The sequence below is a fragment of the Pseudoalteromonas sp. A757 genome, from assembly GCF_004103285.1.
Classification (GTDB): Bacteria; Pseudomonadota; Gammaproteobacteria; order Enterobacterales; family Alteromonadaceae; genus Pseudoalteromonas; species Pseudoalteromonas galatheae.
This window is the reverse complement of the sequence record NZ_QNQN01000067.1, coordinates 1-115,343: the sequence shown is the minus strand read 5'-3', so window position 1 is coordinate 115,343 and position 115,343 is coordinate 1. Positions and strand designations below refer to the sequence as shown.

The following is a 115,343-nucleotide window of genomic DNA, read 5'->3' as shown; positions in this document are numbered from 1 at the left end:
TGGTTTAGAAACAATATAACCTTGACCAAATTGACAGCCTTTTTGCTTTAATAGCTGCCACTGGGTTTCGAGCTCGATACCTTCAGCGACAACGGTCAGATTAAGTGATTGCGCAAGTTTCAAAATCGCATCAACTAGGGGGTTCTCTCTTTCAGTTAGTTGGTCAATGAAACTCTTATCAATCTTAAGCACATGAATAGGCAGCTGGTGCAAATAACCTAATGCAGAGTAACCCGTACCAAAGTCGTCAAGATAAAGCTTCACTCCAAGGGATTCTAATCCCTGAATAATTTTGGTTGCGAGGGCTAGGTTCGCGATCAATCCAGATTCTGTGATTTCCAAACATAAAGAACCAGGTGTAAGCTCATAGCGATGATAAAGTTGCTGAATTGTATCTACGAACTCTAAGCTTGCGAAATGTCGCGATGAAACATTTACGGTAATACGAATCTTTGGCTGCTTTTGCGCTTTCCAGCGTTTGAGTTGTTTGGCTGCTAATTCCAGCAAATGTAAGTCAAGCTCAATGATCTGTCCGGTTTGCTCTGCAATCGGAATAAAAGCATCTGGAGACACTAGACCATTTTTGGGGTGAAACCAACGGACGAGGGCTTCAAAGCTAACAATAGTGCCTGTCGTTAGGGAAAATATCGGCTGATAATACAGCGAAAATTCATTGTTTTTTATGCCATGCTGCAGATCATTTTCAATATCGGCCTGCTGTTTTAAGCGTTTGCGCATGGCGTTATTAAAATAACATACTTGACCTCGGCCCAAAGATTTTGCTTCGTACATTGCCGCATCTGCTTGTTGCAGTAAATTAATTGCGCTATCGGATTCGTTATCAGTGAATGCAACGCCAATACTGCCAGAAGCTTGTAGAACATGGCCATCTATATGGAGAGGCTTGGTTATGGCGGTGGTGATCCTATTAAGAAGCAGAGTGACTTGTTGCCGGTCTTGGACGTTTTCCATAAAAATCGCAAACTCATCCCCCCCGAGCCGCGCAAAGGTGTCGGTTTTGCGAATGCAGCCATTTATCATCTCAACAATAGCAATTAAGAAATGGTCGCCAACATCGTGGCCAAGTGAGTCATTAATGCTTTTAAATCTGTCTAAATCGAGATAGATCAGGCAGTGCAAATTAGCGGACTCCACTCGCGCTAGCCTCAAAATAGCATGTTTGATCCGCTCTAATAATAAATAGCGATTGGCTAGACCTGTTAAATCATCGTGTAAAGCTCTATGTTCTAGTGCCTGCCTTGAAAGCTGCCGATCTATGGCCATGCTGACTTGACGACTTATATAAGTCAGAATAGATAAATCATGACTCACGAAAGCTTGGTCGTTATTATAGCTTTGCAGCACAATCACGCCCTGATATTGATCATTAACCAAAAATGGTACGCCTAACCAAGAGCGTGGCGAGCGACCCACCATCTTAAAATCACCCCGCGTAATGTGCGCTCTAAATTGATCGTTATCGCATAGCAGAGGTCGTTGGTTCTTCAGAATATAGTAGGATGCAGTATGCTTAATTTGATCTTTTGATACTTTTTGGTGAGCATTACACTTTTCGCCTCCCTCAATCAAATAATCGATTTCTAAAATATCCTGTTGAGTATCATAAAGGCCAATAAAGAAATTCTCGGCGCAAAGCTGAGAGGCAATGATTTTATATAAGTCATCATAAAAAGCTTCAAGGTTCTCAAAGCGGTAAGTGATGTTCGCAATTTTCAGTAGTGATTTTTCTAAATTCTGCGCTTGGTGCAACTGGGTAATCGTGGTTTGGAGGTTTTCTAAGGTGCGTAATTGATGGATTTTGGCGCTGAGTAAATGTGCGACCGTTGATAATATCTGTAAATGCGCGGAGGTAAAATAATCAGCCTCAGGGTGTTCACAGTCAATAACACCGATCAAGTGGCCATCATACTCGAGTGGTACACATAGCTCTGACATGGCTGGCCGTAAATCAGCAATATACATTGGGTGAGAGGCGACGTTCCCAGAAATAAAGGGCGCTCTAGTCGTTGCAACTTGCCCGGTAATACCTGAACCAATCTTTATCTTAGTTTGTTCAACACGATAATCCCCATTAGCATGGCAAACGCCCATACTTGCAGCGACTTCTAAATACTCTTGATAAGGGTCAGCAAGGTAGATAACACAATCTACAAATCCCAGTCGATTAACGACCTGTGTTGTAACGTATTCAAATAATTCGTCAAGTTTGGTTAGATGCAGCAGCGACGAGGAAAACTGGTTAATGATGCTAAGCTGCTCAGTTTTTGATTCTAATTTTTGGTTCTCAGATAGCATACATATTTCTCATGAAAAGATGCTACTAAGTTAACTTAAATTGTATATATTTACCAATTTTGCGAAAAATGAAACCGAGCTAAAAGTAAACTGACAAAATGAAATAATCTGCGCTTGGCCTGAAAAACTTTACTAACACCCATGCGCAGCCTATGATCGGGCAAATTCAGCAGTGGAAGAGAGCAATGACGAGCAAACAAACGCTAACGATTACACGACCAGATGATTGGCATGTGCACCTACGTGATGGTGATGTCTTGGTCGATACGGTAAGAGATATTAGTCGCTACATGGGCCGTGCGATTATCATGCCAAACCTAGTACCACCAGCAACTTGCACAGAGACTGCTTTGGCTTACCGTGACCGCATTATGGCCGCTAATCCTCAAGGTAACTTTCAGCCGCTAATGGTGTTATATCTTACAGATAACACGACTCCTGAAGAAATCAAAAAAGCGAAAGCAACCGGTCATATCGTTGCTGCTAAGTTGTATCCAGCCGGCGCAACAACAAACTCAGCATCGGGCGTAACGGATATTGAAAATGTATATCCAGCGCTTGAAGCGATGCAAGAAGTTGGCATGTTGCTACTCGTACACGGTGAAGTGACGGACTCTTCTATTGATATCTTTGATAGAGAAAAAGTGTTCCTTGAGACGAAATTATCCAAAGTCGTTGATAACTTCCCAACGTTAAAAATTGTACTCGAACATATCACGACAAAAGACGCTGTTGATTTTGTTAATCAAGCGCCTGACAACGTTGCCGCAACTATCACAGCTCATCACTTGCTTTATAACCGCAATCATATGTTGGCTGGTGGCATTCGCCCTCACTATTATTGTTTACCTATCTTAAAGCGCAATACGCATCAACAAGCATTAATTGAAGCGGCGACAAGCGGAAGTAAAAAATTCTTCTTGGGCACAGACTCAGCCCCTCATGCGAAAGATAAAAAAGAAGCTGCATGTGGTTGTGCTGGGGCGTATACCGCACATGCTGCAATTGAGCTCTATGCAGAGGCATTTGAAGATGCAAACGCACTTGATAAGTTAGAAGGCTTTGCTAGTCACTTTGGTCCAGATTTTTATGACCTGCCGCGCAATACGGACACCATTACGCTGACTAAGTCTCCATGGCAAGTGCCCGATTCATATAAATTAGGTGAAGGAACGGTTGTTCCGATTAAAGCAAGTGCGACAATTGATTGGAAAGTTGAATAAGAGTTAAATAAATTGTAATTAAATCTTCTTGATTTTTACTGAAAAGCGCCATTATGGCGCTTTTTTCGTAACAAAATCAGAAATCACAGAATCCAATTTGTTTTTTATTAATTTTAATATAGTATTCAATATAAATATTAAAACTAACTAAGCTTAATTGAGAGAGTATCAATGCGTGAGATCAAGTCTTTTATTAAAAATGCAAGTTACGGTGATTTAGAAAAAGCTTTAGAGCTAATCCAAAAAGCACTGGATGAGCAAAAGGAACAACAGCAGGCTAAAGAAGAAGTATTGGCTATGCTGAAAGAAAAAGGACTTACGCTTGATGATTTAGTAGGTTCTACCTCTGCTGACCGTCGTTCTAAAGTGAAAGCAAAATACCGTATTGAAAAAGACGGTGAGGTAATTGAGTGGACTGGTCGTGGTAAAACACCTAAAGTATTTCAAGGTGTTAACCTAGACGATTATCTAATCTAATTATGCGTTATTATGAAGGTTGTTAGGTATTGAGCAGCTTTTTTAAATAGCCTAAATAAAAGGCGTATCTTAGCAGATACGCCTTTTTTGACTTAATTATTCATATCCTGAGGTGCTTATTTACGTTCTAAGACCTTATCAGCAAGAAGCGGTACAAAATACACTGAATCACTTTCGCAAATCTAGCGACTCCGCCGTCATTGTATTACCTACAGGCGCCGGAAAGAGTCTCGTAATTGCAGAGCTTGCGAGGCTTGCGAGGCACAAAATATTAGTATTGACTCATGTTAAAGAGCTGGTAGAGCAAAATGCACAAAAATATAAAAGCTATGGATTGCAAGCGAGCATTTTTTCTGCTGGATTAAAAGAAAAGTCGTTACAGCATCAAGTAACTTTTGCCAGTGTGCAGTCATTGTCTCGAAACTTATCACAACTCAATCAATTTTATTCATTAGTTATCATTGACGAATGCCATCGGGTGAGTGGGGAAGATAATAGCCAGTATCAACAAATTTTAAATCAACTGGCTCAGTTTAATCCTGAGCTAAAGTTATTAGGCTTAACAGCAACACCTTATCGGTTGGGTATGGGATGGATATACCATAAACATTATCATGGTTTTGTTAGAGGAAAAGCTGAATCACCATTCAAGCAGTGTATTTACGAATTACCACTTAGATATATGATAAAGAACTCGTATCTTACGCCGCCAAATAAAATCGACCCAGCCGTTGAGAATTATGATTTTTCTAGTTTAAGTACAGATTCATTTGGGCGTTATTCAGAATCTGATATGAATACATTATTACAAGCACAAACTCGTGCAACAAAGAGCATTATCACTCATTTGCTAGAGCTCAGTGAAAATAGGATGGGGGTAATGATTTTTGCCGCGACGGTTATGCATGCAAAAGAAATTATCGGCTACTTGCCCAAGCAATATAGTGCACTAATAACGGGTGAAACCAAGTCAGCCGTGAGAGATGCACTTATCGTCCAATTTAAAAATAGAGAAATTAAGTATTTAGTTAATGTCTCTGTGCTGACTACCGGATTTGATGCCCCCCATGTTGACGTGATTGCTATCTTAAGGCCCACTGAGTCTGTTAGCCTTTATCAGCAGATTGTAGGCAGAGGACTTAGGTTAGATGAGAACAAAGAAGATTGCTTTGTCATTGATTATGCAGGTAACGACTTTGATTTATTTGCACCTGAAGTCGGAAGTAAAAAGCCAAACTCAGACAATGAGCCCGTTCAGGTGCTTTGCCCAGGTTGTGGCTTTGCCAATATTTTCTGGGGAAAAGTAGACGAACAGGGCAAGCTTATTGAGCATTTCGGCAGGCGCTGTCAGGGGTTACTTGAAGATGATGAAGGCCACTCACAGCAGTGTGATTACCGTTTTAAGTTTAAAGAATGTGAGCAGTGTGGTGCCGAAAATGATATAGCTGCAAGACAATGTCATCAGTGTGGCGAAATAATGGCGGACCCAGATGATAAGTTGCGTGCGGCATTGAATTTAAAACATGCAATGGTACTACGCTGCAGCGGGCTATGTAGCGAAGTGCTCAGTGGTAACAGATTAAAAGTCACTTACTTTGATGAGGATGGAGCAAGTTGCTGTGAGGTCTATGACTTTTCTAATCAAAAGAGTCTATTTATATTCCACCAGCAATTTGCAAAGCGGCGAAAGTCTACGTCGGCACCTGCGAAATGGCGGTCAGCTGAAGAAGTGGTAGATACTGACTTAATTGCACCGGATTTCGTGATTGCTAAATTACACAAGAAGTTTGGTTGGCAGGTTTCTGAAAAACTGTTTGACTATCAAGGTAGCTATAGAAAGGCTGACAAAAGTTAGCCTTTCTATATAAAAGTCGGATTTTCCGTGGCGATTTATTCTTCTGAAGCCATTAAGCCCCAGCCATCGCCATACCCTTCATAGCCATTGGCTATGCTTTCTAGGTATTGTTCAGTCTGACTCAGTAGCTCATGCATCGGGACCATAGTTACCGTGGTGATAACTTCCCAAACACCTGTGTCAGGACATTGTTGTAACTGGGTTTTCGGTGCTAATTCGTCTTTTCCAATCGCGCTAATGAAACGCTTAGCATCATCAGCTTGCTCGAAAAGAATATAAAAATCGATATTCTGCATTTGCGTCAGATCAACGCCAGCAGCGGCAATCTCAGCTAGAAGCTCACCGTTATCATCATTTGGAAATTGCATAATTTTACTCTGCAGGTTCAATTGCTGCTATTGTCCGTCATCTGCAAGAAAATAAAAAGGATGAATGTAAATAAATGTGCGATAAAACCCACTGCGTTACAATAAAATACACCCTATGTTCAGCTTCAGCTCAGTAAAATTGCACTTTCTCTTAAAAGTCGTTTTACAGTATCCATTTTCGCAAGCACAATGGCATTATCGATGCCCATAAGTCGCGATATTTAGGTCGTTTTATTTTAATGAAGCCGTATTTCTCTTGTTTAACACTAGCGCTTTTTTTGTGCTGTTTTTCCTCGTTTTACGTAGGTGCTGAGTCTCGCCCTGCATCAGTAAAAATCTCCAACATTGAAGTCAAAGTCGAAAACGGCGACGTCGAAGACAACATCACTGGTTTTTTAAAATCTTACCAAGGTAAGCCAAAAATCCCTCGGGTAATGAAAGAGGTGCGTGCGGACATACGTCGCGCTTTGCATGCTTTAGGTTATTATCACTTTGATATTCAAATCAGTGGAGAAGGACAAAACGTCATAGCCGAAGTCAAATTTGAAGCACCACTGAAATGGAAAGATATTAATATTGAGCTTGCGGGCACGGGTAAGGATAATGCGGATTTAGTTTCGCTTATCAAAGATGTACCTATTCAAGTTGGCAAGCAAGTCAATCATGGTGATTACCAGGCAACGAAAAGCCGCTTTGAGAGCGAGCTGCTAGAGCTTGGATATTTTGATTATCAATGGCAAGAGTCCAAATTGCTTGTTCATAAAGCGAATCGCTATGCTGGCGTGCGACTGCTGCTCAACACTGGTAAACGTTATCAATTTGGCGACCTTGCTATTGAGGGAAACACCAAAGCGGCTAACTATATACGTTCACTAAGCCCATTTTCGAAAGGGCAACCTTTTGAAGCGAGTCTTTTGTCTGACTTTAATCTGTCTTTAAATGCAACTCCTTATTTTAGTGCGATAAAGGTTTATCCGCTGTTAAAGGACCGTACGAATGATCAGGTACCAGTTCGAGTGAGTGTTGAAGACAAACCTGCAAATAGCTTTGAAGTGGGTGCTGGCTACAGTGATGATGTGGGTGCAAAAACCCGTTTTAAGTGGACTAAACCCTGGATCACTGAGGATGGCCACTCCTTTGAGTCCAATCTGAGGCTGTCGCAAAAGCAACAAGATATCACAGCAAGTTATACTATCCCGGTAGACAATCCTAACGACGATTTATGGCGTGTGTTAGGTGGTTATAAGGTGCAGGATGAAGTAACGGAAGGGATCAACAGTCGAATTTGGAACGTGCAGGTACAGCGACAATGGCTAACGGACGACGAGTGGGTGAGAACGGCGTTTTTGAAACGTGAACACGAAACCACGGAACAGTTAGGCGAAAAACAACGTACGGAAATGTTGATCCCAGGCATTAGCTACTTAAAGAAAGAAAGTAAAGGTGGCGCGCTACCATATTGGGGTAATGAGCGCCTGATCTCCATTGAAGCCGCAGCAGATTCTGTACTATCGTCTGCAAATATGTTGAAAGTGAGATGGAACAATGAATGGCTAAGAAGCTTTGAAACCAAACATTTATTTTTTGGTCGCTTAGACTTAGGGGCGATCGTGACAAAGGATATTGACCAAATTCCGTTTACCCACCGTTTCCTTGCTGGAGGAGATCAAAGTATCCGTGGTTTTGCCTATGAATCCATCGGTCCTCGCGATGACGAAGGGCGCATACTTGGCGGCAGATATTTAGCCACAGGTACAGTGGAATATAACTATCAATTCCACCCAAGTTGGCGAGCCGCTTTGTTTGTTGATGCGGGTACTGCGACGAACGATTTCTCGGACGCTTGGGAAGTTGGGGCTGGGTTTGGTTTTCGTTATTTAACCCCCGTTGGTCCAATCCGGCTCGACCATGCTTGGGGGCTGACCAAAGAAAGTAAAAGTACGCGTCTCAGTATTGTTATAGGACCTGAAATCTAATGCAGTTCAGAAGCTTAAGAATCAAAATTATTACTGCCATTATTAGCCTATTTTTACTGTTGGTTTGTTTATGCTTTACCTTGCCCGGGCAAAAGTTACTGGTTTGGGTAGCGAATAAAACGGTTTCAGGCATAGAAATCGATGGTTTAGACAAGCGCTTACTATCTGGCGCCAATCTTACGTTGCGTTATCACAATGACGATATTGATATTCGCCTTAGAGACACCAAAGTCACTGTTGAGTGGTTGACCTGTGCCAGCGTTTGCATTGAGCTAGACGCAAAAGCGATAGCGATTGTACAAAAGCAGAAAAGTGTCAACGAAGAGGAAACTACTGAAAGTGGCCAAGTTGAGTTACCACTGCCAATTGCAATAAAACGTGCGCAAGTTCAGCAATTTTCGTTGGAAACGCCTGATATTAAAGTGCAATTGCAAGGCTTGGACACGCAGCTTTCAGGTTCTGGCTCACATTTTAATGTCCCATCTTTGCTATTAGACAGCGTGAAGTTGACCGCAAAGGCAACCGATCAGCCAGTGCCTACAAAATCGTCGGCACCACTTAATGCATTAGCGCCACTCCAACTACCTAAGATAGACCTGCCGCTAACCGCTGAGCTCGGTGAGATAAAGATTAGCAACCTCGCGATAGATGAGCAGACGCTTGAGAATATCAAGCTTTCTCAAGTTATAGTAGATGAAAATGTGGACGTGGAGCAGGTTCAGCTTAACTATCAAGAGTGGTTTATATCAGCGGCGGCAGAAGTCTTGCTTAGCGACTGGACTATTGACCTGAGATCAACCTTGAGTGCGCCACAGGGTTTAGCCAGTTTAACGCTGGTGGGTCGCCCTCATGATCTTACGCTTACTTTGAATACCGAGGGGATGGCGTTTGCAAAACTGCAAGCCCATGCAGATTTGACAACGACAAACTGGCCATTTGATTTACAGGGTCAAATAGATAAATTAGTTATTCCGTCGGAGCCCACAACTTTAAAAAGTGCGACACTCGGCTTGAGCGGAGATGCCTCAAAATATAATTTGTCAGGCTCACTCGCTGTTAATACTGTGCAGTTTGGTGATGTTACCGCGACACTTGAAGGGCAAGGTGGACTACAAGCGTTTACTCTAGCTAAAGCAGCGCTTCAGCTTGAAAAAGCACAGGCGCAAATAGCGGGACAAGTGAACTGGTCGCAAGGATTGAAGGGTAAAGTGAACGGGGACTTTTCTCAGCTACCCGTCGATAGATTGCTAGGGCTAGTGCAATACGATGCAGGGCTTACGGAAAACGATATGTTGGCAGGTCAATTCGCGCTTGATTTTATCAGTCAAGGTGAGCAGTGGCAGGTTAATGTTGAGCGCTTTAAGCTCGATGGTAAAGTAGCGGGTGCCCCGCTTAATGCGGACGTTAAGGTCGTTGTGGATGAGAGCCTACTAGGTGAGTTTAGCCATGCACGCCTGAATTATGGCAAAAATAGACTGACGGTAAGCGGTGAGCTTGGTCAGCAGTTGGACCTCGATATTGACTTTCAGTTTGAGCAGGCGGCAAATACGCTTATTCCAGCCGACTTAAAGGGCAGTGGTGAAATCTTTGTTCAGGGCGACCACCTCAAGCCGAGGATTCAGACCGATATTAAGTTTGACTCCGTGCGTTACCAGAATATAGCACTACACGATCTCACGACGAAAGGCACGGTTGATATTGCCAATGAAATGACTGGGCAAATTAAACTGGCACTAGACCGTTTGATTGTTGACTCTGAAATGGTTGAAGACATTCGTTTAGCTGTGAAAGGCAATCAGCAGCAACATAATGCGACATTGGATATTCGTGATAAGCGAGTGGTTGCAAGCTTTGAAGTCAATGGCAAGATGCAGCAGTCTACTTGGCAGGGAGAGTTGTCGTCTGGTGAGGTAACTTCTCACGGGCAAACGATAGCATTGCAAAGTCCTGCCGCAATCATGATCAGTGATGTCAGTCAGCGCATTGCAAAGCAGTGTTGGCAGATGGATGATACTGATTTGTGTTTTGCAGCCGAGCAAAAAGGCACACAAGGGCAGGCCGATGTTAAACTAGAGAAGTTGGCACTGGCTAAACTACAAACTTGGTTGCCAGCAGAGCTCAAAATAACAGGTGAAACTCAGGCCGTGGCTAAACTTGCGTGGCAAAACGGCCAAGTGACCCGAGCTGATGGCGAGCTGAACATTGTTGATGCCGGTGTTACGACTCATGGGCAAACATTTTCAATTGCTGAATTTAGAGCGTTATTAAAAACCAATAACAAACAAATTCACGCTGATTGGCGCATGACCTCCGATACTTTAGGTCAGTTCAGTGGTGATACGCGTGTGCCGTTAGATAAACAGTCCCCCCAATTAGCTGGTAGCGTAAAAATAGAGTCAATTGAGTTGGCTAACTTGTCAGCGCTACTAAACCGAGTAACGGAACAAAGCTTTGACCTGCAAGGGGAAGTGTTAGGGGATATAAATATCTCAGGTAGTCTCGCAGCCCCTGAAGTGAACGGTAAACTAACGGCTCAGCGCTTATTTATGTCTTCAGACTCTTTGCCCGTGGAAATCGATAAAGGTCACATCAATCTTGATTTTGATACTACTTCCGCTCAACTAGAGGCTGAGTTAACTGCAGCAAAAGGCGGTAAGGTCGCGCTCACTGGCGAAGCTTTTTGGTCACCTGAGCTCTCTGCCGAAATCAAAATAAAGGGCGAAAATATTTACGTGCAGCCAGACTCGCAGATTGAACTAACCGCAAGCCCGGATTTAACACTTGCCTATAAAGATAAAATTGCGCGAATACTTGGAGAAATTGTGGTGCCGTTTGGTCGAGTAAATATTGAATCTCTGCCAGAGGGAGTTACATCTCCAAGCGACGATGAAATCATTGTTGATGCCAAGGTGAAAAAGCAGATGTCGGTGCCAGTGCAACACGAAATAGATTTAAAACTGACCGTTAAAGATAACTTTAGGGTGAAGGCTTTAGGACTAGATAGCTTTGTTACCGGTGCAATCGAAATTGATAAGCAAGTTGAGTCGCCAATGTTAGCAACAGGAGAGTTACAACTAAGAGAGGGTAAATATCGTGCATTTGGCCAAGACTTGTTGATCCGCACAGGACAAATTGGCTTCAATGGCGCACTAGATAAACCGTATTTGAACATTCGAGCTATTCGAAATCCAGCGACAACCGCCAATGATGTGATAGCCGGTGTTGAGCTCACAGGCAATATTGCTAAGCCGCGTTTGACTGTATTTTCAGAGCCAGCAATGGATCAAGCCAAAGCGCTGTCTTACCTACTTAACGGTCAGCCTCTAGGGGAGTCTGAAACCTCTAACAATGCGCTACTCACGCAGTTTTTACTCTCACAGGGAATTGACCGCAGTGAAGGGTTCTTTAGTAAGGCAGGTGAATCGCTTGGACTTTCGGATGTCAATCTATCAGCAAAAGGCAGTGGCGACGATACACAAGTCGAGGTGTCAGGCTATATCACCCCCAATGTTCAGGTCAGTTATCGTGTTGGGGTATTTGAGTCAATCAATGAAATTGCACTGCGCTATCGTGTTTTTTCGAAGTTTTATGTTGAAGCCACGAGCGGTTTGTACAACAGTATAGACTTCTTATACAAGTTTGATTGGGATGACAAATGAAACTGCTCTGGCTCGCTCTAGGTTTTGTGATATTTCCTCTCAAAGCACAAGAAACGACGGAAATTAGAATTAGCGCTGGTGCCGATCCGTACATTATAGAATTGCTCACTTTAGCTCTCTCATATCAGGTAGAGTCATCAAGGCTTATATCAGTGAGAAGCATCCCTTCTCAAGACAGAGCGGTGCGCCTGCTTGGAGAAAAAGGAGGACTGGATGTCAGTTGGTTAGTGACTAACTCACAGCGCGAAAAGGCCGCAAGTGCAATTCGTATTCCCTTAGTGAAAGGGATTTTAGGTTATCGCATTCCTTTAGTGCACAAGCATAATAAAACCTTACTGAGTGGCGTGCGTTATACAGGCGACTTGCGTCGAGTTACTTTTGGTTTACGCAGAGATTGGCCTGACCATCAGATTTTTGAGCGTAATGGCCTCAGCGTGACCTCTTTTTCACAAGAAGACAGTGGTTATGACATGCTGTTGAAAAAACGTTTTGATGTGTTGCCAAGTGATTTAGTGAGTATTGAAGCTGCTCTGAGTGACACTGATTTGGTGGCAGATCGGCATGTGGTGTTTTACTATCCTTCTGCGGTATATTTTTTTGTTTCTCACGACAACCCGTTGCTCCATAGTCAAATTGAGAAAGGTCTCAAAAATGCACTGCAAGATGGCCGGTTTGAGGCTTTATTTTTAAAACATTTTTCCGCTCGCCTTGAAAAGCTAGATCTTAAAAACAAAACAGTCATAGAATTAGACAATCCAAATCTGCCACCCAGTGCGCCGTTGGAGGTACCATTTTATTGGTATAAACAAGGAAAATAATAATGAAAAAAACCTTACTATCTATTGCGCTTGTCATAAGTTCATCTCTTGTCTTAGCAAAACCTTACACAAAGTCACCATCTGAAGTCGTTGCTGAGGCCAACAGCAGCGACTGGCAGCAACTGGATCCTGAAAATATTCTCAAAATAGAATTACAAACAGGATCGGTCTACATCGTGCTCAATCCTGAACTTGCGCCTAATCATGTGGCAAATATTAAAGCGTTAGCACGAGAGGGCTTTTACACTAATTTGAGTATGTATCGGTTTGTGGAAAACTTTGTGGCCCAAGGTGGCGATATGTCGGACAAAAAAATGCCACAAAAAGGAAAGAAAGCGATTGCCGCTGAGTTTTTTCATAGCACAGAATCAACCTTGAAGATCACATCGCTAGATGCTGTGGACGGCTACGCGCCACGTACCGGGTTTCTAAATGGTTTTGCCGTAGGACAAAATGAAGCTGGAACCAAAACTTGGATGACACACTGCGTTGGTTCGTTTGCCATGGCTAGAACCAACGATATTAATAGTGGTGGTACTGAGTTTTACATCACGTTGACGCCGCAGCGATATCTAGACAAAAACACCACTGTGTTTGGACAGTTGTTATCGGGAATGGAGCATGTTCAGCACCTAGATCGTAAACCAGTTACTGGACAAGCGTTCAATGTTATCAAAGGCGTTACGGTACTTGCTGATGTAAAAGGTGCGCCTTCGTTTAAAAGGCTAAAAACAAATACGCCGATTTTTGAGTCGCTAATTGCTGCGCGTAAAAATAGAGCGGGAGATTGGTTTGTTGATACGCCAAACCATATAGATATATGTTCGGTCTCCGTCCCGGTTGAAATGGAAGACGCGAAGGGGAATAAATAACCTGAGCTGCGGATAATTAATGCCTTTCTAGCAGCTAGTTTTAGCGCTAACTGCGTTGAATTCACTTCCAATAGCCAGCTATTGGTGCGTAAATTCGCCTTGTTTTCCCTAAAACTCTCTGGCTAGACAAGGAAAAAACTAAGTTTTGCTTTAACAACAATGAGTTGGAACATTCCTTATCCAAACCTCAGGTTAAATAGTAATACTTAGATGTGATAAAAAGCCATGTGAGAACATGGCTTTTTTACGTTTTACTGTCGGTTAGTTCTTACCGCATACGGAGTTTGATCTTGTTCACTCGAGCGATATGGATTGATATCTAACCCGCCGCGGCGAGTATAGCGCGCATAAACGGATAATTTTTCTGGGCTAAAGGTGCGCCAAAGCTCACAGTAAATGCGCTCTACACATTGCTCATGGAACTCGTTGTGGTCACGGAATGAGATTAGGTACTTAAGCAGCGCTTCTCGGTCGATTTGCTTACCACGGTAACTGATCACTACGCTTGCCCAGTCTGGTTGTGAAGTGATCAGGCAATTTGACTTGAGTAAGTGGCTGTGAAGCGTCTCTTCAACCATTTCATCAGAGGCAAGCTTTAGTAAGTCACTATTTGGTGTGTAGGTATCAACTTCAATATCCAGCTCATCGATACATTCACCAGGGAGACGTGTGAAAGGAATACAATCGAATTCATCTGCGCCAAATAATGTCACGCTAACTTGGCTATTTGATGCTGTGGACAGATCCGTAGCTAGCGTTTGACGCACGGTTTCCATCGTATCAAAACGACTTTGATTAAAGCTGTTCAAGTAAAGTTTGAACGATTTTGACTCAATGATATGCGAGCTTTGGCAAGGAAATACAAAAGTGGCAACCGCAACTTGAGGCTTCCCCTTGTTATTGAGCCAAGACAGTTCGTAGCCTGTCCAAGTATCTTCACCCTTGAATGGTAAAGCGGACTCATCAACATTGATTTGGTCACGATTAAGTTTACGTGCAATGGGGTGCAGCAGGCTTGGAGTATAAACACTGGCGTATTCTGTGGTTTTACCAAGCACAGAAGATTGCAGCTCTGGCGAGTTACTGTAGTCTGTCATGTTAATTCAAATCTCGTTACAATGCGGTCATTATAACGAATGTTTACCTCGGGATTAATAGCATTTTGCTTAATTAAACGAAACAAGTATTCAGCCCGAGGTGAGAAAAATAAAGAGAGCTTTATATATGACTCAGCCCGTAAATATGGCGCGCTTGCATCAAGCCTATGTAGATTATCATCAACAGATCTTTAAAGATTTACCGAGTACCGAGTATGATGAAAGTTGGCCAAGCCCATGTGAGCAGGGTGAACCGAACAAGCTTAACGAGATAAAATGGCTAGCGGTAGAGCGCTCGCCAGTGGGGCATTTAAATGATTTAGCCAAAGCGTTGGAAACGCAATTTCCTGAGGGATTGAACGGACTGTATGGTGATTTCTTTGCTGGCAATATCGTGGCATTTATTGAGGGTAAGCAAATTGAGCTACTGCAAGCATGGAATGAAGATGACTTCGAGCGCTTGCAGCAAAATATCACCGGGCATATTTTAATGAAGCGCAGGCTCAAACAACCTGAAACCGTATTTATTGGCTTAACAGAAGCAGATGACTTATTGGTGTCGGTCGATGTCGCTACGGGTCAAGTTGGGTTAGAGTTTGTCGGTAAGAAGCAGCACCATGTTTTGGCAGATTCTATCGCGGAGTTTGTGGAAAAGCTGACCGTTAACTATCCAATATAGCTAATTGATATAAAGGAGCTTGCGCTCCTTATTGAAAGTCCCACGAAATATTCGAGACCAATTGGCAAGTTTCACATCGAAAGTCGAAAAGGCCGAACCAAGGCTCCTCGAGTAACCAGTCTCCCTGGCAGCTTGGGCATTTTCTTGCTTTTTCTGCGGCGAGGTTTTCGCCGCCAACACGATACAGATAATAGTAAACCGGCTTTTTCGTGAGATAGCGAATACGTTTGCTCAAATCCATGCCACGTCTAAACAAATCGCTACTCATGCTGGAAATTTCCTCCAGTGCAGCAAATTCGCAGCGAGTCGCACCATTGATCTGTATTTGGTCGCAGGCTTGCCAATCTTCTTTCCATTTGATCAGTGCTTTGTAATCACCGTTGGCAATCGCTGGGATTTTATATAAAGGCACTGGCAAAAAGTCGTCGCCACAATACAGTGGACTACAAGTGTGTACGTATGTGGTGTAGAGAATGTAGCTTGATGGTTCATGACAGGCATCAGCGCTGTTGGCATGTATATCTTGTCCAAAAACTTTGACCTTAGGTGCAAGTAAGCCTGATTGCTGTAGTTGGTCAATCGCAAACTTCACAAAAGGACTATGGTTTAATGGATGCAAAGCGTCTTCTTCAGGACACATCACGCGAGTAATGAAATAACCATCTTTAAGTACGGTTGGAAATTCGTCACCAATGATTTGACCATTAAAGCGAAGTGCGTTGACCACACGGTTGATGGCCTGCTCAGCAGCATCTAAGGTGGTTTCCTCATAGCAATCAAACGTTAAGTCGACAACAAACACTACGACTTCTCCAATAATGCAATGAGCTTATCAAGCTTAGCTTCAATTCTATCTAATTGGCTTTGTGAACTTGCTTTGACGACCTCTTCAACCTCTTGATAGTGATCAATACAGGTAGGGTCTTGTTTGTACGCAGCAATGCCCGAGATAACGTCTGGCATTGCGACGCTTTGAGTTAATTTGCTTTTTGTTAGCGCGACGGTTGGAGTCTTTCCACTATCGACTAATTTTTTGATAGCTCTGGCAACAGCAGGGTGCATAGAGGTTCCTAAACGCCTTAATCATAGGAATTGATCATAGCACCAAGTTACGCAAGGAGCGATTGCTTTAGCTATCTTAACATCGCATCTAGTTCGTCAATGATTTCACTCCAATCGGCGTCTTCTTTCAGCGATTCTTCAATAAAGTGACGCTGTCCTTCATTCCAAAATGGTGCTTGGCTTAACAGCATACCGTCAGGAAGGCGGTGTTGTTTGACAAACCCTTCAATCGCCTTGGGATTGTTATCCAGCCCAAGTTGGGCAAATAAAGTACTCATAGTGTGGCGACTAGTATCCATATCATTCTCCCTCGTTTGCTTGAATTTTACTCACTAACTATAGTAAAGGTGGTTGTAAAACCTTTAGCAAGTCGTCATCGATAAAAACCATAATGACCAATGCGATGATAAATATACAAGTCTACGACTGAATAAATTGTGACTAGTATCAATTTCTGTCATTAATAGTCGCACATTATTGGAGTACACAAAAATTTTGAGGTTTTGATATTAAGTAGTATTTCGACATGATTATCAGAAGCTTGGGGCAATAACAATAAGGAACCGTGATGTCAGTAGAAACTTCTCAGCATGAATTAATCGTTAGATATTTAAATCCAGAAGATATCAATGTAGCCGCGAGTGTGTTGTATCAGGCTTACCATGATGATCCGCTACTCAAGCAGGTACTGGAGGCAAAACAAGAAGCCACCTTTGAAAAAAAGCTCAGATCTTTAATACGTGAAGAGCTTTCAGCATTTGGCCAAACGGGTCAGCCGATGGTGGGGTTATATCATCAAGATAGATTGGTCGCGGTAGCATGTGTTATTGCAAATAGTGATGAATTGAGTGCAAATCGACAATGGCATTGGCGATTACGACTTATGATGAGCGCAGGGTATTTGCAAACGCAACAGCTGATTGAGAAAGAAAAGTCGATTAGACAAGCGTTGCAAGCACATGAGCCGTGTCACTTTTTATCCCTAATTGCTGTTGACCCTCATGTTCAAAGGCTTGGTTATGGTCACTATTTACTTACTGCACTTGATGACTTAATTACACAAAGTAAAGAAACAAACGGGATGGCTGTATTTATTACCAAACCGGAACAAGCGCAGTTTTTTGCAGGTCATGGTTATCAAATCTTACAAAATATGGAGTTTAGCTCTGTAGAGGGCACATTGTTATTTAAGAACAAATAGCAACAATGGAAATTACTATGTGAGAGATCTCGTACGAGAATGTGGGTAAAGGCGCTTTGTAGTACCGAATTTGTAGTGTGTTTTTGAGTTATGGTGCTGATTTTAAAAGAGTTACTTTATTTTTCCTTTAGATGACAAGAAAAAGATTGTTCCTAGCTATCTAACAAAAATGCTCAATCTCCGTAAACTTAACAATGTAAGGAAACACAAGAGCAGGAGCTCAGCGTCAAAGGATAAGGAATTTGACAACAAGAGAAGGATGTATTGCATAAGGCAAGGAAGATCTGGAACTCGAGGAAGCGAGTGTGAAGTGGAACTTCACTAGGGATAAGGAGACACACGGAGTGTCAAGGAGCGCGGGAAGCGTAGTGGAGCAAGGAAGAGTAAATAGGGATGAGCAAGGCTTTAGGATGAAGGAGCGCAATCTGGATGATTGCGAAGCGGATGGGTTACACTGGATGTAACAATGTATAGGGAGCACATAAGGACTATGTGAAGCGGAGCCAAGATGGTGTTGGAGCGCGGGAAGCGAAGTGGAGGCCAAGAGGGCTAAAATGGAGATGCACTGGAAGTGCTAATGGATGACACAAGGATGAGAGTAGGGTAAGTCGGAGTACATACCCGTTCAGGGGAAGAAGAATTGGCGGATTGCTTTTGGGTTGTAAAGCAGAGGAATCGGATACCTCTTGGGATAATCGTCAGGATTGAGGCGCAGCAAATAGGCTAGCGCCTTAGTTTTTTGGCGTCTCGAGTCTGTAATCGCTCCTTATTCTGGAATCATACTCAAAACCTATCGGCTTGTAGTTTCAAACCATCTCTATGCTTATTGCAATATTAGTCCTTCATTTTAGTTTTATACCGATTTTATTAAGTAATTGATTTACATCGAAACGTGAAAATAACTTTAGTCGCTGGGTAAAAAGCTTCCTTTTTTGGTTAAAAGAAACATTTTTAACGAAGCTCATATGTTATTTCATCTTTCAAAGTAGTCGAAGAATTCATTCAATTGGTGTCAATGCGCTACAGGCTCTCTTTATTGAGAGACTATCCAGTACTCAGAAACTTATAACAAACAAAAATAGCTAAGGAAAAAAAATGGAATGGTACCTAACTGTATTAAAAAGATATTCTGATTTTAGCGGACGCTCAAGACGTAAAGAGTATTGGATGTTTATCCTGATCAACGCGCTGATAGGCTTTGTAATTGGGATAGTTGACGGGCTCTTAGGGACCCTTATTTTAACTGGTATTTATTATTTAGTGGTACTAGTACCCACTGTCGCTGTATCCATTCGCCGTCTTCATGACACTGGGCGTTCTGGTTGGTGGGTTTTGGTAAGTTTTGTACCTATTATTGGTTTGATAGCCATCATATATTTTACTGTACTGGATAGTGATGTTGGAGAGAATGAATACGGACCAAGTGTTAAAGGATATGTGTAACTAACGACACAGGGGTAATAAAATGAGCCACACCATGTATCTATATGAAGTTGAGCATCAAGACATTAATAATGTGATCAGTTCAGGTTCTAATAGCGAGATTTTCTCACAAATAGTGGCGAACAAAAGTGATGAAGAGGTAAGGGGGCTAAGAAGGCTTTTTGATAAAAGTTATAGTCGCCACCCTGACTCGCTTGAAAGTAAAGATGCAGCCGAACTTATCATAGCACTTCAGCATGTATTTATCTTACTAATGGGCAAGCCGTGTCTTTTGAATTTACCCTAGATGAAGATATCGCCCCTGAATTATTTGACTTTCCATTTGATGATTGGGATGAAGATGATTTTGGTATGCCTATCAGTGTCGATGGTGTGCCTGCAGTAATATACAGAAATAACAAGTCGCTGTTAGACTATCATCATAAGTTTCAAACTGTATTGACCGAAGAGCGGTATGATGAAGATAGCATTGACGAGGACGATTTAAGAGAGTTGGTTGGCTTTTTAGAACGGGCAACGGCTCATCGTCGCGGGGTGTGTATATTTTGCTTTGAGTGATGGCTTAAACACTTTTGATAGGTACTTAAATTCGATTTAATTTAAGTACCTACTTCAACACTTAATAGACTAGCTCGCGATTTTATAAGCGGGCAATTCTTTTTTGACTAATCGTTCATTTTCTAAGTAAAGCTTACCTTGATAGGCTGACTCGCCATCTGAACTAAACTCAAACATAAATTGGCTTTTTATTCCAAGTTTGCCGTCTTTTAATACGCCGAAACGGCGCTTAATGCAGGCAACACTTAACAGTTGCACTTGCAAACTTTCAGCTTGATGCTGTGCATGCCTATTTGCCGCTTCTGCGATCTGACGGCTATACCAAAATAGCGCGATAACAGATGATACGATGATAAAAAGCCAAAGCGTTGTCATTTAAGAAAATAACCTTCCAATTGCACGAGACAGAGTTTCACTGCGATTTTCTGCCCTAATAATCCCTAAAACATGTGGGCGTAATATAGGTATTGCAACTAAGTCTGCGAAAATACTGCTGAAAAGTCCATCGATTTGATTATTTTCAGCGGCTTTTTCCATAAAGATAAAGAGCCTTTGCTGGTCGGTTAATGTCTCCCAAGCACGCCCTGCAATAGTGAGTAAGCAATCTGCATCTGAACCCAACTCGGATGCTAAAATAGTGTCTACTGCTTGCGCGATGAGACCAAGCGCGTGACTTCCCGACATTGCACGCAAATTGGTGACTACAGCGTCCTTATTTTGCTCGTAGCATGCGCGGGTTAAAGCGGCTAAAAAGTCTTCGGTTTGTGGTGTTGAGATCGTAACGTGCTCAAGCATTGCGGCTAATGGGGTTTTAACTTCTGCCGGCAAAACAGACCAAACCTGTTGCAGGTTGCTCGCATTATGACCATGGTCTAGACGTAGGGCAAAATCAGCAATGCCTTGTAGCGCTATTTCTTGCCAGCGTTCAAACCCGAGCTTACCAGAAAAATAGAGTTCGGCGTGCTCGTAATATTGAGAAGCCGGGCGATTAAGTTCACGCTTTAATAGCGCATTGAACGCTGCGAGTTTGTTCGCATTTGGTGTGAAGACATAAGGGTTGTTATCAAGCTTCCCTTGAGCGGTTTCGCCCGTGAGTTGTGTACCTAATGCTTCGAGTACCATGGAGGCAAAGTGGTCACGGCTGGCGATAATGAGTTTGCTTTGCTCATCCAGTGGAAATTTTAAAAACCAAACATAAGGATCAACGGTTGCTTCATTATCCCAAAATTGAATTGCCATGATGGCATGACCACCAAGCGGATACGGATAAGGGACTTGAGTATTCTCGATTTGCGCAAACTGCTTCTTATCTATTTTTGTGATACGTCGACCCATATCATAGACTCGCCACTGGGTACCGGCGTTTGTTAGTAATTCACCTAAAGTTGAAATTTGCGCTGTCATGAATGCTCTATATGTTACTTATATTTTCAATAGCGGCAATTATAGCTACTTTTGGAGGCGCTGATAAGCCTATGAAAAAGGTGCACTTGAGAGAATTGGCTAGCTCCTAAATAATGCAAATTGCTATAATGTAAAAAATTGAGAAAGAGACGGAACCGATGAACTCGGAATTATTGATTCAGTTAGACGAACTAGAGGCTTGTTTAAAAGCAACGGGTCTTTGGCAAGATGAGCCAATTTCGGCTAAGGCGCTTACCTCAACAGAGCCATTTTGTTGCGATACGATGACCTTCGCGCAGTGGTTGCAATTTGTATTCTTGGGTAAAATGCGAACGATGGTAGAGAGCGGCGAAGCATTACCGGAAAACATGGCGATTGCGCCAATGGCTGAAATGGTATTGAGTGAACATCTTTATTTTAATGCAGTGCACCAGTGCTTAAAAAACCTTGATAATACAATTGCAAAGAGCGCGTAATGCTTGAGATTTTATATCAAGATGCGCATTATGTTGCGATAAATAAGCCGTCAGGGTTATTGGTTCATCGCTCGTTTTTGGATAAGCGAGAAACACAATTTGCGATGCAAATGCTGCGTGATCAACTTGGTCAACATGTTTTCCCCGTTCACCGTTTAGATAGACCGACGTCAGGCGTGCTGCTGTTTGCGCTAAGTTCTGAGGCCGCGCGAGACATGAATGAAGTCTTTATTAGCGGTAATATTCAAAAACGCTATTTAGCGCTTGTTCGCGGATTTGCTCCGGAATCTAGATTCGTCGACAGACCACTCAAAGAAGAGCTCGATAAAATCGCTGATAAGTTTGCCTGTCAGGATAAAGCTCCGCAGGAGGCGCAAACACAGATAAATTGTTTATTGCAGGGTAGCTTGCCAATTCCTCTTGGCAAGTATCCAAGTATCCGCTACTCATTGGTGGAGTGTTTTCCTAAAACCGGTAGAAAACATCAGATCAGGCGCCACCTCAACTATTTAGCACATCCGATTATTGGTGATGTTAATCACGGTGATAATAAACACAACCACTTTTTTGTCGATCATTTTGGCTTACGTCGATTGATGTTATTTGCAACTAAATTGGAATTTGTACATCCTTATACCAACACGACGATTTCAATTACCGCGGATTTGGGGGAAGAAGCATTAGCTGTCTTCGCTCAGCTCGGTTGGTCAGATAACGAGAAGGATTATAAATAATGGCAAAAGTTTCCATTTTTGTAGGAAGTATGTACGGCAATGCTGAAAACTTGGCAAATGACAGTGCTGAGTTTTTGAATAAATCGGGTCATGAGGCAAGTGTTATTGAACCAGCTTCCATCACTGATGTAACGCAAGCAGAAAACATTTTGTTTATTTCATCTACTACCGGCTCTGGTGATATTCCCGATAACTTGTTGCCTTTATTTTTGCAAATGCAAAGCGAATTTCCGATGCTAACGGGCAAAAAAGTAGCGGTCATCGCATTGGGGGACTCTAGTTATGGCGATACTTTTTGTGGTGCAGGAAAACAAATTGATACCCTGATTGAAGAGTTGAACGCCACTCGAGTACAACCGCGTCTAGACATCGATGCCTGTGAATATTTTGAGCCTTGGGAGCCTGCTGAGCCTTGGCTTCAAGCATTGGCAAAAAACCTTTAGGTTTTATCTTCTGTTCAGCATTACCTTTCAATTTACGCGGCTTAATAGGTCGCGTTGCCTGCTTAAATAGCAAACTCATCGGCATAGTCATAGTAACCAAAAAAACATAAATGTTTACATTTCGGTTACGTTGTGTGACATTAGTCTTGGTTGTATGAAAATTGACCGATATTATAAAGTTCAAACTAATGAAAAGGAAAAAATAATGATTAAACCGATTCTATTTGCTGTATCTGCTATTTTTGCCACCGCGATGTCGTCTAATGCTACCGCATTCGAAGAAATTTACCTTGAATGTTACAAAAATGGTGAGTTGTTATGGGCTGACTCTTTTACTGATTATCGAGACGCGGATAACGCATCGAGAATTTGCAGGAGAATTGGTGGTACGCCAATAATGTACTAACGATATAAGTTCTTTATGAAACTTCCTTTAGATAATTTTAATCAGTATTGAAGCCTAACCAAAGTTTTGGGTTTAAATCAGCTATAAGCGACGTTGAAAAGTTGTGTATTTAAACGATAGAACTATCGTAATCTTTAAGGGAAAGTGAGTTAAAAGTGCTGCTTTAATATGTAAAAATCCAATATCATCACTGATATTGGATTTTTATTTTTAAACCCTAGCTCTTAGCGCTAAACACGTTTCGTCTGAACTTTCAGTTTTAACTTTTGACCTGGCTGGAGATACTTCTGCCCAGTCAGGTTGTTCCATTTGACGATTTCATTCACGCTAACGTTAAATTTAGTGGCGATACGTGCTAGTGAGTCGCCTTTACGCACTTTGTAAGTGATTGTGCGTTCGGTATTGACGAGGACGGTTTGATTTGCTGCTTTTTCATCTTTAAAGACGGTAAGCTTTTGTCCAAGGCGCAAAACGGCATTGGTTTTTAACTTATTCCAGCTAGCTAATTGCTTAACGGTAACATCATATTCGCGGCTGATATCCCACAATGTATCGCCTGACTTTACCGTGTGGCTGAGCTTTTTCTTGGTCACTTTGTTGGCGGCAAGGCGCACCTCTGGTGGTAAATGCTCACTTTGCAATTCGCCATCACTGAGTGGCACCAATAGCCTCTGGCCAACACGGATCATATTGCCATCGATGCTATTGAGTGAGCGAATGGCGCCGATACTAGTATTAAACTTAGTCGCAACGACCGACAGGCTATCTCCTTTTTGCACCGTATAATATTGCCAACGAAGCCTATCTTTTACTTCTGTCTTAGCTAATTTCTCTTGAAAGGCGTCAACCTTTTCCATAGGTAATAATAACTGATGTGGACCATCTGGATCGGTGGCCCAACGATTAAAACCTGGATTTAGGCGATAGAGTTCAGTTAAAGAAATATCAGCCATTTCAGCGGCAAGCGCTAGATCAATTTGTGACCCTACTTCAACAGTATCAACTACTTGGGCATTGATGATAGGTTGCCACGTGACCTTAAACTCATCTGAGCGTTTTAATAGGTCGGACAAAGCAAGTAATTTAGGAACATACGCAGTGGTCTCGCGAGGTAAATCGAGAGACCAAAAGTCGGTGGGCAAATGCTTTTTACGGTTTTTTCGGATTGCTCTGAGCAATCGACCTTCACCTGAATTGTAAGCGGCAATTGCGTTTAACCAGTCGCCTTCCAGCGTTTTATGGAGGTAGGTGAGGTAATCAAGTGCCGCTTGCGTTGATGCAACAATATCGCGACGGCCGTCATACCACCAATTTTGTTTGAGGTTGAAGCGTTCACCTGTTTGAGGCATAAATTGCCAAATACCGGAAGCGGTGCGGTGTGAATAGCCAAAGGGATCGAATGCGCTTTCTACAATAGGTAATAACGCGATCTCGACAGGCATATTGCGCTTTTCTACTTCTTCAACAATGTAGTAGAGGTAAGGCTCTGCACGTTTTGCGATACGGTCTAAATAGGCTTGGTGACGTTGATAGTAATTACGTTCGGCGACCACAGGTCTATTTTGCGGTACTTCGATAGATAACTGATAACGGATCCGCTCCCATACATCGTCAAATACAGGCACAGCCTCTTCATCTTCGTCTTGCCATGAGGTGCTGAGTGTTTGAGAGATATCATAAGGGCTCGCGTGATCTAAGTTGGCCTGCTTCACTTGTTCAGTTGCAGCTTCCAATGGGGTTTCTTGTGTGATTTCACAACCACTTAATATTGCTGTTGATGCAATAATAAAGGCGAGCTTTTTCATAAATGCGTTCTTTTGCTTGGGGGTTCGGACAAAAACTCGGCAATATTACCGAGTTTGTATCAGCATTTAAAGCTTCTTTATTATTTTATTTCGACTTCCTAAAAATCGTTAGAAATGCTTATCTTTGGCGGCATTGCTAAGAAAATGGATAATTTATTCAATACTTCCCATGTAAGTACGCCAAAAAAGCGTCATTTTGGCGTTACATTAGGTCACTATTGAATATTTTAGAAGTTATCCTTCCATTTTCTTAGCGCACTAAAGCGAGCTTCAGGTGTATTTTCTGACGTGATAAATTGTGGTGGAATATGGGTGAGGATGGCTTCATTCGCGGCACGTACAAAAGGATTGATTGCTTTTTGTTGTTCAATTGTTGTAGGTATTGTGCGCTCGTTACTGGCACGTAATGACTTTGCTTGTTGGTGATACTGGATCAGTGCTTGGTTAGTGGGCTCAACAGCCTCAGCAAAAGCAAGGTTTGCGAGCGTATACTCGTGCGTGCAATACACTTTGCATGTGTCAGGTAGTGTGAGTAGCTTTTCAAAGGAGTGCCACATTTGGCTTGGTGTTCCCTCAAAAAGCCTGCCACAACCTGCATTGAATAAGGTATCCCCCGTAAAAGCCAGCTCATCATTTACATAACAGATATGATCTAAGGTGTGACCTGGGGTGGCAATAATGTTCAGCGTGGTATCGAAAAGTGTGATCGTATCATGTTCACTGAGGCCGTGAGTAATGCCTTTATATTTACCATTTTTAGGTCCGTAGACTGTTAAGCTAGGAAAATGTGATAAAAGCGGGGCAATGCCATCAGTGTGATCCCAATGATGATGGGTGACTAATATGCCTTGGAGTGTTAAATCAAACTTGGCGAGGTAATCTAAAACAGGTTGTTCGTCACCGGGGTCAACCACCCAACAGTTTGAACGTAGAGGGTCTTTTATCAGCCAGATATAATTGTCATCAAATGCTTTGATTGCATCGACTTGCACCATAACGCAATGCTCTATAAAGTGATTAATAACACCAGTATAACGAGCTTAGTAAATGAAACCAGCGTTAAGTTTTTTACAAGGACCCAAACCCGATGAGTGGCAGGACTTTCCTCACGGTGAATATTTAAAAGTGGGGATCCAAAAACGACTGGATGAGTGGCTACCAAGAATGTTTGGTTACCACATGCTAAAACTCGGCTGTTTGAGCGGTCAAATGAATACCTCTGCCAGCCCGATTAAGCATCAAGTTTGTGTTGCCCCACAAGGCAAACATGTCGGAGTATTTGCTGAAATTGACGAGCTACCTTTTTACGAAAACTCAGTCGATGCTTGTATTTTAAGCCAGTGCTTAGAATATCATTCTGATCCGCATCATATTCTACGCGAAGCCCATCGCACACTTATTCCCGGTGGTTATATTGTGATCTCAGGTTTTAATCCGTTTAGTTTATGTGGTGTGGCGCAAATGCTTCCCTTTAGTAAAGAAAAACTCCCTTGGTCAGGGCGCTTCTTTACTCCATCTCGGGTGAAGGATTGGCTAGACTTACTCGGGTTTGAGATTGTTGGTGACGAGCGCTTTATTTACGCGTCTTTAGCGCGAGGCTCCAGGCTTTCTCGTTTTGCGCCATGGCGCCGCTTTTGTCGTCATTACTTAAAGCCGATGGGAAGCGTGTATATGTTGGTGGCAAGAAAGCGGGTGATGCCGCTCACTCCAATCAAACCCAAATGGCATGTAAAGCCCAAGTGGACACCCGCTGTGAAAGGAGCTGGGCTCAGGCAAACCTGCCAAGATAAAGAATAACGAGTGTTATTTCTTAAGATAAATCTTAAGGGAGCTGTTATTTGTTATAGAATGACTCCCTAGTTAGACGCTGGCTTCGTAGCCCTCATCTACAAGTAGATTTGAGCCTGAAGCCGCTTCACGCGCTAAATCATCGACAAGCTCATTGTATTTATTTCCAGCGTGGCCTTTTACCCAGCGCCACTGGATCGTGTGTCGGCTGGTGGCAGCGTCCAGTCTTTGCCATAAATCGACATTTTTTACCGGTTGTTTAGCTGCGGTTTTCCAATTGCGCTTTTTCCAGTTTTCAAGCCAAGACTCAATGCCTTGCTTAACATATTGGCTGTCGGTATACAGAATAATATCGCAGGGACGCTTTAATGTTTCGAGTGCAACAATGGCTGCAAGCATTTCCATTCTATTATTGGTTGTGAGCTTATACCCTGCACTCATTTCTTTTTCATGTCCTTGATAGGAGAGGTAAACACCATAACCACCTGGACCTGGATTGCCTAAACACGAGCCATCGGTATAAATCTCTACGGTTTTTTGCACTGAATTGCCTATTTTTATGTAAAATGTGCGAATAGGGCAAAATAATAGCAAAGTTAAGCGGGCAACGATATGCACACACGGCAAATAGTACTGGATACAGAAACCACAGGTATTGATCCTAAAGCAGGGCACAGGATCATTGAAATTGGTTGTGTTGAGCTAGTCAATCGCAGACTAACGGGGAATAACTTCCACGTATATATTAACCCTCAGCGCGACATTGAAGAAGAAGCCATTGATGTTCACGGTATCACCAATGAATTTTTACGCGATAAACCTTTTTTCCATCAAATTGCGCAAGAGTTTTTTGATTATATTAAAGGAGCTGAGCTTGTCATTCATAACGCGCCGTTCGACGTCGGCTTTATGGATCACGAGTTTGCTAAGCTAAATCAAGGCTTTCCGGCGACCCATGACTATTGCCAAGTGCTAGATACTTTGGTGATGGCTAGGGATCTTCATCCAGGCCAGAAGAACAGTCTAGATGCGCTTTGCCGTCGCTACGATATCGATAACTCAAAGCGTACGCTGCACGGCGCTTTACTGGATTCCGAGATCCTTGCTGATGTTTACCTTTCGATGACGGGAGGCCAAAAAAAGCTCAATTTGGCGAACCAAAATAAAGGTGAGCAGGCTAGCTCAGGCGGTGGCATTATTCGTTTAGACAGTAATCGCCCTGCACTTAAAGTTTTACGTGCTTCTGCCGATGAAGAACAAGCACATACAGAACGTTTAGAGCTTGTAAACAAAGCTTGTGGACAAAGCTTGTGGCAACAATAATGAATACAATCGGTATCGTTGGGATGGGGTAGACGCTTAACTAAGGGCTTTATCCCAGAAAAAGATCACTCAGGCCATCAAGGCAATGTAGGGTTAATGCATGAATCTAAAACAGCTTATCTTGGGGTTTGTACTGCTAGTAAGTACGATTGTTGGCGCTCAAACACCACAGATAACGATGTTACAGCGGGACGGCAAGGTAAATGAAATCCCTCTTTTAGATAACCGTTTTCGCATTGATTATAATATTGAAGAGATTACTTTACTGTTTTTTCGCGCACCTGGCACGCCTGCCGTGGTACTTGTGAAGCCTGATGGCAGTAAATATTATGCGACCAGTTCGCTAGATAATGATGCACTGCAATGGTACGACGAAGTCAGCTATGACTTGATCATTCTAAAAAATCCGACGCCAGGCCCTTGGCAAGTTATCGGACAGATCCAAAAAAACAGCCGCATTATGGTATTGGGTGACATTGAGCTCGAAGTTGAAGCTTTGCCTCCGTTATTGTTCCGTGGTGAAGTATTGAAGGTAACAGGTCGTGTGACCAATGATGGCGAACCGATAGATGTAGGTTACTTTCGGGATGTCGTGACTTTGTATGTAGAGTTCTCCAGCACCAATAACGATGAATATGCAAACTTTGGTGCAGGTACGCAAAGTGTAACCGACTTTAAAGATGATGGTCGCGAATTTGATGAAAGGCCCTTGGATGGAATTTTTACTGGTGAGTTTAAATTAAATTTTCCAGCAGGGGAGTGGCAGCCAGAATTTTTCATTGAAACGCCCATTCTAAAAAGAAGAGTGATTAAATCTCCCATTGTTATTGCTGAGCCGCCATTCAACTTTGAATTGATGCTTGCGGGCGAAAACGAGCTTGAACATGGTCTTACTATCACGTTAGACGACACGGTTATAAAGCCAGAAACTATCTTGTTACAAGGTAAAATCTTTTACCCCAATGGTGAAGAGCAGATGTTTACTTTAGATGCCGAAGAGCGACTTTATCGTCAGCTACCAATCAAGAATTATGACTGGGGTCGTTATAGCATAGAAATCTCAGCATTTGGTGAAAATATCAATGGCCGTGAGTTTATGGCTACGTTGCCAAACTATAACTTTGAAATTGAAAGGCCCATTGAAAAAGTGCCTGAGTTAGAAGCCACTGCGTTACCAGCAGCGAAACAACCCGCTCCAGAACCAGAGCCGACTATAAGTACAGCGCTATTAGTCAGTATTATCGTTGCTGGTAACTTAGTTGTATTATTGCTTGGTGGGTTAGTTATTCGCATTTTTGTGCAAAAAAAACCAATTAAGTTAAAAGTACCAATGTTAAAGAACCCATTTAAGAAAACCGAAGAAGTCATTGATCTTGATGATTTAGGGCCATCTGAAAATAACGCAGCAGGTAATGGTTCAAAAAATGATAAATCAGGTGATATTTTGAACCTTTCAATGAAAGATAACTAAAAAACACGGTTTTTTTTCAAAAAACGGTTGACTCATGAGGGGGTCATTCGTATTATTCACGCCGCTGTCAGGGAGCACACCTTACAGCAAACACTGCAAGAATATGACGCGGAGTGGTAGTTCAGTTGGTTAGAATACCGGCCTGTCACGCCGGGGGTCGCGGGTTCGAGTCCCGTCCACTCCGCCAGTTTGCATTTTCTTCTAAGCAAGCTTCATTGAGCAAAATCAAATAGCTCATTTTCTTTAGTCTTTCCCTTGTCATCATTGTCAAGTAACTCATTTTTCAACATAAGCTTATAATAATGTCGGTATAACTTTGCTCGTTGCAGCAAAGTGATAGTTCAGTTGGTTAGCTGTTGCCTTAGAGAAAGCGGCCAGTCATCCCGGGGGGCGTGGGTTCGAGTCCCGTCCACTCCGCCAGTTTGCATTTTCTCTTCTTAGTAAGCTTCCTTTACTATTAGAAATTAAAAATATAGCCCTACTACAAGTAAAATAAGCACAGTTTTGTCGTTTTGCAGCTTAGTGTAAAGAAAGTGGTAGTTCAGTTGGTTAGCTGTTACCTAAGTGGATAGCATTCAGCTAAGCCAAAAGACGATTATCTACGCGCCACACTCATTGTTTTACGTCTCAGTTCTTGTCGCCTTTTATACAAATACATTTTGTAGATCTCATTTCTCCTAAGCAAAACACGATTAACTTAAAGCGCAAACTATGGTTATTTTTAACTCGCCTCTTTTCTAGCGATCTACTTGCGATCTGCCTTTATTTAAATATACTGTATATATAAACAGTATTTGGTGATGTATGGCGAATTATATAGATCTTCTTGAGTGTAAAAACTTGCTTTGGCGTGGACGTGGACAGGCCGCGCAGCATGATGTCGTCAGTACTCGCTTTGCTGCACTTGACGATTTACTGTGCGGTGGTTGGCCGCAACAAGGTGTGATTGGTGTGAAAACTGCAATGGGAATAGGAGAGTTAAGGTTGATATTGCCCCATTTTGTGGATGATAACCGTTTGAAGGTATTAATTAATCCTCCAGGACAAATACATGCCGCAGCATTGCATTATTTATCGTTAGATCTGAGTGAATTTATGATTGTACAGCCTCCAAGTGAAAAAGAAGCACTATGGGCTGCGGAGCAATGCGTAAAAAGTGGTGTGTGTAGTGCACTTGTACTTTGGCACGAAGCGCTTTCTATTGCTGCTGTAAAGCGTTTGCAGTTAGGTGCACAGGCGGGGAGTTGTAGGTTATTTGTTTTACATCAAGCACAGTACGCCCAGACTTTACCATTTACACTTTCAGTGGTTTTACAAGCACAGCACAGCAGCTTGGATGTGACAGTAAAGAAGCACAAGGGGCACTTTGCACATCGCAGTCTTAAACTAGAGAATCCCCATTATTGGCCAGAGCTTGAAAAGCCAAATCTACCTCATGTTAGCGATAATATAGTTGCATTTTCGGGCTATGAGCGGCGTTTAACGAGCTAGTTATGTGGTTATATCTCTATTTTCCTATGCTGCAACTAGAGGGAATGACGAAGCAAACGGTTTCCGGTGATTTTGTTACACCCGTTGTTATTATTGATGGCCGCAAAAACCAGATAGTGCAGTTAAATGATGCAGCGCAGCAGCGAGGTATAAAAATAGGAATGGGCCTTGGGACTGCTTGTGCATTGTGTACACAGCTTCATGTTTTGCCCTATGACGACTTGCTAGAAAGACAGCAGCTATTAGAAATTGCCAATATGCTTTATCAAGTAAGTGCAGATATTGTAATCGATGAACCTAATGGCCTTGTGCTTAAAGTCGATTCTATGCTGTCGCTCTATCATGATTTGCCAAGTTACTGGCAAGTAATATCTGGACAATTAGCGCAGCTTGGCAAGAGTTATTATTACGGCATGGGTGAGTCCACAATAATGGCTAAGCTCTTGGCGCGAGAGCGTTGCAATGTGCTTGTACTAACGCCCTGCCAAAAGCGTCATTACCTGAGGAAAATAGGACTAACACGTACAAGTCTAGACAGCCGGGTGATTGAGCTGCTTGCTCGCACCGGAGTTAAAAATGTGGCGCAGTTAGAGCAGTTTGCACTCAGTGAGCTGGCTAAGCGTTTTGATACTGAACTCGTACATTATGTAGGCTGCTTGTTTGGAAAACTAAAGGAAACCCTTAACTATTTCCAACCTGCGGAAACCTTTGAACTTACTGCACCTTTACTTTACGAAGTCGAAGTGATGGCTTGGTTAGAAAAGCCAATCGAACATTTGCTATCGCGTTTAGCGCTATTCCTACAGCAACGTAACTTGGTAACTCGAACGCTTTATTTTACCTTAGCACTTCGAGATAAAGAGGCTTTAGAGATCACATTAAACAGCGCAGAGCCTGAATATAAGGCGGCAAATTGGCAGCGCCTGTTAAACCTCAAGCTAGAATCCATAACCTTAGATGCGCCCGTACAAAGTGTTTCACTCAAAGTTGATGCTTTAGAAACGCAGCATGCCACAATAAAAGATCTTTTCTCAACGCAGCAAAGTGTGATGTCAGCGCAAGGACTGCGAGCTATTCTATGTGCCAAGCTCGGTGAGCAGGCAGTGCAAGGTTTACAGCTTACAGGCGATCCTCGTCCTGAAAAGGCCAGCACTTATAGCCATAAGCCCTGTTTCACGGCACTAGATAGTAAGTTAAGGCCCAACATTTTATTTCCGAAGCCACAGCCTTTATGTGAAAGAGTCAATATTATTTCTGGTCCAGAGCGCATCGCTTCGGGGTGGTGGGACGGTGAGCCGGTCCAGCGAGACTATTTTATTGTACAAAATGAACAAGCGCAGCGGTTATGGGTATTTCGAGAGCAAAATAATCATTGGTATATTCATGGAGTATTTAGCTAATGTCTTATGCCGAGCTTTTTTGCCAGAGCAACTTTTCGTTTTTGACTGGCGCATCGCGACCAGAAGAGTTGGTCAAACAGGCAGATTTTTTAGGTTATAGCGCCATAGCTATTACTGACGAATGCTCTTTGGCTGGCATTGTCCGTGCTCATGCTTATATTCGTGATCATAAGCTCAAGATAAAACTGATAGTTGGGAGCTTACTAAAGTACAACAATATTGAATTGGTCGCTCTTTGTCCTTGCCAGCTCGCTTATACAGAGTTATGTCGAGTGATCAGTAATGCTCGCCAGCGAACGGAAAAGGGACAATATCGGCTTAGTGAGTGGGATATTATGTCGCTTAAGCATGTTTTATTGTTGTGGTTGCCAAAGGGGAACAGTCAAGATGTTCAATCATTGCAATGGCTGTGTAAATACCACCAAAATAGAATATGGATTGGCTACCGACGTAACTTGAGTGCAGAAGATATACATTACTTTACCCATTGTGTAAAACTGTCAAAAGCGTACCAAATACCTATTTGCGCTGTTGGTGGGGTGCTTATGCACTGCTCGTCTAGACTTGCGCTACAGCATACTCTGACAGCTATTCGACAAAACCGTGTGATAAGCGAGATCCCTGAGAAAATGATAAGCAATAGCGAGTCGGCACTGAGATCTATCTCTAAGCTTAATAAGTTGTTTTCACCTACCTTTCTTGAAGAAAGTGCCAATATCGCGAAGCGATGTGTATTTAATTTGGACTCATTGCATTATCAATATCCTCAGGAGTTAGTGCCTAAAGGCTTTACTCCAATGGCTTATTTACGCGCGTTGGTTGAAAAGGGTAAACAAGTTCGCTTTCCTGATGGCGTGCCGCCAGATGTAGAAGCCATTATTGATAAAGAGCTAGCGCTTATTGAAGCGCTTGATTATCCGTTTTTCTTTATCACTATTCATGACATTGTGATGTATGCAAAACAGCATCAAATCTTATACCAAGGGCGAGGTTCAGCCGCTAACTCTGTGGTCTGCTACTGCTTAGAGATAACCGCAGTTGACCCTCGGCAAGTGGGCGTATTGTTCGAGCGTTTTATTAGTAAAGAGCGTAATGAGCCACCCGATATAGATGTAGATTTTGAACACCAACGTCGTGAAGAGGTGATCCAATATATCTACAAAAAATATGGTCGTAAGCGCGCAGCATTAGCAGCAACGGTGATCACGTATCGTTTAAAAAGCGCCATGCGTGATGTTGGCAAAGCCTTGGGCATTGAAGTGGCGCAAATAGAGTACTTTATTAAGCATCTCAACCGCCGTGATAAAGGACTTAACTGGCAGGCCCAATTAGTGGAGCTAGGGTTAGAGCCAAACTCATTAAAAGGTCAGCACTTTATTCAGTTGGTTAATGACATTATGGGGTTTCCAAGGCATTTATCGCAGCATGTTGGTGGTTTTGTTATCTCAGAAAGTCCATTACATGAATTAGTGCCCGTAGAAAATGCAGCTATGCCAGAGCGCACAATTATTCAATGGGATAAAGATGACCTTGAAACCCTTAAGTTACTCAAAGTCGATATCTTGGCCTTGGGTATGCTAAGCGCTATTCGTAAGTGCTTTGGTTATATTACAGCGCATACCAAGCGAAACCTAGATCTTGCCCAATTGACTCGTATGCAAGACGACCCTTTGGTCTATAAGATGTTGCAAAAAGGGGATAGTGTTGGCGTGTTTCAAGTAGAGTCTCGCGCACAAATGAGTATGTTGCCAAGGCTGAAACCCGCTAATTACTACGACTTAGTGATCCAAATAGCAATTGTACGTCCCGGCCCTATTCAAGGTGATATGGTGCATCCATTTTTAAAGCGACGGGATGGTGAAGAGCAAGTGACTTATCCATCCGAAGCGGTTAAATCGGTATTAGAGAGGACCATGGGGGTTCCCATTTTCCAAGAACAAGTAATAAAACTGGCTATGGTTGCAGCTGGGTTCACTGGAGGAGAAGCAGATAGCCTGCGCCGAGCCATGGCATCATGGAAGAAAACCGGAGAGCTGATGCAGTTTAGAGAAAAGCTTATTCGAGGTATGCTGGCCCGGGGCTATGAAGCACAATTTGCTGAGCGGATTTTTGAGCAGATCTGCGGCTTTGGTGAATATGGTTTCCCTGAAAGCCACTCCGCTTCTTTTGCTGTGCTGGCTTATGCTTCTGCGTGGTTGAAATACTACTACCCAGCAATGTTTTATACTGCGTTACTCAATAGCTTGCCAATGGGGTTCTATTCGGCTTCACAGCTGTTGCAAGATGCATCAAGGCATGAGGTTAGTATTTTACCTATTTGTGTTAACCAGTCCGATTACGAGCACCAAGTCGTAAAAATACCAAGACAAGCATCGTTTGCGATCCGTTTAGGGCTTAGGCTTATAAAAGGGTTAAGTGAAACTGAAGCTCTACAATTATTACAGTGCAGACCTCAAGAGGGGTTCGCTAATATCGTGCAGTTACAGCAAGCTGGCATTACCAATAGCACTATTGAAAAGCTGATTTCTGCGGATGCTTTACATCACTTCGTGGATAGCCGTTATGCTGCTAGATGGTCACTTGCGGATCAAAGTAAAGCATTGCCACTATTCAGCGATATTGAAGAGAAAGAGTCGCAATATAGCCACTTTAACGCCACAGAGTTTGAAAACCTACAGGAAGATTATAATAGCACTAAGGTTTCCTTACGCACTCACCCAATCAAGCAACTTGAGCAAGCAAAGCTTATAGACCGAACGGTTAAGGCCAATCAACTGCTTTATCGACCGCATAAATCGTTAGTCACAGTGATAGGGCTGGTGACAGGAAAGCAAGCCCCGGGTACCGCAAAAGGCGTGACCTTTTTTACTTTGGAAGACGAAACAGGCAACATCAATGTGATTGTGTGGTCTGGTACTGCTCGAGCGCAGAAGCAAGCCTATATGGGCGCACAGTTATTAGAAGTAAAAGGTATAGTCGAGAAGGAAGGGGAAGTGGTACATGTTATTGCTGGTAGACTAATCGATAGAAGTGAACTTTTAGAGACGATGACAGTTAAAGCTCGAGCCTTTCATTAATTGTTTTTTAGTGATTTTTTGTGGCTTAAAGCAGAGAAATGTTGTTTTCGTAAATGCGCTCTAGATTCTTATAAAGCTAAAGCCCCAATAAAGAGGCGCTTTTGTCGCTTTTCCTCACTTTAGCCTTGGAGCAACTTCATCATGGCTGCTATAAAACCTTCTTGCTTGATTATTTGGTACTTTTGGCACGAGTCTGGGTTTTTCAAATCGTGGCATAGATATAATGTATTACGCTCAAGCGCAGGCTTTGGGTGTAAGTTTGAGTCAAATAGCACAGGATCAATACCAGGAAGGCCAGACCAATATACACTACTAGCCACAAGACCTAATTTCTCGTAAGTAATCAGTTGTGGTTTTGGCAAGGCAATGAATAGTATTCCAACGACTGCAAGTGTTATCCACTTACTCTTTCCCTTAGGTTTATCATTATCTATAGTGGTTTGTGTTTGCTGCGCTTGTGCGGTTTGTTGAGCTTTGATTGCCGCTATTTGTTGCGGTGAAGATCGGCGGTTTTTAGTTGTACTAGTTCGTTTTTTTTGATTGGACTGTACTTGACCTAAAAGCGATTGTTTTTTTGATGGTTTTGCCATGCTTTAAGTAGCCTTTTAGTTGCAGGTCTCTATAATGCTTCTATGCTAAGTATAATAGCCTATTTTTATATTACAGCCTACGGGAAAGGACTATGGATCAAAGTATCTCTATTTTAATCGTTGATGATGTAGGGACAGTTCGCAGCTTTTTACATCAAACCTTGATGCATTTGGGCATTGATCATGTTCGAGAAGCCTCAACAGCAACACAATGCGTAAAGTCATGTGAAGAGCAGCATTTTGACATTGTCTTTTTGGATATTGAACTGCCAGATGGTGACGGTAAAGAGTTGATCGCAACACTCAATGAAATTAACCCGAGTGTTAATGTCGTTATGGTTTCAGCTCACTCCACAGTGGATAATGTAAAAGATGCGATTGAGCGTGGTGCAAAAGGGTTTGTCGTAAAGCCATTCTCACCAAAGAAAATCGCGGCTATGTTGAAAAAGTTTTACCCAGATTTAGAATTGGCATAAGACACCAACGGTTTTATTTTTTGATACCAAGGTGCATAAATTACAGATATAAAAAAACCGACTTGACGTCGGTTTTTTCAATCCAGCAACAAATTAAAGTGCTTTGATCTTAGCAACTAAACGGCTCTTATGACGAGCAGCTTTGTTTTTGTGGATTAGACCTTTAGTTGCGTAACGGTCTAGGATAGGTGCAGCAACAGCGAATGCTTGAGTTGCAGCTTCTTTATCACCAGCTTCAATTGCAGCGATTACTTTTTTGAAGTATGTACGCATCATTGAACGACGGCTTGCGTTGTGCTTACGACGCTTTTCGCTAGTGATAGCGCGTTTTTTTGCAGACTTGATGTTAGCCAAGGTTTGCTCCTAACAATCTTAAAATAAGCTTAATTTAAAGGCCGAGGAATATGCCTGTTTTAATCGCAAAAGTCAATATAAATTAACAAGCGCGGCCTAATGTTCAACACCCAAGGCTTGACTTGGGCTATTCTCAATTCTTAACCTGCACAAATTAAATAACGCTGCGATGCGACGCTCTTACTTTTATTGCAGGCAAGTAAACCCGTAATATCCCAAGTTGCACTAATAATTTGAAAAGCGTAGCTTCACAAAGTGCCTTGAAAATCTCAGGTCTGAACCAAAGTAAACAGTCTAATTTCACTAGGTGAAACAGGCCTACCAAGGTTAATGGCGCGTATTGTATCAAAGCTGACAAGGCACGCCTAGTGCTAAATGCACAACGACTGTGGCATAATCTGCCGCGATTCACTGAATTTAGGAGTTAAGGTGGCAAAAGGGTTATTTAAATCGGGTATGATTGTCAGTGCCATGACTATGATTTCGCGGGTTTTGGGCCTCATTCGAGATGCTGTAGTTGCAAATCTGTTGGGCGCTGGACTGGCTGCTGATGTATTTTTATTCGCCAACCGGATCCCTAATTTTTTACGTAGACTATTTGCTGAAGGCGCGTTTGCTCAGGCATTTGTACCTGTTCTTTCAGAAATTAAAGAAAAGCATGGCGATGATAAAGTAAGGTTATTTGTTGCACAAGCCGCTGGCACGCTTGGTACAGTGCTCTTTATCATCACCATTTTGGGGGTCGTCGGTTCGCCTGTCATTGCGGCGTTATTCGGTACAAGTTGGTTCATAGACTGGTGGCAAGGTGGTGCAGATGCCGAAAAGTTTGTGCTTGCCAGTGCACTATTAAAACTCACCTTTCCCTATTTATTCTTTGTTTCTCTAGTGGCTCTAAGTGGCGCGGTACTAAATGTTTATAATCGTTTTGCTGCCGCAGCTTTTACTCCTGTATTATTGAACGTTGCGATTATTCTTTGCGCTATTTTCCTTCATGATAAATTTGAGCAGGGTGCATATGCATTGGCGTTAGGGGTATTTATTGGGGGAATGGTTCAACTACTATTCCAAATACCGTTTTTACTGCGTTTAAAGGTGCTAAGTCGCCCCCGCTTTGCCTGGCGTAGCCCTGAAGTAACCAAAGTCAGAACCTTGATGATCCCAGCATTATTTGGTGTTTCTGTTAGCCAAATTAACTTACTACTGGACACCGTCATTGCCTCTTTTCTCGTGACGGGATCGATTGCTTGGCTTTATTATTCAGACAGATTAATTGAATTTCCACTCGGTCTATTTGGAATTGGTATTGCGACCGTGATACTGCCTGCACTTTCTAAACTACACGCAGGAGAAAAAAGTGAAGACTTTCAGAAAACACTAGATTGGGGTGTCCGTTTTGTCATCTTTTTGGGGTTACCTGCAATGCTAGGACTGATGGTGACAAGCCCACTTATCATTTCAGTATTATTTGGCCATGGTGAGTTTGTTTCTCAAAATGCAGACAATATAAATAAGGTAAGTTTAGGAGTAGCCGCATATTCCGTTGGCTTACTAAGCTTTATGTTGATTAAAGTACTGGCACCGGGCTTTTACGCTAGACAAGATACCAAAACGCCTGTTCGTATTGGTATTATTACCATGGCACTCAACATGGTTTTCAATCTTATCTTAGCGCCTTTTATTGGTTATCTAGGCCTTGCATTGGCAACTTCATTATCAGCGTCTTGTAATGCGTTTTTACTTTATCGTCAGCTGTCACATCAAGGTGTGTATCAGCTAAGCGCATTTTCTCTTGGTTTTACTGCCAAATGCTTTGTTTCAGCGGTCGTGATGGCTTTATGCGTATACTTTCTCGGTGCCCGCTTTGAATGGCTAGAGTGGGGACTAATGGAGCAGGTACTATTACTTTGCGGATTATTGGCGGCCGCAATGGTGAGCTATTTTAGTTTAATATTTATACTAGGGGTAAGATTGAGCACAATCCGAGATGCTTGATTCGCATTTTTAAGCAACTTGGGTATAATCGGGCTCTTTGATATTTGCTGCACAAAGGCACGGCACTATGCAACTAATCCGAGGGATCCATAATATTCGACCACATCATTTTGGTTGTGTGTTGACGATTGGAAACTTTGACGGGGTTCATCTTGGACATGTAGAGGTTTTGAAGGGGCTGATTAGCGACGCAAAACACTATCAACTTCCAAGTACAGTGATGTTATTTGAGCCGCAGCCCTTGGAGTTTTTTGCCAAAGATAAAGCACCGGCTAGGCTGACGAGATTACGTGATAAACTAGTCCTGTTACAAGAGCTTGGTATAGAGCGAGTCATTTGCGTCAACTTTAATCGCAAATTTGCCTCGCAAGATGCAGAACAATTTATCAAAGAAGTCCTAGTGGCAAAGCTTGGAACCAAGGCGCTCACGGTCGGCGATGACTTTCGTTTTGGTCGTGAACGTGCTGGTGATTTTGCAATGCTAAAGCAAGTAGGCGAACCGCTAGGTATGCAAGTAAAAGACACGGCAAGTTTTCGCAAGCAAGATTGTCGTGTGAGTAGCACGTTGATCCGCACGGCGCTGGCGGCTGGTGATTTGCGTCAAGCACATGATATGTTGGGCCATACTTATGCCATTTCAGGCCGTGTTATTCACGGTTGGAAGAAAGGCAGAGAGCTTGGTTTCCACACTGCAAATATCGCGTTAAAGCGCCAAGTGAGCCCTGTGCGCGGTGTGTATGCGGTCAAAGCGACTGTGAATCACAAAACACATTATGGCGTAGCGAATGTTGGCACTAAGCCAACGCTAAACGGAACGAAAGCCCTTTTAGAGGTGCATCTGTTTAATTTTAATGAGACCATCTACGGTCAGTTTATGAAAGTGGAGCTAATTAAAAAGCTTCGCGATGAGCAAAAATTCGAAACATTGTCGCAGTTAACAGAACAAATCAGTCGTGATGTTAGCAATGCAAAACAGTGTTTTTCTTTAACGTAGCCGATACGGAAAGTAGGATAAATGAGCGACTACAAACATACTTTAAATCTACCGGAAACTGAGTTTCCGATGCGTGGTAATTTGGCGCAACGCGAACCAAAGATGCTGAAAAAATGGTATGAAGAAGACCTATACGGTCAAATTCGCATTGCGAAAAAAGGTAAAAAGCCATTTATTTTGCATGACGGTCCTCCGTATGCAAATGGTGATATTCACCTAGGTCACTCAGTAAACAAAATCCTAAAAGATATTATTATCAAGTCAAAAACGCTTTCTGATTTTGATGCGCCTTACGTACCTGGTTGGGACTGTCATGGTCTTCCAATTGAGCTACAGGTAGAAAAGAAAGTAGGCAAACCAGGTAAGAAAGTATCGGCTGCTGAATTCCGTGAAAAGTGCCGCGACTACGCTAAAAAGCAAGTTGATGGCCAAAAAACAGATTTCAAACGCCTTGGTGTGTTAGGTGACTGGGATAAGCCTTACCTAACCATGAACTTTGATTTTGAAGCCAATGCTATTCGTGTGCTTGGCCGTATTATCAAAAATGGTCACCTGCACAAAGGTGCAAAGCCAGTTCACTGGTGTACGGATTGTGGTTCAGCGCTTGCAGAAGCAGAAGTTGAATATCAAGACAAACAATCACCTGCAATTGACGTAAAATTTGTGTTTGCTGATCAAGCGGCAATCATAAGTGCATTTGGTTTGGCAGAAGGCCATGAAGGAAAAGGCGAAGTAAGTACCGCAATTTGGACTACAACACCTTGGACACTACCTGCAAACCGCGCTGTGGCAGTACATGGTGCACTAGAGTATGCGCTGGTACAAATCGAAGATGAAGGTCAAGAACAGCGTATTGTGCTTGGTTCTGAATTAGTCAAAGACGCTGTTGATCGTTTTGGATTCAAGCACTTCCACGTATTAGGTTACGCGAAAGGCGCTGCGCTTGAGAATCTGCGCGTTGCACACCCATTCTTAGATTTCGATGTGCCTGTTATCTTAGGTGAACACGTAACAACGGACTCAGGTACTGGTATCGTTCATACAGCACCTGGTCACGGTCAAGAAGACTTTACCGCAGGTCAGGCTTACGGTCTAGAGGTTGCGAACCCTGTTGGTGCAAATGGCGTTTATCTACCTGATACGCCGATTTTTGCAGGCCAACACGTATTTAAAGCAAATGATAGCATCATTGAGTTATTAACTGAGAAAGGCGTGTTATTCCGCCATAAGGCACTAACGCATAGTTATCCACATTGCTGGCGTCACAAAACTCCGATTATTTTCCGTGCGACGCCGCAATGGTTCGTCAGCATGGATCAGGCTAACCTTCGTGCTGATTCACTAAATGAGATCAAAAAGACTGAATGGTTACCAGAGTGGGGTGAAAGCCGCATTGCAAACATGGTTGAAGGTCGCCCTGACTGGTGTATTTCACGCCAGCGAACTTGGGGTGTACCAATCGCATTATTTGTCGATAAAGACACAGGTAGCTTGCACCCTGAAACGGAAGCCTTAATTGAAGCCGTTGCTAAATTAGTGGAAGAAAAGGGTATTCAAGCATGGTACGACTTAGAGCCAAGCGCGCTACTAAGTGAAGCAGATGCTCAACAATACGTAAAAGTACGAGATACGTTAGACGTATGGTTTGACTCAGGCGTAACGCATGCGTGTGTTGTTGATGCACGCGAAGAATTAACAGGCCCTGCAGATCTTTACCTTGAAGGCTCGGATCAGCACCGTGGTTGGTTTATGTCGTCAATGATGACTTCAGTTGCTATCAATGGTCACGCGCCTTATAAGCAAGTGTTAACACACGGCTTCACGGTCGATGAAAAAGGCCACAAGATGTCTAAGTCATTAGGTAACGTGATCTCGCCGCAAGACATCATGAACAAGCTAGGTGCAGATATTTTACGCTTATGGGTAGCTTCCACTGATTATACGGCCGAAATGACCGTGTCTGATGAAATCTTTAAGCGTTCAGCAGACCGTTATCGTCGTATTCGTAACACAAGTCGTTACCTACTTGCGAACCTAAGTGGCTTTGATCCAAAAACGGATTTAGTAGCAATTGAAGATATGGTTGAGCTAGATCGCTGGATTGTAGCGCGTGCCGCACAGCTACAAACTGAGATCAAAACAGCGTACAACAAGTATCAAATGCTTCAAGTAACACAAAAGCTCATGAATTTCTGTACAGGTGAATTGGGCTCGTTCTATCTAGACGTGATTAAAGACCGCCAGTACACCGCGAAAAGTGATAGCCATGCCCGTCGTTCTTGCCAATCTGCGCTTTATCATATCGCCGAAGCTATGACGCGTTGGATGGCGCCAATTATGAGCTTTACTGCACAAGAAATCTGGGAAGTATTACCAGGTGATCGCGGCCAGTTTGTATTCACGGACACTTGGTATGATGCAATTGAAGGGGCGACAGAAGGCTCGTTGAATAATGCTTACTGGCAGAACTTACTTGCGGTACGTGATGAAGTGAACCGTGTACTAGAGAATGCACGTAAAGAAGAAGTGATCGGTGCGACGCTACAGGCAGAAGTAACGCTATACACAGGCAGTGACTTAGCTGAGCAACTCAGTGCTATTGGTGACGAATTACGCTTTGTTTTACTGACTTCGAAAGCAACTGTAGAAGTGGTAAACAGCAAGCCAGAAAATGCAATCTCATCAGAAATTGATGGTTTGTTTATTAGTGTAGCGGCAACATCAGCTAAGAAGTGTGATCGTTGTTGGCATTATACCGACGACGTAGGTACAGACGAGCAACACCCAGACATCTGTGGCCGTTGTATTAGTAACGTTGAAGGTGATGGCGAACAGCGTCAATTTGCCTAGGAGTAAAACGTGACACAAACTACACAGAAAAGTGGTCTGGTGTGGTTGTGGCTTAGTCTACTGCTTTTTGCAGTAGACTACTTCACCAAAGCACTGGTTATGGCTGAAATGGAACTCTACGAATCCATTGATATTTTGCCAATATTCAACCTTACTTACATGCATAACTATGGTGCAGCGTTTAGCTTTTTAAGTGAAGCGGGCGGTTGGCAACGGTACTTTTTAAGTGGTATTGCCGTGGCGATTAGTACTTTGCTGATCTTCTGGTTACGTAAATTGCCAGCATCTAATTGGAAACTAGGATTAGCCTATGCGATGGTACTAGGTGGCGCCGTAGGGAATTTATATGACCGTATCATTCATGGTTATGTTATTGATTTTCTACATTTTTATTATCAGGATTGGCATTATCCAGCCTTTAATGTTGCAGATATGGCGATTGTTGGCGGTGCTGCATTATTAATTTTTGATGCCTTTACCAGTGGCGATAAACCACAGGAGAAAAATGCGTGAGTGAGCAACTAATTGGAGCAAAATCTGAAGTATTGTTCCACTTTTCAATCAAGTTATCAGACGGTTCAGCAGCAGATTCCACCAAGGTTCATAATAAACCCGCAAAGCTATTCATGGGTGATGGCAGCCTGACGGAAAATTTTGAAAAGTGTTTGCTTGGGTTAAAAGCAGGCGATGAGAAATCTTTTGAGCTAGAGCCAGAAGACGCGTTCGGACAACCAAATCCTGACAACATTTACTATGTTGATAGAAGCAAGTTTGGCGCAGAAACCCCCGCTCAAGTGGGCAGCATTATTGCATTTACGCAACCTGATGGTACTGACTTGCCTGGATTGATACGAGAGGTGGCCGGTGATTCGGTAACGGTTGATTTCAACCACCCACTTGCGGGTCAAAAAATAACATTTGAAGTGGAAATTCTTGAGGTAAATAACTAATGGAAATCTTGCTGGCAAACCCGAGAGGATTCTGTGCAGGCGTAGATAGAGCGATTAGTATTGTTGAGCGTGCACTCGATATTTTTGAGGCGCCTATTTATGTTCGTCACGAAGTGGTTCATAACAAATATGTTGTTGATGGTTTGAAATCTCGTGGTGCGGTGTTCGTTGAAGAGCTAAATGAAGTACCAGACGACAGCATTGTTATTTTCAGTGCACATGGTGTTTCTCAGCAAGTACGTAATGAAGCAAAGCGTCGGGAATTGAAGGTTTTCGATGCAACCTGTCCATTAGTAACAAAAGTACATATGGAAGTGACGCGTGCTAGTCGCAGAGGCACTGAATGTATTTTAATCGGGCATCACGGTCATCCAGAGGTTGAGGGTACCATGGGTCAGTATGACAATCCGAACGGTGGTATTTACTTAGTTGAAAAGCCCGAGGATGTAGTGACACTCGAAGTTAAAAATGCAGACAATGTATTCTATTGCAGTCAAACAACGTTATCGGTAGATGACACTGCGGATGTAATTGATGCGCTGCGCAATAAGTTCCCAAATATTAGCGGTCCACGAAAAGATGATATCTGTTATGCTACGCAAAACCGTCAAGATGCGGTTCGTGACTTAGCGGATAAAGTGGAACTACTGCTCGTAGTTGGTGCTAAAAATAGTTCTAATTCTAACCGCTTAAGAGAACTTGCGGATAAAATGGGAACTAAGGCATTTCTCATCGATGATGCCTCTTCCATCGAAGAAGCTTGGTTCGATGAGGTTGCAAAGGTTGGTGTAACTGCGGGCGCATCAGCACCTGAAGTGCTGGTTCAGCAGGTTATCTCACGGCTTAAAGAACTTGGTGGGGAAACGGTAGTTGAGAACCCTGGACAAGAAGAAAATGTCGTGTTTGCCGTACCAGTAGAACTCAGATAAGAGAGTTAGCACGATGACACCGCGTATCAGGTTGTTGTCTGCACTATTGAGTGAGCGAGGTGTGCTAGCATTGCTGGTTGCCTCGCAAATCCTAGCCTTTTTATATACGCTGATTTCCGCGACAGCGTTTTGGCAATCTCTCGGGTTAACTAGCTTATTCATTCATTTCACTGCCTTTTTATCACTAGCCGTCATAGCGATTGTTCGCCACGCTGTTGAAAAGCGTTCGGATCTCGTAGAAGCTGGAATTCTCATCTTGGTCTTTGTGTTTTGCACTGGCGTAACGAGCACGGCTGTTCCCTATGGTTTTGCACTATTGGGTTGGGTTGATGAGGCAAAAGTTGAATTGAATTTGTGGCGTAATATCGCAATATGCCTTTGTATTATCACTCTCTTTGCACATTTTTTAGCTATTTTTACCGATAATATTCGTAAGGTGAAAGCGCTATCCCAAGCGGAACTTGAAGCGTTACGTGCGAGAATTCGGCCGCACTTTTTATATAACTCACTCAATACTGTGGCCGAATTGGCTCATATTGATGCAAATGCAGCAGAAAAATCAGCATTAGCCCTTGCCGATTTATCACGCGCTGCGATGTCTACACAAAATACTGTTCCGCTGGAAAGTGAAATATCTTTATGTAAAGCATATTTAGCACTTGAGAAGTGGCGCTTCGCAGAGCGTTTGAGGGTAGAATGGGAGTTAGACAATGTCTTGGGAAATGTTTTGATCCCTGCGTTGATATTACAGCCATTGGTGGAGAACGCGGTTAGCCACGGAGTAGAGCCAAATCCAAACGGAGCAGATATTCGTATTCATATTCACCGTAGTCAACGCACCTTAACGGTGGTAATTTTTAACAGCTATGACGCTAAATTAAAGCCGACGCACCAAGGGCATGGCATTGGGATAAGTAATATCAGGCGCCGCTTGGCTTTACACTACAATCAATCCATTGATTTTAAAACTGAAGCCAGTCAAGATAGCTATACCGTCAGTTTTTCGCTACCGCTATGAAGACATTAATATCTTATCTTATTGTGGACGATGAGCCGTTGGCAAGAGCGCGCGTTAAACGGCTAATGCAAAAGCATAGAGGCTTTCGCTGTATCGGTGAAGCTGATTGCGCAGATAGTGTGGAAGCGCTATTAAAACAGGAGCCTGTGCAGCTTATTTTTCTTGATATTTCAATGCCGGGTCAGTCAGGTGTTGAACTCGCGAGCCAATTACGCTTGCAATTTCCGAGGATGAAAATCGTGTTTCTAACGGCGCATCCGGAATATGCGTTAGAAGCATTTGAACTGCACGCTAATGGTTATCTAGTGAAGCCACTAGATAGTGATAAGCTAGATGCTTTATTGACTACTATCTTTCCGAGTATGGAGACGCTCAGCTATTACGTTGGCAGTGAGTTGCGTCACGTTCAGGTTTCGGATGTGATTGTTGCCGAGGCGGATGAAAAGTATACGCGAGTAACATTGAATTCTGGCCTACAAGCACTCATTGACATGTCACTCAAGTCACTGTTAGATAAGTTCCCGACACATTTTATTCAAATCCATCGCCGCACATTAGTTAAACGAACGGAAATCTCCGCGTTAGAGTTGCATGAACAAAAACACTATGTGTGCCTCGAGTCACTCCCCAATCGCTATGAAGTTAGCCGTAGAGCTTACACCCAACTAAAAACATTGTTTTGAGTGTTAAGCGGTGAATAAACCGCTTATCGCCTCAAAAGACCTTTCATACTATCTCGTATTGAGTTTCAAAGACGACTGCTTAAACTGAAGCTAGGATAATTGAATTTTGGTTGAGATATGCATATTTCGCTAAAGCAACAGGGCTTCACATTGTTAGAAGTGCTTATTGCGTTTATGATTTTGAGCTTTGGGTTGCTTGGTGCTGTGGCATTACAAGCAAAAGCTAAACAAGCAAGTTTTGATTCAATGCAGCGAGCCGCGGCGGTCGAACTTGCCAGCGACATCATGCACAGAATAAGAACAAATGATGCGGCAAATATAGCTACACTCTACAACATCAACTTTAATAGCACAGAAGACGTCCAAGAAAACACCACGTGTTATTCTCAGCGCTGCAATGCCGCAACGCTTGCGAGAACAGATATTGCTAATTGGCGCCAAGCTATAAGAGCAAGGGAGAATACAGGTTCGCTGGATAACGCGGTTGTTTGTATTAACCCTACTCAAGTTGCCGGTGATACATCAGGGGTAAATGTACAGGTCATCGTCACTTGGCGAGGTCGTCAAGCCATGACAGCCCTTGCGAATAATCCCGCAGGAAGTTGTGGCACGGTTGATGATAGGCGTAGAGCAGTAGTTATGGATACGTTTGTCTTAATTAGGAGTGAGCCATGAAGAGGGTGTTAGGGTTTACTTTATTAGAAATAATGATCGCTATGTTTATTGGCGTATTGTTACTGGGCGGTGTTATAGCAACATACGTAGGTATGAAGGCGACCACCAATGACACGATGCAAATTGGAGAATTACAAGAGAAGGGTCGCCTGGCTCTATCAATAATGCGCCGTGATATTGAGCAAGTCGGCTTTTGGGGGACTTTTTATGAAAAAGCGTTTTCCCCTAATAATCAAGTCGCGCCTGCAAACCCTGGCAATGATTGTTCAGGAGGAATTAACAATGGAAGTTTTCCCAATAACCAACCCGCAAACTTTCGTCCAATTTGGGCAACCTTCACTACTAATTCGACAGCACTTGGATGTATTACCAGAGCGAAACCAGAGTCAGAAGTTTTACAGGTAAAATTTTTAGAAGGGAGTCCTGTAGATGTAACGGGTCTTGTGCCAGATGCAGGTGCTATCCAATCAACCAGGTATTATTTTATTGCACAGCAAGAGCAAGCTGAATTTATCGCGGGGGGTAATGTCGGGAATATGCCAAGTGTTAATGCAACACTTTGGCCATATAGTCACCATGTATATTATGTAAGTGAAGAGCAACAAGTCATTAATAATCGCACTATTACTATCCCAGTCCTAAGAAGGCAAAGGTTACATGTTAATGGTGGTATGACAGACGAGCTGGTGATCGAAGGCGTTGAACAAATTCGTTTTATTTTTGGCTTAGACACCAATTTTGATGGTCGTGTTGATAGGTATAGAAATACAGCAACTATGTCTGATGCTGATTGGGGTGCCACAAGAGGCATATTATCTCTACAGTTGTTCGTATTGGTAAGAGTATTGGAACCAGATGTTGATTTTGGGGTGCAGTCGCGATCGTATGTATTAGGGAATGACCCTAATAGGAGAACGGTTACTTATAACGACGCTATCAGACGTACTGTATTTTCAACCACAATATCAATGTACAACATGGGAGGCTCGGCATGGGAAATGTAAAACAACGAGGTGTGGTACTGATCATGGCGATGGTCATGGTAGTTGCAATAATGGCAGTTGCAGTGACATTGATGAGCACCAGCACATTGGATATTAAAATGACACATGCGGTGATGGAACGAGAAGAAGCTGAGAGTTTACTGTTTGGTGAAATGCAAAGACTAATAAGACAAGAGCAGCGAGCCGCTAATAGTGTATTTTTACGCTCACGACAGCAGCTAGCTAACGATGGGACAACCGTTCAAACGCCGAATGGCTTACAAGCCACTGTAACCAACCTAAATAATGGAGAGTTAGAGTTGTTTTGTCCTCGTCAATATGACTATACCGAAGGGTTCGTTTGCAACATGACCGAAGTCCGAGCTACTGTGGGGTATGGCGATAGAGGACGTCATAACGTCACCATTGTGATGGGTATTGGTCAGGAAATTGTGAGCGTTTCGAATTAACAGCCTTTTTCGAGTAACTGATATGAATAAGTTAATATACACGATAGTTGCATTAATGGCGCTATTACAAACCGCTCAAGCAGAAGACATTGAGCTTTATGTTAAACACAATGTTTCTACTCGCGAGCAACCTCGGGTGCTGATGCTATTTGATACATCAGGCAGTATGGCGTGGGATTCTCAAAATGGTAAGGCGTGTTACGAACGTTACTCATATTACACGTGGAAGGGCTGGCGTAGGGTCAAAAGGAATGGGTATCGATCGTCTGATTGTTTTCAAGGTAATAAGTGTTATCAAAAAAACCAATTTGGGAATTATGTTCAGGGCTGTGCTGATAGCCGCCTAAAGGTAGCACAAAATGCGATGCGTAAACTGGTGAATGATAACGCAGATATCCAGTTTGGCTTATCTCGTCTGTATTCTTCAAGTGGCGGTTATATATTAAATGGTATTGGTAGTAGCCGTAACGACATCGTAAATAAAATAAATGCATTACCTGCTTCTGGTTCAACGCCTTTGTCGGAAACCTTATGGGAGTTGTATAATTACCTCAAAGGTGGAGGCGTTTACTGGGGAGAAAATGGTGGAAATGATAGAGATAAAAGCATAGAAAGTCGTGGTAATTATATCTCCGCGTTTACTCCTGCTCGTGGCGCGGAGGAGCGCTGCGATACCTCTATTAATTTAATCTTAATGACAGATGGAGATCCAACCAGTGACACCAGCTCCAACAACAGCATAGTGAATGAATATTTCTCAGTCTACGGTGCATACCCCAATTACTTTGATATAAATGAAGGCTCTGGTGTCACTAAAAATTATTTACCCGCATTAGCTAAAACAATGCGCGGTACGTCTCAAGTAAAAGTTGACTTATACCCTTCTACGCCTGATGAACACGACTTTGCACGTGTTTTTACAATCGGTTTTGGTAACGGTATGTCTGGTACAGGCAAGGACCTGCTGAAGGAAACCGCGGCGCAAGGTGGTGGGCAATATCTTCATGCTAATACTGCGGACGAGTTGTCAGACGTACTCAAAACCACCATTACCAATATCAGAAATGTAAGTGCAAGTTTTAGCTCACCAACGGTGTCTGCCAATGCCGAAGACCAAACCCAAACCGGTGATGCACTTTATTATACACAGTTTAAACCGGAAACACATACGCGTTGGCGTGGCAACCTGAAAAAGCTAAAGTTTGTGGGTACAGAAATAGTAGGTCAGGAGCGAACCAAAGCGATAGATAACAAGGGTGTTATTGATAGCAACATCACGACGTATTGGTCGCAAGCGGACTCAAAAGATGGCAATAATATAGAAAAGGGCGGAGTTAACTATGCCCTTGAAAATCAGATCACTAGAAAAGTCCTGTCTGATTTTGGTGGCAGTGATTTAGTTGACTTCACTTATAATAACGCCGAAAGTGCCTATGGTAATTTAACTAAGCTTGCCGCTGCAATGGAATTAAGTGGTGCAAGTAAAAGTGAGATACAAAATATTTTTAATTGGGCGATAGGCCAAGATGTTGATGATGAAGATGGTGATGGCTTACGCTCTGAAAGAAGACCAGACATCTTTGCTGATCCCCTACATTCAAAACCCGCAACAATTGACTATGGCAACGGCGATATCCGTGTGCTCATTGGCACCAATGCAGGTATGCTTCACATGTTTAAAGACCACGGAAATAGCGTAAGTGAAAGCTGGGCATTTATCCCTGGCTCTTTATTACCTATTTTGAATCCGGTAAAAACACGTAAAGCAGAAACTAAACTGTATGGTCTAGATGGGCCTATTACTGTGTACTTTCACGATGTGAATAAAAATCGCAAAGTGGAATCGGGAGACAAAGTCTGGGCATTTGTAGGGATGCGCCGTGGCGGCAATAAATACTATGGTTTTGATATTACCAATCCGGATTCGCCTAAACTATTGTGGGGTGCGCCTATTTCCGGGGATTCAAACAAATTTAAGAATTTAGGACAAACGTGGTCTAAGCCTGTAGTGACTTTCATTGAAAAGCAAAAGGATAGACCGGTATTGGTTTTTGCAGCAGGATATAATACCAATAAAGACAATGTTTCACGTAGCGATGATAATGATAAAGGCGTAGGAATTTACATGGTTGATATCATGTCAAACAATGCTGATATCGTCTGGTCGCTTACTGGAGATGCGTTTAAAGGTAAGCACAGTATTGTTGCGGAGCCAACGTTAACGGACTCAGACTATGATGGCTATATTGACCGAATTTACCTAGCGGATACCGCGGGGAGTATCTGGAGAATTGATATACCCGGCCCAAACCCATCTGATAGTACTGAGCCTTGGACTCATTTCGAATTGGCGCGTTTGGGGAATAGCTCTGCTAATGAAGATAGGCGCTTCTTCTATCGTCCAACTGTTGCCCGTACCTTTTATAGTAAAGTAACAGAGACCAGATATAATGGGAATTTAATTAAAGAGCGCAGAGATACACCGTTTGATGCAATCGTTATCGGCAGTGGTAATCGCTCTAAGCCAACAGACTCAAGCGTGAATGACTATCTTTTCATGATTAGGGACATACACACGAAAACACAGTCTTTTGTAAGTGATATTCCAGACCCTATACTAGTTTCTGATTTAATGGAAATGAAGAGTGATCCGTTCGGAAATGCTGTAGATGATATTGATGACTTTGTTGAACTAGAAGTAGAACTGGCTAAGTTTAATGGCTGGAAGTATCAGTTATCAGGAGGTGAAAAATCACTATCTGGCGCTACTGTAATTGGAGGAGTTGCTTACTTCACTTCATTTACACCTGCAGATCAGACTACCCAACAATGCACGTTAACGGGTGGTAAAGGGCAGCTGTACATGTTCCACTTACATTATGGCACAGGGAAAACCTACGTGACTTCACAGGATCTACCGGATACACCAACTCTAGTTGTACGTAAAGACGAAAATGGTAAACGAATTCCTTTTATTGCTGGCCCTGGAATTATAGCTGATGATAGTAATCCATTTGTGCCGCCAGGAATACCGGGTGAACCAGTGCCAGTTGTCGGAGATAACGACAAGGTTATTATCTTTAAAGATAAAACTTCTGGGATCAGAACAAGGCAACTTTACATTTATAAGAGGGAAGATAGCGATGAGAAGAAATAGTATCCTAGGCAAAACAATGTCAGGCTTTACCCTGATTGAAGTAATGATAGTGGTAGTGATCATTGGTATCCTCTCTGCTGTTGCGTACCCTAACTACACTGAATATGTGAGACGAGGAGCAAGGGCTGATGCCATGACTTTGTTACTTGATGCTGCAAATAAGCAAGAGCAGTTTTTTGTGGACAATAGAGCGTATTCAAATAATCTTGCAAATATTGGTGTGCCGACAGCAACAGAAAATGGCTACTTCAATGTGACACTTGAAAACGTTACCGCAAATACCTTTACAATTGTTGCAACAGCTGCTGCAGGGCCAGTTCAAGGAGATCAACAGTGCCCAGCTTTAACTATTGATGAGCTTGGCGTTCGTGGTGTTACTGGGACCACGAATCAAGACGCTATAGATAGGTGTTGGGAACGTTAATTTTTTCGGGGAGTCGTTGGCTCCCCTTTGTATTAACATTACTTATCCAAACCTCAGATTATTTATTCTTGGCACTCATCTGTATCTTTTAGAGTGCTTCTCCCTGTGTAGCTAACTGACAACGACAATCCCATGGTAGAACTTGCGTTACAGTAGACAAAAGTACCGTTATAGAGTCCTGCGAGATGACCAAAGCGGCGAAATATAATAGCGTTTCTTGGGTAAGTGAGCTTGTCACCTGAGTCTATTGAGTCCACAACAGCTAATTTATAATCATCGTCTGAAAACTCACCTTGGGGGTGGTAATCAATAAAAACCGTTAACTGAGTGTGCCATTCTTTGCTGTCGCAGCGATTATTTTTCAGTGGGCATAAAGTGACGGTTGCACCGCTTGCAACAGCTTGAATGCGAGCCAAATTAATCGCTCGCCGCAGTGCTTCAAGTTTTATTTTTGGTTTATCAAACTGAAATAAAGCCGTAAGACTGGGAAGAGAAAATAAGCTGACGATGGTGATAATCGCCAAACACACTAAAGATTCCAGTAGGGAAAAACCCATATAGCGACGCATATCCTTTGCCTCGAATTACATTTTCTTTAAGCCTAGTTGTTTGTGTGTTAAAGGCAAGGTTGAAGCGAAGAGATATTTTACGCGTCAGTACTTTTGTGGCTATTCGCAGGATTCTGTCGTATCTCCACGATATAATGCCGTGCCAGCGGTTGAAACACTCAACTGCTGATTGTTGTCGTCACTGCCAGGACAATAGGTAAAATTGCCGGCGTTTGAACCACTTAAAAGTCCGCTTGAATCAAACCTTAGACGATTGTCACCAGAAAATACCATAGTGTCGTTATCGTCTACGACCTCCATAGTTCTATGGATAGTATCACCATTACTAAATGTGCCATTTTTATCACTATCAACAAACACGCTAATTCTGTTCGTTGCCCAATTATCTTGGCAGGCAAATGGCGTTCTTGCTTGAATATTGGCTGGGGGAGCTGGGCAGAGAATGACAATTTCGTCTGCGGCGGTTGCCTTTACACGAGCAAATGCAATATTGCGCTGTAATTCTTGTAAGAAAGACTCTGCTCGGTTACGTTGCAGCAGGTTGCCATCAAAGCTAAATGAAATGGCCAAGACGATAGCCAATATAGCGATGGTTATCATTAGTTCTAGTAGGTTGAATCCCGCTGATTGTTTCATTACCGCCTCACAACCAAAAAGTAATAATTTATGATTATTATTATTGCGTGAAATCACTTCAACTTTCAATGTCTTTGTTTGCCTTGGGCAAGCGGATTGTCTAAAATCGACGCTATACCAAAGGAATCGAGATAGTCATGAAGAAAATAGAAGCAATAATTAAACCGTTTAAACTTGATGATGTCCGAGAAGCGCTTTCGGATGTGGGGATCACGGGTATGACGGTATGTGAAGTGAAAGGCTTTGGTCGTCAGAAAGGCCATACTGAGTTATATCGCGGTGCTGAATATATGGTAGATTTCTTGCCTAAAGTAAAACTTGATATTGTTACCGCAGATGAAGACGTGGACAGAGCGATTGAAGTTATCCTAAAAACCGCGCAAACGGGCAAAATTGGTGATGGTAAAATCTTCGTAACCGATGTTGAGCGTGTGGTTCGGATCCGTACAGGTGAAGAGGACGAAGAAGCAATTTAATGACGCTGTTAAGTCAAATGCTTACCTTTTAAGGCTGCTTACCTCCTATTATGGGCAGCCTAAATCCTTCCTTATTACAACTACAAACAGGTAAAACACACTGACGATTAATTTCCATCTACAGGAAGCAAGTACTTTTACTGCTGTAGCAAGCTTGAAGGCGAATACTGGCGGGAGATAAGTCACGATCTCAGCGGTATCGTGACTTGACACTATTTTTATTTGTTACGTGCGTTAACCGATTTGGCTTTTTTCACGTTATCCGCAAGGTCCTGAAGGCCAAGTTTGCGATAGCTTTTTTCCATAATGTCAAAAGCCTGAGTCAGGTAACTACTTTGAGAGTAATGTTCTACTACATATTTACCACGATTTGCTGCGGCAAGGTATGCTTCACGCTCGAAGTAATATTCAGCGACTCTGAGCTCATAGCGAGCCATTTTGTTCAGTAGCCAGACCAAGCGTTTTTTCGCCTCTGGTGCATACGGACTGTTTGGATAGTTTTTAACTAACGTGGTTAAATCCTGAAAAGCAACACGGGTGCGATTGGCATCACGGTCAGCTCTGTCTACACCGAAATACTCTTGGAATGCGTTTTCATCAGCCTTGATGCTAACTAAGCCTCGCATGTAATACATGTAGTCTAGGTCTTTATGATTTGGATTTAAGCGAATAAAACGATCAATAGTCGCAAGTGCTTGGTCGGTATTACCTGTTTGATAATATGCATAGACTAGGTCCATTTGAACTTGTCTTGCATAAGGGCCGAATGGATAACGAGCATTAATTGCACTTAATAATTCAATGGCACGGGCATACAAGCCGGAATCTAATGTTTGTTTTGCGTCTTCATAAAGCGCTTGGGCGGATTTGTTTGGTACGCGTTCAATATCTTCTTGTTCTGGTGCGGATGAACAGGCTGCCAAACCTAAAACAGACGCGGCTAACGCCAGCCTAAAGGCGTGTGTCCTTAAGTTTTTAATCATTTTATTTTACTACCTTTGTTTTCTTCGGCTAGGCCAACTCGGCAAAACCGAGTAAACTATGCATTAATACGATTCTAACCCAGTCGAGCACGGCTTGCACTGGTAAATTAGGTAAAGTTTCAGATGTCAGAGCAAATTTCCCTCCAAGCGGAGGTTCCAGTCGAACTCGGTGGTAAACGTCTAGACCAAATATTGGCGCAATTGTTCCCGGATTTTTCTCGTTCAAGAATAAAAACTTGGATTCTTGAAGATAAAGTCACCGTAGATGGTGAAGTATTCAACACTCCTCGTGAAAAGTTACTTGGTGGTGAAAGTGTTGCTATCGAGACGGTTATCGAAGCACAACGTGAATACGAAGCGCAAGATATAGAGTTAGATATTGTTTACGAAGATGATGATATTCTTGTGATAAACAAGCCCATGGGGCTGGTGGTTCACCCGGGAGCCGGTAACCCGGATGGCACTGTGTTAAATGCTCTGCTGCACCATCACCCAGAAATCATTAACGTACCTCGTGCTGGTATTGTACATCGTCTAGATAAAGACACGACCGGCCTAATGGTTGTGGCGAAAACCATCCAAGCACAAACGCACTTGGTGAAAAACCTACAGGCCCGTGAAAACTTCACGCGTGAATACGAAGCAGTTTGTAATGGCACGATGACAGCAGGTGGCATGATTGAAAAGCCAATCGGTCGTCACGCAACTAAGCGTACACATATGGCAGTGCATGAGATGGGCAAGCCGGCTATCACTCATTACCGTGTTGCTGAAAAGTTCAGAGCACACACGCGCCTGCGCCTGCGCCTAGAAACCGGTAGAACACACCAAATTCGTGTACATATGGCGTATTTGAATCATCCGTTAATTGGCGACCAGCTCTATGGCGGCCGTCCTCGTCCACCAAGAAATGCGACTCAAGGATTAACCGAACAATTAAGAGAGTTTAAACGTCAGGCATTGCATGCTATAAAACTAAGTATCGCTCACCCAATTACCGGCGAGATGATGACATGGGAAGCGCCTGTGCCTGAAGATATGATTAAGCTGGTGGCAGCGCTTAGAGAAGATACCAAAGAAAACCCGGATTTAACGTTATAAGATGCAACTTGCTCAGTGGCCATTAACCCAATTCGTTGGGACATTATCAACAACGCGCAAAGGCGGTGTTTCAGCACCGCCGTATGATAGCTTTAACCTAGCCTTTCATGTTGGTGATAATGCTGAACATGTAGCCGAAAATCGTCGAATTTTACACGGTTATGTGGCCAACCCGATAGTATGGCTTGAGCAAGTACATGGCGCAGAAGTGGTGGTGGTCGACGAGCAGTTTGAAATCGCGCAGGTCCATCAAGCCGATGCCTTATACACTCGCTTGCGTCAAACACCACTGGCTATCATGACAGCAGACTGCTTACCCATTCTGCTTGCATCAAAAGATGGTGAGGAGGTGGCCGCTATCCATGGTGGTTGGAAGCCTCTTGCAGCTGGAATTATCTCGCAGACACTAGCTAAATTTAACTGTGCTCCTGAAGAGATTTGTGTATGGTTTGGCCCTGCGATTGGGCCTAGTAAATTCGAGGTGGGCGAAGACGTGGTACAGGCTTTTGAGGCGCAACGAAATACGGCATTTGTTGCCAAAAAAGACGGTAAATACTTTGCGGATATTTTCGAGCTTGCAAAGTCGCTATTACGCGAGCAAGGTGTAAAGGATTTTTACGGCGATAAACACTGTACAGTAACTATGTCCGAGCAATACTTTTCCTATCGTAGAGACAAAACAACGGGCCGTATGGCAACTTTGATTTGGCGCAAATAATCAGGGTAAATTATTACTTTTACGCTTGATCTTCGTTCAGTTAATACCCATAAATAAGGTAATTCAATATTTTATATGGGTAAATAAATCATGCGTTTAGATAGATTTACAAGCAAATTTCAAGCTGCGCTTTCTGATGCGCAGTCATTAGCGCTTGGGCGCGATCACCAATTTATTGAACCTGTTCATTTAATGTATGCTTTGCTCCAGCAGAGCGGCTCGAGTGTGCGCGCATTATTAGCACAAGCAGGTGTGAGCGCCGACGAGCTTAATACTAAGTTGTCACAAGCCATTGAAAAGCTATTTAAAGTAGAAGGTGTAGGTGGTGATGTACAGCTTTCAAATAACCTTATTTCACTGATCAATCTGTGTGATAAATATGCACAAAAGCGTAAAGATAAATACATCTCCAGCGAGTTATTTGTTTTTGCTGCATGCGAAGATAAAGGCCCACTAGGCGAGATTTTCAAAGCGCTTAACATCACCCAACCAAAGATTGAGCAAGCCATCAAGGCTATTCGAGGGGGTCAAAAAGTGGATGACCCTAATGCCGAAGACACTCGCCAAGCTCTTGAGAAATTTACCATCGATCTCACTGAGCGTGCTGAGCAAGGCAAGCTTGATCCGGTTATTGGCCGTGACGACGAAATTCGCCGCACTATTCAAGTGCTACAGCGCCGTACTAAAAACAACCCTGTACTTATCGGTGAACCGGGCGTTGGTAAAACTGCCATCGTTGAGGGGCTCGCGCAGCGTATTATCAACGGTGAAGTTCCAGAAGGTTTAAAAAGTAAGCGCGTACTATCGCTAGATATGGGTGCATTGGTGGCTGGAGCAAAATACCGTGGTGAATTCGAAGAGCGCCTAAAGTCGGTATTAAACGAGCTGGCTAAAGAAGAAGGCCAAGTTATTCTCTTTATTGATGAAATCCATACCATGGTGGGGGCGGGCAAAACCGATGGTGCAATGGATGCTGGCAATATGCTAAAACCCGCACTAGCCCGTGGTGAGCTTCACTGTGTGGGGGCGACCACGCTTGATGAGTATCGTCAGTATATTGAAAAGGATGCGGCACTCGAGCGTCGTTTCCAAAAAGTGTTTGTTGCAGAGCCAACCGTAGAGGATACCATCGCGATTCTACGTGGCTTAAAAGAGCGTTACGAGCTGCATCACTCAGTGGATATTACCGATCCCGCGATTGTCGCTGCGGCTAACTTGTCACATCGTTATATCTCAGATCGGCAACTTCCCGATAAAGCTATCGATTTGATAGATGAAGCTGGGTCTTCAATTCGGCTGCAAATTGACTCGAAACCGGAGCAGTTAGACAGACTAGAGCGCCGTATTATCCAACTAAAATTGGAAGATAATGCGCTGGCGAAAGAGAAGGACGAAGCGAGTCAAAAGCGCCGTACTGAGATGCAAACGCTCATCAATGAATTAGAAGCTGAGTATCGAGAGCTTGATGAAGTGTGGAATGCCGAAAAGGCTTCATTGCAAGGCACACAAGTGATTAAGGCTGAGCTTGAGCAAGCGCGCTTAGATCTAGAAGTCGCACGTCGAGCAAGTGACTTGCAACGTATGTCTGAACTACAGTATGGTCGGATCCCTGAGCTTGAGCGAAAACTAGATCTTGCTTCTCAGGCTGAAATGCAGGAAATGAGTCTTTTAAAAAATCAGGTCGGTGAAGATGAAATTGCAGAAATTTTATCTCGCTGGACTGGGATCCCGGTCGCAAAAATGCTTCAAGGTGAGCGTGAAAAGTTACTGCAAATGGAAGACGAGCTTCATAAAAAAGTGATTGGTCAAGACGAAGCCGTTAATGCGGTTGCTAACGCTATCCGTCGCTCAAGAGCGGGGCTTGCAGACCCAAATCGCCCAATTGGTTCGTTCTTGTTCTTAGGTCCAACAGGGGTGGGTAAAACGGAGCTGACCAAAGCGTTAGCCAACTTTATGTTTGATACGGAAGATGCCATGGTGCGCATTGATATGTCCGAATTTATGGAAAAGCACTCAGTTGCGCGCTTGGTTGGTGCTCCTCCTGGCTATGTTGGCTACGAAGAAGGTGGCTATTTGACAGAAGCGGTAAGGCGTCGTCCTTATTCTGTGATTTTGCTTGATGAAGTGGAAAAAGCGCATCCAGATGTATTTAACATCTTATTGCAAGTCTTGGACGATGGTCGCTTGACCGATGGCCAAGGCCGCACGGTTGATTTTAAAAATGCAGTGATCATTATGACCTCGAACTTAGGGTCGGATGTCATTCAAGAGCAAGCAGGAAATAACGACTACGCAGCACTCAAAGAGCGTGTTATGGGCGTGCTGGCTAGTCAGTTTAGACCTGAATTTATTAACCGTATTGATGAAACTGTGGTGTTCCACCCGCTTATCAATGAACATATTAAAGAAATTGCGAGTATCCAGTTAGACAGATTAAGCAAACGTTTAACTGAAAGAGGGTTTGCGCTCGAGCTTAGTGATGCCGCGCTTGATAAAATCGCTGCAAGCGGATTTGATCCTGTATATGGTGCTCGTCCTCTAAAACGAGCAGTGCAACAATACATCGAAAACCCGTTGGCGCAGGACTTGTTACAAGGTAAGTTTGTGACTGGAGATACCATTAAAGTCGGGGTTGTCGACGACCAGATAGTGTTCAATCACTAATATAGCTAAACGCTCTTACAGCCATGCTGTAAGAGCGTTTTTCCTTCCCATACCGTAAATTTCTTCAAACTCCTTACCCTTTCGCGTATTCTACAAAGATACCAAACTGTTTTCTAAGCAAGCTGCATATGATAAATAACTCAACCACTTATGGTATTTACGAATTTGGTGATAGCAATCAGCTGTGTAGTACCACCATTTGTTTGCCAACGCTTACCTCAGGCCAAGTGCTGGTAAAAGTAAGCAGTACCAGTATTAATCCTATTGAAGTGAAAACCAGACAAGGTCTTGGTTATGTTGCAGCGCAAAAAAGCGCAGATGCCTTTTTGCCGCTCGGATATGATCTGTATGGTGAGGTGGTTGAGGTTTATGGCCCAGATAGCCAATTTAAAGTAGGCGACCTTGTCATCGGTATGATTGGATTTGCGAGTAACCCCGGGACCTATAGTGACTATACAGTGGCGCTTGAGTCAGAACTCATCAAGGTTTCTTTGCAAGAAAGTCCAGATATTGCAGGTCTTTGTCTTGCGGGTCTTACGGCAAAACAAGCGTTAGATAAATTCTCTAATCGTGATCGTCCATTATATGTATTGGCACCAACTGGTGGCGTGGGGCATTTAGCAATTCAACTAGCACAGCTCCAAGGGCGAAAAGTTATCGCGGTCTCCACCCGCCCTGAGCACGAATTGTTGTCGAAGCTCAAGGTAACGGCAATAAGTTATGACGAATTTTATCAGCACCAAGTTGAATGCGATTTACTGGACTTAATTGGTGGCGATATTGCATTACAGTGTGTCGACTCGATGAAGCCGGATTCGCACCTGGTGACCATTCCGAGCGTCACCAAAGAAATCGTCTGTGAGCGAGCCACGACAAGGGATGTAAGGGCTGAAGGTATGTTGGTTGCGAGTAATTTAGACGATCTTAAATATTTGTATCAGGCGTACCAAGCTGGCAAAATCAGCATCAACGTAAGTCATTACTTTGCGATGGCGGATATTGCGCAGGCTCATCACTGTATGGAAAGTGGTAAGCATGTTGGCAAAGTTATTATTAAGGCCTAAGTGTACTAAAAGTAGCCATATTTAAATTGATTGCTCGGTTTAAATCACTCATTTGATGAATACACTTGGTATAATTTGGTTTCGACCCCATAAACTTGAAATTGGCCTGTAGGTTCGAGGAAGAATTTTTGAAACAATTAGACTTAAACACTAAGCTGGACTTTTTGTCTGACGGCGCGCATCGCGGCGTTTTCAAAGGTATCAAAAGAGGTATCGAACGTGAGGCATTACGGATCCAAGGGTCGGGAAAAATAGCGAAAACACCGCATCCAGAAAATACGGGCCATGCACTGACCAATGGTCATATTACCACTGATTTTTCTGAGTCGCTGCTCGAATTTATTACACCAGTGAGTGAAGATCCACAAGAGACATTAGCGCAACTTTCTGATCTACAGAAATTTACGTTGGCTAACATGGGTGATGAGTTACTGTGGCCTTTGTCGATGCCATGCTTTATTGAGGACGAAGAAGATATTGTCCTAGCGCAGTTTGGCACTTCTAATATCGGCAAAATGAAAACGCTATATCGTGAAGGGCTAAAAAATCGCTATGGTAGTATGATGCAGGCCATTGCGGGTGTGCACTTCAATATTTCGTTTCCAGAGACCGTATGGCAAAGCCTGCAAGTGATGTCTGAAGACGATAAACCTCAGCAATCATTTATCTCCCAACAGTATTTAGGCCTTATTCGTAACTTCAAGCGTGAAATGTGGCTGATAAGCTACCTGTTTGGCGCATCTCCTGCGCTTTGTCCGTCATTTTTGCAAGGCAAAAAGAGCGACTTGCCATTTAGTAAGCTAGAAAATGGCTCTATATACCTTGAATATGGCACCGCACTTAGACTGGGTGATTTAGGTTATACCAATAGCGCACAAAGTTCGCTTAAGGTGATGTATAACGATCTGGATGAGTATATTGCGGGCTTGCGACAAGCCATTCGTTGCCGCTCCGACTTATATCATGAAATTCCAGACTATCGAGCGGCAGAGCCAAAACAGCTGAATCGCAACATTTTACAGATTGAAAACGAGTTCTACTCGCCAATTAGACCAAAACGTAATGCCAAGTCTGGTGAAACCCCGACTCAGGCACTTGAACGTGGTGGTATTGAGTACATCGAAATTCGTGCGCTGGATGTTAACCCATTCGAGCATACTGGTGTGAGTCTTGAGCAAATCCACTTCCTAGATGTGTTCTTAACCTATTGTTTGTTAAAGCCAAGCCCTGAACTCTCGTTTGATGCGCAAAAGCTCGCTGGTAAGAATTTACATCAGGTGGTTAATCAAGGTCGCTGTACAGCACTTGAACTGAGTAAAGCGGGTGAGCCTGTGAGTGTGAAACAGTGGGGCACTGAGATTTTTACAGACTTACTTAAAGTTGCAAAAATGTTAGATGGGAGTACAGAAAAATCAGTCTATGTGGCAACAGTGGAAAAATTAATGTTGGCAATTGAAACGCCTGCACTTACTTTTTCTGGGCAGTTGCTATCTCAGCTGAAGAGTCGTACCTTAGAACAAGGTTCAATGGGCATTGAACTAGCGAACAAATATAAGCAGCTTCATCAAGATATCAAATACGGCTATTACGATGAAGATACGCTGAAGTCATTTGCACGTCAGTCTTTTGAAGATGAGGCAGCGGTTAGAGCGGCTGATTCTGTAGACTTCACTGCTTTCCTTGACGATTATTTTTCAAGGGCATAATGCACAAGGCATAAAAAAGCGCAGCCATAAGGCTGCGCAAATAAATTTCAGGGATGAAACAATGCTAAACTGCTGCATTCATAAGTTCAGACCAATGCAAATTGTAAAAGTTCATTAGGTTTCGAAAAAAATGCAAAAAAAATTAATTTTAATTAGTCTCGTCGCTGTTTTATCCGGATGTGCTACCGCACCACCTAAACAACCTCATGATATTTGTAAGATTTTTGAGGAAAAAGAAGATTGGTATTATGACGCTCGTGATGCTCAAGATAAATGGGGCTCACCAAAGCATGTACTGATGAGCATGATGTACCAAGAAAGCTCTTTTCGTCACGATGCGGCGCCTCCAATGGAATATTTCCTATGGTTTATTCCTGTTGGCAGAGTGAGCTCTGCTTATGGTTACTCTCAAGCCAAAACTCCGACCTGGTCTGATTATATTCGTGAAACTGGAAACTCAGGTGCAGATCGCGATGACTTTGAAGACGCCATCGATTTTATGGCTTGGTTCGTATACAAAACTCACAAGGTAAACGGCGTGTCGAAATGGGACGCTTACGCACAATACCTCAATTATCATGAAGGTTGGGGCGGTTATCGTCGTGGTACATATAAGAATAAGAAATGGTTAATGCAAGTCGCAAATAAGGTAAAGCATCGTGCTGCGCGCTATGCCGTTCAACTTAAACGCTGTGAAGATGATTTAGATAAGAACTGGTTCGAGAGAATTTTTTCTTGAGTAAATTGCGGTGTTACTTTCAACACCGCAATTGAGTTTAGAGTTTAGCTTTTACTCGCTTAAGAGTTATACCAATTAGTCTTAATACTTGCTCAATTTGAAGGATCAAATCTGACGCTAACTGCGTCAAAAATTTCTCATTTAGAACAACTAAATAGTAAAATTTTTGCCTTGCCTATATGGATGTAGGTACCTTGGCGATAGCAGGACGCGGTAGCGGTGTTATCGACAAGATTTTCTTGCCTCAAAATAGACCACTTAATCAAGCTAATTGGTAGTAGAAGATATTTTCACCATCTTGATCATGTTTTCTTTGATCTCAATGACTTCCATCTTATAACCAGAAATCGTTAAGCCAAGAGGCGCATCTGGAATATCTTCAAGGTGCTCTACAATCAGACCGCTGAGAGTTTTAGGACCTTCGGTAGGTAAGTCCCAACTCATTTCTTTATTTAAGTCACGCACGTTTACACTGCCGTCAACCATAACTGAGCCATCACGCTGCATATTTACGTCTTCACTCGGCGCACGCGTCTGCGTGGTGGTAAAGTCACCAACGACTTCTTCAAGAATGTCTTCAAGCGTAACCAGACCTTGAATGTCACCATACTCGTCAACAACAAGACCAATACGTTCTTTGGCTTCTTGGAATTTGATCAGCTGTGTATTGAGTGAGGTATTCTCTGGCACATAGTAAATCTCTCTTACCGCACGTAGTAGTGACGGCTTATCAAACTGCTCTTTTGTTAGCAGGCGTAACGCATCACGAGCATGGATAAAACCAACCGCGTCATCAATTTGGTCACGGTAAAGTAGCACTCGGGTGTGCTGTGCATTCGTGAGCTGGCGAGCAATATCTTTCCACTCGTCATTGATATCTATCGCATTGATTTCACTACGTGGGATCATAATGTCTTCTACGGTCACGTGATCCAAGTCTAAGATAGAAGTGAGCATGTTTTGGTGGTTTGAGGGCAACATAGCGCTTGACTCATTTACCACGGTTTTTAATTCTTCTTTACTTAGGCTGTGCTCCTCAATCTCTTGTGGTGTGATCCCAACCAAACGCAACATACCATTGGTGATCCAGTTAGTCGCGACAACTAAAGGAAACAAGACCTTCAACAATACTTTTAGGATTACAGAGCTTGGGAAAGCGACTTTCTCAGGATATAAAGCCGCAAGAGTTTTAGGTGTGACTTCAGCGAAGATCAGGACCACGAGTGTGAGACCAAAGGTAGCAACTGCGATACCCATATCGCCATACAAACGTAATCCGATGATAGTTGCAACTTGCGCAGCGGCAATATTAACGAGGTTATTTCCGATCAGGATCAGGCCAATTAGTCTGTCAGGACGGTTAAGGAGGTTACTTACACGCTTCGCACCACGGTGATTTTCTTTTTCAAGATGGCGTAGACGAATACGGTTGATTGACATGATACCGGTTTCTGAACTAGAAAAATAAGCCGACATCAAAATGAGCACGCCGAGTATGATAAACAAGGCGCTGGTCGATATGTCTTCCAACAGTGGATCCCTTTTTTACTTACGAAAGAGTATTAAGCGTTAGTGAGTTACGATAGTCAAGTTAAAGTTTAAAACCTGCCTAAAATCACTTCTTGTATAAAGCGACTGCCAAAGTAACCTAAAGTCACGATGCCAGAAGCCGCTATGATGGAAATCACCACAGACTTACCGCGCCAGCCAAACTGCCTATGCCCGAAGGCGACGACGACATAGATAAGCCATGCAACGATAGATAAAATGGTTTTGTGAATAGTCTCTTTAGCGAACATACCGTCTAAAAAGTAAAAACCGGATGCCAATGCCAGCGTTAATAAACCTGTGCCTACAAATAACAGCTGATAAAGCTGCCTTTCTACTTGCATAAGTGGCGGTAGATGGCTGGTCATAATCGCCAAATCCCGTTGTTTTAAGCGTTTATCAATAAACATAAATTGAATGGCGTAGAGCGTGGCGATGATAAGTACGCAGTAAGCCAACAAAGAAAGTGAAATATGCAAAACGAGACCAACATCTATGTTTATTGTATGCATAATAATGTGGTGTGGAATAAACAGGCTTGCCAATAACAAAATGGCGGCAAAGCCATACACCACAGGCAGCAATAGTGTTGCAGGGAAGCGTAAAGATACGGTCGTTACGGAAACAACGATAACCCAACAGGTTAACAAGGCAACGTTGACGGTACTGAGATCTTGTCCTTGGTGCGTAAACACTGAATTCACCAACACTAGCATATGAGTCAAAATGGCGACAGTGCTTAATATTAATGTTTTCTTTTGATCTGGACCTTGTTTGTCAAATAAGCGCGATAAAACATGGCTGGTGGCCATGATGTAAAAGAGACAGGCGATTAATGACAAGCTAATAATCAACATAAAAATAAGTGCCTAATTTTTGCTTTCCTTTTTTAGCTATTGTATTTAAAGCCTCTGCGCTTGCATAGGGTTTTATTTCAATCCGTTAACTTATTCTTATTTTCGTTCAACGAAAGCGTAAAAAGCAGAACAATCTGCTTGAATACTGTATTAGTAGCTCGCATATCAGTATAATGCCCGACAATTTCGAGATTTTGGAACCGATACATGTTTGAAAACCTCCAAGAGCGTTTAGGAAAAACGCTTAAAAACATCAGTGGCCGTGGCCGACTAACTGAAGACAATATTAAAGAAACACTCCGTGAAGTACGCATGGCATTGCTTGAGGCTGACGTTGCCTTGCCGGTTGTGCGCGACTTTGTAAAACAAGTAAAAGAACGCGCGGTTGGTGTAGAAGTCACAAAGAGTCTGAGCCCAGGCCAGGTTTTCATCAAGATTGTTCGTGAAGAACTTGAAAAGTCGATGGGTGAGGCCAACGAAGAGCTGAACCTAAACGCGCAGCCGCCAGCTGTCGTCATGATGGCAGGTCTGCAAGGTGCGGGTAAAACCACCAGTGTTGGTAAGCTGGCTAAATTCCTTAAAGAGCGCAAAAAGAAATCTGTATTGGTGGTAAGTGCTGACGTTTATCGTCCAGCGGCTATCAAACAGCTTGAAACGTTAGCCGCTGAAGTTGACGTCGAGTTTTTCCCCAGTGATATTTCACAAAAACCGGTAGATATCGCAACGGGTGCTATTTCTCACGCGAAGAAAAAGTTCATTGATGTGGTGCTTGTGGATACCGCTGGTCGTTTGCACGTAGATGCAGACATGATGGACGAAATCAAAGATTTACACGCGGCGATTGACCCAATCGAAACCTTATTTGTCGTTGACTCAATGACAGGTCAGGATGCTGCAAATACAGCAAAAGCGTTCGATGAAGCGCTGCCACTCAGCGGTGTTATCTTAACTAAAACGGATGGTGATGCGCGCGGTGGTGCGGCGTTGTCTATTCGTCATATTACCGGTAAACCCATTAAGTTTATCGGTGTGGGTGAAAGAACGGATGCCTTAGAGCCATTCCACCCTGACCGTGTTGCATCTCGAATTCTCGGTATGGGCGATGTACTGTCGCTTATTGAAGAAGTCGAAATGAAAGTCGATAAAGACAAAGCCCAAAAAGTGGCTGAGAAGGTCTTTAAAGGCGATGGTTTTACACTGGAAGATTTTGCTGAGCAGCTGCGCCAGATGAAAAACATGGGCGGTATGATGTCAATGATGGAAAAGCTGCCTGGTATGTCAAACTTGCCGGATGCAGTAAAAGGTCAAGTAAATGATAAGACCTTTAACCAAATGGAAGCCATCATAAGCTCAATGACGCCAAAAGAGCGTGCACGTCCTGAAATCATCAAAGGCTCGCGTAAAAAGCGTATCGCTGCGGGTTCTGGTACGCAAGTACAAGACATTAATAAGTTGCTGAAGCAATTTACCCAAATGCAGAAGATGATGAAAAAGATGAAAGGCAAAGGCGGCATGATGAAAATGATGAAGAACATGAAAGGCATGATGCCGCCGGGCATGTTCGGTGGCGGTGGGCCTAAGTTCTAACACCGTTTTATAGTTTTTATAATGTGAAGGCAAGCCTTGGGGCTTGCCTTTTTGTTTACTTAGTTATTCTTAAAATTGGGCACTATTGGCCTAAAGTTTTCTGCTTTTTTAGGGTCGCCTGTACCAATGTACTGGGCTTCTTGTGGATAAGGGTAAACAGGGCGAGTGAAAAGAATATTGCCCTGCGGATCTTCTTTTTGTGTCATAAGCGCATCCGGGGCGTTACCGGTATCAAGCCAATGCACTAGCGCTGCGATGGCATCAAAGGTTTCAGCGCCAGGTCCCTCGATACCACAATGCACTAATCCTGGTGGCAAGAATAGCCGAGCAAAGTCGTAGGTGTTGTCTTTACCCATATAATTGATAACTGACTCATACCAATCAATAGTTGCATATGCGGGTATTGCAGCGTCTGACCATCCATGTAATACAATCATTTTGCCACCGCTATTTTTAAATCCAGTGAGATCAGGGTGATCGGCGTCCATAAAGCTTGAGATAGGTGAAAGCTCGCCAACCTCATTGTTATAAGAAAAGTCTCTCCAGTTGCCTTGATTGTATCTTTCTCGAGGAAAAGCCAAGTACTTTAAATACTCGGTTGCAGCATAATAGTGATAAGGCTTGATAAACGGTGCTTCAGGAAACAGCCAGCCTGTCCATTCAGGTTCGGAGCCATAGGGGAGGCCGCCATAAATAACGTTGCCTTGTTGATCGTAGGATGGTGCATATATTTCCTTAATTGCGTTGACTTGGCGAGGAGTCAGGCATGTACCCGTGGTGTTGTCGCTGCACAGGAGTGTTTGGGGGTCAAAATCGCAGCGTCTAGGATCGCTTATTAATCCATCAACTAAGCCATCTTTATAGTCACAAGCTTGCATGACGGCCTGCGAAATAAAGTCAGTATAGCTTGCATCGAGCAGTGCGTTATCGTTTTCATCCAAAATAGCTTTTGCATTATCCATGCAGTTGATTAGGTTGACTTTGGTGTAATTAATCGTCGGCCCTCTGGCAATCACGCCATCAAAATCATTTGGGTAACGCTTTGCGGCCATTATCCCAGCATGACCTCCCTTCGAACAACCCGATATAAATGAGTACGTAAGTTGTTTACTATAAAAGCGCTCAATAACCGCTTTTGCTGCAACAGCAACCACATGGTTCGATCGGTAGGCAAAGTCCTCCCTTAATGGCACATTGTTTTTAGCCCACAAACCATCGAATCCGGCTGCAGTATGGCCGCCATCATGAGACATGGTCGCGTAATTGCGCATAACTCCAGCCATCGTCGGGTAGTTGGATACTTCGCCACAAAAACCCATACAGGCATTGAGGAGGAAACGTTGGTTCCAAACTTGATCCATTGGCAACCTAAGCTGAAAACGTATCGTCGGTGCAGCATAGCCTTCAACCAAACAGTGCTCAGGTAAAGAGTTTGTTCCTTTTGGTACAGGCGCACCTAATAGGCGACTATACTTATATGTCCAGAGTTCGGTGTCGGCATCTAGGGTTTGGCTTGGTACATATTCTGCGTTGGTGATACTCATTGCAGCATTACCTTGCTCTAGCTGCGAGAAGTCACCAAAACGTAACAGTTTACAAGCCGTTATTTCTTCATTGCTTGCTGCCAGTGTTGAAGGAGCAACGAGCGTAAAAGAGATGAGTGGTATACTTAGGAATAGGTGTTTAATTGAACGTTTTGCTTTCCACATTTGGTTCATATGTGTGCTCTCCTTATAATGAAACAACAGGGGGGCGACTTTCCAGTAGTGCTGAAAAGTCAATTTTTCGTACCGATATTGAGACGAAAGTGGCGTGTGAAACTTCAGCAGTAATTCTTTAGCAAGGCCTAATAAAGCATCAACGATGGAATTAACTTGCATTGCGCGTGAAAATGCGTAAAATGCCCGAGCTTCCCGTAATGGGAAGTACAAACTTATTAATGAAAACAGTCAATCTATGTAGAGGACGGTATGGTAACTATTCGTTTGCAACGTGGCGGCGCTAAAAAGCGTCCATTCTATCAAATCGTGGTTGCGGATAGCCGTTTCTCGCGTGACGGTCGTTTCATCGAGAAAGTAGGTTTCTTTAACCCGATCGCAGCAGGTCAGGAAGAAAAAGTACGTTTAGATTTATCTCGTGTTGATCACTGGGTAGGTCAAGGCGCATCTCTTTCAGATCGCGTTGCGAAGCTGGTTAAAGACGCTCGTAAAGCGGCTTAATAGGCGTAAGTGTAACCATGAGTCAAAGTAAAACCTCGACAATCGTTGTTGGTAAGCTTGGTGCTCCTTATGGCATCAAGGGTTGGCTTAAGGTGCATTCATTTACTGATGATCCCCAAGGGATCTTCGATTTCAGCCCATGGTTGATAGGGCAACAAGGTAAATGGCAAAACCTTGAAGTGAGCGACTGGCGTCGTCACAACAAGGGATATATCGCTAAATTTGCTCAAGTAAACGACAGAGATGAAGCAGTGGCTTATACCAATGCCGAAATCGCTGTTTATGCTGAGCAGCTTCCTGAATTACCTGAAGGGGAGTTTTATTGGCGAGATCTCATCGGCATGTCAGTAGTAACCGATAAAGGTTACGACTTAGGCACAGTTGATGACTTGATGGAGACAGGCTCAAATGATGTTTTGGTTGTGAAAGCAAACAAAAAAGATGCATTTGGGCAATCTGAAAGGTTAATTCCATTCTTAACAGACTCTGTTATTTTGGATGTCAACCATGAAGAGAGAAAAGTTACTGTAGATTGGGATCCAGCGTTTTAATGAGTGATCAGCAAAAGCTATGGGTTGGAGTGGTTTCACTTTTTCCTGACATGTTTGATGCGATAACTCAGCAAGGCGTAACGGGTCGAGCTGTGAAAAATGGCTTGATTGAGTTTAATTGCTGGAACCCGAGAGATTATGCTCTTGATAAGCATAGAACTGTGGATGACCGCCCTTATGGTGGTGGCCCAGGAATGCTTATGATGGTTGAGCCTCTCAAAAAAGCTATTCTTGATGCCAAAGCGGCAGCAGGAGAAGGCGCTAAAGTAATTTATATGTCCCCTCAAGGGCGAAAGCTAGATCAACAAGGTGCGACTGAATTGGCGCAATCTGAAAAGTTGATTTTAGTAGCGGGTCGTTATGAAGGTATTGATGAGCGGATCATCGAGTCTTATATAGACGAAGAGTGGTCCATCGGCGATTTTATACTGAGCGGTGGTGAGTTACCTGCCATGACATTAATCGATGCAGTAGCACGATTAGTGCCAGGTGTGTTGGGTCATAACCAATCAGCAGAACAAGATTCATTTTCGGATGGCTTGTTAGATTGTCCTCATTATACTCGGCCGGAAACATTGGATGATAAACAGGTGCCTGCTGTATTACTCAGCGGAAACCACCAAGAAATAGCCAAATGGCGCTTAAAGCAGTCTTTGGGTAGAACTTGGCAACGTCGTCCTGACTTGTTGCGTAACCTAGCTCTGACTGAGGAGCAGGCGGCATTACTTGCTGAATTTCAGCAAGAGAATGGCCAAGCTTGTGGCTAGAAGACAGTTACACCTAGGAATGTGAGAAATAAAATGGCAAAAGTAAACCAAAATATTATTAAAGAGCTTGAAGCTGAACAGCTTAAGCAAGACGTACCTGCGTTCGGCGCTGGTGATACAGTAGTTGTACAGGTACGCGTAAAAGAAGGTAACAAAGAGCGTCTACAGGCCTTTGAAGGTGTTGTAATCGCTAAGCGTAACCGTGGTCTACACTCATCTTTCACTGTTCGTAAGATTTCAAGCGGTGAAGGTGTTGAGCGTGTATTCCAAACGCACAGCCCTCTTATCAGCAGCGTAGAAGTTAAGCGTCGTGGTGCGGTTCGTCGTGCTAAGCTTTACTACCTACGTGAGCGTTCTGGTAAATCTGCACGTATTAAAGAGAAACTTAACTAATACGTCGCATTTATCAAATGCAGATAAAACAGGCCGCTTTATGCGGCCTGTTTTGGTTTTAACACCAGAAAAAATAATCCTAGCCATTTTCCTTGGCACTTTAGGTATCTTGTCTGATATTTTCCTCTATGCTTACTTTTAAAGCCGTCTACTTCTTGTTAGACTCGGTGTATTATTTAATTTACTACTGTATATATAAGTTTACATCATGAATGGGGCAAACGATTTAGATGAAATACGCGTTGCAATAGATGAGTGCGATAGCGAGCTTGTCGCGTTACTTGCAAAGCGCAAAGCATTGACTGAGCAAGTTGGAAAAATAAAACAGCAAAAAGGTGCACCGTTACATGTGCCAAAGCGTGAAGCTGAGCTTATCAGAGCACGCCGTATGGAAGCCGAAGCTAAAGGGGTTAACCCTGATTTAGTCGAAGATATACTGCGTCGCATGATGCGAGAGGCCTACGAAAACCAACAAAGTGAGCTTGCCTGTGCCTCACCCAAAATGTCGCCTATCGTTATCGTTGGGGGTCAAGGTGCGATGGGTAAGTTATTTGCGAAACAATTTAGACGTTCTGGCTACGAGGTACGATTACTAGACAAAGACAATCAATCACAGGCTACTGAGCTGCTGAGTGATGCTAAGCTAGTATTGGTGAGCGTACCAATTAATGCGCTAGAGCAAGTCGTCAACGAGCTACCCGCGCTACCTGATGACTGTATTCTTGCCGATATTACCTCGGTGAAACAAGCACCGCTTAAAGTTTTATTGAACAAACATAATGGCCCTGTGGTTGGACTGCACCCTATGTTTGGTCCAGATATATCTCACTGGGTGAAGCAAACTGTTGTGGTGTGCGAAGGGCGTTTGCCAAAGCAATGTGAAGGATTAATCAAGCAACTAAAGATCTGGGGCTGCCAGCTGGTATCCATGGACGCTAAAAAACACGATCAATCTATGCAGATCATCCAAGTTATGCGTCACTTAACCACTTTTGTATACGGTCAGTTTTTATCTAAGCAATGCCATTCACTAAAAGACCTAAGAAGCTGCTCATCGCCTATTTACCAATTAGAGCTGATGATGGTTGGGCGACTGTTTGCACAATCCCCAGAACTTTATTCAGATATCATGCTTGCGCAATTTAACGATGTAGAAGGCTTATTGGCAAGCTATCAAGATACCTTTGAGCAAACATTAACTAAGCTACAACAAGGCGATAAAGAAGGCCTAATGCAGTCTTTCTCAGAGGCCAAACAGTATTTCTCAGAAAGCGCGAAACACTTTCTATCACAAAGCCGAGGCCTGCTTAACAAAGCCAATGACGCTAAAGTGTTGGATTATGAGGAAAGTATTTAGCGCCAAGGTATGTCTCCTACATCACGGGTCAAATAGTGTTGTGGGAGTGGCTTTACGCTACGATTTTACGTAGGTCGCCATTTATGGCGACAAATAACTTTGATGCTGATACAAAAGAAATTTGTTCCAATCCCTAGCCTGACGAAGCAAAGTATCAAATAACACCCGTTGCTATCTGCAGCAATGCTGATAATACAGTTCCAAGCATGAGGTGGGTGTCAGCGATTTCGTACAAATAGTGTTGTGGGAGCGGCTTTACGCCGCGATCTTTATGTCGAAAAATATCTTCGAGTTACTGATACGAGCGCATTTTACTTCAAGCGCTAGCCGATTAGCTGAAAATTGTACCCTTAATAAAAACGATTGGTGAAGGATCTGGTATGATACACCTAACCGTTGGAATAGCGCCTACTAACAGGCGCATCGTTAAGGGAAACTTTGAATGAATACTCAACCGTGTTCTGAGCGCCTTTCAGGTTGGAAGCTTGATGCCAAATACTGGATAGAAAATACACTTAAACAACTAAATTACAAAAAAGTTGATGAGCCAATCATTGTTGAAGATTGGTTTTTAGGGGATGTGTGGCGCATTCCAACCGAAAAAGGAAATGTATATTTTAAAGCAACAGCATCATTGCCACTGTTCTCTAATGAAGCTGGAGTTTGTGACTTTCTAGCCCATATTTTCAAGGGGAAAGTGCCGGAAGTTTTAGCTATTGATAAAGGCCGTCGGTGGCAACTAACGAGTGATTTTGGGGAGCCGCTGGACGAAGATGTAGACTTGACGGTGTGGAATGATGCATATCAAGTATGGGGAGAAATCCAGAGCTTATCTGTTGAGCATGTTGATAAGTTGCGACAATCAGGGTGCCAATCACGAAGTATCGAAAATTTATCAACACAGCTTATCTGGCATTTTAACCAACCCGAGATCGCAGCAATTTTAACAGATAGAAATATTGTTTTTGATAATAACTTCTTGTCTAATTTAGAAATAGCAATTCATAAGCTTAAAGAATACTCGTTGCCAGATTGTCTGGTTCATGGTGACTTACATGAAAGTAATATGGCAAGAACGGCTGAATCTTATTTGTTTTTTGATTGGAGTGATGCTTGCGTTACTCATCCATTTATGGACGGTAATTTCATTTATCAGTTTTCAGAAACAAATTTGAAGCAGAAGCTAATTAAAAATTATTTGTCAAATTGGCGTCATTATTTACCTGAATTAGAACTGCAAAGAGCGTGGCAAGCTGCAGAACCAGTTTGCTATGCACATCATACTTTAAGTTATGCGTCTATTATTTTGAATGCTTCAGGCGGTAATGAAGATGATGTGAGTGATTTTACAGAATCATTTACAAGATATTTGTCTTGTTTAACCAATGCAACTCGACGCCAGAAATAGAATTTAATTATTCGCAAAAACTCTAAAGTGCATATAAAAAATGCTTATAGGCGTTATGTAGTAGCGTCGATATCGCATGGCTCACATCTTAACTGGGCATTATATGCTCTCTTAAAAAGTCTTAAAATAGCGCGCAATCAGCGTTTTGGAATAGCGGAAGAATCATGTCTCACACTGTTCAGCAGCAAATCGCAAGCATCGCTTTAGTCGTTGAAAATTACGATGATGCGATAGAGTTTTACACGCAAAAACTTAAATTTACGCTAGTTGAAGATAGCGATTTAGGAGGTGGTAAACGCTGGGTTCAAGTCTCTCCTCCAAATTCCAATGGTACGAACCTACTGATGGCTCAAGCCAGTACATCAGAACAAATGCAAGCAGTAGGGAATCAAACTGGTGGTCGTGTATTCTTGTTTCTACAAACTAATGATTTCTGGCGTGATTATGAGTCAATGAAGACACAAGGTGTTGTATTTAATTAAGAACTAAGAGCTGAAGAATATGGCACAGTAGTGGTATTTCAAGATCTCTATGGTAACAAGTGGAATTTACTGCAACTAATATAGAGTCGTTAAGTAACACGTACATAACCTGAGGTTTGGATAAGGAGGTATCGGTGAATCGTTCCATCAAATCAAAATTGCCCCTAATATTGCTTGTTTGTATTTCGTTATGGTGGGGGTTTTATTACCAATCTAATGGCTCGCTTACTGATTAAAATCTATCCCATTGTCAGTCATCACAAAATATCGTTTAATAAGGGCATTCAGCCCCAATCATGATGTTTACTGGGTTAAGCAGTTTAAAAGGAATATTGATGTTAGAACCGAGCCTCATTAAATAGTAAAATAAGTGACACCCCTCGCTATTTCCATCTTTGTGGATGGATATTTCCTCATTCTCTCTTACATCGAGCAATTTCAATCAAGTATCTTGCTTTTGATATGATTAAGCTTGTCTGCAGTTCTACTAACACATAGGCGCTTTATGCAAAGCAATCTTTTACAGCAGCGTATTTCGCTCGTTTGCGATTATATCAATCAACATTTAGATGATGAATTAACGGTGAGTTTGCTTAGTGATGTTGCTGCTTTATCTAAATTTCATTTTCATCGTGTATTTGTGGCTTTTTTGGGCGTGAATGTGGGTAAGTATATTTTGCTGGCGCGATTAAAGCGGGCGTCTTTTCGCCTAGCATTTGAGCGCGATATTAAAATTATTGATATTGCTCTCGAAGCAAAGTTTGATAGTGCTGAGGCCTTCTCTCGAGCTTTTAAACGTACTTTTGAACAAAGCCCTTCACAGTTTAGACAAGCTGCAAATTGGCCTAGTTGGTATGACGTTTTTAATTTTTCACCACAAAATTTAGGAGTGCAGACAATGCAGGTCGATATTATTAACTTTGAACAGACTCAAATTGCTTTTTTAGAGCACAAAGGGTCAGCAAAACAGATATTTGAAAGTGCAGGCAAGTTTATCGCTTGGCGACAAAATAGCGGGCTTTCACCAATTAATACGAGTCGAACATTTGGCATGCCAAATGGCGACCCTGAAGCCATGGCTGAAGACGCATTTCGTTTTAAATTGTGTGGCTCAGTAAACACTGAAGTACCAGATAACGCGTTTGGCGTCGAAAATGGTGTTATTCCACAAATGCGTTGCGCCAAGGTAAGGCATTTAGGGAGTCACGACAATATGGAGCAAACTATACGCTGGTTGTATCAAAACTGGCTAGCAGACAGTGGCGAATTGCCAAATGCGCATTGCTGCTTTTTTGAATATCATAATTTTGTGCATCAAGTGGATGAGTGCGACTTGATCACCGATATTTACCTGCCATTGCAAAATTGATGATAACGTTACTTGGTTTGCATTTATGGCTAATGTATCTGCCTATAAGCAAGTTACTAATATTTATTTGCTTTGCTATAGCAATCATTGTTGCTCTAGCGAAGCGAGTTCTCAGCGCTGCAAGTCGAGTCTGAGCGTTTATTATCAAGACTTACCAACCTTCCGTTTAGCTTTGACACTTTACGAAGTAATCTTACGTAGGTCGCCATTTATGGCGACAAACAACCTTGCGACATATAAAGTTGAGCATTTTTAATGCGTTAACTAAACACTATTTGTATTTAACGAGCCAACAAAAAGCTTGTGCAGACCCCCCTCGCATGTAGCAGGTGATTTGCGTGTTGAAATTATAACCATCGACTGGTAACTTACTAAAATTATTAAATAAAGTTTGCTTGAATGTTGCTTTTAGTTTTCTCGTGGATAAGAGAGGTACTCAAGAATTCACGCGAATGAGCAGTAAGGTTATTATGTATTTAGGTAGTTGTCTCTGTGGAGAAGTAAAATATAAATTGTTAAGTGAGCCTAAAAAAGCATCACACTGCCATTGTAATATGTGTCAAAAACAACACGGTGCAGCGTTTGCTACATATGCTAGTTTACCTAAAAGCGATGTCGTTTATTTATCTGGCTCTTCTTCGCTAACAGAATACAACTCTTCTGCCAATATTAAGCAAAAATTCTGTAAAGTTTGCTGCTCGAATATTGAGTGGGGAGGTAGTGAAAACTATTCTGATTGGGTGTCAGTGGCGATTGCTACTCTAGATACTCCGTATAAACCTAAAAAAGTAATTGATATAAGAACAGAAACGAAGGCTTGTTGGTTGAATCACAGCTGACAAGGCATTTAAAACGTAACTAAGACAGCGGGTTTGGTTTCGCTTCGCTCCATATTTTAGCTAAACCTTTTCACCTTCTTAACAGGCTCTTTAGGCAAGTAGATTTATGCAAATTCATTCAATCGATAGAAGGTGTAGTGTTGAACTAGAGCTGTCATTTTTTGGTTATGCTGACGATGAGGAGTGGGTTAAGGAAGTTGGCGTTCATTCGAAAATAAAGAGTACTCATTCCTCATCTAATCTGGCGTTTAAGGCATACTTATCTAGTTCTCATGATGACGAAATAGCGCAATTCATAAATGCACTGAGCTCTCTTTACGACGCTAGATCTGGTGAGGCGCAATTATTATTGCGTGGTGCAGCCGAAGATACCTACGACGACCGTGAGTTAAGACTAAGATTTTACTCTTTATCGTCATTGGGGCATCTAGCACTTGAAGTGACTCACTCGGGTAGTGAGCGCTATAGTAATACTGAAACGCTTGATTTCAAAACGAAAACTACTTTTGAGATTGAAGCTGAATTGCTTCAAGCACTAAGGTTGTGGCTGACGGGAAAGCATGCAGCTTGTTTGCATGCTTAACTAGTTATTCATAAGAAGCTTAAGGGCTTGGTTTTCGCTCTTTCGTCACGAATTTTAGCTCAGGCTTGATACTGCACGGAGACATGTATGAGTAGTTCTATTAAGTCAAAACTCCCCTTATTATTTCTTGTGTGTGTTTCGTTATGGTGGGGGTTCTATTACCAATCAAACGGTACGCTTAATGATTATGGCAATGCAAATTTTGAATGGCTGTTTCTGTTAGATGCGTTAATAGTCTTGCCGATAGTCTGCTTTTTCTGTGTTGAAGATAGAAAAGAAGCCTTGTTGAAGTCGATTGTTTTAGTGTGTCTTGCGGTGCTCGTTGGCAGTTACATAATTCCCGAACAAAGCAAACTAGTTTGGCATTATCTTGAGAGTGGGCGCTATGTTTTATTGGCTATCGTGCTTGCTTTTGAACTGGCTGCAATTTTAACCGTATACCTTGCGATTAAAGCCGCCATTTGCAAGAGTGAAGATCCCGACCATGCCATTGAGAAGCCAATTAAAAAATATGCGGGTGACGGCTCTGTTGCAAAGCTACTGAGTTTTGAAACGCGTATGTGGACCTATGCGCTTTTTTCTAAGCGAGTGCAGCCTGAAACTTTTAGTGGCGAGCAGCACTTCACTTACCATAATAAAGATGGCGCACAAAGTAATCTGCTTGGCTTTATTTTATTAATAGCGTTTGAAATGCCAATTATGCATCTATTTTTGCATTTTATTTGGTCCCCATTTGCGGCAAATATCTTTACTCTGCTGACGGCGTTTAGCTTAGTATTTTTCTTTGCGGAGTACCGCGCTGTTGCAAAACGGCCTATTTCTTTGGTGGGAAATCATTTGTTCATCCGATATGGTCTTTATCAGCCATTGGCAATACCGTTAAGCAACATAGCAAAAATTCAGAAGAACATGGAGTTTGTAAAGCGTGCTAGGTCTATAAAACGTTATAACTACTCAGGCTATCCAAATGTTGAAATTGAACTGATTGAACCCGTGGGGAATGTTAAAAATATATTTGTCGGGGTAGATGATGCCGACCAATTTATCTCAGCAGTATCAGATGAGATGTCACGACATAAAAATGCATTACCGAGAACTTTACGCCAAGATCTTACGTAGGTCGCCATTTATGGCGACAAATAACCAGCAACAGATAAAATTGAGCATTTTTAACATGTTATCTAGATGTAATTTGTTCTTAGCGAGCCAATCGATGGCTCGGACAAGTCACTCCTTGCGTGTAGCAGGTGAATTGCCTGTTGAAATTATAGCCTTTGACTGGTAAGTTATTAAAATTATTAAATAAAGTTAGTTTGATAATTGTCGTTTTTTACTTAAAAATAAGTGAGATACTCGAGCGTTCAAGCTAATGGGCTGTTATTTTCCTAAGGAAGTTCATTATCAGCAAACTACTTGAGAGAGTATTAATTCCGCTTGTTGGGGTGCTACTTTTGTTTTGCTTTAGTTGGTTTTTATTATATGAAAAGCCACTTTCTGCATTAGGTTTTGGTGGCGTATTTGTTTTGTTTTGTGCCGAACATGTTTTCAATTTTTTTAGTCGAACAAAGGTAAATGGTATTCAAAAGCTATCAGGTACAGTATTTCAAAGGCCTATATCGCTATTGCTGTCAGTTTCTATTGTGCTTTGCTTATATTTTGTATTTGGCAAATAACAAGCTGTTTATGAAGTGGACGTCTAAAGCTTGGCTGGCGCTCATTCTTCGCTAGTGCAGTCAAGCTTAACCCGTCACATAATAGGGCGTTTACCATTTTCCACTCTCGCATCATTCAACAGTCAAGTTCGATCAAGCCCCGCGATCAAACCTGACAGCGATAATTAACTATTTCAGATAAACATACTCCCGCTTGTTACTCACTCAGTATCTTATCTAAATTCGCTTTTGAGTGGGCGACGCTTTCTAGTGGTGTTAGGCCGCTTGGGTATTCTTCTTGTTCGATGACCAACCACTGTGTGCCGCCGTGTTGCTGCATGGTCTGGATGAGCGCTTTCCAAGGGTAGTGGTTTTCGCCAATGATTGGGCTTTTGTCATCTCCTTGATGAGTGCGTATTTTAATATGTGTCGATACGGTTCTTCCTTCATATCGCTTAACATAATCGCTGGGTGATTTACCTGCGTAAATCACCCAGCCGACATCGAGCTGTAGCGGAAAATCGCTTGGGGTGTTGGAGGCGATATAATCCCAAAACGTGCTATTAGCGTATGGGTTAAATTCCTTTTCATGATTATGAAACCCGACCTTCATATCGTAACGTTTGGCAATTTGGTGAACTTGGTTAAGCTGTTTTACAAATGCTTGCACTTGGTTTTTATCCCATGCTCTTTCATCCCAAGGGATAAAGAGCGTGGATACGCCTAAGGTTTTGTAAAAGAGTAGGGTGCTGGCTAGTTTTTCTTCAGCTAATACGTCAAAGCCGATGTGGGCGCTGCTCGCAACTAAGCCGAGCTCTGCTAGTCTTTGTTTTAATTTGCTTGGGTTATCGGCATAGTTGCCAAAGTTTCCAGCAAATTCAATGCCATCAAATCCCATGTTGGCGAGTGCTTGCAAAGTGCCATCAAAGTCTCTTGCCAACTCATCTTTTACCGACCATAGTTGAACGCTAATAGGTAACGACTGATAAGATGCCTGCGCGTATAGCGGCAGCGCCATAATAAAAGCAGTTAATAGCATTACTTGTTTAAACAATACGATTTTTCTAAACATCATTTCTTCCTAAAACTAAAAAAGCAGAGCTAGACTCTGCTTCGGTTAGCCATAACAAAATGACTCAAGGGTTAGTCGCGGTACGCATACTGGCTTAGCCCAAGCTCTGCGAGTACGCCATCTAGATGCGCCTTGGCTTCAGCAGTAGGTCCTGGATAATCACCTGCAATTGGTACATTGCCCAGATAGCCTATATCTTGACAGCCCTCAGGTGTGCAGAAGTAAGCGCCGAGAACGAGATCTTTAAAGCGCAAGAATGCTTTACCTATACGCTGAAATTGCTCAGGTGTTTGCGCATTAAAATAAGCAATATCATCCATAATTTTACTTTGCTGCGTTGCGCTAAGTTGCAAAAATGGCTTTTTAAAGCGCAAAGTCGACTCATCGTCAATCCAAGCGAGTGCATGGAGTATTGTCACTCTATCTTTTTGTTGTCCGTGATACGGTGCGCTTACCCATTCGTCGATCACACTCGGTACTTGTACTTCAGAAGCTGAAGGGTGTTTGCCCTCTTTGGGCACAATAAAATCAGCTAGTACTGCAACTAACGTGAGCTGCGCTTCGGTGAGGGTGAGCGGCCAAGGTGACTCTGGCGGCATAATCATGTTTGGATCGGTGCCATACCCTTGAGCACTAACTGGCTGTATTTCAATATCTGGCCAGTGCCCGGCAGTAGCCGTTTCACCTTCAATGGCCTTGCTGCAACCAGTGGTGAGTGTTACCGCAGAGCCTGCCGCCAGTAAGCCTAACCATTTTAGCGACTCGCGGCGCGTCATACCGGAGATATATTTATAAGAATCAACGCGATCAGGTGTATTCATTACAGTACTCCTTTATCAATCTGTTCAGCCAACCAAGTCGAGTTGCGCATTGCTAACGTCATAATGGTTAAGGTGCAATTTTTATGAGGGTTCGACGCAAAGACACCGGCATCCATCACAAATAGGTTGTCACAGTCCCACGTTTGGCCCCACTGATTCGTTACCGATTCTTTTGCTGAACTGCCCATTCTCGTCGTGCCGACCTCATGAATGATCTCACCGCCTTTTGAAATGGCTTTTTCCGCAGGTGGTAGCTCGCCCACTTCGGCACCCATGTTCTCAAGGATCTGTTTCGCGGTTTTGAGACCATGCTCGATTTGCTTGAGCTCTCTGTCAGACCATTTGAAATGGAACTTAGCAACCGGGATCCCCCATTTATCTTTGACGTTTTCGTCAATTTCCATGTAAGAATCTTTATTCGGTAGCATTTCTCCGCGCAGTGCAAATCCAACATAGGAACCATAAGCGTCACGCACTTGTTGCTTTAACTTGGGGCCATAACCTTGTTTATTGCCAGACACGCCAGAGCCAGGTTGATTAAAGCCGCTGCTAATTTCAAAGTGATAGCCGCGTGGGAAATTAAGCTCACCTTTCTCATGGGCTTTGTGTCCCCACCAAGGAATAAAAAGGTGGTTACCGGTGTGGCCGTCTTCGTTATAACGTGGGCGGCCTTTTAACGCAGGGATTTGTGCACCAAGCCAAGCACCGGTAGAGTCCATTAGATTGCGACCTACCTGACCACTTGAGTTTGCAAGTCCCTTGGGATGCTTTGCATGTTTGGAATTAAGCAAAATACGGGCAGATTCACAGGCGCTGGCCGCCAAAATCACCACATCTGCATTGAGTGCATGTTCTTGCGCAGACTTTTTATCGACGTAAGTCACTCCAGTTACTTTGCCATCTTCATTGACCGCGACCGACTTCACCATGGCATCGGTGATCACTTCAAGGTTTCCTGTCGCTTTGGCCATCGGAATAAGCGAAGTTGTGGTTTGGAATGCTGCGCCAATTGAGCAACCGTGGCCACAAGGCGTGGCGTAAAAACAGGCTAAGCGGTCGTCTTTATTACGAGTCAACACCGCTCTGTGCATAGGAACCGCTGGGATCCCCATTTTTTTCGCGGCCGCTGCAACCAGTAATTCGGGTACTCTTGGCGTCGGTGGTGGCTGTAACACGCCAGGCGCAGAAGGAGGCATATCATCCAAGCCGGTATTGGTCCCACAGATCCCAACTATTTCTTCCGTTTTATCATACCAAGGCGCAATGTCCTGATATTCAAACGGCCAATCGGCGCCATGCCCGTCACGGCTTTTGCCCTTAAAGTCATGTTCACTAAAACGCAGCGAGTAGCGACCCCAGTGATTGGTGCGGCCACCGAGCATACGTGCACGCCACCAATAAAAATCGGTGTTTTCAGCGCGCGTATATGGTTCATCTGGTACTTGCCAACCGCCATCAATTGTCGCGTCGTAAAACCCAAAGTTCTTATCCTTATTGCCAGCGCCCATGAGTGGGGCTTCGCTATTTCGGCGGAACATCGGGCTTTCTGTTTTTGGGTCGTAATTTCGACCAGCTTCTAGCATTAAAACTTTGTGGCCTAGCTTAGTGAGTGTATAAGCGGCCATTGCGCCACCAGCACCTGAGCCAACGACCAATACTTTATGATCAAATGTTGCCATGGTTACAGCTCCTTGATCTTAATGTTTTTGAACCAAACTTTGTCGCCGTGATCTTGCAAGCCGATGTGGCCTTTTTTACCTTCAGCAAACCCTTGCCATGTTGCAAATTTACTGTTCTTGACCAAAGCATCCCAAGTGGTGCTGCCAATCACGATACTCGTCGTGCTTACACCATTTTGCCAAACTTGTAGGTGGTTATCTTGCAGCTTAATACGAACTTGGTTCCAAACTTCAGCAGGTTTATGTGCCGTACTTGGCGCGGCGAACAGGTCATAAATAGAACCTGCAAGGTGAGAGTCTATTTTATTGTCTGGGTGTTCTTTGTTATCTAGAATTTGGATTTCTGGGGCGTGGGAGTATATAGCTCCACCTTTTTCATCCGCCAATACAAAGATCCCACTGTTGCCTTTTTTAGAAATCTTCCAATCGAGCTGGAGCTCAAAATTCTGATACTGTTTTTTGGTCAGAATATCGCCGCCACCACCTTGGGTAAGTGTCATCGCGCCGTCCTTAACTTGCCACTGGCTATTTAGGCCGTCACTTTTAAAGTTGCGCCATTGCGACATATCTTTGCCATCGAAAAGCAGTTGCCATCCGGCTTGTTGTTCTTGCGGGCTCAATTGGTTGTCAGTTGTACTAGCGCAAGCCGCACAACTAACGGCCAATGCCAGCGTTAGTATTTTTATAGAGTTGAGCATATTGGAACCTCGTCTGTTCACTTTTTACTTGTTGCTACATATACCAATTAGTCTTAATACTTGCTCAATTTGAAGGAGCAAATCTGACGCTAACTGCGTTAAAAATTTCTCATTTAGAACAACTAAATAGCAATATTTTCGCCTTGTTATCGACAAGATTTTCTCGCCTCAAAATAGATCACTTAATTAAGCGAATTGGTATTACGCGTATTTCTCAACGCGTTTATTTTTATTGATATAAAGGTAAAGGCCGATAAAAGCGGCTATGAGAATAGCTGGGAATAACAGGATATTTTCAAGCACCGCTTGACCTGCAACTAGTTCTGATTGCTGCGCAGTTAAGTTCGCCGCTTGGGCTTCGAGTCGCGCCGAATCAATCCAACTACCAATTACTGGATTCCACATGCTGACAGCGAACATCCCCGCACCGCCCATTAAAGACATACCAAGTGCGCCTGTTTTTGGGGTGTATTCAGCAACGCAGCCCAGCATGGTTGGCCAAAAATAAGTGACACCCAAGGCAAATAATATTGCGGCCAAGTAGATTGCTGACCCTTGTGCTTGGCTCATCATGAAAATCCCCGCGGTTGCCAATACCGCAGAGCCGAGTAATACGCCTGTTGGATTAAAACGGTGGACTATTGGGCCGGCAAAGAAGCGACCTAATGCCATCAAGCCTGTGATCAGTGCGAGGATCATCATAGGAGAGGCGCCTGACGCTCCCAGTATGCGTTCAATCCACTGTTGTGTACCAAGTTCAGTTGTTGCTGTTAAGGTCATACAGCAAATTAAAAATAGGTAGAGCGGAGAAAACAGGTGCTTGAGATTGCTGGTGGTGGAATGATCTGTGCGGTCAAATTCAGGAAACTGTGACTTGACCATCATCGCTCCATAAATCAGCGTTGGAATTAATATCAAAGCAACTTGCCATTGCCAATTAAAGCCAGATGCAGTCATGGCATTCGATGCCAGAGCACCAATCACAATGCCGCCTGGAAACCAGACATGGAATCGGTTGAGCATAGTCGTGGTGTTTTTCGGATACATTTCGGCAATCAGTGGATTACAGCCAGCTTCCACTGAACCATTCGCAAAGCCGATTAAAAACGTCGAGATCAGCAGTAACCAAAAACCATCAGCGGTAATGGTTAAAACCAACCCAGCAAAGTGGCAAATAAAGGCGAGGGCAACTAACTTTTTGGCGCCAATGGCGTTGTAGATTGCACCACCTAACATGGTTGCGACGGGAAAGCCCAGAAATGCCATGGCGTTAACCCAACCAAGTTCCGTATCTGACAGCCCAAATTGCTCACCTAATTGCCCCAAAATACCTGCGCGAATAGCGAATGTCATCGATGTGACGACCAGTGCAAGGCAACAGAGCTGAAACACGGTCCGATTATGATTATTATTATTCATGGTCGTAGTCCTGTTTATTTTATGCCGAGGATTTGATTATTGCGTTCGGTATCGGTGCTACTTCCTGCAAAATCATCGAAGGCTTTTTCGGTTGGTCTTATCAAGTGCTGTTTGATAAATTCAGCACCTTCTTTGGCCCCATCTTCAGGGTGCTTAATACAGCATTCCCATTCCAATACAGCCCAACCATCAAAACCGTACTGTGTTAACTTACTAAATATTTTCTTAAAGTCGACCTGTCCGTCACCTAATGAACGAAACCGTCCTGGCCGTTGTTGCCATCCTTGGTATCCGCCGTAAACACCGCAGCGGCCATTGGGGATAAATTCGGCATCTTTTACATGAAACGCTTTGATACGTTCATGATAGATGTCGATAAACGCTAAGTAGTCCAATTGCTGTAAAACAAAGTGACTTGGATCGTAAAGAATATTGGCTCGCGGGTGATTATTCGTCGCTGCTAAAAAGCGCTCAAAAGTCACGCCATCGTGTAGATCTTCACCCGGATGAAGCTCATAGCACACATCCACGCCAACCTCGTCAAAGCGGTTTAAAATAGGCAACCAGCGTTTTGCGAGCTCCTCAAACCCTTGTTCCACTAAGCCATTTGGACGTTGTGGCCACGGGTAAAAGGTATGCCAGAGCAAGGCGCCAGAAAAGCTTGCGTGACTGGTTAGCCCAAGCTTAGCGCTGGCACTGGCTGCTAGCATTAGTTGCTCTGTGGCCCACTCCATTCGAGCCTGAGGAGAGCCATGCACTTTTGCTGGTGCAAAACCGTCAAACATTTGGTCATAAGCTGGGTGCACCGCCACTAATTGACCCTGCAAATGGCTTGATAGCTCTGAAATAGTAAGGCCATGCTCTGCGGCAATACCAGTGATCTCGTCGCAATAATCTTGGCTTTCAGCGGCTTTTTGCAGATCGAACAGTCGCTGTTCCCAACTTGGTAGCTGAATACCTTGATAACCTAGGTTACTTGCCCACTGGCAAATACTATTAAAATTGTTAAATGGCGCCTCGTCCGAGACAAACTGCGCGAGAAAAATAGCGGGTCCTTTAATTTGCTTCATTCTTATTTTATCCAATAGTAAAGGGGTGCCACTTAGTGTCTTTTGCACTAGCTGCGACCGCGTTTTCAATAAATGCCATGCCACGGACTGCAGCGTTAATACTTGGCACGTCAAATTCTTCGTGTTGCACATTGGTTTGCTGCTGATGTGCACGAATAAGGTTGGCGAAATTAAGGTAGATATTTGCAAATGCTTCCAGATATCCCTCAGGGTGACCGGCTGGCACACGGGTTGCGCTAATGGCTGCTTGGCTAAGTGAGCCCACTCCTGTGCGGATCAACTGAGCTGGAGCATTTGCCGCACGTAACCACAAACTATTAGGTTCCATTTGTGACCATTCGATACTAGCTTTGTCACCATAGATTTTTAAGGTGAGATTATTTTCTTCGCCAAGGGCTATTTGGCTTGCCATCAACACGCCCTTAGCACCGTTACCAAAGCGCAGTAATACTGTGCCGTCATCGTCGAGCTGTCGGCCGGACACAACCGTGTTTAAATCCGCACAAAGCGCCTCTATCTCCAAACCACTCACATATTCGGCAAGGTTCGCTGCATGTACGCCGATATCGCCCATACAACAACTCACGCCAGACTTGCTTGCATCTAGTCGCCAGCTGGCTTGCTTGCTGTTTTCGTCATCAGCACTTGCAAGCCATCCTTGACTGTATTCAACGACGACTTTGCGTATTTTGCCAAGTTCGCCATTTGCGATGCGGTGGCGTGCTTCTTTCACCATCGGATAGCCGGTATAGGTGTGTGTTAATCCGTACAAGCAATTGCTCTTTTGAAGCTGTGTTTGTAGACGTAGAGCCTCAGATAAATTGAGCGTTGCAGGCTTATCACTCAAGACGTGAAAGCCGTGTTCGATAGCGGCTGTGGCAATCGGAAAATGCAAATGGTTTGGGGTCACGATGGCAACAAAGTGGATGCGCTCCGACTCTGGTAGTTCCGCCTCTTGTTGTAAGAGTGCTTGGTAGCTGGCATAGCAACGTGATGGGTTAAGCCCGAGTTGCTGGCCCATTGCTAGGCTTTTGTTTGGATCGGCGCTAAATGCGCCTGCAACAAGTTCAATTTGACCATCTAAACGCGCAGCTATGCGGTGCACTGCACCTATGAAAGCGCCTTCTCCACCACCGATCATGGCCATGCGGATTTTGTTATTATCCATCGTTTAGCTCCGTCGAGTTATCGAGGTAAGTTAATCTGATGTTATTGATAATAGGTAACAGTGGCGCCAAAGTGATAATAAAAATTCGGTTGACAATGCAACAAAATCGGCGTTTAAAATAAATTATTATAATTATAAAAAGGCGGTAATTAGGGCAATGGAAGAGCAAACAATATTGAATAAAGCTGGGGTAAATCAATTGATTGCAGCTTTTGACCTGATCCCAGACATTCTCTTTTGGGTCAAAGACACAAAAAGTAGAATAGTGCATGCGAACCAACACTTTGTTGAACATCAGGGCTATAAAACCCTAGATCAAATCTTACTGAAAACCGATTTTGACTTTTCACCGCAACACTTGGCATTCCAATACGTTAACGATGATAAACGAGTGATGGAAGGCTTTATCGTGACGGATAGATTAGAACTCAACCAAACCACAAATGGGGAATTGGCATGGTTTTCCACGTCAAAAAAAGTGCTACTTGACGGCGAAAATGCGATTATGGGCACTTATGGTGTTACGCGACATCTAGCGAAAACGTCAAAGGCGTTGTCTCACGTAAGAGCCATTGAAGCGCCCGTTGAATTTATTCGGGCGCATTACCATCGTCATATTTGTATCGAAGAATTGGCGGAACTTGCTCACCTTTCAGTAAGCGCACTGGAGCGCAGATTTAAAAAGCATTTAGCCAAAACTCCCAATCAATTTATCAACGAAGTAAGATTGGAAAATGCCCGTAAATTATTGGTCGAAACACGCTTACCAGTATCACAAGTCGCTTATCAGTGTGGCTTTTCAGAGCCAAGTTATTTTAGCAAGCAGTTTCGTCGTTTATTTGGTGAAATCCCGTCGCAATTACGTAAAGAGTTAACGTCGAGCGAGCGTTAACGCTGCGACTTCTGGTGGTAGTGCCGGTGTCACCAGCGTATCTGCGTACTCGGCAGCTAACCAGGGACGTATAGGCATAGCAATGCCCCCAACTAGCGCGACTTTCTGTGCCCCTAAGCTCTGCAAATGACGGACATGACGCTCTATAAATCGTGCCGCGCTACTTAAGATCTGCTCGGCATAGGGATCGTTTGGCGTGGCAAAAACATGTTGAGCAAACTGGGCAAAATACTGGGGAGTGGCGTTTAGCGTGAGTTTGACTAACTGCTCGGTACTGTGGCAATTCATGGCAGTCAAAAACGACTCAATCATCAGACTGCTAGGGGACAGTGTATCAAGCACCTCGATGGCATGCTTCACTAAACTCAAACCGATCCAACTGCCACTTGCACCATCACTGAGTAATAATCCGTGGCCACCGAACTCCCTAAATTGTCCATGCGTCACCAGACCCGCGCAAAATCCGGTGCCAAGAATGATTACACCGCCATCTTCGTGTTGATGCGCACCAAGGCAAGCTATGTGTGCATCGGTTGAAAATTGAAAACGTGCAAAAGGCGAACGCCATTGCTGCATCGCCTCACAAGCCGTCGTGACATTCGCGCCGGCAAGTCCTGCAAAAGCACTGATGTTAGCAATATCGTGATGGGGGATTTTTGCATTTGTCAGCGCTGTCATTGTTGCGCTCAACATTGACTCTTGGGCCTGATGTATTGATGTTGCTATGTTTGCAGGGCCGCTGGTGGCCTCGGCAAGGAGCTGTCCATGTTGATCCTCGAGGCGGACTTTACATTTCGTCCCGCCACCATCAATCCCTAAAAATAGCTTCGATGCTGTCATTGTATTGCCTTTTCTGATCCGGTGAGTATTGCATTAACTAGCCTTGGGCAAACTTCATCGCCATGGTGTACGCCAGAGTGAGTATGTAGAGAGAGTGGACCAAATTCACTTAAAAGCCAAAGATCCGCTGCGTTTTTCGTGTTGACCCCACCACCGATCACAACTTCGACTTCAGCATTGAGTTTTTTCAGTAAGGCAATGAGCTGACTGGTACCAAACACTGCGCCTTTGCCACTTTGCCATGTATTGCCGGCGCTTAAGACCCGCTCAACGCCTAACTCTAGCAGCGTCTCGGCCGCCTGCTGCCAGTTTGCAGCGGCGTCAAAGGCGCGATGAAAGGTGACAGAAAGGCCTAAGGATTTTGCCGTGGCAATGAGTGCTCGACAATGGTCAGCCGCTATCTCTTGGTTATCGTCTATAAAACCAAGCGCAATACCGGTTGCGCCCGCGTAAGCAATGCCATCTATCCCCTTTTGTAACTGATAGAGCATGGTGTCATCAATAAAAAAATGCGGTGCTTGGCGTAACATCACAATACATTCGCCAAAGCTTGGTAAATACTGGGCAACTGCCTGTATCGCTGTGGGGTTTGGCGTCAAGCCACCGCAACTCAGTACACCACAGAGTTCTATCCTTGTTGCCCCAGATGCAAAAGCAATTTGTGCATTTCGCTGCAACAAATGAGGATTATCGCTGCTGAGGCATATTTCCAAGTTTTTACCTGAATAGTTTGCCGAATTCATATTTCACTCTTGAAGTTGAATAATTTTAAAGTTTAAAATGCTTAGTTTTGAATATTTAATTAGTTTAATAAAAACATTTGGTTACACATGTTTGGAACGTTTTTAAATTGCCTGATATAGAAACTAATAATGAGTTTTTATGTTAATCAGACTATAAACCAAGGAAATTGAAATTGGATCTTTTTTTGACCTAAACGCCGATTTTGTCTTAGTGCAAACCGAAATTTTATTATCACTTTTTGTAGAGCGCTCCTATTCTGAACGAGTGTTTCACAAACTATTAACCCCTATAGGGAAACAAAAAAGGGTCGTCACAAAGTCATGCGTCATGGAGCAGCAAGGGACGTCGTGGCTTTACAAATTATAAAAAACTTGGAGATAGGAATGGCCAATAATAATAACAGACGCCACGTGACAGGAAGGTCACGGCAATTTAGCAAGTCTGCGCTGGTCCTCGCTATGTTATCAGCTACTAACTGGGCAATGGCTGAAGAAACTGAAAAAGAGGAAGCGCAGGAAATCGAAACGATTGAGGTGCGCGGGATCCGCGCATCTATGGCCGAAAACTTGGCGATTAAGCGTTTATCAAACGCGATTGTGGATGCCATTACAGCAGAAGATATTGGCAAGTTTCCCGATAAAAATGTGGCGGATTCACTGCAACGCGTACCCGGTGTGGTGATTTCTCGTAGTGGCGGGGAAGGGGAAAACGTCAGTATTCGTGGCCTTTCCTCTGATCTTACTTTTACGCAGTTAAACGGCAATTTTATCGCTTCTTCTCCGGGCTCGCCGTCGCGCTCTTTTAGTTACTCTTTGTTGCCTTCTACCATGGTGCAATCGGTTGAAGTGTTTAAGTCTTCTGAAGCGCGTTTAGATGAAGGTGGGGTCGGCGGCACGGTTATTCTACACAGCCGTAAACCTTTGGATATGGAGGCAAATTCTGGGGCGTTGAATGTTGAATATACCTACGCTGATGTGACTGAAGAGTACGAGCCTAATTTTAGCGGCGTTTATTCTTGGAAAAACGAAGAAGAAACCTTTGGCTTGCTAGTGGGTTATACCAAACAAGACCGCACCAACCGCTCTTTAGGCGGTGATATGTCGGGCGGTGGCGGTTGGCGTTGGGCAACAAGTTCAGACTTGTCAGCAACGGACACGGCGGGCAATGTGATTGCCGATAGTACACGTCGATTTGCAGCGTTAGAAGATGCTTATGGTAACGTTTATGATGGTGTTTGGGCACCGCAAGTTGCAGGTGTTGGGGTAACCAAAGAAAAACGTGAACGTCAGGGGTTACAAGCCACCATTCAATGGCGTCCAATAGATGATTTATCTTTAACATTCAATCATTTTCATTTTGAGCTTGGGCAAAATCGCACCACGTCACAAATGTGGATCCCAGAGTGGAAGTACAACCCAGATTATCTTACCGGTATTACCCTAGACGAGACCGGTACGATTGTGACTGGCATGGACTTTACCAGTGGCGCTGGTGGCACTGAAGGGAATCTTGAATTTCCTTGGATCATTGGTAGTTATACGGTAGAAAAAGATACCTCGGATACCTACGACTTTGCTTTTGAATATGCTGGTGACTTATATGATTTGCGCGGTAAATTTGGTCACACTGAAGCCAGCGGAGGACCTTCAGAATCTTGGAGCGCGGCGTATAAAAGCGGCCAACCTGCGAGTCGCAGCGATTCCGGACAGGTTGAAAACGCCGCTTCATTTGCAGGGTGGCGATTAGGCGACAGAGTGTCGTTGTACGCCGATCCCGCTTTGCTGTCTAACCTTCAGGCTGGTATTGCCGGCGATCCCGATCCGGGTTCGACAGGTTCAAGCTTTGTCGTCAGTGACTTAGAAGAGGACTATGCTCAGTTAGACCTTGATTATCGCGTCGGGTACGGCATCGTTGATACGCTGCGTGTCGGTGCTAAATATCGTAAAGCGACATTGCATCGCGAAACTAACAACACCTTCTTCATCACTCAAGATGGGGCTGACAGAATTGCCAGTGGCGAGCTTGATCCATTCAGTCAAGGTGCCATTGATGAGGTGTCTTATCAGTGGATTGGTGGTATGCCAAAACTGGAAGATATTTTGAATGCAACGTCTGAACAAAATATCCCAGGCGGTTTTGAAGTAAATACCATGCCAACGATCAATTGGGATCGATACCGCGAAATCGTGACCAGTGAATATGTTAAGCACACGCGACGTGAGCCTGATTTTGTGTTCGACATAGAAGAAGAGATCATGGCCGCCTATCTACAAGCCGATTTTTCTTTTGGAGATTTTAGAGGAAACATCGGGGTACGCTATGTCGAGACTGAAACGCAGATTATGTCATCGGATAAAATTAACTACTTTTTAGATGACATTGATGATGTCACCGAAGAGGATATCTTAGGTGATGAGCGCCTTATTGACGTTGAAACCACCACCGTGCGTACCGTAACCGACTCGCAATTTTTGCCTAGCTTCAATATTGTCTGGGATGCCAGCGACAATCTTGTTATACGAGGTGCTATCGCCAAAACGATGTCTCGAGCTCCGTTCAACGACATGGGAGCGCCCGAGCAGTTAACCTTTATCTCTCAAGAATGGGCAGACGACAGGCTCGAGTTTAGGGGGAACCCTGTGGAGCCAGGATGGAGTGGCTCAGGGGGTAACAAGGCCCTAAAACCATTTGAATCGGTACAGATGGATTTATCTGCGGAGTATTATTATGGCGAAGGATCTGCGGTTGGGATTGCAGTATTCAATAAAGACGTAGATAACTTTATCGTGCCCTTGATCATTACCTCAGTAAGGCCATTTGAAGGCTTTGATAACCCTTTTACCGGTGTTGAAATTGTGCCACCGGGTGATATTACCGTCACGCCGTTTACCACCACCGCCAATGGTACAAACGCAACCTCTCGGGGAATAGAGCTGTTTGCACAACATGCATTCGATAATGGCTTTGGTCTCAACGTTAACTACACCCTAAACGATACCAATCAGGCAGACATTAGCGTAGACGGTGAAAAGGTCGGTGAGTCTGCACTTGTCGGTAGTGCAGATAATCAATTTAACTTCTCCGCCTATTACGAGAATGACACTTTCAGTGTCAGGGCATCATATAACCGTCGAGGAGAAACCGCTCTGGGGCTTGCGGACGGGCTCACTGTATATCAGGAACCATACCAACAAGTTGATGTGAACGCTTCTTATAACTTGATGGAAAACTTGATCCTAACCGCGTCTGTGATCAACTTAACCAAAGAAGAACCGAGAACCTTTTATGGTGAAGACTCTAAAGCGAGGTTGCGCAGCAGCAGTTACACCGGCCAGCGCTACTATGCTGGGATCACCTATCGATTTTAACTTTGGCGATAACCATAAAGTAATGCAAACAGGGTGAAGTCGTGTTAGCACAACGAGAAATAATATCACGGCTTATCACCTGCTTGTGGTGCGTTTATATCAACCTAGTCACATAAGTTGGTTGATATGTAAGAAGGGATAAATATGAAAACGTTAAATAAAATAAGAAATGCAATCCCGCTCATTGCCGTTAGCAGTTTATTGGCTGCATGTGGCGGCGGGAGCGATGATCCAAAAGTTGAAGAAGTGCCAGTAACCCCCGCTGTGACGACGGCTGAAGTATCAGGTTCAGTGATAAAAGGCGCGTTGAGTCAAGCCCGCATTTCGGTGACGGCGCTCAATGGCTCTAGCATGATGATGGATGAGAATTCGGCAACCAGTCAAATGGGGGAGTTGTTTATAGAACTGACGGGGAAAGCCGGGTTTGGTATTAATTCTACCATTAAAGTGACCGCCACAACGAGCGAAGGCTCGCAGATGCGTTGCGACGCGAGTCGCTGTGGCTCAGTAGGAATTGGGGAGCAGGTAAGTGGCGATTACATTGCTGGTGTGACTTTGGCTACCTTGAGTCATGTTGCCGTGCCGTTTGGTTCAAATGCCGATGGTAGTGCTGATGCTACCTTACAAATCAACGCCTTGACGACACTAGCAACCATGCTGGTGGAGCAGCAGATTGCCGAGGGGCGTAATGTCTCTACGCCCGAATTAATGGCACTGGCAAAAGCTCAGATGTCTGCGTTATTGCTTCGGGCTCTTGGCTGGCAAACAGGGAACACTAATGTTTTTGAGTTACCTGTGGTTAGCGCTGATCAATTAACGAATTTTGAATTAGGGGAAACTTGCACAACCTCTGACTCTGGTGAGCAAAGTTGCGAGATGACGTATGTTGCTGACAGTGTGCAAAAGCTTTCCCTATTCAATGCGGCATTTGCACAGTTTGACGAGCAAGGCTCCTTACAAAGTGTCTTAAGCGACTCTGCTAGCAATCTTAGCGCCGCACTTGGCGGTGATGAAGCTGCACTTGAAGCGCTTCGATTGCCAATCTACAACGCGCTGCAAGCTCACCCATTAACGACGCAGCTAGGTCTCAGTGCCGATAGTATTATGGACTTAGCACTACCACTATTTGATGAGCCGGTATCCACCGGACCCATGCAGCAAGTCGTGACATCAGGTGCCACTATTACAGCAAGAAATGCGATTAGTGACGCCGAGAGTGCAGACAAAGCATTTGATGGCGATCCGCAAACTAAATGGCTTGACCACAATGATTGGCAGGGGCCACCGACAGAGGAAGCACCATCTTGGATCCAAGTGGATTTTCCCACTCAACAAGCAATTAGCGGTGTTTACATTACCAGTGCTAATGATGCCCCAGAGCGAGATCCAGAAAACTTCTCGTTATTAGCTTCTAACGATGAGGGCGCGAGTTGGATTAATTTGAGCAATGTGGTTGGGGCGTCGTTTGAAGCGCGCTTTGAACGTCAAGGCTTTGTATTTGGTAATGCGCAAAAATATACAAGCTACCGAATTGCAGTGACAAAAAACAAAAATAACGATGGTTTACTGCAAATTGGAGAAATTCAATTTGTTGGGCCGGTTTATCCGAGCGTTGACCATACGGATACTGAGACGTTTGCGGTCACGGCAAGCAACAGTATTGGTGAGGCAGAAAACCAAGATAAGGCATTTGATAACGACCCAACCACTAAGTGGCTGGATCATAATGATTGGCAAGGCCCACCTACCGTCGAAGCGCCTTCATGGATCCAAGTAGATTTTAATGAGGCGGTGGCGGTTAATCAGCTTGCGATAACGAGCGCCAATGATGCTCCAGAGCGAGATCCTGAGAACTTTGCCTTATTTGGCTCTAACGATAACGGAGTTACATGGCAGCAGTTGAGTAATTGGGTTGGTGAATCTTTTGAAGCAAGAGGAGAGCGCCAAAGCTTTGCGGTAGCGAATCAATTGCCATATCAAAGCTATCGCCTTGAGATCACCAAGAACAAAAATAATGATGGTTTGATGCAGCTTGCTGAGATTGAATTAATCGGCCCAGAAATCTCTGGATTAGATCATGCACAAGTTCAAGGTGCGAGTTACACGGCGCGTTTTAGTATTAGTGATTCAGAGAGCGCAGCGCAAGCATTTGATAAAAATGTTGAAACTAAGTGGCTCGATCACAACGATTGGCAGGGGCCTCCTACTGTTGAAAATCCAGCTTGGGTTCAAGTTAGCTTGCCACAGGCACAGGCGGTAAATACTTTGTACATTACCAGTGCCAATGATGCGCCGGAGCGTGACCCTGAAAACTTCCAACTTTTGGCATCTCACGATGGGGAAGTATGGCAAGTATTAAATACTTGGGTAGGGGAGTCGTTTGAATCGCGTTTTGAACGTCGAGCCTTTGCGTTTGCTAATGGCTTGGCTTACACACATTATCGCTTGTCTATCAGTAAAAATGCGAATAATGATGGGTTAGTGCAAATAGCTGAAATTGAACTCGCTGGACCTCAGTATGCACTTGAAGACTTGTCTGACTTGGCTGGAACAAGTTTTACCGCGCGTAATCGTATTGGAGATGCGGAAAGTGAACAAAAAGCGTTTGATAATGATACCGAGACAAAATGGCTAGATCACAATGAATGGCAAGGCCCGCCAACAGAGGAATCACCATCTTGGATCCAAGCTGATTTTACGGCGTCACAGATTGTGAGTGGTTTGGCTATCACCAGTGCCAATGATGCGTCAGAGCGCGATCCCGAAAACTTCCAGTTACTGGGATCTAATGATGGCGGTGAGACGTGGACAGAAGTCGCGGTTTGGGTAGGCGAGAGCTGGGATGAACGCTTACAACGAAGAGTGTTTACTTTCTCCAATGCTTTTGCCTATAGCAGTTATCGTCTAAACATTAGCAAAAATGCGAATAACGATGGCCTAGTACAGATCTCAGAAATTGAGCTCCTTGGTCTTAGCGGCGAATAGCTTGAATTAAATAAATCTCAACCAAAAAAGCCAGAATGCAATTTGCGCTCTGGCTTTTTATTTTTCTCAATGAGAGTGACTTAGTATGATCTATTATAATACATCTACGGCTTGCAAAGACTCGCTCTGGTAGCAGCCCAGTAAGCGTACAAACTGGGTATGATCTTTTAACTCTTCAAGTGCCACTTGGACTTGTGAGTCTGCAATATTGGCAAGCAAATCTACATAAAAGACTTCTTCCCAAGGGTTACCAGGTACTGGGCGTGACTCCAACTTAACCATATTGATATTGTGCTGTTTAAATACCATTAGTGCGTCGGCAAGTGAGCCTACTTGCTGTTTGGTAGCCATAATTAAACTGGTTTTAGTTGGGATTTGAGTGGACACTTGAAGTGCTTTTCTTGCTACTACAATAAAACGGCTATGGTTTTCGGTCTGATTCGCAAGGCCTGATTTCACCACTTCTAGGCCCATATTCTTACCGGCCTGTGCAGATCCAATCGCGGCACTATTTGGGTGCTCTGCTGCTTGCTTTAATGCACTAGAGGTCGAGTCGCAAGTTTCATGCTGAATATCCCCAAGGCCTTGAATAAAACGGCTGCACTGGGCAAAAGGTTGAGGGTGCGCATAAATTTTGTCGATCGCTTGTAATTCTGTGTCTGGTAAAGCTAGGAGGCAATGCTCAACGGTATGCGTTACTTCGCCCACAATGGATACTTGCGCATGTTGCAATAAATCGAACACTTCGTTGATGCTGCCTGAGCTGGTATTTTCAATAGGTAAGATACCAAAGTCCGCTTGGCCTTTCTCTACCTGCTCGGTGATTTGCTCAAAGCTTTGGCAACCCATTTCCACAAGCTTTCCGGGACGACGGCTAAAATATTTATGGCATGCTAGTTGGCTGTAAGACCCTTGCCCGCCAAGGTAAGCAACGCGATGAGTATCACCTACGGTATCGGGGTTTAAGTTCTTTTGCAGCATGGCTTGCTGGTTTAGTACAGAGTCTTCTAAAATAGTTTGGAAAACGCTATTTATATAAAATGCATCCAGACCCAAAGATTTACCATAACGGATCAGTTTCTCTAGCAGTGCCTGTTCACGCGCTTCATCACGGATTGGCTTATTGTTGGCAATTTTATACTCCAGCACGCCGTGACTGATACGGCGTCGTTTTGCCAGTAGAATTAATAACTCTGAATCTATCTCATTGATGTCATGTCTAAGGGCATCCAATGTGTTTTGTGTCATAGGTCCTCACTCCCATTTAGCCAAAAAAAAGCCTCCCGAAGTTGGGAGGCTTAGCTATTCTTTTTCACTCGCGAACAGTCAAGCCTCCTCACCTAAAGAAGCCAAAAAAGAAATATGTGTTGCGTGTGATGAAATTCATTTTTTCAAACCTTACTTTGAAATTGAATACATTATTAGCATAGAACTAAACGATAAAACAAGTACTACTTTGGATGAGTGGGCAAAAAAACAGACCTGTCTAGTAGATGGTCATACCTTCCTCGGTGCTTTAAGTAGGTTAATCAAACGTAACTTATTGGCGAGTCGAAAAATATTCTGGTATATTCAGGCAACACCACCACTGTAAATAGAAGAATAGGTTAACTTGTGGGCAATCGTCGTCCCCCATCAAGATATGGTGCAAGCTCTTTAAGTGTAAAGCTGTCGATGCTGATTTCGGCTGTGTGTCTGATCGCGGGCGTTTTTGCAGCAGCATTGATGCTAAAATCTGAAGAAAAGCAGTTAATCTATGAAGAGTATGATGAACTCAGGCGTTTTAGTGGGCAGGTGAACAATCAGTTTTCAAATTACCTTAATCTTAAAGCTAACTTGGCCGAACAAGCCAACTCAGTGGTTTCCAAACATCTACTATACGGCGTTCATGATTTATCTGGCGCACAAGCTCGCGTCGACAAGCGTGGCGAAAATTTAGCGAGCACGGCTAAAAACGGCCTCTCTGCAGCTATGTATACCGGCGATTTAAAGTTACAGTCAGTGCAAAAGTTGTTTTCTGAATCAGAATTGCTCTGGAATATTCTTGCGCCTCCACTTTTACAGGATTTTTTTAATTTTTACCTGTCTACAAGTGACGGTTTTGTTCGTGTTGCGCCTCCAAATGCTTTATTAGCGAAAGATCCAAGGCTGGTAAATAATCAGCTTCATAACTTGCCTGTTTTACATGCTGAACAAAACCCAACAAGGGAAGCTGTTTGGTCGGGCGTGTATTTTGATAGGGTTTGGAGCAAGTGGGTGGTGAGTATTTTGGTGCCTTTATACTTACATGACAAATACCTTGGATTAACGGGTAGCGACATAGAGCTGACCACTTTACTCGAAAAACTACCTAAATCTGATCACCAACAAGGATTTATCGTTTTTGATAAACAGGGGCGACTATTGGCGGCTCCTGGCCTGTTTAAAACCACCGCTGCGACCGGGCAGTTGTTAGATCACAGCAAATTACCTGAAGACTTGAGTAAAATAGTACAAACCGCACTCATTACTAAGCTGCCAAATATCCAAGATGAGTTTAGATATAAAGATAACTGGCATATTATGCACGTGACCCATATTGCCAAATTAGATTGGTATATTGGAATTTATAAGAAGCGGGCATCGGCTATCTCGGCCATTGAAGAGCTCAAAGTAAAGTTCTTTGGTTTGTTTATTCTGTATGCCATTTTTGTCGCAATACTACTGCATCAGGTTTTATACCAATTAGTGCTCAAACGCATTAATGCGCTCGTTAAAGCGGTAAAGGGATTTGGTCGAGGGCAATGGGATACACCAACTTTACCACATACCGATGATGAAATTGGGCAGTTAAATGCCTCATTTAACGACATGAGTGTGGAAATTAAGCAGCTTGTAAATGGTCTAAATCAACGCATTACAGAAAAAGAAATTGCTGAAAAGGCGGCAAACCGCTTGTCGAAAGCTGTCGCTTTCTCTGGCACAGGCGTTGTGTTGACCAATGAGCACTTTCAAATTGAGTACGTCAACCCAAAAATGCAGGAAATGACCGGCTATGATGAGCAGCATTTTATTGGCTCTCCGCTTTTGAGTATTATTTCAAAAGACATGGCAATTCTCATTGATGATATCGATATTGACTTACGCAGCCGCAATTATTGGCGTGGTGATACCATGTTAGCGGGTAATAAAGAAGCGCCTATTTGGGTCAGTTTGAGTGTGTCACCTATCCGTGAAGAAGGTGGTGCAATTTCAAGTTATGTCGCCTCAGCACAAGATATTTCGTTTGTAAAAGAAAGCCAGCGAAAAATGGAAGAGTTGGCTTACTTTGATACCTTGACCGGGCTTGCCAACCGGACGTTTTTTAGGATGCAGTTGCGTAAATCTATGGCGCTTGCTGAACGTGGTCATTACGCCTTTGCTCTATTTTACTTTGACTTAGACGAGTTTAAACGCATCAATGATACCTTGGGGCATGACGCTGGCGACCGCTTATTACTTGAAGTCGCGACGAGATTGAAAAAGCGGCTCCGTGCAGAAGATACCATTGCTAGATTGGGCGGGGATGAGTTTGCGGTATTACTGAGTGGCATCAATGAGCGAGAAAACGCCATGGAGGTTGCCAATATAATTCAAAAAACATTGGCAGAGCCGATAAAACTGGGTAATAACGAAGTGATCGTCAGTGCGAGTATTGGTATCACGATGGCTCCATTTGACAGTAAAGAAGAAGAGCAGCTGCTAAAACATGCTGATTTGGCCATGTATCAGGCCAAAGCAAAGGGACGGAACACTTACCATTTCTATAGCCAAGATTTAGATGAAGCTGCTAACGAGCGCTTATACATAGAAAACGAGCTGCGTATAGCAATTAAAGCGCAACAATTTACTCTGTACTATCAGCCACAAGTCAATAGTGAAAGTGGAGAGGTCTTAGGTTATGAGGCGCTTATTCGTTGGTTCCACCCGAGTGAGGGAAGCATTCCGCCAAGCAAGTTTATTCCGATCGCTGAAGCGACAGGCTTAATCGTAGAGCTTGGTGCATGGGTATTAGAGGAAGCCTGTCATTTCTCTCGCCGTTTAAAAGCCGCAGGCAAGACAGCCAATATATCCATCAATCTTTCTGCGAGGCAGTTTAAAGACGCGCAACTGATCAGTACGTTGTCAGATATTATTGACAGGACAGGGATGGAGCCGACTCTATTGCACCTTGAACTAACAGAAAGTATGTTAATGGGAGATGTGGAAGCGGCCATCATACAGCTTAGAGATATTAAAGCACTTGGCGTTTCACTCTCCATTGACGACTTTGGTACCGGCTACTCTTCTTTGAGTTATATTAAACGTTTCCCAGTCGACATACTTAAAATTGACCGCTCTTTTGTAAAGGATATTCCCGAAGATCCGAATGATATGGAGATCACTGCTGCGATCATTGCAATGGCGCAAAAATTAAATTTGCAGGTTATTGCTGAAGGGGTGGAGACAGAGGCTCAAATGGCGTTCTTGGCTAAAAATAACTGTTATATCGTGCAAGGCTATTATTACAGTCCGCCGTTGAGTGAAGCCGAGATTTTGAGGTTTGCCCCGGCTATGTAGTTTTGTAGCCCCAAAGGTTGGGGCTACAAATTAGCCGCCTGCGATTTTCACTTTAAAGCCTTGACCTTCTAATAGTTGCTTAAGTTTTTCTCGGTCATCGCCTTGAATTTCAATTACGCCTTCTTTAACTGCGCCACCTTGACCCATTTTAGATTTAAGCGTTTTTGCCAATTTTTTTAGATCATGCTGTTCACTATCGATGCCAACAACAAGCATAACACCTTTGCCTTTACGCCCTTTAGTTTGTCTTTCAATACGAACGGCACCGTCTTTGAAAACTTTCCCTTGAACTTCTTGTTTTGGTTCTTTGGTGTCGATACGGCCTACATCTGTGGAGTACACAAGTCTTGATTCTGACATTGATTTTGGTCCTCTAGCGGGTTCTTTGCGGAGATCATAGCAAAAAGCAGATTAGATGTTTTTTATTTTTTGCTAAATGATTTTTAAGCGTTATATTTAAATTGGTGAGGGGAAACAAATTAAAATAATTTAGGAGCTTAATGATGAGCTTGAGTAAAAACGCTTCTGCTGACGGTAAAACACTGACCATTCAAATTAGGGGCAAGTTCGACTTCAATTTAGTACAATCGTTTCGTCAGGCATATGCGGAAGTAAATGATCAAACCGAAAAGGTTGTTGTAGACCTGCGTGAAACCGATTATATGGACAGCTCCGCTTTGGGTATGTTGTTAAATATGAAAAAAACGCTGGGAAGCTCTGTTTCTAGCATTCAAATTAGTAATTGTCGCCCACAACTAAAGAAAATCCTCCAGATCTCTCGTTTTGATAAGAAGTTTGATATTGACTAATTTTAGATAGATAAGACCCTCATGAATATCTTGGTAGTCGATGATCAGGTTTTAAATTGCAAGCTGCTTAAGGCAATGCTCGAGCAGCAGTTTTATACTGTTTTTTGTGCGAACAATGGTCGTGATGCGTTAAAGATTCTTGAAATTCAAGACATTGACATTGTGTTGTTGGATGTCATCATGCCTGTTATGGATGGCTTTGAGGCTGCGCCCAAAATAAAGCAATATGCTGGCGACGTATATTTGCCTATTATCTTTATCACCGCACTTGAAGATCAAAGCAGTTTTGAAAAATGCCTTGCTGTAGGAGGCGATGACTTCATTCACAAACCGTTCGATAAAGTTATCCTATCAGCCAAAATTAAAGCGCACGCAAGAACCCGCAGACTCAGTCAGCAAAGCAATGAGCAACGCCGACAGCTCGAATATCACTATAACCAGATAGAGCGGGAGCACGAGATTGTTGAGCACATATTTAGTAACGCGCTTGCACAACAGTCAGAATATCCTGAGATTTGCGAATATCATTTATCACCCGCGTCAATGTTTAATGGCGATATGTTTTTAATGGCTAAGAGCCCGATGGGAGGGTTTTATTGTTTACTCGGTGATTTTACCGGCCATGGCTTAGCCGCTGCAGTTGGCGCGCTTCCCGCTTCGCGCATTTTCTATACTATGGTGCAAAAAGGGATGGCGGTAAGTGATATCGCTGTTGAGCTCAATGCCGCCCTTAATGAGCTATTGCCTGGTCACATGTTTTGTGCTGCTGCAATCATAGAATTGAGTAGCTCAGGTAAAAGTATTTCTGCTTGGCTTGGTGGTTTGCCAGATTTATATTTGATTGATCAAAATGGCAGCCTTATTAAAACCATCGAAAGCCAACATATGGCGCTCGGCATATTAGAAATCAATGAATTTGAGCGTAATTTGCTGCATTTTGAAGTCAGTCCAAATCAACGCCTTGTGATGGCGACAGATGGCATTATCGAATCTGAGTCTGAGCAAGGCGAAATGTATGGCGAGCGACGGTTAAAGCGCTTATTAGCAAGTAGACAGCATATTTCCACTGAGCAGATTATCTCAGAAGTTCGTGACTTTTCTGGTCATACGGAACAGCAAGATGACTTAAGCATCGCGATTATTAATTGTGTTGCCAGTGAGTCAATAGCGTCTGCGCCTCACCACTACTCAAGCTTGCCGTTTAATATTTCGTTATCTTTAGATGCCAAGCAGATCAAAAGCACAGATCCTGTGCTTGAGCTGGTGGATTTACTTAGTGAGGTTGACGGTATTTCGGCACATCGCTCCAATATATTCTTGTTACTTTCTGAGGCTTATAATAACTCTTTAGACCACGGGGTGCTGGGACTAGATTCTGAAATTAAAAATAAAGAAGATGGCTTTTTTGAGTTTTATAGTCTGCGAGAGAGTGTTTTGAAAGAGTTGAAAGAAGCGCTCATTATTATTTCAGTGCGTTATAGCCCTGAAGAGTTAAAGTTATATTTCAATATTTGTGATTCAGGTAATGGTTTTGAATCAAGTGAGCGCAACAAAGCGAAACAAGAGCATAGTCATGGTAGGGGGGTTAGCTTGCTGAACGAAATAGCGCAAAGTGTTAGTTACAACAACGCAGGGAACGAAGTAGAAATGACTTATTCACTTACCTCTAAATCGATCTAAATTCCACTCAAACGTATTTTACTTTTACTTTTGCTTTAGGTTTACTATCTACTCGTATTGCCTTATGTACCTGTTTTTGAGTATTGGCAAGGTATAAAGAGCGTGGTAAAGTTGCATTAAATTTAGATGTTTAGATGGCTAAAATGTCAGATTATATTTCATTGAGTAGATTATCTATCCCCCGCGAATTGCTCTTGCTGCAATTAGAAAAACTAGATGCTTATATTGAGCAAAACTCAAGCCCTGCAGTGTGGTCATATCAGATCCCTGAGCTCGGTGAAGGTGGTGCTTGTAGCTTGTTTGGTCACCTTCAGGAGGCACCTTTTTTATTGAGTGACTATGTTGAAAAGAACACGGTGAATGAACAATCGCTTGCCAAACTGCAAACGATAGTGTCAGCGGTAGTTGAAGTTACAGGCGTTGACTGGTTTGGTATATATCAAGCAAGAGCGACAAATGAAGGCAAACAACTCCTCAAACTAGCTTACTCTGGGGCGCCGAGTAGACCGCTATTTCCAATAACGGAGGCCTTTGCCGCTACCTCAAATAATATCCAGACGGTCTTGAGTGCTAAAGCTCGGGTGATTAATGACATTCCTCATTATGTCGCCAGTGGAGGAGAGTACTACACTTGCGATCCTAAGGTTAAAGCAGAAACCTGTATGCCATTATTCGATGATGATCAAAACTGTATTGGAATTATTGATGCAGAAGCGTTCTCTGAGTCATTTTTCAGTGAAGAAATTTTAGCATTACTTGCAGCTGCGTGTGTGAGAATTCCTGAATATTTACCTGAATAACTATAGGCCCTAGTAATAGTGGGACTGTAAACTTAAAGCCTTTGCGGTGCTAACAAGTTTACAAAAATGAATAAAATTCTAGATAAATATGGTAACTGAGATACAAGTCTCTATGTTACCATCAAGTCTACTGGAATCGAGCGTCAGCCGCTCGAGTTTGCATTAATTAAAATAAAAGAGATAAGCCATGTTCTCAGAGCTAAAACCACTTCCAACAGATCCTATTTTAGGCCTGATGGCCGCTTATAAGCAGGACACTAATCCAAATAAAATTGACCTAGGTGTAGGTGTTTATAAGGATGAACAGGGAAATACGCCGGTACTTAGAGCGGTTAAAAAAGCGGAAGCATTTCGTTTAGAAAACGAAACGACAAAATCTTATATTGGTTTGGCTGGTAACTTAGACTTCTGTCAAAAGATGGAAACACTGTTACTTGGAGAGCATAGTACATTGTTGGCAAACCGTGTACGCACGGCGCAAGCACCTGGTGGCACGGGAGCATTACGTGTTGCTGCCGAATTTATTAAACGTTGCAACACCAATGCGACTGTTTGGGTTACTACTCCAACTTGGGCAAACCATATCAGCCTATTTGAAGCTGCTGGTCTAACAGTCAAAGAGTATCCTTACTATGACTACGAAAATAAAGGGTTGTTATTTGATGAGATGATCAATGCACTGAAGCAAGTATCTAAAGGTGATGTGGTACTACTTCATGCATGTTGTCATAACCCAAGTGGTATGGACTTAAATCAAGAGCAATGGAAAGTAGTTGCTGAACTTGCGAAAGAACAAGGTTTTACGCCATTAATTGATATCGCATACCAAGGTTTTGGTACCAGCCTTGAAGAAGATGCACAAGGCCTTAGAACAGTTGCGGATACGGTTGATGAAATGATCATCTGTTCATCTTGTTCTAAGAACTTTGGTCTTTATCGCGAGCGTATCGGTGCGTGCTCAATCATTGCAAAAGACAGTGCAACTGCAGACGTTTCAAACTCAGTATTACTTAGTGTTGTGCGTAGTATCTATTCAATGCCACCAGCACACGGTGCTGATATTGTAAATACCATATTAAGTAGTTCTGAACTTACACAAATGTGGTATGACGAACTTGATGAAATGCGTAGCCGTATCAATGGTCTACGTACGTTGATCAAAGAAAGCCTAGCTGCAAAAGGTGTTGAGCAAGACTTCTCATTCATCGACCGTCAGCATGGTATGTTCTCTTTCTTAGGTATTAATAAAGAGCAAATTGACAGGCTGCGCACTGAATATGCTATCTATATGGTAGGTTCTAGTCGCGTTAACGTAGCTGGTGTAAGCAAGGACAATATTGACTATTTTGCTGACGCAGTGGCAAGCGTGATTAAGTAATACCGCGCTATACAAAACAAAATAAAAAACCGCAAAATGTGCGGTTTTTTATTTTTACCCAGCATCACTTACTGAAGTAATACCAGTTGTATTAAGTAAATGATCTATCTTTAAGCGGGGAAATAGCTTTAGTAGCACCGCTCTCGCGTCCTGCTGCCGCTAAGGTACCTATATCCATATAGGCAAGGCAAAAATCTTGCTATTTAGTTGTTCTAAATGAGAAATTTTTAACGAAGCTAATATGCTATTTCACCCTTCAAATTGATTAGAGAATTAATTCAATTGGTATAAGTAGCTATTATCACTTAGGCTTGCTTAATTTTGGTCACTTTTTCTGAATCTGACGCTTTTTCGTCTGCAGATTTGTTTTTGGTACTGGCCTTTGGTGCTACTTTTCCACCTTTTAATACAGACACAAAGTCATCTTTTTGTTTTGCAATTTCAAGCGCTAGGGATTCAACTTGTTGTTCACTCAGCGGTACGTCAACTTTTGCTAGCATATCTTCCAATGCCTCAGCTACATCTAGCATCTTATCGTAAGCATCAGCTTCTTTTTTAGATGTGAAAGTCATACGCTCGACTCCATTTCTTTCAACAACATATTTGATGATAACGGCCATGGTTATTCCCCTAGTCACTGTTTTTTTATACAGTAAATTGAATTGAGTGATTAAGCAAGCTATTTTGAAAATTTTTCAAGTATAGGTGAACAAAAGAGAATTAACAAAATTTTTTAAAAACAACAGGTTAATATTAATTTTCTTTTTTGAAAGAATGAAAATTTTTGACAAAGTTGATATTCCAATCTTTATTTAAAAAGCGTACTGCAATCACTCACCGAGGTGAGTGCAGTAAGCTTCGGATACTTTTTACGCACAAGGAGTGTATATATGTTCAATAAACCCACCATACTTTCTATTTTATTGGCGTTAGGTTTAAGCTGTTCAAGTGTGCTCGCAAAACCTGCGGAGCAAGCAAAATCAGTCTCTCAAACACAGCAGCAAAGTGTTGCGCTTGATATTAATTCTGCAGATGCTTCAGCGCTTTCAAGTTTACCAGGGATTGGTATTCGTAAAGCTGAAGCCATTGTTGAGTATCGCAAAAAAATGGGACGCTTTAAGAGCACAGCTGAGTTACTCGAAGTAAAAGGAATAGGGAAAGGCATATTGGCAAAGCTGGAGGGAAAGATTAGAGTCTAGTTGATGTTATTGTGTGCGAGCTTAGCTGCTCGCACACAGGTAGATTGAAAATTAGGGCTTATTCGAGGCGTTAAACTCAGCGATCGCTCGAGCCAATTTGGGTTTGCCAAACTGTATTTCCACCGGTGTAGTTAGTAGTGGATAAACTAATCCGGCTACGAGTAAGACGGGTAATAACAGCCAGCCTTCAAAGACGACTAATGAGGCAAAAAATGGTGTGAGTAATAGCAACTTTACTATTCTTAATACGACTTTTGTTTTCGCGTCGAGACGGCTAAGTGCAAGACGTAAGATAATCTGCTTGTCACGTAATTTAAATTCTCTTAGCTGCTCAATTTGGCTTAACCTAAAATGCATGAATACGAAATCTCAGCTTCTTTTAGTAACGTGGAAAAATAAGAAAAGAATAAATGCGATACTATAAAATGCAAAGATAATTTCCATCCATCCTGGCATAGATAATCCTGCGAAAGACCAGTCTATATTGCCACAGTCACCCGTTGCAGCAAAAAAGCTTGGCAGCCATTCATGAAGCGGCATAAACGCAGGAAAGTTTGGTACAAAGTCACAGGTAAAAGCAAATGGATCCGTTGTGGTTTGCATACTGATATGTTCACGGGCGATAAAATAGCCCCAAATACTGCCTACACCCCAAGAAGCAAAGGCAAAACTGCGTAGCACGAAGGAGCGAGGCGAAATCATACCGATTAAACCAGCCGCTAACAGCCCCAACATAGCAAAACGCTGATAGATACACATAATACAGGGTTCTAAACCCATACCATATTGGAAATACAGTGCGACAGCTTCGAAAATAGCAGCGGACAGTGCCAGCAATCCCCATGATTGCCTAGAGAGGTGAAAAGATGAAATCTTCATTATCGAGAAACCCTTTTTGTTTTATTATGCTTTATCTGGTTGCGTTAGGGCAACCTTACTTCGGCAGTGTGCGCTATCTTTGCGACGATTTTTCGACTCTTGTTGTTAGTAGAAGTTCGAAAATATCAAAATAGATCACTTGATTAAATCAATTGATGTTGTATCACCAAGTGAGCCGGCTTGTGGAGTATCCACCTAGCCGTGAATATATTACCACCCCAACAGGGATGAAACTTTGGTGGTGGTCTATGCGAATACAGAGCTTCTGAGTATCAATCGTATCATCGAGTTAGTTTGGCAGCCGCAAGTGGTAAATTAAAAGAATAAAAAATAGAATAAACAACACCCACTACCGCAAAGAATAAATAACACATATGTTTGCGACTAATGAAAGCAGCGAAGGAAAAAACATTATGTATAAAGTAGGCATTGCTCTGTTTGACGATTTCACAGACGTAGACTTCTTTTTGATGTATGACTTGCTTGGTCGAACAACCGACAGTTGGGTTGTGAGTGTATTAGGAACGAAGCCAGAGCATAGTTCTCACCTTGGCATGCGAGTTAAAACAGACGGGCATATTTCAGAAGTAATTAATCAAGATGCAGTTCTGATCACGAGTGGCAAACGTGGTATTCCTGCAGCTATGAAAGACACTGAGTTTATGTCCGCGCTGAACCTTGACCCAAATAGGCAGCTAATAGGCTCGATTTGTGCGGGATCTTTCATCCTTCATGAGCTTGGTTTGCTTAAAGGTAAGTCGTTAACGACGAATCCAGATGCTAAGGGTGTTTTGCAAAGTATGGGAGGAGATGTTCAGGACTTACCCCTTGTCATAAACGGTAACATCGCCACTGCTGGAGGCTGCCTCTCGCTAATGTATCTAATCGGCTGGTTGGCAGAGCGGTTGTTTGACTCAGATAAACGGAAGAATATACAAAATCAGTTAATTCCAGCTGGGCAATTAGCGCTTTTTGAAGACCTCATTGCTACAACGATTCAATCAGCAGAGTTAGAAAATTTGAACACAGGCGCCCAGACCCTCTGAGATGCAAATGGAGGGTAAGTCTTCGTCATTGCTAAATTTTAGTCTGATATTTATTCTGACTAAGCGACGTACTAAAAGTATCAAATAAATATGAGCAATCAACAAAAGTGGCAAAGGCAGTGGAGGGAAGTATTAGGAGAGTCGACAGAATCCATGCCTGATATCAAGGAGGATTATATTCTCCACTTCGACATATGGAAACTGGATGATGAAAAACTAGAAGCTTGCTTTGCAATATTTCCTAATGGCAAGCGAATACTTAAAAGAGTGAATGAAGTCAGAAAAGTGTATCCGCAATCTACAGAAATTGATGATGAAACTCTCTTAAACAAGCTAAATCAACTCAATGAAAATATAGAGATTGTGCTTCAAGCATTCGGCGACCAAGCACTTATTGAGTTAAATAGAGAAAAGTCTTCCACTAAGAAATGTCGTGTTTATCGGGGCAGTGAAACGCTAAGGTGTGAAGTGTTTAAAAATGCGGATCCACCCACCATACATTTAGATGATGCACTGTCTGAAATTATCAAGAAACACTGTGGTGGAGAAGGTTACGAAGCACTTTTCTTTTTAAGTGAGCCGTTATACCAATTGGTTGGTTGCGATTATACCGTTTCGCATTGGATAGCATGGGCAATGGTAGAAAACGAATACGATACCGATCCGTACTACGAAGCATTTGAATTATACAAAATGAAAGCAGAGGCTGGATGGTCTGATGAGGAGCAATTTGTTTACATTAACAGCTCAGTGTTTAGCGAAGATGAGCTCGTTCTCGCCAAGTCTATATCGCCTTAATTGAGTTCTAAGTCTCACACCGCATCACAATCTCACCTACATTGAATATGGCTATTTTCAGCTAGGGTGATTTGTAGCTTGTTAGTTGAGCTTCATCTGGTACAATCAGTGGATTAACAAGCACAACCTGCCAATCAAGGCATTGATGTAATAATAAAGTGGTGTGAGATGAGAATTTTCAAAGCCAAGAGCCCAGCTGGATTTGCTGAAGAATATATTGTTGAGTCAATTTGGAACGGCGAATTCCCTCCGGGATCCATTCTACCTGCTGAGCGTGAGCTTTCTGAACTCATTGGTGTAACAAGAACAACACTGCGCGAAGTATTACAAAGGCTAGCTCGTGATGGCTGGTTGACTATCCAACATGGTAAGCCAACCCGAGTAAATAACTTTTGGGAAACGTCGGGTCTTAATATATTAGAAACTTTAGCGCGTCTTGATGAAGATAAGATGCCCGAGCTGACCGATCAGCTGCTGTCAGCGCGTACCAATATTAGTGCTATCTATACGCGTGCGGCGATAAAATTCAACCCGCAGCGTGTTATCGATATTTTGTCTAAGCATGAAGAGCTAGAAGACACCGCAGAAGCCTTTGCCGATTACGATTATCAAGTTCACCATGAACTGGCAGGTGCAGGGCAAAACAAAATTTATGTGCTTATTTTAAATGGCTTCAGAGGCTTATACTCAAAAATTGGTTGTCATTACTTCTCAGATCCTAGAACGCGAGGACTGGCGAGACAGTTTTATGCAGATTTAACCAAACTGGCGGAAAATCAAGAACACGATGGGGCTATTTCATTAATGCGTAAGTATGGTCATCAATCGGGTGAAATTTGGCAGCAGATCCGCGGTGATATGCCAGAAAACATTATGGACTAATGTCTATCGAGTGATATACATGTTAAAGAGGCTTCTTCGTGAAGCCTTTTTTGATCTCCGAATGGCGTCCTGAGCGGAGGTATTTGAGTCTCATCGAATTTATAGATTGATGCTATCGCTAAATTCGATTGTTAATTATGGCACTTGCCAAATACACTAGGCGCAGTTTTTGGTGGTGAGAATGACAAAGATACTTTGGTTATGAATCTAGCTAGGGTTGTTTTTTCATAAGCACGCCACAATATTATGAACAAGATATTTTGGTCTCGACACGAGATACCAAATAAGATTGGAAATAAACCTAACTATTGGAGATAAAAATGGGTGTATTAGTAGGCCGCAAGGCACCAGACTTTACAGCAGCAGCAGTACTAGGTAACGGTGAGATCGTAGATAGCTACAACCTGCACGAGCGTATTAAAGGTAAAAAAGCGGTTGTTTTCTTTTACCCACTAGACTTCACGTTTGTTTGTCCTTCAGAGCTAATCGCGTTCGACAAGCGTTACGAAGAGTTCCAAAAGCGTGGTGTTGAAGTGATCGGTGTTTCAATCGATTCTCAATTCTCACATAACGCATGGCGTAACACTCCAGTAAACGAAGGCGGTATCGGTCAAGTTAAATACGATCTAATCGCTGACGTTAAGCACGAAATCTGTCAAGCATACGACGTTGAGCACCCAGAAGCTGGTGTTGCTTTCCGTGGTTCTTTCCTAATCGATGCTGAAGGTAATGTTCGTCACCAAGTAGTTAACGACCTACCACTAGGCCGTAACATCGACGAAATGCTACGCATGGTTGATGCACTAGCATTCCACGAAGAGCACGGTGAAGTATGTCCAGCTGGTTGGACTGAAGGTAAAGCAGGTATGGATGCAAGCCCTGAAGGTGTTGCTAAGTTCCTATCTGAAAACGAAGGCGCACTATAATTTAGTGTCGACTTTGTGATATCTCGCTGATATCAAAAAAGAAACCCGCCAATTGGCGGGTTTTTTAATGGCTACTGATACCTCAATAGCTTTCAGAGGGTAAAACTTTGACTACTTGGCTACCTTGCCTACTTTAGCAAGTGCTATGCTAGTTAAAGTTAATAAACTGACCCAGTGACTTTATCAGTTGAATGCTTAAGTAAGCGGCGAATAAACTGATCACGGGAGTTGCGAGCAGACTCAGAAATTCGAGTTCATTAATCATTAGTCTCTTCCTTTTTTACTTGCTCGTTGTTATTGGTTGTTTGAAACGCTTTCTCTAGAGACTGTTTGGTCTCAATTTTTATTTCCTCTAGATTCGCTTTGATTGACTCAGCGATAGCTTGCGTTACTTTGGTTTTTACTTCTTGAAGTAAAGAAGCATCAATTTGTGCAGCTGTTGTTGTCATGCTCGCTGTAAACAGTAAAGTTGTCATGGTGATTTTCGCTAAAGTAGTCATAATAAGTTTCCTTGTAATTTGTTAGTCGCAATAACTATTACAAAGGTTGTGCCAAAATAAATTTAATTTTTATCTTATTGATTTTTATGTATTTTAATTTTTTCTTGGCACAGGGGAATTAATAAGGTGGTGAATTTGACCAGTAATGGATGGGTGAAATGGCTAAGATTTAGTTAAAACTATTAAGGCTGGATTAAGCGAAGTAAGAGAGGGTAAAAAACAATGTTTGGGCCGAACTAACGGCCAAAGTTAGGATCATCAGGTAAGTCAACCAAGATTAATACAGCCCCTTTACCGCCATATTCTAAAGGTGCTTGGTGCATCGCCAGTATATCTGGATGCTGGACAAGATACTGCGGTACTTTATGTTTAAGCACACGCTCACCAATTCCATGAACCACGCACGCACAGGCAATATGCTGCTTCTTGCAAGCATGAATTAATGCTGCCAGTTCTTGTTTTACCGTTTCTTTATTTAGCCCGTGCAAATCTAAGATGAGTTCGGGCGCGTAGTCACCACGCCTTAGCTGCTTTGCTAAATAGCGATCAGCTCCGGGCTTTACGAAGTTGATGGTTCCCGACGTATCAATATCTGGAATATACTCGTCAGAAAAGTAAAACTCAGATTGCTGTTGCTTGACTTGTTGCTTCAGCTCAATGCTCTGAATTTTTTTCTTTTGTTTGAGCTGCACCTGATCTTGTTTGAGGGGTTTTACACCATTCAAAGACTCACGAAACATCGCGAAATCGTCATTTAGGTCAGCATTAGTGTTAGATTCTCTGTTCATGGTGACATTTTAAATAAAAAAAGCATAAAAACCTAGCTTAAAAACCGCTACAATAGCGCCATATAGTTTGATCTTTAGAGAGTCACCATGACGGAAATGTCGCAACCACTTATTACCGAAGAAATGGCCGTTGAGGCCTTTCAAGACTTACATACCATTCAGGACTGGGTACGCTGGACAGCGAGCCAGTTTGTGAGTAACGAGGTATTTTTTGGTCATGGTACGGATAATCCTTGGGACGAAGCGGTCAGTTTGGTGCTTCCGGTGCTGCATATGCCAATTGATGCCCCCAAAGAAATCATGCATGCGCGCATGACACAAAGTGAGAAAGCGCATCTGATGGAGTTTATCAAAGCACGTATCGAACAGCGTATTCCCGTCGCCTACTTAACCAATCAAGCTTGGTTTGCTGGTATGCCGTTTTATGTTGATGAGCGCGTATTAGTACCACGCTCACCATTTGCAGAGTTAATCGCAAAACATTTTGCCCCTTGGGTAGCTACACCGAATAAAGTAACGCGTATCTTAGATATGTGTACGGGTTCTGGTTGTATTGCGATTGCATTGGCTAAAGCATTTGAGCGCGCACAGGTCGACGCAGTAGATATTTCTTTTGAAGCCTTAGAAGTGGCTGATCACAATATCAATCAGCATATGATGCAAGACAGAGTTTTCGCTATCCAGTCTGATGTATTTAGTGGTGTACCGGGTCAAAAGTACGATTTAATCGTAGCAAATCCTCCTTATGTTGATGCAGAAGATATGTCAGATCTGCCAGAGGAGTTCCATCATGAGCCAGAACTTGGTTTGGCGTCAGGAGAAGATGGCCTTGATGTGACCCGCACATTACTGGCAGAAGCGGCAGATCATCTAAATGATGATGGTTTGTTATTTGTCGAAGTTGGTAATTCTATGGTACATATGGAACAGCAATTTCCTGAAGCACCATTCACTTGGTTAGACTTTGAGCATGGTGGTTTAGGGATCTTTGTCGTATCCAAACAACAACTATTGGAATACTTTAAAAACTGATAGGGAGCCAATGCTCTCTATCGTCTATTTAGGAATGAGGAAAAACGATGGCAGGCAATAGCATTGGCCAATTATTTAAGGTGTCGACCTTTGGTGAAAGTCATGGTGCCGCGCTTGGTGGCGTGGTGGATGGTGTACCACCTGGGCTTGAGATCACTGAAGCTGATTTACAAATCGATTTAGATAGACGCAAACCAGGTCAAAGCCGTTACACAACGCAGCGTCGAGAAGGCGATGAAATAAAAATTCTCTCGGGTGTGTTTGAAGGCAGGACTACGGGTACGAGCATCGGGTTATTGATTGAAAATACCGATCAACGTTCAAAAGATTACTCAAACATCAAAGATTTGTTTCGTCCGGGTCACGGCGACTATACCTATTGGCACAAATACGGACATAGAGATTATCGCGGTGGTGGCAGGTCGTCGGCACGTGAAACTGCTATTCGAGTTGCAGCAGGTGCCATCGCGAAAAAATATCTCAAGCAAGTCCATGGCATCGAAATCAATGCCTGCCTTTCTCAATTAGGCCCGATTAAAGCCGAGCATTATGATTGGTCAGCCGTTGAAACCAATCCATTTTTCTTTCCCGATGAATCTAAGCTAGAAGCGCTAGATGAATATATGCGTACGCTGAAAAAAGAAGGTGATTCAGTCGGCGCAAAGGTAAAAGTCGTGGCGAAAAATGTGCCTGTTGGTTTAGGTGAGCCAGTGTTTGACCGTTTGGACGCCGAGATAGCGCACTCCTTGATGAGCATCAATGCCGTAAAAGGAGTCGAGATTGGTGATGGCTTTGATGTGGTTGAGCAAAAGGGCTCCGAGCATAGAGATGAACTAACGCCACAGGGATTTACCTCTAATCATGCAGGCGGCGTGTTAGCGGGTATTTCTACAGGACAAGATATTATCGCGTCAATTGCGCTAAAACCGACATCAAGTATCTCGGTACCGGGGCAGAGTATTGATACCCACAACCAACCGCAAGAAGTTGTGACGAAGGGTCGTCATGACCCTTGTGTTGGTATTCGCGCCATTCCAATCGCAGAGGCCATGTTGGCAATTACACTCATGGATCATTTATTGCGTCACCGTGGTCAAAACCAAGACGTCAATTTGCCGCATAAGCCAATTCCTGGTCATATCTAGCCAGTATCAAGTAAGCTAATTTTTGGCACAGTGATTGCTTTTCTTGGACAAATCAAGGAGAGCAATCATGATCACTTACCAAACCCACTCCGCAATTCGTACCACTGAGTCCGTTTCAGAGCAGCAAAGCCTTGCCCAAACTAAACGAGTTAATACCGCTGCGCAGGAGCAAGACTATGTCGCTGCTGCTAACATCGCAGCCCAATCATCTCCTGTACTCGATAATAAAGTAGACGAGCCATTTAAATATGAAGTGGTGGAGCGTAATGAAACATTTCTCGAAAAAATGAGAGAAGCGGTAATGTTTAGCCGCTTGGGGGCAAATAAAGAGAAAATAGACGAATTAAAAGAGAAAATGGCAGAGCTTGAAAAGCTTGCGGCTGAGGGGAAAATTTCACCTGAAGAATTAGAAGAGCGAATGGCTGCTTTACAAGAGGCAATGAGAGATGCGGTAACTCAGGAAGAAAACAAAGCGAACAAGGACACGCTAATGAGTTAGTGAGGTTTAAAAGAATAAAAGCCTCAACTGAGGCCTTTACATACTCATAAACTAATAGCGTTTAGCTGTGATACTTTTCACACGCTTCTAGCGTATTTTCGATTAAGCTTGCTACGGTCATTGGACCCACACCACCTGGCACCGGGGTAATAAAGCTCGCGCTCTGTTCTGCGATGTCGTATTGCACGTCACCTACCAGTTTGCCAGATTCTAGGCGATTAATACCTACATCAATAACAATCGCGCCTTCTTTAACCCAGTCGCCCGGAATAAACTCTGGTTTGCCTACCGCCACAACCAGAAGATCGGCACGACGCACATGGGTTTCGAGGTCTTGCGTAAACTTATGGCAAACGGTTGTAGTACAACCGGCAAGTAGCAACTCCAGCGACATAGGGCGACCAACGATGTTTGAAGCACCAACCACAACCGCATGCATGCCCTTATAACGAACACCAGTAGAATCGAGTAGGGTGATGATCCCTTTTGGAGTACACGGTCTTAATGCAGGCATTCTTTGTGCAAGACGACCGACGTTATATGGGTGAAAGCCGTCGACGTCTTTGTGAGGATCAATACGCTCTAACACTTTTTCAGCGTCTAGGCCTTCAGGTAGCGGCAACTGCACTAAGATCCCATCAACTTCAGGATCTGCATTAAGCTCGTCAACAAGCGCAAGTAATTGTTCTTCGCTTGTGTCACCTGGTAAGTCGAAAGATTTAGAAACAAATCCGACTTCTTCACAGGCTTTACGCTTTGAACCAACATAAACTTGGCTCGCAGGATCCTGGCCTACTAATACCACTGCCAAGCCAGGCGCTCTTAGACCTTGCGCTAGTCTGTCTTGAACTCGTTGTGCAACAGTAGAACGAACTTGTTTCGCGATAGCTTTGCCATCAATGATGTTTGCCGTCATGATTGACCTATATTAAGGGTTAAAAAACTTGAACGATGATAGAGCCTTTAAATTCTTCTATACAAGTACTTTTATTGAGTGATGACTCTGCTTGTAGAGAAAAATAATGGGGTTGCTCTATTTATATGCCCTGCTAATTAGTTTGATAGAGGACATTTGCCCGCTATTTTCGCAAAAAACAGCCATCCCGCCAAGTTTGCATTGCGTAAAAGCAAAGGTTTTTATGATCAGCTCTACAAGAAGCGTTCAAAAATTGTTTAAGTCAGCTGTTTTATCAACAATTTGTGGCAAAATTAGGCAGTTGAAACAAAAACTAAAAAAAATATTTGACCTACTTCGGGCAAATCACTATTATGCACCCCGTTGCCAACGAGGACTCACCGATAAAAAGGTTCTTAGTTCTCCAAGGTCACAGTCGGCGATTAGCGCAGCTTGGTAGCGCACTTGGTTTGGGTCCAAGGGGTCGCAGGTTCAAATCCTGCATCGCCGACCACTTT

General features: G+C 43.1%; 107 protein-coding genes, 2 tRNA genes and 1 pseudogene (1 of these 110 running past the window's edge). 74 read left to right on the top strand and 36 right to left on the bottom strand.

The window, feature by feature from the left end; genetic code table 11:
* Positions 1-2,316: the 5' portion of an EAL domain-containing protein gene (locus DRB05_RS10590; RefSeq protein ID WP_128726905.1), read on the bottom strand. It extends 45 nt beyond the left edge of the window; only the first 2,316 of its 2,361 coding nucleotides appear in the window; its start codon is at positions 2,314-2,316; the stop codon falls past the left edge of the window.
* Between the two features lie 185 nt (positions 2,317-2,501).
* On the opposite strand from DRB05_RS10590, the gene pyrC reads away from it, so the two are divergent.
* The 3 genes from pyrC (at position 2,502) to DRB05_RS10575 (ending at position 5,871) form a co-directional block, all read left to right on the top strand.
* A complete protein-coding gene (gene pyrC, locus DRB05_RS10585; protein ID WP_128726904.1) occupies positions 2,502-3,539 on the top strand; it encodes a dihydroorotase in 1,038 nt (345 codons plus the stop codon).
* A 171-nt stretch (positions 3,540-3,710) separates the two neighbouring features.
* Positions 3,711-4,016 (top strand): H-NS histone family protein, encoded by a 306-nt coding sequence (locus DRB05_RS10580; protein ID WP_128726903.1) that lies wholly within the window; start codon positions 3,711-3,713, stop codon positions 4,014-4,016.
* A 112-nt stretch (positions 4,017-4,128) separates the two neighbouring features.
* Complete coding sequence (locus DRB05_RS10575) at positions 4,129-5,871, top strand: DEAD/DEAH box helicase family protein (protein WP_128726902.1); 1,743 nt, start codon at positions 4,129-4,131, stop codon at positions 5,869-5,871.
* 35 nt (positions 5,872-5,906) lie between these two features.
* On the opposite strand, the gene DRB05_RS10570 is transcribed toward DRB05_RS10575, so the two are convergent.
* The gene (locus tag DRB05_RS10570; RefSeq protein WP_128726901.1) at positions 5,907-6,239 is read right to left on the bottom strand and encodes a ribonuclease E inhibitor RraB; all 333 of its coding nucleotides are present in this window, start codon (positions 6,237-6,239) and stop codon (positions 5,907-5,909) included.
* Positions 6,240-6,517: 278 nt separating this feature from the next.
* Between DRB05_RS10570 and DRB05_RS10565 the strand changes: the two genes are divergently transcribed.
* The 4 genes from DRB05_RS10565 to DRB05_RS10550 are packed head-to-tail and all read left to right on the top strand — an operon-like array spanning position 6,518 to position 13,564.
* Positions 6,518-8,215, top strand: a complete 1,698-nt coding sequence (locus DRB05_RS10565; protein ID WP_240036234.1) for an outer membrane protein assembly factor — start codon at positions 6,518-6,520, stop codon at positions 8,213-8,215.
* On the top strand, positions 8,215-11,874 hold the full coding sequence (locus tag DRB05_RS10560; RefSeq protein ID WP_128726899.1) for a translocation/assembly module TamB domain-containing protein: 3,660 nt from the start codon (positions 8,215-8,217) through the stop codon (positions 11,872-11,874). The genes DRB05_RS10565 and DRB05_RS10560 overlap by 1 nt, the downstream gene beginning before the upstream one ends.
* Positions 11,871-12,692: a transporter substrate-binding domain-containing protein gene (locus DRB05_RS10555; protein WP_128726898.1), complete on the top strand. Its 822-nt coding sequence runs from the start codon at positions 11,871-11,873 to the stop codon at positions 12,690-12,692. Before DRB05_RS10560 ends, DRB05_RS10555 begins: the two co-directional genes overlap by 4 nt.
* 2 nt (positions 12,693-12,694) lie before the next feature.
* Entirely contained in the window at positions 12,695-13,564 is an 870-nt protein-coding gene (locus DRB05_RS10550; RefSeq protein WP_128726897.1) for a peptidylprolyl isomerase, read from the top strand.
* 251 nt (positions 13,565-13,815) lie between these two features.
* Here the strand turns inward: DRB05_RS10550 and queF are convergent, their stop codons facing one another.
* Positions 13,816-14,661, bottom strand: a complete 846-nt coding sequence (queF, locus tag DRB05_RS10545; RefSeq protein WP_128726896.1) for an NADPH-dependent 7-cyano-7-deazaguanine reductase QueF — start codon at positions 14,659-14,661, stop codon at positions 13,816-13,818.
* 127 nt (positions 14,662-14,788) lie between these two features.
* Between queF and syd the strand changes: the two genes are divergently transcribed.
* Entirely contained in the window at positions 14,789-15,340 is a 552-nt protein-coding gene (syd, locus tag DRB05_RS10540; protein ID WP_128726895.1) for a SecY-interacting protein, read from the top strand.
* 28 nt (positions 15,341-15,368) lie between these two features.
* On the opposite strand, the gene DRB05_RS10535 is transcribed toward syd, so the two are convergent.
* The 3 genes from DRB05_RS10535 to DRB05_RS10525 form a co-directional block, all read right to left on the bottom strand.
* Positions 15,369-16,142, bottom strand: coding sequence for a Zn-ribbon-containing protein (locus DRB05_RS10535; RefSeq protein WP_128726894.1), 774 nt, complete (start codon positions 16,140-16,142; stop codon positions 15,369-15,371).
* The gene (locus DRB05_RS10530) at positions 16,142-16,402 is read right to left on the bottom strand and encodes a hypothetical protein (RefSeq protein WP_045964353.1); all 261 of its coding nucleotides are present in this window, start codon (positions 16,400-16,402) and stop codon (positions 16,142-16,144) included. Before DRB05_RS10530 ends, DRB05_RS10535 begins: the two co-directional genes overlap by 1 nt.
* 71 nt (positions 16,403-16,473) lie before the next feature.
* On the bottom strand, positions 16,474-16,701 hold the full coding sequence (locus DRB05_RS10525; RefSeq protein ID WP_128726893.1) for a DUF2789 domain-containing protein: 228 nt from the start codon (positions 16,699-16,701) through the stop codon (positions 16,474-16,476).
* Positions 16,702-16,970: 269 nt separating this feature from the next.
* On the opposite strand from DRB05_RS10525, the gene DRB05_RS10520 reads away from it, so the two are divergent.
* From DRB05_RS10520 to DRB05_RS10505, 4 genes are all read left to right on the top strand, one after another.
* Complete coding sequence (locus tag DRB05_RS10520) at positions 16,971-17,603, top strand: GNAT family N-acetyltransferase (protein WP_128726892.1); 633 nt, start codon at positions 16,971-16,973, stop codon at positions 17,601-17,603.
* 1,095 nt (positions 17,604-18,698) lie between these two features.
* The gene (locus DRB05_RS10515) at positions 18,699-19,046 is read left to right on the top strand and encodes a DUF805 domain-containing protein (RefSeq protein WP_128726891.1); all 348 of its coding nucleotides are present in this window, start codon (positions 18,699-18,701) and stop codon (positions 19,044-19,046) included.
* A gap of 22 nt (positions 19,047-19,068) precedes the next feature.
* Positions 19,069-19,332: a hypothetical protein gene (locus DRB05_RS10510; RefSeq protein WP_128726890.1), complete on the top strand. Its 264-nt coding sequence runs from the start codon at positions 19,069-19,071 to the stop codon at positions 19,330-19,332.
* Positions 19,311-19,604 (top strand): hypothetical protein, encoded by a 294-nt coding sequence (locus DRB05_RS10505; RefSeq protein WP_128726889.1) that lies wholly within the window; start codon positions 19,311-19,313, stop codon positions 19,602-19,604. Before DRB05_RS10510 ends, DRB05_RS10505 begins: the two co-directional genes overlap by 22 nt.
* Positions 19,605-19,673: 69 nt before the next feature.
* Here the strand turns inward: DRB05_RS10505 and DRB05_RS10500 are convergent, their stop codons facing one another.
* Positions 19,674-19,979 carry a DUF3301 domain-containing protein gene (locus tag DRB05_RS10500; RefSeq protein WP_039496919.1) on the bottom strand — a complete coding sequence of 102 codons (306 nt, stop codon included), beginning with the start codon at positions 19,977-19,979 and terminating at the stop codon, positions 19,674-19,676.
* Positions 19,980-21,008 carry a DUF3549 family protein gene (locus DRB05_RS10495; protein WP_128726888.1) on the bottom strand — a complete coding sequence of 343 codons (1,029 nt, stop codon included), beginning with the start codon at positions 21,006-21,008 and terminating at the stop codon, positions 19,980-19,982.
* A 158-nt stretch (positions 21,009-21,166) separates the two neighbouring features.
* On the opposite strand from DRB05_RS10495, the gene DRB05_RS10490 reads away from it, so the two are divergent.
* The 4 genes from DRB05_RS10490 (at position 21,167) to DRB05_RS10475 (ending at position 23,067) form a co-directional block, all read left to right on the top strand.
* Positions 21,167-21,484, top strand: a complete 318-nt coding sequence (locus DRB05_RS10490) for a YqcC family protein (RefSeq protein WP_099029380.1) — start codon at positions 21,167-21,169, stop codon at positions 21,482-21,484.
* Positions 21,484-22,218: a tRNA pseudouridine(65) synthase TruC gene (gene truC / locus DRB05_RS10485; protein WP_128726887.1), complete on the top strand. Its 735-nt coding sequence runs from the start codon at positions 21,484-21,486 to the stop codon at positions 22,216-22,218. Before DRB05_RS10490 ends, truC begins: the two co-directional genes overlap by 1 nt.
* The gene (locus DRB05_RS10480) at positions 22,218-22,661 is read left to right on the top strand and encodes a flavodoxin (protein WP_128726886.1); all 444 of its coding nucleotides are present in this window, start codon (positions 22,218-22,220) and stop codon (positions 22,659-22,661) included. Before truC ends, DRB05_RS10480 begins: the two co-directional genes overlap by 1 nt.
* 205 nt (positions 22,662-22,866) lie before the next feature.
* The gene (locus DRB05_RS10475; RefSeq protein WP_039496929.1) at positions 22,867-23,067 is read left to right on the top strand and encodes a hypothetical protein; all 201 of its coding nucleotides are present in this window, start codon (positions 22,867-22,869) and stop codon (positions 23,065-23,067) included.
* A 230-nt stretch (positions 23,068-23,297) separates the two neighbouring features.
* Here DRB05_RS10475 and DRB05_RS10470 read toward each other — a convergent pair whose 3' ends face one another.
* On the bottom strand, positions 23,298-24,872 hold the full coding sequence (locus tag DRB05_RS10470; protein ID WP_128726885.1) for a LysM peptidoglycan-binding domain-containing protein: 1,575 nt from the start codon (positions 24,870-24,872) through the stop codon (positions 23,298-23,300).
* Between the two features lie 227 nt (positions 24,873-25,099).
* Positions 25,100-25,867: a hydroxyacylglutathione hydrolase gene (gloB, locus tag DRB05_RS10465; RefSeq protein WP_128726884.1), complete on the bottom strand. Its 768-nt coding sequence runs from the start codon at positions 25,865-25,867 to the stop codon at positions 25,100-25,102.
* A 52-nt stretch (positions 25,868-25,919) separates the two neighbouring features.
* Between gloB and DRB05_RS10460 the strand changes: the two genes are divergently transcribed.
* A complete protein-coding gene (locus DRB05_RS10460) occupies positions 25,920-26,669 on the top strand; it encodes a methyltransferase domain-containing protein (RefSeq protein ID WP_010370946.1) in 750 nt (249 codons plus the stop codon).
* 63 nt (positions 26,670-26,732) lie between these two features.
* On the opposite strand, the gene rnhA is transcribed toward DRB05_RS10460, so the two are convergent.
* On the bottom strand, positions 26,733-27,203 hold the full coding sequence (gene rnhA, locus DRB05_RS10455) for a ribonuclease HI (protein WP_099029375.1): 471 nt from the start codon (positions 27,201-27,203) through the stop codon (positions 26,733-26,735).
* Positions 27,204-27,272: 69 nt separating this feature from the next.
* Here rnhA and dnaQ point away from each other — a divergent pair, with 69 nt between their 5' ends.
* The 6 genes from dnaQ (at position 27,273) to DRB05_RS10425 (ending at position 35,422) form a co-directional block, all read left to right on the top strand.
* Entirely contained in the window at positions 27,273-27,983 is a 711-nt protein-coding gene (gene dnaQ / locus DRB05_RS10450; RefSeq protein WP_128726883.1) for a DNA polymerase III subunit epsilon, read from the top strand.
* Between the two features lie 100 nt (positions 27,984-28,083).
* Positions 28,084-29,454: a TIGR03503 family protein gene (locus tag DRB05_RS10445; RefSeq protein WP_128726882.1), complete on the top strand. Its 1,371-nt coding sequence runs from the start codon at positions 28,084-28,086 to the stop codon at positions 29,452-29,454.
* A 110-nt stretch (positions 29,455-29,564) separates the two neighbouring features.
* Positions 29,565-29,641, top strand: a tRNA-Asp gene (locus DRB05_RS10440).
* A 617-nt stretch (positions 29,642-30,258) separates the two neighbouring features.
* Positions 30,259-30,945, top strand: coding sequence for a translesion DNA synthesis-associated protein ImuA (imuA, locus tag DRB05_RS10435; RefSeq protein WP_128726881.1), 687 nt, complete (start codon positions 30,259-30,261; stop codon positions 30,943-30,945).
* A 2-nt stretch (positions 30,946-30,947) separates the two neighbouring features.
* The gene (locus tag DRB05_RS10430; protein WP_128726880.1) at positions 30,948-32,345 is read left to right on the top strand and encodes a DNA polymerase Y family protein; all 1,398 of its coding nucleotides are present in this window, start codon (positions 30,948-30,950) and stop codon (positions 32,343-32,345) included.
* Positions 32,345-35,422, top strand: a complete 3,078-nt coding sequence (locus DRB05_RS10425) for an error-prone DNA polymerase (RefSeq protein ID WP_128726879.1) — start codon at positions 32,345-32,347, stop codon at positions 35,420-35,422. The genes DRB05_RS10430 and DRB05_RS10425 overlap by 1 nt, the downstream gene beginning before the upstream one ends.
* A 119-nt stretch (positions 35,423-35,541) precedes the next feature.
* Here DRB05_RS10425 and DRB05_RS10420 read toward each other — a convergent pair whose 3' ends face one another.
* Positions 35,542-36,012 (bottom strand): hypothetical protein, encoded by a 471-nt coding sequence (locus DRB05_RS10420; protein ID WP_128726878.1) that lies wholly within the window; start codon positions 36,010-36,012, stop codon positions 35,542-35,544.
* 92 nt (positions 36,013-36,104) lie between these two features.
* On the opposite strand from DRB05_RS10420, the gene DRB05_RS10415 reads away from it, so the two are divergent.
* The gene (locus tag DRB05_RS10415) at positions 36,105-36,488 is read left to right on the top strand and encodes a response regulator (RefSeq protein WP_128726877.1); all 384 of its coding nucleotides are present in this window, start codon (positions 36,105-36,107) and stop codon (positions 36,486-36,488) included.
* Between the two features lie 93 nt (positions 36,489-36,581).
* Here DRB05_RS10415 and rpsT read toward each other — a convergent pair whose 3' ends face one another.
* Entirely contained in the window at positions 36,582-36,842 is a 261-nt protein-coding gene (gene rpsT / locus DRB05_RS10410) for a 30S ribosomal protein S20 (RefSeq protein ID WP_010370978.1), read from the bottom strand.
* Positions 36,843-37,271: 429 nt separating this feature from the next.
* Here rpsT and murJ point away from each other — a divergent pair, with 429 nt between their 5' ends.
* The 13 genes from murJ (at position 37,272) to DRB05_RS10345 (ending at position 51,967) form a co-directional block, all read left to right on the top strand.
* Complete coding sequence (gene murJ, locus DRB05_RS10405; RefSeq protein ID WP_128726876.1) at positions 37,272-38,834, top strand: murein biosynthesis integral membrane protein MurJ; 1,563 nt, start codon at positions 37,272-37,274, stop codon at positions 38,832-38,834.
* Between the two features lie 67 nt (positions 38,835-38,901).
* Positions 38,902-39,828 carry a bifunctional riboflavin kinase/FAD synthetase gene (ribF, locus tag DRB05_RS10400; RefSeq protein ID WP_128726875.1) on the top strand — a complete coding sequence of 309 codons (927 nt, stop codon included), beginning with the start codon at positions 38,902-38,904 and terminating at the stop codon, positions 39,826-39,828.
* A gap of 21 nt (positions 39,829-39,849) precedes the next feature.
* Positions 39,850-42,678, top strand: coding sequence for an isoleucine--tRNA ligase (gene ileS, locus DRB05_RS10395; RefSeq protein ID WP_128726874.1), 2,829 nt, complete (start codon positions 39,850-39,852; stop codon positions 42,676-42,678).
* A 9-nt stretch (positions 42,679-42,687) separates the two neighbouring features.
* Positions 42,688-43,191 carry a signal peptidase II gene (gene lspA, locus DRB05_RS10390; RefSeq protein ID WP_039496949.1) on the top strand — a complete coding sequence of 168 codons (504 nt, stop codon included), beginning with the start codon at positions 42,688-42,690 and terminating at the stop codon, positions 43,189-43,191.
* Positions 43,188-43,628: an FKBP-type peptidyl-prolyl cis-trans isomerase gene (fkpB, locus tag DRB05_RS10385; protein WP_128726873.1), complete on the top strand. Its 441-nt coding sequence runs from the start codon at positions 43,188-43,190 to the stop codon at positions 43,626-43,628. The genes lspA and fkpB overlap by 4 nt, the downstream gene beginning before the upstream one ends.
* Complete coding sequence (gene ispH / locus DRB05_RS10380) at positions 43,628-44,557, top strand: 4-hydroxy-3-methylbut-2-enyl diphosphate reductase (RefSeq protein WP_128726872.1); 930 nt, start codon at positions 43,628-43,630, stop codon at positions 44,555-44,557. Before fkpB ends, ispH begins: the two co-directional genes overlap by 1 nt.
* Positions 44,558-44,570: 13 nt before the next feature.
* Entirely contained in the window at positions 44,571-45,575 is a 1,005-nt protein-coding gene (locus DRB05_RS10375; protein ID WP_128726871.1) for a histidine kinase, read from the top strand.
* Entirely contained in the window at positions 45,572-46,258 is a 687-nt protein-coding gene (locus DRB05_RS10370) for a LytTR family DNA-binding domain-containing protein (protein WP_128726870.1), read from the top strand. The genes DRB05_RS10375 and DRB05_RS10370 overlap by 4 nt, the downstream gene beginning before the upstream one ends.
* Positions 46,259-46,375: 117 nt before the next feature.
* A complete protein-coding gene (gene pilV, locus DRB05_RS10365) occupies positions 46,376-46,933 on the top strand; it encodes a type IV pilus modification protein PilV (RefSeq protein WP_128726869.1) in 558 nt (185 codons plus the stop codon).
* Positions 46,930-47,937 (top strand): PilW family protein, encoded by a 1,008-nt coding sequence (locus tag DRB05_RS10360; protein WP_128726868.1) that lies wholly within the window; start codon positions 46,930-46,932, stop codon positions 47,935-47,937. The genes pilV and DRB05_RS10360 overlap by 4 nt, the downstream gene beginning before the upstream one ends.
* Positions 47,925-48,386, top strand: a complete 462-nt coding sequence (locus DRB05_RS10355) for a pilus assembly protein PilX (protein ID WP_128726867.1) — start codon at positions 47,925-47,927, stop codon at positions 48,384-48,386. Before DRB05_RS10360 ends, DRB05_RS10355 begins: the two co-directional genes overlap by 13 nt.
* 22 nt (positions 48,387-48,408) lie before the next feature.
* Positions 48,409-51,543, top strand: coding sequence for a PilC/PilY family type IV pilus protein (locus DRB05_RS10350; RefSeq protein WP_128726866.1), 3,135 nt, complete (start codon positions 48,409-48,411; stop codon positions 51,541-51,543).
* Complete coding sequence (locus DRB05_RS10345; RefSeq protein ID WP_128726865.1) at positions 51,530-51,967, top strand: type IV pilin protein; 438 nt, start codon at positions 51,530-51,532, stop codon at positions 51,965-51,967. The genes DRB05_RS10350 and DRB05_RS10345 overlap by 14 nt, the downstream gene beginning before the upstream one ends.
* A gap of 62 nt (positions 51,968-52,029) precedes the next feature.
* Here DRB05_RS10345 and DRB05_RS10340 read toward each other — a convergent pair whose 3' ends face one another.
* Complete coding sequence (locus DRB05_RS10340) at positions 52,030-52,536, bottom strand: GspH/FimT family pseudopilin (RefSeq protein ID WP_235956563.1); 507 nt, start codon at positions 52,534-52,536, stop codon at positions 52,030-52,032.
* 99 nt (positions 52,537-52,635) lie between these two features.
* A complete protein-coding gene (locus tag DRB05_RS10335; RefSeq protein WP_128726864.1) occupies positions 52,636-53,241 on the bottom strand; it encodes a GspH/FimT family pseudopilin in 606 nt (201 codons plus the stop codon).
* 68 nt (positions 53,242-53,309) lie between these two features.
* Between DRB05_RS10335 and glnB the strand changes: the two genes are divergently transcribed.
* Positions 53,310-53,648 carry a nitrogen regulatory protein P-II gene (gene glnB, locus DRB05_RS10330; RefSeq protein WP_010371023.1) on the top strand — a complete coding sequence of 113 codons (339 nt, stop codon included), beginning with the start codon at positions 53,310-53,312 and terminating at the stop codon, positions 53,646-53,648.
* 218 nt (positions 53,649-53,866) lie between these two features.
* Here the strand turns inward: glnB and DRB05_RS10325 are convergent, their stop codons facing one another.
* Positions 53,867-54,631 (bottom strand): outer membrane protein assembly factor BamD, encoded by a 765-nt coding sequence (locus DRB05_RS10325; RefSeq protein ID WP_128726863.1) that lies wholly within the window; start codon positions 54,629-54,631, stop codon positions 53,867-53,869.
* Between the two features lie 123 nt (positions 54,632-54,754).
* Between DRB05_RS10325 and rluD the strand changes: the two genes are divergently transcribed.
* The 6 genes from rluD to DRB05_RS10295 all read left to right on the top strand — a co-directional run bounded on the left by rluD (position 54,755) and on the right by DRB05_RS10295 (position 62,623).
* Positions 54,755-55,732, top strand: a complete 978-nt coding sequence (rluD, locus tag DRB05_RS10320) for a 23S rRNA pseudouridine(1911/1915/1917) synthase RluD (RefSeq protein WP_128726862.1) — start codon at positions 54,755-54,757, stop codon at positions 55,730-55,732.
* 1 nt (position 55,733) lies between these two features.
* Positions 55,734-56,450, top strand: a complete 717-nt coding sequence (gene pgeF / locus DRB05_RS10315; RefSeq protein WP_128726861.1) for a peptidoglycan editing factor PgeF — start codon at positions 55,734-55,736, stop codon at positions 56,448-56,450.
* A 90-nt stretch (positions 56,451-56,540) separates the two neighbouring features.
* Positions 56,541-59,114, top strand: a complete 2,574-nt coding sequence (gene clpB, locus DRB05_RS10310; protein ID WP_128726860.1) for an ATP-dependent chaperone ClpB — start codon at positions 56,541-56,543, stop codon at positions 59,112-59,114.
* A gap of 128 nt (positions 59,115-59,242) precedes the next feature.
* Positions 59,243-60,178: an NADP-dependent oxidoreductase gene (locus DRB05_RS10305; protein ID WP_128726859.1), complete on the top strand. Its 936-nt coding sequence runs from the start codon at positions 59,243-59,245 to the stop codon at positions 60,176-60,178.
* Positions 60,179-60,306: 128 nt separating this feature from the next.
* The gene (gshA, locus tag DRB05_RS10300; protein ID WP_128726858.1) at positions 60,307-61,884 is read left to right on the top strand and encodes a glutamate--cysteine ligase; all 1,578 of its coding nucleotides are present in this window, start codon (positions 60,307-60,309) and stop codon (positions 61,882-61,884) included.
* Positions 61,885-62,014: 130 nt separating this feature from the next.
* Positions 62,015-62,623 carry a transglycosylase SLT domain-containing protein gene (locus tag DRB05_RS10295; RefSeq protein WP_128726857.1) on the top strand — a complete coding sequence of 203 codons (609 nt, stop codon included), beginning with the start codon at positions 62,015-62,017 and terminating at the stop codon, positions 62,621-62,623.
* Between the two features lie 267 nt (positions 62,624-62,890).
* Here the strand turns inward: DRB05_RS10295 and DRB05_RS10290 are convergent, their stop codons facing one another.
* A complete protein-coding gene (locus DRB05_RS10290; protein WP_095727508.1) occupies positions 62,891-64,153 on the bottom strand; it encodes an HlyC/CorC family transporter in 1,263 nt (420 codons plus the stop codon).
* A gap of 68 nt (positions 64,154-64,221) precedes the next feature.
* The gene (ccsA, locus tag DRB05_RS10285; RefSeq protein ID WP_095727509.1) at positions 64,222-65,028 is read right to left on the bottom strand and encodes a cytochrome c biogenesis protein CcsA; all 807 of its coding nucleotides are present in this window, start codon (positions 65,026-65,028) and stop codon (positions 64,222-64,224) included.
* Positions 65,029-65,235: 207 nt separating this feature from the next.
* Here ccsA and ffh point away from each other — a divergent pair, with 207 nt between their 5' ends.
* Positions 65,236-66,615: a signal recognition particle protein gene (ffh, locus tag DRB05_RS10280; RefSeq protein ID WP_010606686.1), complete on the top strand. Its 1,380-nt coding sequence runs from the start codon at positions 65,236-65,238 to the stop codon at positions 66,613-66,615.
* 59 nt (positions 66,616-66,674) lie between these two features.
* Here ffh and DRB05_RS10275 read toward each other — a convergent pair whose 3' ends face one another.
* A complete protein-coding gene (locus tag DRB05_RS10275; protein WP_128726856.1) occupies positions 66,675-68,333 on the bottom strand; it encodes a tannase/feruloyl esterase family alpha/beta hydrolase in 1,659 nt (552 codons plus the stop codon).
* 252 nt (positions 68,334-68,585) lie between these two features.
* Between DRB05_RS10275 and rpsP the strand changes: the two genes are divergently transcribed.
* From rpsP to DRB05_RS10220, 11 genes and pseudogenes are all read left to right on the top strand, one after another.
* Positions 68,586-68,834 (top strand): 30S ribosomal protein S16, encoded by a 249-nt coding sequence (gene rpsP, locus DRB05_RS10270; protein ID WP_017216164.1) that lies wholly within the window; start codon positions 68,586-68,588, stop codon positions 68,832-68,834.
* Between the two features lie 17 nt (positions 68,835-68,851).
* Entirely contained in the window at positions 68,852-69,385 is a 534-nt protein-coding gene (gene rimM / locus DRB05_RS10265) for a ribosome maturation factor RimM (protein ID WP_128726855.1), read from the top strand.
* Positions 69,385-70,152 (top strand): tRNA (guanosine(37)-N1)-methyltransferase TrmD, encoded by a 768-nt coding sequence (trmD, locus tag DRB05_RS10260; protein WP_128726854.1) that lies wholly within the window; start codon positions 69,385-69,387, stop codon positions 70,150-70,152. The genes rimM and trmD overlap by 1 nt, the downstream gene beginning before the upstream one ends.
* A gap of 33 nt (positions 70,153-70,185) precedes the next feature.
* Positions 70,186-70,545, top strand: coding sequence for a 50S ribosomal protein L19 (gene rplS, locus DRB05_RS10255; protein WP_128726853.1), 360 nt, complete (start codon positions 70,186-70,188; stop codon positions 70,543-70,545).
* A gap of 208 nt (positions 70,546-70,753) precedes the next feature.
* Positions 70,754-71,902, top strand: a complete 1,149-nt coding sequence (gene tyrA, locus DRB05_RS10250; RefSeq protein ID WP_128726852.1) for a bifunctional chorismate mutase/prephenate dehydrogenase — start codon at positions 70,754-70,756, stop codon at positions 71,900-71,902.
* 442 nt (positions 71,903-72,344) lie between these two features.
* A complete protein-coding gene (locus tag DRB05_RS10245) occupies positions 72,345-73,310 on the top strand; it encodes a phosphotransferase (RefSeq protein ID WP_119230996.1) in 966 nt (321 codons plus the stop codon).
* Positions 73,311-73,474: 164 nt separating this feature from the next.
* Positions 73,475-73,876, top strand: a pseudogene (locus tag DRB05_RS10240) (VOC family protein).
* Between the two features lie 421 nt (positions 73,877-74,297).
* Positions 74,298-75,161 carry an AraC family transcriptional regulator gene (locus DRB05_RS10235; protein ID WP_128726851.1) on the top strand — a complete coding sequence of 288 codons (864 nt, stop codon included), beginning with the start codon at positions 74,298-74,300 and terminating at the stop codon, positions 75,159-75,161.
* A gap of 452 nt (positions 75,162-75,613) precedes the next feature.
* A complete protein-coding gene (locus tag DRB05_RS10230; RefSeq protein ID WP_128726850.1) occupies positions 75,614-76,000 on the top strand; it encodes a GFA family protein in 387 nt (128 codons plus the stop codon).
* A 106-nt stretch (positions 76,001-76,106) separates the two neighbouring features.
* Positions 76,107-76,583, top strand: a complete 477-nt coding sequence (locus DRB05_RS10225) for a hypothetical protein (RefSeq protein ID WP_128726849.1) — start codon at positions 76,107-76,109, stop codon at positions 76,581-76,583.
* Between the two features lie 87 nt (positions 76,584-76,670).
* Positions 76,671-77,702, top strand: coding sequence for a hypothetical protein (locus DRB05_RS10220; RefSeq protein WP_128726848.1), 1,032 nt, complete (start codon positions 76,671-76,673; stop codon positions 77,700-77,702).
* A gap of 750 nt (positions 77,703-78,452) precedes the next feature.
* Here DRB05_RS10220 and DRB05_RS10215 read toward each other — a convergent pair.
* The 7 genes from DRB05_RS10215 to DRB05_RS10185 form a co-directional block, all read right to left on the bottom strand.
* Positions 78,453-79,307 carry a sugar phosphate isomerase/epimerase gene (locus DRB05_RS10215; RefSeq protein WP_128726968.1) on the bottom strand — a complete coding sequence of 285 codons (855 nt, stop codon included), beginning with the start codon at positions 79,305-79,307 and terminating at the stop codon, positions 78,453-78,455.
* 71 nt (positions 79,308-79,378) lie between these two features.
* Positions 79,379-80,128 (bottom strand): gluconate 2-dehydrogenase subunit 3 family protein, encoded by a 750-nt coding sequence (locus tag DRB05_RS10210; protein ID WP_128726847.1) that lies wholly within the window; start codon positions 80,126-80,128, stop codon positions 79,379-79,381.
* The gene (locus tag DRB05_RS10205) at positions 80,128-81,807 is read right to left on the bottom strand and encodes a GMC family oxidoreductase (RefSeq protein ID WP_128726846.1); all 1,680 of its coding nucleotides are present in this window, start codon (positions 81,805-81,807) and stop codon (positions 80,128-80,130) included. The genes DRB05_RS10210 and DRB05_RS10205 overlap by 1 nt, the downstream gene beginning before the upstream one ends.
* 2 nt (positions 81,808-81,809) lie before the next feature.
* Positions 81,810-82,505, bottom strand: coding sequence for a DUF1080 domain-containing protein (locus DRB05_RS10200; RefSeq protein WP_128726845.1), 696 nt, complete (start codon positions 82,503-82,505; stop codon positions 81,810-81,812).
* 201 nt (positions 82,506-82,706) lie between these two features.
* Positions 82,707-83,924, bottom strand: a complete 1,218-nt coding sequence (locus tag DRB05_RS10195) for an MFS transporter (protein ID WP_045964393.1) — start codon at positions 83,922-83,924, stop codon at positions 82,707-82,709.
* A 14-nt stretch (positions 83,925-83,938) separates the two neighbouring features.
* Entirely contained in the window at positions 83,939-84,994 is a 1,056-nt protein-coding gene (locus DRB05_RS10190) for a sugar phosphate isomerase/epimerase (RefSeq protein ID WP_128726844.1), read from the bottom strand.
* Positions 84,995-85,001: 7 nt separating this feature from the next.
* Positions 85,002-86,162 (bottom strand): Gfo/Idh/MocA family oxidoreductase, encoded by a 1,161-nt coding sequence (locus DRB05_RS10185; RefSeq protein WP_128726843.1) that lies wholly within the window; start codon positions 86,160-86,162, stop codon positions 85,002-85,004.
* A 157-nt stretch (positions 86,163-86,319) separates the two neighbouring features.
* Between DRB05_RS10185 and DRB05_RS10180 the strand changes: the two genes are divergently transcribed.
* Positions 86,320-87,054 (top strand): AraC family transcriptional regulator, encoded by a 735-nt coding sequence (locus DRB05_RS10180; protein ID WP_128726842.1) that lies wholly within the window; start codon positions 86,320-86,322, stop codon positions 87,052-87,054.
* Here DRB05_RS10180 and DRB05_RS10175 read toward each other — a convergent pair.
* Positions 87,034-87,894 carry a BadF/BadG/BcrA/BcrD ATPase family protein gene (locus DRB05_RS10175; RefSeq protein WP_128726841.1) on the bottom strand — a complete coding sequence of 287 codons (861 nt, stop codon included), beginning with the start codon at positions 87,892-87,894 and terminating at the stop codon, positions 87,034-87,036. The genes DRB05_RS10180 and DRB05_RS10175 overlap by 21 nt on opposite strands.
* Positions 87,891-88,637, bottom strand: coding sequence for a copper homeostasis protein CutC (locus DRB05_RS10170; protein ID WP_128726840.1), 747 nt, complete (start codon positions 88,635-88,637; stop codon positions 87,891-87,893). The genes DRB05_RS10175 and DRB05_RS10170 overlap by 4 nt, the downstream gene beginning before the upstream one ends.
* A gap of 384 nt (positions 88,638-89,021) precedes the next feature.
* Between DRB05_RS10170 and DRB05_RS10165 the strand changes: the two genes are divergently transcribed.
* On the top strand, positions 89,022-92,006 hold the full coding sequence (locus DRB05_RS10165) for a TonB-dependent receptor (protein WP_128726839.1): 2,985 nt from the start codon (positions 89,022-89,024) through the stop codon (positions 92,004-92,006).
* Positions 92,007-92,150: 144 nt separating this feature from the next.
* Positions 92,151-94,991 carry a discoidin domain-containing protein gene (locus tag DRB05_RS10160; RefSeq protein ID WP_128726838.1) on the top strand — a complete coding sequence of 947 codons (2,841 nt, stop codon included), beginning with the start codon at positions 92,151-92,153 and terminating at the stop codon, positions 94,989-94,991.
* A 93-nt stretch (positions 94,992-95,084) separates the two neighbouring features.
* On the opposite strand, the gene pheA is transcribed toward DRB05_RS10160, so the two are convergent.
* Positions 95,085-96,239 carry a prephenate dehydratase gene (gene pheA / locus DRB05_RS10155; RefSeq protein ID WP_128726837.1) on the bottom strand — a complete coding sequence of 385 codons (1,155 nt, stop codon included), beginning with the start codon at positions 96,237-96,239 and terminating at the stop codon, positions 95,085-95,087.
* Between pheA and DRB05_RS10150 the strand changes: the two genes are divergently transcribed.
* Entirely contained in the window at positions 96,226-96,585 is a 360-nt protein-coding gene (locus DRB05_RS10150) for a hypothetical protein (RefSeq protein WP_128726836.1), read from the top strand. The genes pheA and DRB05_RS10150 overlap by 14 nt on opposite strands.
* 20 nt (positions 96,586-96,605) lie before the next feature.
* Entirely contained in the window at positions 96,606-99,569 is a 2,964-nt protein-coding gene (locus DRB05_RS10145; RefSeq protein ID WP_128726835.1) for an EAL domain-containing protein, read from the top strand.
* Between the two features lie 30 nt (positions 99,570-99,599).
* Here DRB05_RS10145 and DRB05_RS10140 read toward each other — a convergent pair whose 3' ends face one another.
* Positions 99,600-99,929, bottom strand: coding sequence for a translation initiation factor (locus tag DRB05_RS10140; RefSeq protein ID WP_017216143.1), 330 nt, complete (start codon positions 99,927-99,929; stop codon positions 99,600-99,602).
* A gap of 143 nt (positions 99,930-100,072) precedes the next feature.
* On the opposite strand from DRB05_RS10140, the gene DRB05_RS10135 reads away from it, so the two are divergent.
* From DRB05_RS10135 to DRB05_RS10120, 4 genes are all read left to right on the top strand, one after another.
* The gene (locus DRB05_RS10135) at positions 100,073-100,378 is read left to right on the top strand and encodes an STAS domain-containing protein (RefSeq protein ID WP_010371095.1); all 306 of its coding nucleotides are present in this window, start codon (positions 100,073-100,075) and stop codon (positions 100,376-100,378) included.
* 21 nt (positions 100,379-100,399) lie between these two features.
* The gene (locus DRB05_RS10130; RefSeq protein WP_128726834.1) at positions 100,400-102,058 is read left to right on the top strand and encodes a fused response regulator/phosphatase; all 1,659 of its coding nucleotides are present in this window, start codon (positions 100,400-100,402) and stop codon (positions 102,056-102,058) included.
* 134 nt (positions 102,059-102,192) lie between these two features.
* On the top strand, positions 102,193-102,858 hold the full coding sequence (locus DRB05_RS10125; protein WP_128726833.1) for a GAF domain-containing protein: 666 nt from the start codon (positions 102,193-102,195) through the stop codon (positions 102,856-102,858).
* A gap of 187 nt (positions 102,859-103,045) precedes the next feature.
* Positions 103,046-104,236, top strand: coding sequence for an amino acid aminotransferase (locus DRB05_RS10120; RefSeq protein WP_128726832.1), 1,191 nt, complete (start codon positions 103,046-103,048; stop codon positions 104,234-104,236).
* Between the two features lie 305 nt (positions 104,237-104,541).
* Here the strand turns inward: DRB05_RS10120 and DRB05_RS10115 are convergent, their stop codons facing one another.
* A complete protein-coding gene (locus tag DRB05_RS10115) occupies positions 104,542-104,856 on the bottom strand; it encodes a YebG family protein (protein WP_128726831.1) in 315 nt (104 codons plus the stop codon).
* 270 nt (positions 104,857-105,126) lie between these two features.
* On the opposite strand from DRB05_RS10115, the gene DRB05_RS10110 reads away from it, so the two are divergent.
* On the top strand, positions 105,127-105,435 hold the full coding sequence (locus DRB05_RS10110; protein ID WP_128726830.1) for a helix-hairpin-helix domain-containing protein: 309 nt from the start codon (positions 105,127-105,129) through the stop codon (positions 105,433-105,435).
* A 51-nt stretch (positions 105,436-105,486) separates the two neighbouring features.
* On the opposite strand, the gene DRB05_RS10105 is transcribed toward DRB05_RS10110, so the two are convergent.
* The gene (locus DRB05_RS10105) at positions 105,487-105,792 is read right to left on the bottom strand and encodes a hypothetical protein (RefSeq protein WP_128726829.1); all 306 of its coding nucleotides are present in this window, start codon (positions 105,790-105,792) and stop codon (positions 105,487-105,489) included.
* Between the two features lie 12 nt (positions 105,793-105,804).
* A complete protein-coding gene (dsbB, locus tag DRB05_RS10100; protein WP_128726828.1) occupies positions 105,805-106,314 on the bottom strand; it encodes a disulfide bond formation protein DsbB in 510 nt (169 codons plus the stop codon).
* Positions 106,315-106,727: 413 nt separating this feature from the next.
* Here dsbB and DRB05_RS10095 point away from each other — a divergent pair, with 413 nt between their 5' ends.
* From DRB05_RS10095 to DRB05_RS10080, 4 genes are all read left to right on the top strand, one after another.
* Positions 106,728-107,360, top strand: coding sequence for a DJ-1/PfpI family protein (locus DRB05_RS10095; RefSeq protein ID WP_128726827.1), 633 nt, complete (start codon positions 106,728-106,730; stop codon positions 107,358-107,360).
* Between the two features lie 90 nt (positions 107,361-107,450).
* A complete protein-coding gene (locus tag DRB05_RS10090) occupies positions 107,451-108,158 on the top strand; it encodes a hypothetical protein (protein WP_235956561.1) in 708 nt (235 codons plus the stop codon).
* 168 nt (positions 108,159-108,326) lie between these two features.
* Positions 108,327-109,040: a fatty acid metabolism transcriptional regulator FadR gene (fadR, locus tag DRB05_RS10085; protein WP_128726826.1), complete on the top strand. Its 714-nt coding sequence runs from the start codon at positions 108,327-108,329 to the stop codon at positions 109,038-109,040.
* A 320-nt stretch (positions 109,041-109,360) separates the two neighbouring features.
* Positions 109,361-109,966: a peroxiredoxin C gene (locus DRB05_RS10080; protein ID WP_010371125.1), complete on the top strand. Its 606-nt coding sequence runs from the start codon at positions 109,361-109,363 to the stop codon at positions 109,964-109,966.
* Positions 109,967-110,223: 257 nt separating this feature from the next.
* Here the strand turns inward: DRB05_RS10080 and DRB05_RS10075 are convergent, their stop codons facing one another.
* Together DRB05_RS10075 and smrB are read right to left on the bottom strand one after the other, a co-directional pair.
* Positions 110,224-110,466: a hypothetical protein gene (locus DRB05_RS10075; protein WP_128726825.1), complete on the bottom strand. Its 243-nt coding sequence runs from the start codon at positions 110,464-110,466 to the stop codon at positions 110,224-110,226.
* Between the two features lie 236 nt (positions 110,467-110,702).
* Positions 110,703-111,254: an endonuclease SmrB gene (smrB, locus tag DRB05_RS10070; protein WP_010371129.1), complete on the bottom strand. Its 552-nt coding sequence runs from the start codon at positions 111,252-111,254 to the stop codon at positions 110,703-110,705.
* 96 nt (positions 111,255-111,350) lie between these two features.
* Here smrB and prmB point away from each other — a divergent pair, with 96 nt between their 5' ends.
* The 3 genes from prmB to DRB05_RS10055 all read left to right on the top strand — a co-directional run bounded on the left by prmB (position 111,351) and on the right by DRB05_RS10055 (position 113,930).
* A complete protein-coding gene (prmB, locus tag DRB05_RS10065; protein WP_153188100.1) occupies positions 111,351-112,286 on the top strand; it encodes a 50S ribosomal protein L3 N(5)-glutamine methyltransferase in 936 nt (311 codons plus the stop codon).
* A 47-nt stretch (positions 112,287-112,333) separates the two neighbouring features.
* Positions 112,334-113,431, top strand: coding sequence for a chorismate synthase (gene aroC / locus DRB05_RS10060; protein WP_128726823.1), 1,098 nt, complete (start codon positions 112,334-112,336; stop codon positions 113,429-113,431).
* Positions 113,432-113,498: 67 nt separating this feature from the next.
* Positions 113,499-113,930: a hypothetical protein gene (locus DRB05_RS10055; RefSeq protein WP_128726822.1), complete on the top strand. Its 432-nt coding sequence runs from the start codon at positions 113,499-113,501 to the stop codon at positions 113,928-113,930.
* A 61-nt stretch (positions 113,931-113,991) separates the two neighbouring features.
* Here DRB05_RS10055 and folD read toward each other — a convergent pair whose 3' ends face one another.
* Positions 113,992-114,846, bottom strand: coding sequence for a bifunctional methylenetetrahydrofolate dehydrogenase/methenyltetrahydrofolate cyclohydrolase FolD (gene folD / locus DRB05_RS10050; protein WP_128726821.1), 855 nt, complete (start codon positions 114,844-114,846; stop codon positions 113,992-113,994).
* A 416-nt stretch (positions 114,847-115,262) separates the two neighbouring features.
* On the opposite strand from folD, the gene DRB05_RS10045 reads away from it, so the two are divergent.
* Positions 115,263-115,339, top strand: a tRNA-Pro gene (locus DRB05_RS10045).
* Positions 115,340-115,343: the final 4 nt, after the last annotated feature.

Bases quoted from the DNA above. Each gene is read 5' to 3' on its own strand.
- dnaQ (WP_128726883.1), top strand. From the start codon at position 27,273: ATGCACACACGGCAAATAGTACTGGATACAGAAACCACAGGTATTGAT.
- DRB05_RS10175 (WP_128726841.1), bottom strand. From the start codon at position 87,894: ATGACAGCATCGAAGCTATTTTTAGGGATTGATGGTGGCGGGACGAAA.
- DRB05_RS10345 (WP_128726865.1), top strand. From the start codon at position 51,530: ATGAGAAGAAATAGTATCCTAGGCAAAACAATGTCAGGCTTTACCCTG.
- rplS (WP_128726853.1), top strand. From the start codon at position 70,186: ATGGCAAAAGTAAACCAAAATATTATTAAAGAGCTTGAAGCTGAACAG.
- fadR (WP_128726826.1), top strand. From the start codon at position 108,327: ATGAGAATTTTCAAAGCCAAGAGCCCAGCTGGATTTGCTGAAGAATAT.
- DRB05_RS10570 (WP_128726901.1), bottom strand. From the start codon at position 6,239: ATGCAATTTCCAAATGATGATAACGGTGAGCTTCTAGCTGAGATTGCC.
- DRB05_RS10095 (WP_128726827.1), top strand. From the start codon at position 106,728: ATGTATAAAGTAGGCATTGCTCTGTTTGACGATTTCACAGACGTAGAC.
- DRB05_RS10375 (WP_128726871.1), top strand. From the start codon at position 44,571: ATGACACCGCGTATCAGGTTGTTGTCTGCACTATTGAGTGAGCGAGGT.
- prmB (WP_153188100.1), top strand. From the start codon at position 111,351: ATGTCGCAACCACTTATTACCGAAGAAATGGCCGTTGAGGCCTTTCAA.
- DRB05_RS10530 (WP_045964353.1), bottom strand. From the start codon at position 16,402: ATGCACCCTGCTGTTGCCAGAGCTATCAAAAAATTAGTCGATAGTGGA.
- DRB05_RS10510 (WP_128726890.1), top strand. From the start codon at position 19,069: ATGAGCCACACCATGTATCTATATGAAGTTGAGCATCAAGACATTAAT.
- DRB05_RS10480 (WP_128726886.1), top strand. From the start codon at position 22,218: ATGGCAAAAGTTTCCATTTTTGTAGGAAGTATGTACGGCAATGCTGAA.
- DRB05_RS10220 (WP_128726848.1), top strand. From the start codon at position 76,671: ATGAGTAGTTCTATTAAGTCAAAACTCCCCTTATTATTTCTTGTGTGT.
- ccsA (WP_095727509.1), bottom strand. From the start codon at position 65,028: ATGTTGATTATTAGCTTGTCATTAATCGCCTGTCTCTTTTACATCATG.
- DRB05_RS10210 (WP_128726847.1), bottom strand. From the start codon at position 80,128: ATGAATACACCTGATCGCGTTGATTCTTATAAATATATCTCCGGTATG.
- aroC (WP_128726823.1), top strand. From the start codon at position 112,334: ATGGCAGGCAATAGCATTGGCCAATTATTTAAGGTGTCGACCTTTGGT.
- DRB05_RS10515 (WP_128726891.1), top strand. From the start codon at position 18,699: ATGGAATGGTACCTAACTGTATTAAAAAGATATTCTGATTTTAGCGGA.
- DRB05_RS10140 (WP_017216143.1), bottom strand. From the start codon at position 99,929: ATGTCAGAATCAAGACTTGTGTACTCCACAGATGTAGGCCGTATCGAC.
- DRB05_RS10520 (WP_128726892.1), top strand. From the start codon at position 16,971: ATGTCAGTAGAAACTTCTCAGCATGAATTAATCGTTAGATATTTAAAT.
- DRB05_RS10325 (WP_128726863.1), bottom strand. From the start codon at position 54,631: ATGATTAAAAACTTAAGGACACACGCCTTTAGGCTGGCGTTAGCCGCG.
- DRB05_RS10180 (WP_128726842.1), top strand. From the start codon at position 86,320: ATGGAAGAGCAAACAATATTGAATAAAGCTGGGGTAAATCAATTGATT.
- DRB05_RS10475 (WP_039496929.1), top strand. From the start codon at position 22,867: ATGATTAAACCGATTCTATTTGCTGTATCTGCTATTTTTGCCACCGCG.
- rpsP (WP_017216164.1), top strand. From the start codon at position 68,586: ATGGTAACTATTCGTTTGCAACGTGGCGGCGCTAAAAAGCGTCCATTC.
- DRB05_RS10105 (WP_128726829.1), bottom strand. From the start codon at position 105,792: ATGCATTTTAGGTTAAGCCAAATTGAGCAGCTAAGAGAATTTAAATTA.
- DRB05_RS10415 (WP_128726877.1), top strand. From the start codon at position 36,105: ATGGATCAAAGTATCTCTATTTTAATCGTTGATGATGTAGGGACAGTT.
- DRB05_RS10115 (WP_128726831.1), bottom strand. From the start codon at position 104,856: ATGGCCGTTATCATCAAATATGTTGTTGAAAGAAATGGAGTCGAGCGT.
- DRB05_RS10120 (WP_128726832.1), top strand. From the start codon at position 103,046: ATGTTCTCAGAGCTAAAACCACTTCCAACAGATCCTATTTTAGGCCTG.
- syd (WP_128726895.1), top strand. From the start codon at position 14,789: ATGACTCAGCCCGTAAATATGGCGCGCTTGCATCAAGCCTATGTAGAT.
- DRB05_RS10110 (WP_128726830.1), top strand. From the start codon at position 105,127: ATGTTCAATAAACCCACCATACTTTCTATTTTATTGGCGTTAGGTTTA.
- DRB05_RS10235 (WP_128726851.1), top strand. From the start codon at position 74,298: ATGCAAAGCAATCTTTTACAGCAGCGTATTTCGCTCGTTTGCGATTAT.
- DRB05_RS10360 (WP_128726868.1), top strand. From the start codon at position 46,930: ATGAAGAGGGTGTTAGGGTTTACTTTATTAGAAATAATGATCGCTATG.
- DRB05_RS10275 (WP_128726856.1), bottom strand. From the start codon at position 68,333: ATGAACCAAATGTGGAAAGCAAAACGTTCAATTAAACACCTATTCCTA.
- gloB (WP_128726884.1), bottom strand. From the start codon at position 25,867: ATGGTGCAAGTCGATGCAATCAAAGCATTTGATGACAATTATATCTGG.
- DRB05_RS10525 (WP_128726893.1), bottom strand. From the start codon at position 16,701: ATGGATACTAGTCGCCACACTATGAGTACTTTATTTGCCCAACTTGGG.
- DRB05_RS10460 (WP_010370946.1), top strand. From the start codon at position 25,920: ATGAAACCAGCGTTAAGTTTTTTACAAGGACCCAAACCCGATGAGTGG.
- DRB05_RS10355 (WP_128726867.1), top strand. From the start codon at position 47,925: ATGGGAAATGTAAAACAACGAGGTGTGGTACTGATCATGGCGATGGTC.
- DRB05_RS10130 (WP_128726834.1), top strand. From the start codon at position 100,400: ATGAATATCTTGGTAGTCGATGATCAGGTTTTAAATTGCAAGCTGCTT.
- folD (WP_128726821.1), bottom strand. From the start codon at position 114,846: ATGACGGCAAACATCATTGATGGCAAAGCTATCGCGAAACAAGTTCGT.
- dsbB (WP_128726828.1), bottom strand. From the start codon at position 106,314: ATGAAGATTTCATCTTTTCACCTCTCTAGGCAATCATGGGGATTGCTG.
- DRB05_RS10055 (WP_128726822.1), top strand. From the start codon at position 113,499: ATGATCACTTACCAAACCCACTCCGCAATTCGTACCACTGAGTCCGTT.
- truC (WP_128726887.1), top strand. From the start codon at position 21,484: ATGCTTGAGATTTTATATCAAGATGCGCATTATGTTGCGATAAATAAG.
- ispH (WP_128726872.1), top strand. From the start codon at position 43,628: ATGGAAATCTTGCTGGCAAACCCGAGAGGATTCTGTGCAGGCGTAGAT.
- DRB05_RS10550 (WP_128726897.1), top strand. From the start codon at position 12,695: ATGAAAAAAACCTTACTATCTATTGCGCTTGTCATAAGTTCATCTCTT.
- DRB05_RS10500 (WP_039496919.1), bottom strand. From the start codon at position 19,979: ATGACAACGCTTTGGCTTTTTATCATCGTATCATCTGTTATCGCGCTA.
- DRB05_RS10165 (WP_128726839.1), top strand. From the start codon at position 89,022: ATGGCCAATAATAATAACAGACGCCACGTGACAGGAAGGTCACGGCAA.
- DRB05_RS10135 (WP_010371095.1), top strand. From the start codon at position 100,073: ATGAGCTTGAGTAAAAACGCTTCTGCTGACGGTAAAACACTGACCATT.
- DRB05_RS10205 (WP_128726846.1), bottom strand. From the start codon at position 81,807: ATGGCAACATTTGATCATAAAGTATTGGTCGTTGGCTCAGGTGCTGGT.
- DRB05_RS10430 (WP_128726880.1), top strand. From the start codon at position 30,948: ATGTGGTTATATCTCTATTTTCCTATGCTGCAACTAGAGGGAATGACG.
- DRB05_RS10075 (WP_128726825.1), bottom strand. From the start codon at position 110,466: ATGACTACTTTAGCGAAAATCACCATGACAACTTTACTGTTTACAGCG.
- clpB (WP_128726860.1), top strand. From the start codon at position 56,541: ATGCGTTTAGATAGATTTACAAGCAAATTTCAAGCTGCGCTTTCTGAT.
- DRB05_RS10195 (WP_045964393.1), bottom strand. From the start codon at position 83,924: ATGAATAATAATAATCATAATCGGACCGTGTTTCAGCTCTGTTGCCTT.
- DRB05_RS10200 (WP_128726845.1), bottom strand. From the start codon at position 82,505: ATGCTCAACTCTATAAAAATACTAACGCTGGCATTGGCCGTTAGTTGT.
- trmD (WP_128726854.1), top strand. From the start codon at position 69,385: ATGAGTGATCAGCAAAAGCTATGGGTTGGAGTGGTTTCACTTTTTCCT.
- imuA (WP_128726881.1), top strand. From the start codon at position 30,259: ATGGCGAATTATATAGATCTTCTTGAGTGTAAAAACTTGCTTTGGCGT.
- DRB05_RS10555 (WP_128726898.1), top strand. From the start codon at position 11,871: ATGAAACTGCTCTGGCTCGCTCTAGGTTTTGTGATATTTCCTCTCAAA.
- tyrA (WP_128726852.1), top strand. From the start codon at position 70,754: ATGAATGGGGCAAACGATTTAGATGAAATACGCGTTGCAATAGATGAG.
- DRB05_RS10350 (WP_128726866.1), top strand. From the start codon at position 48,409: ATGAATAAGTTAATATACACGATAGTTGCATTAATGGCGCTATTACAA.
- DRB05_RS10560 (WP_128726899.1), top strand. From the start codon at position 8,215: ATGCAGTTCAGAAGCTTAAGAATCAAAATTATTACTGCCATTATTAGC.
- DRB05_RS10170 (WP_128726840.1), bottom strand. From the start codon at position 88,637: ATGAATTCGGCAAACTATTCAGGTAAAAACTTGGAAATATGCCTCAGC.
- DRB05_RS10190 (WP_128726844.1), bottom strand. From the start codon at position 84,994: ATGAAGCAAATTAAAGGACCCGCTATTTTTCTCGCGCAGTTTGTCTCG.
- DRB05_RS10495 (WP_128726888.1), bottom strand. From the start codon at position 21,008: ATGACAGCGCAAATTTCAACTTTAGGTGAATTACTAACAAACGCCGGT.
- DRB05_RS10370 (WP_128726870.1), top strand. From the start codon at position 45,572: ATGAAGACATTAATATCTTATCTTATTGTGGACGATGAGCCGTTGGCA.
- DRB05_RS10425 (WP_128726879.1), top strand. From the start codon at position 32,345: ATGTCTTATGCCGAGCTTTTTTGCCAGAGCAACTTTTCGTTTTTGACT.
- rluD (WP_128726862.1), top strand. From the start codon at position 54,755: ATGTCAGAGCAAATTTCCCTCCAAGCGGAGGTTCCAGTCGAACTCGGT.
- DRB05_RS10230 (WP_128726850.1), top strand. From the start codon at position 75,614: ATGAGCAGTAAGGTTATTATGTATTTAGGTAGTTGTCTCTGTGGAGAA.
- DRB05_RS10295 (WP_128726857.1), top strand. From the start codon at position 62,015: ATGCAAAAAAAATTAATTTTAATTAGTCTCGTCGCTGTTTTATCCGGA.
- rimM (WP_128726855.1), top strand. From the start codon at position 68,852: ATGAGTCAAAGTAAAACCTCGACAATCGTTGTTGGTAAGCTTGGTGCT.
- pilV (WP_128726869.1), top strand. From the start codon at position 46,376: ATGCATATTTCGCTAAAGCAACAGGGCTTCACATTGTTAGAAGTGCTT.
- pyrC (WP_128726904.1), top strand. From the start codon at position 2,502: ATGACGAGCAAACAAACGCTAACGATTACACGACCAGATGATTGGCAT.
- smrB (WP_010371129.1), bottom strand. From the start codon at position 111,254: ATGAACAGAGAATCTAACACTAATGCTGACCTAAATGACGATTTCGCG.
- DRB05_RS10490 (WP_099029380.1), top strand. From the start codon at position 21,167: ATGAACTCGGAATTATTGATTCAGTTAGACGAACTAGAGGCTTGTTTA.
- ffh (WP_010606686.1), top strand. From the start codon at position 65,236: ATGTTTGAAAACCTCCAAGAGCGTTTAGGAAAAACGCTTAAAAACATC.
- queF (WP_128726896.1), bottom strand. From the start codon at position 14,661: ATGACAGACTACAGTAACTCGCCAGAGCTGCAATCTTCTGTGCTTGGT.
- DRB05_RS10305 (WP_128726859.1), top strand. From the start codon at position 59,243: ATGATAAATAACTCAACCACTTATGGTATTTACGAATTTGGTGATAGC.
- DRB05_RS10580 (WP_128726903.1), top strand. From the start codon at position 3,711: ATGCGTGAGATCAAGTCTTTTATTAAAAATGCAAGTTACGGTGATTTA.
- ileS (WP_128726874.1), top strand. From the start codon at position 39,850: ATGAGCGACTACAAACATACTTTAAATCTACCGGAAACTGAGTTTCCG.
- DRB05_RS10080 (WP_010371125.1), top strand. From the start codon at position 109,361: ATGGGTGTATTAGTAGGCCGCAAGGCACCAGACTTTACAGCAGCAGCA.
- glnB (WP_010371023.1), top strand. From the start codon at position 53,310: ATGAAGAAAATAGAAGCAATAATTAAACCGTTTAAACTTGATGATGTC.
- DRB05_RS10420 (WP_128726878.1), bottom strand. From the start codon at position 36,012: ATGGCAAAACCATCAAAAAAACAATCGCTTTTAGGTCAAGTACAGTCC.
- DRB05_RS10340 (WP_235956563.1), bottom strand. From the start codon at position 52,536: ATGCGTCGCTATATGGGTTTTTCCCTACTGGAATCTTTAGTGTGTTTG.
- DRB05_RS10090 (WP_235956561.1), top strand. From the start codon at position 107,451: ATGAGCAATCAACAAAAGTGGCAAAGGCAGTGGAGGGAAGTATTAGGA.
- DRB05_RS10245 (WP_119230996.1), top strand. From the start codon at position 72,345: ATGAATACTCAACCGTGTTCTGAGCGCCTTTCAGGTTGGAAGCTTGAT.
- DRB05_RS10470 (WP_128726885.1), bottom strand. From the start codon at position 24,872: ATGAAAAAGCTCGCCTTTATTATTGCATCAACAGCAATATTAAGTGGT.
- DRB05_RS10185 (WP_128726843.1), bottom strand. From the start codon at position 86,162: ATGGATAATAACAAAATCCGCATGGCCATGATCGGTGGTGGAGAAGGC.
- DRB05_RS10125 (WP_128726833.1), top strand. From the start codon at position 102,193: ATGGCTAAAATGTCAGATTATATTTCATTGAGTAGATTATCTATCCCC.
- DRB05_RS10445 (WP_128726882.1), top strand. From the start codon at position 28,084: ATGAATCTAAAACAGCTTATCTTGGGGTTTGTACTGCTAGTAAGTACG.
- ribF (WP_128726875.1), top strand. From the start codon at position 38,902: ATGCAACTAATCCGAGGGATCCATAATATTCGACCACATCATTTTGGT.
- DRB05_RS10215 (WP_128726968.1), bottom strand. From the start codon at position 79,307: ATGTTTAGAAAAATCGTATTGTTTAAACAAGTAATGCTATTAACTGCT.
- DRB05_RS10225 (WP_128726849.1), top strand. From the start codon at position 76,107: ATGCAAATTCATTCAATCGATAGAAGGTGTAGTGTTGAACTAGAGCTG.
- pgeF (WP_128726861.1), top strand. From the start codon at position 55,734: ATGCAACTTGCTCAGTGGCCATTAACCCAATTCGTTGGGACATTATCA.
- DRB05_RS10160 (WP_128726838.1), top strand. From the start codon at position 92,151: ATGAAAACGTTAAATAAAATAAGAAATGCAATCCCGCTCATTGCCGTT.
- pheA (WP_128726837.1), bottom strand. From the start codon at position 96,239: ATGACACAAAACACATTGGATGCCCTTAGACATGACATCAATGAGATA.